At 71.4% G+C, this 113,553-nt stretch carries 100 protein-coding genes and 2 pseudogenes (2 of these 102 running past the window's edge); 44 read left to right on the top strand and 58 right to left on the bottom strand.

The window, feature by feature from the left end:
• Positions 1-245, top strand: the final stretch of a protein-coding gene (locus ACH4OW_RS21645; protein ID WP_360127785.1) for a heavy metal transporter. The gene continues 766 nt to the left of window position 1, outside the view; only the last 245 of its 1,011 coding nucleotides appear in the window; its start codon lies off the left edge, out of view; the stop codon is at positions 243-245.
• Between the two features lie 430 nt (positions 246-675).
• The gene (locus ACH4OW_RS21640) at positions 676-1,245 is read left to right on the top strand and encodes an ATP-binding protein (protein WP_360127782.1); all 570 of its coding nucleotides are present in this window, start codon (positions 676-678) and stop codon (positions 1,243-1,245) included.
• A 97-nt stretch (positions 1,246-1,342) separates the two neighbouring features.
• Here ACH4OW_RS21640 and dapC read toward each other — a convergent pair whose 3' ends face one another.
• Positions 1,343-2,440, bottom strand: coding sequence for a succinyldiaminopimelate transaminase (gene dapC / locus ACH4OW_RS21635; protein WP_398029680.1), 1,098 nt, complete (start codon positions 2,438-2,440; stop codon positions 1,343-1,345).
• A gap of 132 nt (positions 2,441-2,572) precedes the next feature.
• Complete coding sequence (gene fdxA, locus ACH4OW_RS21630) at positions 2,573-2,893, bottom strand: ferredoxin (RefSeq protein WP_018089397.1); 321 nt, start codon at positions 2,891-2,893, stop codon at positions 2,573-2,575.
• Positions 2,894-3,032: 139 nt separating this feature from the next.
• Here fdxA and ACH4OW_RS21625 point away from each other — a divergent pair, with 139 nt between their 5' ends.
• Positions 3,033-4,043: a GNAT family N-acetyltransferase gene (locus ACH4OW_RS21625; RefSeq protein WP_398029679.1), complete on the top strand. Its 1,011-nt coding sequence runs from the start codon at positions 3,033-3,035 to the stop codon at positions 4,041-4,043.
• A 17-nt stretch (positions 4,044-4,060) separates the two neighbouring features.
• Positions 4,061-4,921 carry a transglutaminase-like domain-containing protein gene (locus tag ACH4OW_RS21620; protein WP_360127773.1) on the top strand — a complete coding sequence of 287 codons (861 nt, stop codon included), beginning with the start codon at positions 4,061-4,063 and terminating at the stop codon, positions 4,919-4,921.
• Here the strand turns inward: ACH4OW_RS21620 and ACH4OW_RS21615 are convergent.
• The 10 genes from ACH4OW_RS21615 to ACH4OW_RS21570 form a co-directional block, all read right to left on the bottom strand.
• Entirely contained in the window at positions 4,888-6,039 is a 1,152-nt protein-coding gene (locus ACH4OW_RS21615) for a PP2C family protein-serine/threonine phosphatase (RefSeq protein ID WP_398029677.1), read from the bottom strand. The two genes, ACH4OW_RS21620 and ACH4OW_RS21615, sit on opposite strands and share 34 nt — an antisense overlap.
• A gap of 77 nt (positions 6,040-6,116) precedes the next feature.
• On the bottom strand, positions 6,117-6,755 hold the full coding sequence (locus tag ACH4OW_RS21610; RefSeq protein WP_360127768.1) for a response regulator transcription factor: 639 nt from the start codon (positions 6,753-6,755) through the stop codon (positions 6,117-6,119).
• Between the two features lie 59 nt (positions 6,756-6,814).
• Positions 6,815-7,006 (bottom strand): hypothetical protein, encoded by a 192-nt coding sequence (locus ACH4OW_RS21605; protein ID WP_360127765.1) that lies wholly within the window; start codon positions 7,004-7,006, stop codon positions 6,815-6,817.
• A 113-nt stretch (positions 7,007-7,119) separates the two neighbouring features.
• The gene (locus ACH4OW_RS21600) at positions 7,120-8,337 is read right to left on the bottom strand and encodes a sensor histidine kinase (RefSeq protein WP_398029674.1); all 1,218 of its coding nucleotides are present in this window, start codon (positions 8,335-8,337) and stop codon (positions 7,120-7,122) included.
• Positions 8,334-9,071: an ABC transporter permease gene (locus ACH4OW_RS21595; RefSeq protein WP_398029672.1), complete on the bottom strand. Its 738-nt coding sequence runs from the start codon at positions 9,069-9,071 to the stop codon at positions 8,334-8,336. Before ACH4OW_RS21595 ends, ACH4OW_RS21600 begins: the two co-directional genes overlap by 4 nt.
• The gene (locus ACH4OW_RS21590; RefSeq protein WP_360127756.1) at positions 9,068-10,027 is read right to left on the bottom strand and encodes an ABC transporter ATP-binding protein; all 960 of its coding nucleotides are present in this window, start codon (positions 10,025-10,027) and stop codon (positions 9,068-9,070) included. The genes ACH4OW_RS21595 and ACH4OW_RS21590 overlap by 4 nt, the downstream gene beginning before the upstream one ends.
• Before the next feature lie 183 nt (positions 10,028-10,210).
• Positions 10,211-12,301, bottom strand: a complete 2,091-nt coding sequence (locus ACH4OW_RS21585) for a hypothetical protein (protein WP_398029670.1) — start codon at positions 12,299-12,301, stop codon at positions 10,211-10,213.
• 164 nt (positions 12,302-12,465) lie between these two features.
• Positions 12,466-12,978, bottom strand: a complete 513-nt coding sequence (locus tag ACH4OW_RS21580; protein ID WP_398029668.1) for a DUF6113 family protein — start codon at positions 12,976-12,978, stop codon at positions 12,466-12,468.
• Positions 12,975-13,913, bottom strand: coding sequence for an N-acetyl-1-D-myo-inositol-2-amino-2-deoxy-alpha-D-glucopyranoside deacetylase (gene mshB / locus ACH4OW_RS21575; protein ID WP_398029666.1), 939 nt, complete (start codon positions 13,911-13,913; stop codon positions 12,975-12,977). Before mshB ends, ACH4OW_RS21580 begins: the two co-directional genes overlap by 4 nt.
• Before the next feature lie 131 nt (positions 13,914-14,044).
• Positions 14,045-14,239 (bottom strand): hypothetical protein, encoded by a 195-nt coding sequence (locus ACH4OW_RS21570; protein WP_360127744.1) that lies wholly within the window; start codon positions 14,237-14,239, stop codon positions 14,045-14,047.
• A 232-nt stretch (positions 14,240-14,471) separates the two neighbouring features.
• On the opposite strand from ACH4OW_RS21570, the gene ACH4OW_RS21565 reads away from it, so the two are divergent.
• On the top strand, positions 14,472-16,637 hold the full coding sequence (locus tag ACH4OW_RS21565; RefSeq protein ID WP_398029664.1) for a prolyl oligopeptidase family serine peptidase: 2,166 nt from the start codon (positions 14,472-14,474) through the stop codon (positions 16,635-16,637).
• Positions 16,638-16,641: 4 nt separating this feature from the next.
• On the opposite strand, the gene ACH4OW_RS21560 is transcribed toward ACH4OW_RS21565, so the two are convergent.
• A complete protein-coding gene (locus tag ACH4OW_RS21560) occupies positions 16,642-17,628 on the bottom strand; it encodes a hypothetical protein (protein ID WP_398029662.1) in 987 nt (328 codons plus the stop codon).
• Positions 17,629-18,074: 446 nt separating this feature from the next.
• Here ACH4OW_RS21560 and ACH4OW_RS21555 point away from each other — a divergent pair, with 446 nt between their 5' ends.
• From ACH4OW_RS21555 to ACH4OW_RS21530, 6 genes are all read left to right on the top strand, one after another.
• Complete coding sequence (locus ACH4OW_RS21555) at positions 18,075-19,106, top strand: ABC transporter permease (RefSeq protein ID WP_360127735.1); 1,032 nt, start codon at positions 18,075-18,077, stop codon at positions 19,104-19,106.
• 89 nt (positions 19,107-19,195) lie between these two features.
• A complete protein-coding gene (locus tag ACH4OW_RS21550) occupies positions 19,196-20,998 on the top strand; it encodes an ABC transporter substrate-binding protein (protein ID WP_360127732.1) in 1,803 nt (600 codons plus the stop codon).
• Positions 20,999-21,124: 126 nt separating this feature from the next.
• The gene (locus ACH4OW_RS21545) at positions 21,125-22,102 is read left to right on the top strand and encodes an ABC transporter permease (protein ID WP_360127729.1); all 978 of its coding nucleotides are present in this window, start codon (positions 21,125-21,127) and stop codon (positions 22,100-22,102) included.
• Positions 22,103-22,111: 9 nt separating this feature from the next.
• A complete protein-coding gene (locus tag ACH4OW_RS21540) occupies positions 22,112-23,173 on the top strand; it encodes an ABC transporter ATP-binding protein (protein WP_360127726.1) in 1,062 nt (353 codons plus the stop codon).
• Between the two features lie 13 nt (positions 23,174-23,186).
• Positions 23,187-24,341, top strand: a complete 1,155-nt coding sequence (locus tag ACH4OW_RS21535) for an ABC transporter ATP-binding protein (RefSeq protein ID WP_398029658.1) — start codon at positions 23,187-23,189, stop codon at positions 24,339-24,341.
• Positions 24,342-24,427: 86 nt separating this feature from the next.
• The gene (locus ACH4OW_RS21530) at positions 24,428-25,429 is read left to right on the top strand and encodes a phospholipase (protein WP_398029656.1); all 1,002 of its coding nucleotides are present in this window, start codon (positions 24,428-24,430) and stop codon (positions 25,427-25,429) included.
• Between the two features lie 46 nt (positions 25,430-25,475).
• On the opposite strand, the gene ACH4OW_RS21525 is transcribed toward ACH4OW_RS21530, so the two are convergent.
• From ACH4OW_RS21525 to ACH4OW_RS21460, 14 genes are all read right to left on the bottom strand, one after another.
• On the bottom strand, positions 25,476-26,528 hold the full coding sequence (locus ACH4OW_RS21525; RefSeq protein ID WP_398029654.1) for an ABC transporter ATP-binding protein: 1,053 nt from the start codon (positions 26,526-26,528) through the stop codon (positions 25,476-25,478).
• The gene (locus tag ACH4OW_RS21520) at positions 26,518-27,564 is read right to left on the bottom strand and encodes an ABC transporter ATP-binding protein (protein ID WP_398029652.1); all 1,047 of its coding nucleotides are present in this window, start codon (positions 27,562-27,564) and stop codon (positions 26,518-26,520) included. Before ACH4OW_RS21520 ends, ACH4OW_RS21525 begins: the two co-directional genes overlap by 11 nt.
• An 11-nt stretch (positions 27,565-27,575) precedes the next feature.
• Complete coding sequence (locus ACH4OW_RS21515; protein ID WP_360127711.1) at positions 27,576-28,517, bottom strand: ABC transporter permease; 942 nt, start codon at positions 28,515-28,517, stop codon at positions 27,576-27,578.
• Positions 28,510-29,433: an ABC transporter permease gene (locus ACH4OW_RS21510; protein ID WP_360127708.1), complete on the bottom strand. Its 924-nt coding sequence runs from the start codon at positions 29,431-29,433 to the stop codon at positions 28,510-28,512. The genes ACH4OW_RS21515 and ACH4OW_RS21510 overlap by 8 nt, the downstream gene beginning before the upstream one ends.
• Before the next feature lie 16 nt (positions 29,434-29,449).
• Positions 29,450-31,072 carry an ABC transporter substrate-binding protein gene (locus ACH4OW_RS21505; RefSeq protein ID WP_398029650.1) on the bottom strand — a complete coding sequence of 541 codons (1,623 nt, stop codon included), beginning with the start codon at positions 31,070-31,072 and terminating at the stop codon, positions 29,450-29,452.
• Between the two features lie 158 nt (positions 31,073-31,230).
• Positions 31,231-31,911 (bottom strand): excalibur calcium-binding domain-containing protein, encoded by a 681-nt coding sequence (locus ACH4OW_RS21500; RefSeq protein WP_398029648.1) that lies wholly within the window; start codon positions 31,909-31,911, stop codon positions 31,231-31,233.
• 168 nt (positions 31,912-32,079) lie between these two features.
• The gene (locus ACH4OW_RS21495) at positions 32,080-33,132 is read right to left on the bottom strand and encodes a dipeptide ABC transporter ATP-binding protein (protein WP_360127699.1); all 1,053 of its coding nucleotides are present in this window, start codon (positions 33,130-33,132) and stop codon (positions 32,080-32,082) included.
• Entirely contained in the window at positions 33,125-34,162 is a 1,038-nt protein-coding gene (locus tag ACH4OW_RS21490) for an ABC transporter ATP-binding protein (RefSeq protein ID WP_398029645.1), read from the bottom strand. Before ACH4OW_RS21490 ends, ACH4OW_RS21495 begins: the two co-directional genes overlap by 8 nt.
• An 11-nt stretch (positions 34,163-34,173) precedes the next feature.
• On the bottom strand, positions 34,174-35,100 hold the full coding sequence (locus ACH4OW_RS21485) for an ABC transporter permease (RefSeq protein WP_360127694.1): 927 nt from the start codon (positions 35,098-35,100) through the stop codon (positions 34,174-34,176).
• On the bottom strand, positions 35,093-36,016 hold the full coding sequence (locus ACH4OW_RS21480; RefSeq protein ID WP_360127692.1) for an ABC transporter permease: 924 nt from the start codon (positions 36,014-36,016) through the stop codon (positions 35,093-35,095). The genes ACH4OW_RS21485 and ACH4OW_RS21480 overlap by 8 nt, the downstream gene beginning before the upstream one ends.
• A 122-nt stretch (positions 36,017-36,138) precedes the next feature.
• Positions 36,139-37,767 carry an ABC transporter substrate-binding protein gene (locus ACH4OW_RS21475; RefSeq protein WP_360127689.1) on the bottom strand — a complete coding sequence of 543 codons (1,629 nt, stop codon included), beginning with the start codon at positions 37,765-37,767 and terminating at the stop codon, positions 36,139-36,141.
• 428 nt (positions 37,768-38,195) lie between these two features.
• Positions 38,196-38,756, bottom strand: coding sequence for a hypothetical protein (locus ACH4OW_RS21470; protein WP_360127687.1), 561 nt, complete (start codon positions 38,754-38,756; stop codon positions 38,196-38,198).
• A 356-nt stretch (positions 38,757-39,112) separates the two neighbouring features.
• Positions 39,113-41,017 carry a translational GTPase TypA gene (gene typA / locus ACH4OW_RS21465; protein ID WP_360127684.1) on the bottom strand — a complete coding sequence of 635 codons (1,905 nt, stop codon included), beginning with the start codon at positions 41,015-41,017 and terminating at the stop codon, positions 39,113-39,115.
• A gap of 247 nt (positions 41,018-41,264) precedes the next feature.
• Positions 41,265-43,673: an ABC transporter family substrate-binding protein gene (locus tag ACH4OW_RS21460; RefSeq protein WP_398029641.1), complete on the bottom strand. Its 2,409-nt coding sequence runs from the start codon at positions 43,671-43,673 to the stop codon at positions 41,265-41,267.
• 471 nt (positions 43,674-44,144) lie between these two features.
• On the opposite strand from ACH4OW_RS21460, the gene ACH4OW_RS21455 reads away from it, so the two are divergent.
• Genes ACH4OW_RS21455 through ACH4OW_RS21440 form a run of 4 tightly spaced genes read left to right on the top strand, consistent with a single transcriptional unit; the run spans position 44,145 to position 48,187 of the window.
• Positions 44,145-44,489: a hypothetical protein gene (locus tag ACH4OW_RS21455; RefSeq protein WP_360127678.1), complete on the top strand. Its 345-nt coding sequence runs from the start codon at positions 44,145-44,147 to the stop codon at positions 44,487-44,489.
• Between the two features lie 51 nt (positions 44,490-44,540).
• Positions 44,541-45,401 (top strand): hypothetical protein, encoded by an 861-nt coding sequence (locus tag ACH4OW_RS21450; protein ID WP_360127675.1) that lies wholly within the window; start codon positions 44,541-44,543, stop codon positions 45,399-45,401.
• Positions 45,402-45,416: 15 nt separating this feature from the next.
• Complete coding sequence (locus ACH4OW_RS21445) at positions 45,417-47,402, top strand: fumarate reductase/succinate dehydrogenase flavoprotein subunit (protein ID WP_360127672.1); 1,986 nt, start codon at positions 45,417-45,419, stop codon at positions 47,400-47,402.
• On the top strand, positions 47,399-48,187 hold the full coding sequence (locus ACH4OW_RS21440) for a succinate dehydrogenase/fumarate reductase iron-sulfur subunit (RefSeq protein ID WP_398029638.1): 789 nt from the start codon (positions 47,399-47,401) through the stop codon (positions 48,185-48,187). The genes ACH4OW_RS21445 and ACH4OW_RS21440 overlap by 4 nt, the downstream gene beginning before the upstream one ends.
• A gap of 54 nt (positions 48,188-48,241) precedes the next feature.
• Here the strand turns inward: ACH4OW_RS21440 and ACH4OW_RS21435 are convergent, their stop codons facing one another.
• The 7 genes and pseudogenes from ACH4OW_RS21435 to ACH4OW_RS21405 form a co-directional block, all read right to left on the bottom strand.
• Positions 48,242-50,929: a SpoIIE family protein phosphatase gene (locus ACH4OW_RS21435; protein ID WP_398029772.1), complete on the bottom strand. Its 2,688-nt coding sequence runs from the start codon at positions 50,927-50,929 to the stop codon at positions 48,242-48,244.
• Between the two features lie 269 nt (positions 50,930-51,198).
• The gene (locus ACH4OW_RS21430; RefSeq protein ID WP_398029771.1) at positions 51,199-51,657 is read right to left on the bottom strand and encodes an ATP-binding protein; all 459 of its coding nucleotides are present in this window, start codon (positions 51,655-51,657) and stop codon (positions 51,199-51,201) included.
• 287 nt (positions 51,658-51,944) lie between these two features.
• Positions 51,945-52,361, bottom strand: a complete 417-nt coding sequence (locus ACH4OW_RS21425) for a (deoxy)nucleoside triphosphate pyrophosphohydrolase (protein ID WP_398029636.1) — start codon at positions 52,359-52,361, stop codon at positions 51,945-51,947.
• Positions 52,362-52,400: 39 nt separating this feature from the next.
• A complete protein-coding gene (locus ACH4OW_RS21420; protein ID WP_360127663.1) occupies positions 52,401-52,580 on the bottom strand; it encodes an SPOR domain-containing protein in 180 nt (59 codons plus the stop codon).
• A gap of 260 nt (positions 52,581-52,840) precedes the next feature.
• The gene (locus ACH4OW_RS21415; protein ID WP_398029633.1) at positions 52,841-54,571 is read right to left on the bottom strand and encodes an APC family permease; all 1,731 of its coding nucleotides are present in this window, start codon (positions 54,569-54,571) and stop codon (positions 52,841-52,843) included.
• A gap of 363 nt (positions 54,572-54,934) precedes the next feature.
• Positions 54,935-55,433 (bottom strand): annotated as a pseudogene (locus ACH4OW_RS21410) (IS481 family transposase); the annotation flags it as partial.
• 87 nt (positions 55,434-55,520) lie between these two features.
• Positions 55,521-55,886, bottom strand: a complete 366-nt coding sequence (locus tag ACH4OW_RS21405) for a VOC family protein (protein WP_046929261.1) — start codon at positions 55,884-55,886, stop codon at positions 55,521-55,523.
• 96 nt (positions 55,887-55,982) lie between these two features.
• On the opposite strand from ACH4OW_RS21405, the gene ACH4OW_RS21400 reads away from it, so the two are divergent.
• Positions 55,983-56,948 carry a helix-turn-helix transcriptional regulator gene (locus ACH4OW_RS21400; RefSeq protein ID WP_398029631.1) on the top strand — a complete coding sequence of 322 codons (966 nt, stop codon included), beginning with the start codon at positions 55,983-55,985 and terminating at the stop codon, positions 56,946-56,948.
• A 48-nt stretch (positions 56,949-56,996) separates the two neighbouring features.
• Here the strand turns inward: ACH4OW_RS21400 and ACH4OW_RS21395 are convergent, their stop codons facing one another.
• Positions 56,997-57,749 carry a GntR family transcriptional regulator gene (locus ACH4OW_RS21395; protein WP_360127658.1) on the bottom strand — a complete coding sequence of 251 codons (753 nt, stop codon included), beginning with the start codon at positions 57,747-57,749 and terminating at the stop codon, positions 56,997-56,999.
• Positions 57,750-58,046: 297 nt separating this feature from the next.
• Here ACH4OW_RS21395 and ACH4OW_RS21390 point away from each other — a divergent pair, with 297 nt between their 5' ends.
• Positions 58,047-58,769, top strand: coding sequence for a PIG-L deacetylase family protein (locus tag ACH4OW_RS21390; protein WP_398029770.1), 723 nt, complete (start codon positions 58,047-58,049; stop codon positions 58,767-58,769).
• Positions 58,770-59,033: 264 nt separating this feature from the next.
• On the opposite strand, the gene ychF is transcribed toward ACH4OW_RS21390, so the two are convergent.
• Complete coding sequence (gene ychF / locus ACH4OW_RS21385; protein WP_360127629.1) at positions 59,034-60,122, bottom strand: redox-regulated ATPase YchF; 1,089 nt, start codon at positions 60,120-60,122, stop codon at positions 59,034-59,036.
• Positions 60,123-60,708: 586 nt separating this feature from the next.
• Here ychF and ACH4OW_RS21380 point away from each other — a divergent pair.
• Positions 60,709-61,374: a DUF6542 domain-containing protein gene (locus ACH4OW_RS21380; RefSeq protein ID WP_360127626.1), complete on the top strand. Its 666-nt coding sequence runs from the start codon at positions 60,709-60,711 to the stop codon at positions 61,372-61,374.
• Here ACH4OW_RS21380 and ppgK read toward each other — a convergent pair.
• Both ppgK and ACH4OW_RS21370 read right to left on the bottom strand, forming a co-directional pair.
• On the bottom strand, positions 61,340-62,206 hold the full coding sequence (gene ppgK, locus ACH4OW_RS21375) for a polyphosphate--glucose phosphotransferase (protein ID WP_360127623.1): 867 nt from the start codon (positions 62,204-62,206) through the stop codon (positions 61,340-61,342). The genes ACH4OW_RS21380 and ppgK overlap by 35 nt on opposite strands.
• 101 nt (positions 62,207-62,307) lie before the next feature.
• Positions 62,308-63,351 (bottom strand): 4-hydroxy-3-methylbut-2-enyl diphosphate reductase, encoded by a 1,044-nt coding sequence (locus ACH4OW_RS21370; RefSeq protein WP_360127620.1) that lies wholly within the window; start codon positions 63,349-63,351, stop codon positions 62,308-62,310.
• A 270-nt stretch (positions 63,352-63,621) separates the two neighbouring features.
• On the opposite strand from ACH4OW_RS21370, the gene ACH4OW_RS21365 reads away from it, so the two are divergent.
• From ACH4OW_RS21365 to ACH4OW_RS21350, 4 genes are all read left to right on the top strand, one after another.
• Positions 63,622-65,034, top strand: coding sequence for an APC family permease (locus ACH4OW_RS21365; protein ID WP_398029627.1), 1,413 nt, complete (start codon positions 63,622-63,624; stop codon positions 65,032-65,034).
• Between the two features lie 72 nt (positions 65,035-65,106).
• The gene (gene xseA, locus ACH4OW_RS21360) at positions 65,107-66,360 is read left to right on the top strand and encodes an exodeoxyribonuclease VII large subunit (protein WP_398029625.1); all 1,254 of its coding nucleotides are present in this window, start codon (positions 65,107-65,109) and stop codon (positions 66,358-66,360) included.
• 10 nt (positions 66,361-66,370) lie between these two features.
• Positions 66,371-66,649, top strand: a complete 279-nt coding sequence (locus ACH4OW_RS21355) for an exodeoxyribonuclease VII small subunit (RefSeq protein WP_398029623.1) — start codon at positions 66,371-66,373, stop codon at positions 66,647-66,649.
• A gap of 415 nt (positions 66,650-67,064) precedes the next feature.
• The gene (locus tag ACH4OW_RS21350; protein ID WP_360127608.1) at positions 67,065-67,658 is read left to right on the top strand and encodes a malonic semialdehyde reductase; all 594 of its coding nucleotides are present in this window, start codon (positions 67,065-67,067) and stop codon (positions 67,656-67,658) included.
• A gap of 101 nt (positions 67,659-67,759) precedes the next feature.
• On the opposite strand, the gene ACH4OW_RS21345 is transcribed toward ACH4OW_RS21350, so the two are convergent.
• The gene (locus ACH4OW_RS21345; RefSeq protein WP_360127878.1) at positions 67,760-68,296 is read right to left on the bottom strand and encodes a DUF4245 domain-containing protein; all 537 of its coding nucleotides are present in this window, start codon (positions 68,294-68,296) and stop codon (positions 67,760-67,762) included.
• Positions 68,297-68,507: 211 nt separating this feature from the next.
• Here ACH4OW_RS21345 and glpX point away from each other — a divergent pair, with 211 nt between their 5' ends.
• The gene (gene glpX, locus ACH4OW_RS21340) at positions 68,508-69,539 is read left to right on the top strand and encodes a class II fructose-bisphosphatase (RefSeq protein ID WP_360127605.1); all 1,032 of its coding nucleotides are present in this window, start codon (positions 68,508-68,510) and stop codon (positions 69,537-69,539) included.
• 129 nt (positions 69,540-69,668) lie between these two features.
• On the opposite strand, the gene ACH4OW_RS21335 is transcribed toward glpX, so the two are convergent.
• Together ACH4OW_RS21335 and ACH4OW_RS21330 are read right to left on the bottom strand one after the other, a co-directional pair.
• Entirely contained in the window at positions 69,669-70,028 is a 360-nt protein-coding gene (locus ACH4OW_RS21335) for a WhiB family transcriptional regulator (RefSeq protein WP_032922291.1), read from the bottom strand.
• 202 nt (positions 70,029-70,230) lie between these two features.
• Positions 70,231-71,007: a DUF1707 domain-containing protein gene (locus ACH4OW_RS21330; protein WP_398029620.1), complete on the bottom strand. Its 777-nt coding sequence runs from the start codon at positions 71,005-71,007 to the stop codon at positions 70,231-70,233.
• Positions 71,008-71,178: 171 nt separating this feature from the next.
• Here ACH4OW_RS21330 and ACH4OW_RS21325 point away from each other — a divergent pair, with 171 nt between their 5' ends.
• The 6 genes from ACH4OW_RS21325 to ACH4OW_RS21300 all read left to right on the top strand — a co-directional run bounded on the left by ACH4OW_RS21325 (position 71,179) and on the right by ACH4OW_RS21300 (position 79,799).
• Complete coding sequence (locus tag ACH4OW_RS21325) at positions 71,179-72,849, top strand: fumarate hydratase (protein WP_360127601.1); 1,671 nt, start codon at positions 71,179-71,181, stop codon at positions 72,847-72,849.
• 59 nt (positions 72,850-72,908) lie between these two features.
• A complete protein-coding gene (locus tag ACH4OW_RS21320; protein WP_398029618.1) occupies positions 72,909-74,321 on the top strand; it encodes a class II fumarate hydratase in 1,413 nt (470 codons plus the stop codon).
• Positions 74,322-74,377: 56 nt separating this feature from the next.
• Positions 74,378-75,091, top strand: coding sequence for a DUF402 domain-containing protein (locus ACH4OW_RS21315; protein WP_398029616.1), 714 nt, complete (start codon positions 74,378-74,380; stop codon positions 75,089-75,091).
• 236 nt (positions 75,092-75,327) lie between these two features.
• Positions 75,328-76,011: a class I SAM-dependent methyltransferase gene (locus ACH4OW_RS21310; protein ID WP_360127592.1), complete on the top strand. Its 684-nt coding sequence runs from the start codon at positions 75,328-75,330 to the stop codon at positions 76,009-76,011.
• Positions 76,012-76,058: 47 nt separating this feature from the next.
• A complete protein-coding gene (locus tag ACH4OW_RS21305) occupies positions 76,059-78,206 on the top strand; it encodes a SpoIIE family protein phosphatase (protein ID WP_360127589.1) in 2,148 nt (715 codons plus the stop codon).
• A 129-nt stretch (positions 78,207-78,335) separates the two neighbouring features.
• Positions 78,336-79,799 (top strand): catalase, encoded by a 1,464-nt coding sequence (locus tag ACH4OW_RS21300; protein ID WP_360127586.1) that lies wholly within the window; start codon positions 78,336-78,338, stop codon positions 79,797-79,799.
• 132 nt (positions 79,800-79,931) lie between these two features.
• Here the strand turns inward: ACH4OW_RS21300 and ACH4OW_RS21295 are convergent, their stop codons facing one another.
• On the bottom strand, positions 79,932-82,178 hold the full coding sequence (locus ACH4OW_RS21295) for a transglycosylase domain-containing protein (protein ID WP_360127583.1): 2,247 nt from the start codon (positions 82,176-82,178) through the stop codon (positions 79,932-79,934).
• A gap of 268 nt (positions 82,179-82,446) precedes the next feature.
• On the opposite strand from ACH4OW_RS21295, the gene ACH4OW_RS21290 reads away from it, so the two are divergent.
• The 8 genes from ACH4OW_RS21290 (at position 82,447) to ACH4OW_RS21255 (ending at position 93,452) form a co-directional block, all read left to right on the top strand.
• Positions 82,447-83,424, top strand: a complete 978-nt coding sequence (locus ACH4OW_RS21290) for an SPFH domain-containing protein (protein WP_398029613.1) — start codon at positions 82,447-82,449, stop codon at positions 83,422-83,424.
• Positions 83,421-83,729: a hypothetical protein gene (locus tag ACH4OW_RS21285; RefSeq protein ID WP_398029611.1), complete on the top strand. Its 309-nt coding sequence runs from the start codon at positions 83,421-83,423 to the stop codon at positions 83,727-83,729. The genes ACH4OW_RS21290 and ACH4OW_RS21285 overlap by 4 nt, the downstream gene beginning before the upstream one ends.
• A gap of 229 nt (positions 83,730-83,958) precedes the next feature.
• A complete protein-coding gene (locus ACH4OW_RS21280) occupies positions 83,959-84,645 on the top strand; it encodes an ABC transporter ATP-binding protein (protein WP_398029609.1) in 687 nt (228 codons plus the stop codon).
• Positions 84,642-87,050 (top strand): ABC transporter permease, encoded by a 2,409-nt coding sequence (locus tag ACH4OW_RS21275; RefSeq protein ID WP_398029607.1) that lies wholly within the window; start codon positions 84,642-84,644, stop codon positions 87,048-87,050. Before ACH4OW_RS21280 ends, ACH4OW_RS21275 begins: the two co-directional genes overlap by 4 nt.
• Before the next feature lie 301 nt (positions 87,051-87,351).
• Positions 87,352-87,876 carry a PadR family transcriptional regulator gene (locus tag ACH4OW_RS21270; RefSeq protein ID WP_360127574.1) on the top strand — a complete coding sequence of 175 codons (525 nt, stop codon included), beginning with the start codon at positions 87,352-87,354 and terminating at the stop codon, positions 87,874-87,876.
• Complete coding sequence (locus ACH4OW_RS21265) at positions 87,873-88,562, top strand: ABC transporter ATP-binding protein (RefSeq protein ID WP_398029605.1); 690 nt, start codon at positions 87,873-87,875, stop codon at positions 88,560-88,562. Before ACH4OW_RS21270 ends, ACH4OW_RS21265 begins: the two co-directional genes overlap by 4 nt.
• Before the next feature lie 55 nt (positions 88,563-88,617).
• Positions 88,618-91,062, top strand: coding sequence for an ABC transporter permease (locus tag ACH4OW_RS21260; protein ID WP_398029603.1), 2,445 nt, complete (start codon positions 88,618-88,620; stop codon positions 91,060-91,062).
• An 8-nt stretch (positions 91,063-91,070) separates the two neighbouring features.
• Positions 91,071-93,452: an FtsX-like permease family protein gene (locus ACH4OW_RS21255; RefSeq protein WP_398029601.1), complete on the top strand. Its 2,382-nt coding sequence runs from the start codon at positions 91,071-91,073 to the stop codon at positions 93,450-93,452.
• A gap of 38 nt (positions 93,453-93,490) precedes the next feature.
• Here the strand turns inward: ACH4OW_RS21255 and ACH4OW_RS21250 are convergent, their stop codons facing one another.
• Positions 93,491-94,447 (bottom strand): LysR substrate-binding domain-containing protein, encoded by a 957-nt coding sequence (locus ACH4OW_RS21250; protein WP_360127562.1) that lies wholly within the window; start codon positions 94,445-94,447, stop codon positions 93,491-93,493.
• Between the two features lie 554 nt (positions 94,448-95,001).
• On the bottom strand, positions 95,002-95,349 hold the full coding sequence (locus tag ACH4OW_RS21245; RefSeq protein WP_360127559.1) for an Lsr2 family protein: 348 nt from the start codon (positions 95,347-95,349) through the stop codon (positions 95,002-95,004).
• A 325-nt stretch (positions 95,350-95,674) separates the two neighbouring features.
• On the opposite strand from ACH4OW_RS21245, the gene ACH4OW_RS21240 reads away from it, so the two are divergent.
• The 3 genes from ACH4OW_RS21240 to ACH4OW_RS21230 all read left to right on the top strand — a co-directional run bounded on the left by ACH4OW_RS21240 (position 95,675) and on the right by ACH4OW_RS21230 (position 98,604).
• Positions 95,675-96,229, top strand: a complete 555-nt coding sequence (locus ACH4OW_RS21240) for a peroxiredoxin (protein WP_360127556.1) — start codon at positions 95,675-95,677, stop codon at positions 96,227-96,229.
• A 35-nt stretch (positions 96,230-96,264) separates the two neighbouring features.
• Positions 96,265-96,798, top strand: coding sequence for an alkyl hydroperoxide reductase (locus ACH4OW_RS21235; protein ID WP_206504236.1), 534 nt, complete (start codon positions 96,265-96,267; stop codon positions 96,796-96,798).
• Between the two features lie 90 nt (positions 96,799-96,888).
• Entirely contained in the window at positions 96,889-98,604 is a 1,716-nt protein-coding gene (locus tag ACH4OW_RS21230) for an alpha/beta hydrolase (protein ID WP_398029597.1), read from the top strand.
• Positions 98,605-98,652: 48 nt separating this feature from the next.
• Here the strand turns inward: ACH4OW_RS21230 and ACH4OW_RS21225 are convergent, their stop codons facing one another.
• The 4 genes from ACH4OW_RS21225 to ACH4OW_RS21210 form a co-directional block, all read right to left on the bottom strand.
• Positions 98,653-100,095 (bottom strand): AI-2E family transporter, encoded by a 1,443-nt coding sequence (locus ACH4OW_RS21225; protein WP_398029595.1) that lies wholly within the window; start codon positions 100,093-100,095, stop codon positions 98,653-98,655.
• A gap of 150 nt (positions 100,096-100,245) precedes the next feature.
• Positions 100,246-100,947, bottom strand: a complete 702-nt coding sequence (locus ACH4OW_RS21220; RefSeq protein ID WP_360127548.1) for a transglycosylase SLT domain-containing protein — start codon at positions 100,945-100,947, stop codon at positions 100,246-100,248.
• Between the two features lie 405 nt (positions 100,948-101,352).
• A complete protein-coding gene (locus ACH4OW_RS21215; RefSeq protein ID WP_398029592.1) occupies positions 101,353-102,675 on the bottom strand; it encodes a PhoH family protein in 1,323 nt (440 codons plus the stop codon).
• Positions 102,676-103,045: 370 nt separating this feature from the next.
• Positions 103,046-103,843, bottom strand: coding sequence for an isoprenyl transferase (locus tag ACH4OW_RS21210; protein WP_360127542.1), 798 nt, complete (start codon positions 103,841-103,843; stop codon positions 103,046-103,048).
• Between the two features lie 123 nt (positions 103,844-103,966).
• Here ACH4OW_RS21210 and mgrA point away from each other — a divergent pair, with 123 nt between their 5' ends.
• A complete protein-coding gene (mgrA, locus tag ACH4OW_RS21205) occupies positions 103,967-105,004 on the top strand; it encodes an L-glyceraldehyde 3-phosphate reductase (RefSeq protein WP_398029590.1) in 1,038 nt (345 codons plus the stop codon).
• Between the two features lie 237 nt (positions 105,005-105,241).
• Here mgrA and ACH4OW_RS21200 read toward each other — a convergent pair whose 3' ends face one another.
• A complete protein-coding gene (locus tag ACH4OW_RS21200; RefSeq protein ID WP_398029769.1) occupies positions 105,242-105,988 on the bottom strand; it encodes a prepilin peptidase in 747 nt (248 codons plus the stop codon).
• 41 nt (positions 105,989-106,029) lie between these two features.
• On the opposite strand from ACH4OW_RS21200, the gene ACH4OW_RS21195 reads away from it, so the two are divergent.
• On the top strand, positions 106,030-106,443 hold the full coding sequence (locus ACH4OW_RS21195) for a DUF192 domain-containing protein (protein ID WP_398029588.1): 414 nt from the start codon (positions 106,030-106,032) through the stop codon (positions 106,441-106,443).
• 326 nt (positions 106,444-106,769) lie between these two features.
• Here ACH4OW_RS21195 and ACH4OW_RS21190 read toward each other — a convergent pair whose 3' ends face one another.
• The 3 genes and pseudogenes from ACH4OW_RS21190 to ACH4OW_RS21180 all read right to left on the bottom strand — a co-directional run.
• Positions 106,770-106,961, bottom strand: a complete 192-nt coding sequence (locus tag ACH4OW_RS21190; RefSeq protein ID WP_398029586.1) for a DUF397 domain-containing protein — start codon at positions 106,959-106,961, stop codon at positions 106,770-106,772.
• A gap of 12 nt (positions 106,962-106,973) precedes the next feature.
• Positions 106,974-107,390 carry a DUF5753 domain-containing protein gene (locus tag ACH4OW_RS21185; protein ID WP_398029584.1) on the bottom strand — a complete coding sequence of 139 codons (417 nt, stop codon included), beginning with the start codon at positions 107,388-107,390 and terminating at the stop codon, positions 106,974-106,976.
• Positions 107,391-107,590: 200 nt separating this feature from the next.
• Positions 107,591-107,785 (bottom strand): annotated as a pseudogene (locus ACH4OW_RS21180) (helix-turn-helix domain-containing protein); the annotation flags it as partial.
• Between ACH4OW_RS21180 and ACH4OW_RS21175 the strand changes: the two are divergent.
• A complete protein-coding gene (locus ACH4OW_RS21175; protein ID WP_398029582.1) occupies positions 107,762-108,097 on the top strand; it encodes an ATP-binding protein in 336 nt (111 codons plus the stop codon). The pseudogene ACH4OW_RS21180 and the gene ACH4OW_RS21175 sit on opposite strands and share 24 nt — an antisense overlap.
• 94 nt (positions 108,098-108,191) lie before the next feature.
• On the opposite strand, the gene ACH4OW_RS21170 is transcribed toward ACH4OW_RS21175, so the two are convergent.
• Positions 108,192-109,346, bottom strand: a complete 1,155-nt coding sequence (locus ACH4OW_RS21170; protein WP_360127518.1) for an NAD(P)/FAD-dependent oxidoreductase — start codon at positions 109,344-109,346, stop codon at positions 108,192-108,194.
• Between the two features lie 116 nt (positions 109,347-109,462).
• Between ACH4OW_RS21170 and ACH4OW_RS21165 the strand changes: the two genes are divergently transcribed.
• The gene (locus tag ACH4OW_RS21165; RefSeq protein ID WP_398029580.1) at positions 109,463-110,194 is read left to right on the top strand and encodes a TetR/AcrR family transcriptional regulator; all 732 of its coding nucleotides are present in this window, start codon (positions 109,463-109,465) and stop codon (positions 110,192-110,194) included.
• Between the two features lie 39 nt (positions 110,195-110,233).
• Here the strand turns inward: ACH4OW_RS21165 and ACH4OW_RS21160 are convergent, their stop codons facing one another.
• The 5 genes from ACH4OW_RS21160 to ACH4OW_RS21140 all read right to left on the bottom strand — a co-directional run.
• Positions 110,234-110,863: an OmpA family protein gene (locus ACH4OW_RS21160; RefSeq protein WP_360127512.1), complete on the bottom strand. Its 630-nt coding sequence runs from the start codon at positions 110,861-110,863 to the stop codon at positions 110,234-110,236.
• A gap of 4 nt (positions 110,864-110,867) precedes the next feature.
• The gene (locus tag ACH4OW_RS21155; protein WP_398029578.1) at positions 110,868-111,449 is read right to left on the bottom strand and encodes a hypothetical protein; all 582 of its coding nucleotides are present in this window, start codon (positions 111,447-111,449) and stop codon (positions 110,868-110,870) included.
• A gap of 32 nt (positions 111,450-111,481) precedes the next feature.
• Positions 111,482-112,171: a pilus assembly protein TadG-related protein gene (locus ACH4OW_RS21150; RefSeq protein WP_360127506.1), complete on the bottom strand. Its 690-nt coding sequence runs from the start codon at positions 112,169-112,171 to the stop codon at positions 111,482-111,484.
• A gap of 5 nt (positions 112,172-112,176) precedes the next feature.
• Complete coding sequence (locus ACH4OW_RS21145; protein WP_360127503.1) at positions 112,177-112,383, bottom strand: hypothetical protein; 207 nt, start codon at positions 112,381-112,383, stop codon at positions 112,177-112,179.
• Positions 112,384-112,875: 492 nt separating this feature from the next.
• Positions 112,876-113,553, bottom strand: partial view of a DUF5936 domain-containing protein gene (locus ACH4OW_RS21140; protein ID WP_360127500.1) — the 3' portion only. The gene runs 225 nt beyond the window's last position; 678 of the gene's 903 nt are visible here — the last part of the coding sequence; the start codon falls outside the window, past its right edge; the stop codon is at positions 112,876-112,878.

Genomic DNA, 113,553 nt, shown 5'->3' with positions numbered 1-113,553 from the left:
GTGCGGCGGCGGGTGCCGGGCAGGCCGGCGGTACGGCCGCGCGCGGGACGGGCGCGGCGGCGGAGCGCCGTGGCTGGGAGCTGGCGACCTGGGCGATGGCCCACTCCGGCGCCTTGGGCATCGAGCAGATTTCCTATGCGGGGAAGATGTGGTCGGCGGCCGATTCCGGGAAGGGCTGGCAGCGGGCGACCGGCGCGGCCGCGCAGGCGTCCGCCGCGGACGTGCGGATCGTCACCGCGCCGTGAGTCCGCTCGCGGCGCCGTCACCCGGCTGCCGCTGACGCCTTCGTACGGTCGCCACGCCGTCACTCGTACGGCCGCGCCGCCGTCACCCCAGACGTCACCGAGCAGCCGTCCGGCGGGTCCCTCGGGCGAGTTAATGGCGTCAACCCGGCGCGGCGGTGCGGAGCTGACGCCGACGGGCTCACCCGAACGCGGCGGAGCCCTTCCGGACACTCGGGTGTGACGTTTCTGCACTGTCCTGCGTACGGCGCATTTTGCCCGGTTTCCTCCGGAGCAGATTATGTGACCCCCCACTGATTCTTTACCGGCCGTGCCGCAACCTTCCCGGGCCTGACGCGGTAGTCACGTCGTCCGCCCGGCAGCCTCCGCGCCCCGCCCGGCGGACACGGCACGTCTGTCCGAAGAACCAGTCCCTCTCCGTAAAAGGAGCACCATGTCCCTCCCCCTCTCGCGTCGGATCGCCCGAGCCGCGCTGCTGGTCGCAGCCGGCGCAGCCCCCGTGGTCGCCGCGGCAGGCTCCGCGAGCGCCGTGGAACTGCCGAACTCCTCCGACTTGGGTGGACTGACCGCGATGGACACCGCGAGCCTCGCCGACACCGCCGACGGCGCGGTGCAGGGTGCCGGCGACCTCGCCGGTGAGACCGGCGGCACCGCCGCCGAGTCCGGTGGAAAGATCATCAAGAAGGCCGTTCCGGCCCTGGGCAAGTCCGCCGGCAAGACCACCGGCAAGACGCTGCGGGAGACCGCACCGGCCGCCAAGAACGCCGCGGGCAACGCCGCCAGCGACACCGCGGACAGCGCGGGGGACATCCTCACCGACACCCTGCACACGGCCACCGAGGACGGCCTGCCGACCGACGACCTGACCGGCGCGCTGCCCGGCGACGGCCTGTCCACCGACAGCCTGACCGACTCGGTGTCGACCGACAACCTGGCCGAGGGCGTCAGCAGCAGCGGCCTGGCCTCGGACCTCCTGCCGACGAACGGGCTGCCGATCAGCTGACGCGGGACCCGCGACCACGCGAGAGGCCCGGAGCGGACGCCTACCGGCAGGCGTCCGCTCCGGGCCTTCGTGTGCGCGGGGCGCGCCGGAAGGGCGGCTACTGCGCCAGGCGCCGCACCGCCTCGTCCACGCGCTCGTCGGTGGCGGTGAAGGCGACCCGTACGAACCGCTCCCCCGCCGTCCCGTAGAAGTCTCCCGGGGCGACGAGGATGCCGCGCTTGGCGAGGTCGGCGACGGTGTCCCAGCACGACTCGTCCCGCGTCGCCCACAGGTAGAGCGACGCCTCGCTGTGCTCGATGCGGAAGCCGGCGGCCTCCAGGGCCTCGCGCAGCGCCGTACGGCGGCGGGCGTAGCGCTCGCGCTGCTCGCCGACGTGCTCGGTGTCGCCGAGCGCCGCGACCGTGGCGGCCTGCACGGGCGCGGGGATCATCATGCCGCCGTGCTTGCGGATCTGGAGCAGCTCGCCGAGGACCGCCGCGTCCCCCAGGAGGAAGGCGGCGCGGTAGCCGGCCAGGTTCGAGCGCTTGGACAGCGAGTGGACGGCCACGATGCCGTCGTACGAGCCGCCGCAGACGTCCGGGTGCAGGACGGAGACCGGGTCGGCCTCCCAGCCCAGCTCGATGTAGCACTCGTCGCTGAAGAGCAGCACGCCGTGCTCGCGCGCCCAGGCGACCGTGCGGCGCAGCTCGTCGGCGCTCAGCACGCGGCCGGTGGGGTTGGACGGCGAGTTCAGCCACAGCAGCTTGAGGCCGGCGGGGTCCAGCTCCCAGGGGTCGTCGTAGACGACCGGGTCGGCGCCCGCCAGGCGCGCGCCGACCTCGTAGGTGGGGTAGGCCAGGCGCGGGTACGCGACGCGGTCGCCGGCGCCCAGGCCGAGCTGGGTCGGCAGCCAGGCGACCAGTTCCTTGGAGCCGACGACCGGGAGCACGTTGGCGTGGCCGAGGCCGGTGGCGCCCAGGCGCTCACCGCCCCAGCCGGTGATCGCGTCGCGCAGCGCCGCGGTGCCCCACACCGTCGGGTAGCCGGGGCTGTCGGCGGCTTCCGTGAGGGCTTTCTGCACGAGTGCGGGCACGGGGTCGACCGGAGTGCCCACGGACAGGTCCACGATGCCGTCGGCATACGCGGCCGCCGTGGTCTTGTAGGGCTCCAGCCGGTCCCAGGGGAAGACCGGAAGACGGGATGAGACGGTGCCCACGTTGCTCTCTTTCCTCACGTTCCTCTGGCCGCACAGGGCTGGAAACGCCTCGGCCCCGTGCGGCGTCGGCTTCCCGGTCTCAGGTGAGAGGGAGGCCGGCCGTACGGGACCGAGGCGGCGCCATGCGGCCGCTTACTGGTTCTGCGGCGGCAGCGCTGCGATGAAGGGGTGGTCGCGCTCGATCAGGCCCAGCTTGCTGGCACCACCGGGCGAACCGAGCTCGTCGAAGAACTCGACGTTCGCCTTGTAGTAGTCCTTCCACTCCTCCGGGGTGTCGTCCTCGTAGAAGATCGCCTCGACCGGGCAGACCGGCTCGCAGGCGCCGCAGTCGACGCATTCGTCCGGGTGGATGTACAAGGACCGGGAGCCCTCGTAGATGCAGTCGACGGGGCACTCCTCGATGCATGCCTTGTCCTTGACGTCGACACAAGGCTGCGCGATGACGTAGGTCACGCTGTCGTTCCTCCTCGGTAGGGCTGGCGGACCGATTGGCAGTTCCGCCGCGGGGCGCGCGGGAGCGCGGCGTCGTCGATGCCCGCACCTAGTATCTCCGTTCCCGGGCAGGAGACGAACAAGAGGGGCGGGTAGAGCCGTGGAATTCACTACCGGCGGACGGTTGGAGGTCCACATCACCCGTGCTGACGTGGGCAAAAGGGTATCTGTCCGGCGTTTGACCGGCGCCGGTCAGGGGGGTGCGAAGTTCACCGACACGATCGGTGTTCTCACATCCTGGGACGACGGTGTGCTGAGCATCACACGCCGGGACGGAGAGATCGTCCGCATCGGCGAGGCAGCACTGGTCGCCGGGAAGGCGGTACCCGCCGCGCCGGCCCGCCGCCGCTCCCCCGCGACGAGCGCGCCCGAGCTGGACCGGGTGGCCGCCCGCGGCTGGCCGCCGGTGGAGAGCGAGTGGCTGGGCGAGTGGCAGCTGCGGGCGAGCGCCGGGTTCACCCGGCGGGCCAACTCGGTGGCGGCCCTCGGCGACCCGGGCCTGCCCCTGGACGCCGCGCTGCGGCGGGTACGCGACTGGTACGCCGAACGCTCCCTGCCCGCGTACATCCAGGTCAGTACGGGCGCCCCCGGCACCCAGGAGGCGCTGGCGGCCGAACTGGACGGCCGCGGCTGGACCCGCGAGGTCACCGCGGAGGCCCGGATCGCCGCGCTGGCACCCCTCGGCGACCTCGAAGCGGACGTCGCGCGGGTGGCGCTCGGCCGCCGGGTCGACGACGCCTGGCTGCGCCGCTACCGGCGGTCGGCGCAGCCGGGGCCCGAGGTGCTCAAGGTGCTGCACGGCGGCCCTTCGGTGTGGTTCGCGAGCGTGCCGGACGAGGCGGGCAGCGTGGCCGCGATCGGGCGGTGCGTGGTGGACGGGCGCTGGGCCGGGTTCTCGGCCGTCGAGGTCGGCGCGGAGCACCGGCGGCGCGGGCTGGCCTCCGCCGTGATGGCGGCGCTGGCCCGCAAGGCGCTCGACGAGGGCGCCTCCGCCGCGTACCTCCAGGTCGAGACGGACAACGACGCCGCCCGCGCGCTCTACGACGGGCTCGGCTTCGTCACCCACCACCATTACCACCACTGGCGTCCCGCTCAGGGAGGCCCGAGCTGAACGGGTACGAACCTCGCATGCACCCCGACCCGGACCCGAACGGGGACGACGTGTCCGCCGAGCGGCGACGGCAGTTCGCCGAGGCCGCGCGCGACGAACGGCCGGACCTCGCCCTGCTGTGCCTGCTGATCGCGGCGGAGGCCGACCCCGCGCTGGACGAGGCGGGCGTGGACGCGGCCCAGATCGAACTGGACGGACTGGCCGGCCGGCTGCCGTTCGGGCCCGCCGGCGGGCCGCGCCCCTGGGCCCGCAACGTCGCCGAACTGCTCGGGGCGCGCCTCGGCTTCCGCGGCACGCCCGCCGACTACAGGCGGCTGGAGTCGTCCCTGCTCCACGAGGTGCTGCGGCGCCGGCGCGGCCTGCCGATCCTGCTGTCGGTGGTGTGGATGGAGGTCGCGCGGCGGGCCGGTGCGCCGGTCTACGGGGTGGCGCTGCCGGGGCACTTCGTCGTCGGCTTCGGCGACCCGTACGGCGCACACGTGCTCGCCGACCCCTTCGACGGCGGGCGGCTGCTCACCGACGAGGACGCGGGGGTGCTGGTCGCGGGCGCGACCGGGGCGCCGCTGACCGAGCAGATGCTCGCGCCGGCCGATCCGCTGGAGATCGTGCTGCGCATCCTGAACAACATCAGGGCGTGGGCGGCGGCCCGGCCGGAGCGCAGCGACGTGCAGCTGTGGGCGGTCGAGCTGTCCTTGCTGCTGCCCAGCCACCCGGCGCGGCTGCGCCACGACCACGCGCAACTGCTCGTGCAGCGCGGCGACTTTCCGGGCGGCGCGGCCGAGCTGGAGGAGTACGCGAAGGTGGTGGAGGCGGTCGACGCGGCCGCCGCGGCCGCGGTGCGGCGTCAGGCGGCCGCGGCGCGAGCGATGCTCAACTGACCCGCCGGGGCTTCCCCGGCGCGCTCGCCGGCGGCGCGCGGGCTGCGGCGCACGATCAGTACGGTCGCGTCGTCCTTCGTACCGCCGCCGGTGAACCGCTCCAGGTCGGCGCGGAGCGTGTCCGCCAGCTCGGCCGGCTCCAGGTGCGTCCAGCGGGCCAGCCGGTCGGCCAGCGGGTAGAACGCGCCGTCCGCGCCGCGCGCCTCGGTCACGCCGTCGGTGCACAGCACGATCCAGTCGTCCGCCACCGGCTCGACGGCCACGCTCTGCCGCCGCTCGCCGGTCAGCGGGCCGAGGCCCAGCGGCAGGCCGCCCTCGCCGTCGCTGCGCTCGGTGACCTGCCCGCCGCGTATGAGGTAGTACGGGATGTGGCCGCAGGACAGCACCCTGGCCCGGTCTTCACCGCGCACTTCCAGCAGCAGCGCGGTGACGAAGCGTTCTTGGCCGCCGCGCTCGGCGGAGCGGACGTTGTAGCGGGTCAGCGCCTGTTCCATGCGTTCGGCGACGGCTTCGAGGGTGTCCTTGTAGTGCGCGGCCTCCCGGAAGGACGCCAGTACCTCGTGCCCGGCACCGATCGCGGGCATGCCCTTGCCCTGTACGTCGCCGATCACCAGCCGCAGCCCGTGCGGGGTCTGTACGGCTTCGTAGATGTCACCGCCGACGCGTGCGCCCTCCTGGGCGGAGACGTAGAACCCGTACGCCTCCAGCGGCCCCGCCGTCAGCGGCAGCTCGCGCAGCATCTCCCGCTGCACGGCGTCGGCGACCATGCTCGTGCGGGCGAGGAGCGCCTCCCGGTCCAGCCGGGTCCGGCACAGCGCCAGCGCGAAGACGGCGACCAGCACGGTCCCGAAGACGCCGACGACCTTGCTGGCCAGTGCCCAGTCCGGCACCAGCCGGAGGTGGACGTAGACCTGGCACAGGACGTACACGGAGGCGACCGCCGCGGTCCAGCGGTAGGAGCAGCGCAGCGCGGCGATCAGCGGCGCGATCCCCATGAACATGGCGAAGTGCAGCTGGGGTCCCGTACCGGCGTCCGCCAGCGTGATGACCAAGGTCGCGACGATCAGCAGCAACGCGGCACGGCGGTCGCGCCCGGGGGATCGCTGGAGAGTCGTCACCCTTCCAGCCTGCGCCCGCCGGCCCACCGGGCCCAGGGTCGAAGGTCCTGGTGGCCGGGGTGCGCGGGTGAGGCTCGTTACAGCCAGCCCTTGTCGGCCGCGGTGCGGGCGGCTTCGGCACGGTTGCGGGCGCCGGTCTTCTGGATCGCGGTGGACAGGTAGTTGCGCACCGTGCCGTGGGAGAGGGTGAGGGCGCGGGCGATCTCGGCGTTGGTGGAGCCGTCCGCCGCGGCGCGCAGCACGTCGCGCTCGCGGTCGGTGAGGGGGCTCGCCCCGTCGGCCAGCGCGGCCGCCGCCAGCGCCGGGTCGATGACCCGCTCGCCGCGCAGCACCCGGCGCACGGCGTCCGCCAGTTGGGCGGCCGGGGCGTCCTTGACCAGGAAGGCGTCGGCGCCGCACTCCATCGCGCGGCGCAGGTAGCCGGGCCGCCCGAAGGTGGTGAGGATGACGACCTTCACCGCGGGGAACTCGGCCCGCAGCAGGGCGGCGGCGTCCAGGCCGCTGATGCCGGGCATCTCGATGTCGAGCAGGGCGACGTCCACGGGCCGTGCCCGCACCGCGCCGACGACCTCGTCGCCCCGGGCGACCTGCGTGACGACCTCCAGGTCAGGCTCCAGGCCCAGGAGCGCGGCCAGCGCTTCGCGGACCATGGACTGGTCCTCGGCGAGGAGGAGACGCACATTCTTCACGGGCTGCTCGCCTTGCGGGTCGGTCATGCGGCCACCCTAGCCAGGGCGGGGTATGTGCAGGTCAGCGGGTTGAGGCGGGCAGCGCCCTAGGCGTGGAACCGTTTGTGCTCGGGCGTCGGCTCGAAGGTCTGCCGGCAGCCGGAGCACCACCAGTGCCAGACCTCCCGGCCCCGGCCCGTGTCACTGGTGTCCTTCCACAGTCCGCGCCGGTCCCGGCAGGTGGGGCAGCCGGGCGGGGCGGCGGGACGGACGACGGCCCGCGGGTCGATGGGTGCCATGGCGGTAGCGTGCACCGCCCCCGGCGGCGGCGCGGCCGGTTCCCCGGCGGGCCACTCCATCGGGGGGAGCGAGGGCGCGGCCGTCCGCGCGCCGGAGCCGCCGGGGCACCGGGTCAGGCAGCCGCGGTCCCGCCCGTGCCGGTCGCCGGGCGGCTGCCGATGGGCACGTACGCGCGAAGGGAGAGGCCGCGGCCGCGCGGGGCGGCGCCGGTCTCCAGGCGCCCGCCGGCCAGGGCCAGGCGCTCGCGCAGGCCGCTCAGGCCGTTGCCGTCGTGTCCGCCGCCGCGCGACGGCCCGGTGCCGTCGTCGGTGACGGACAAACACAGATAGCGCCGCTCGTCGGCCTCCCACTCCTCGGTGAGCAGCACCTCGCAGCGGCCGGCGCAGCTGTGCCGTACGACGTTGGTGACGGCCTCCCGCAGCGCCCAGGCGAGCGCGCCTTCCTCGTCCGCCGCCAGGCCCTGGTGCTCCCCTTCCAGCGCGGCGTCGATGTCGGCCGTGATCGACGCGGTGCGCAACGCGGCGCGCGCCCCGGCCAGTTCGACGGCGAGACGGGGGCGCCGGTAGCCGGTGACGGCCTCGCGGACGTCCACCAGCGCCTGCCGGCTGACCCGTTCGATGTCGGCGACCTGCCGGGCCGCGTCCTCGGGCTTGGCCGGCAGCATCCGCCCGGCCAGCTCGCTCTTGAGCGTGATCAGGGACAGCGAGTGGCCGAGCAGGTCGTGCAGGTCGCGGGCGAGCCGCAGCCGTTCCTCGCCGGCGGCCAGCCGCGCGACCTCCTCCCGCGCCTCGCGCAGCTCCTTGGTCGTACGGATCAGATGCTGCACGCCGACCATCGCGAACCCGCTGAGCAGGCAGGGCAGGGCGTACGCGAAGAGGTAGCTCCGGACGTCCTCGTAGCGCATGCCGATCAGCACGAGGGCGGCGGTCAGCGCGGGGATGGCCCACCGCGAGGTGCGGAAAGGCTGGGTGACGGCCACCGCGACGCACACGAAGGTGAAGAGCACCAGCCAGTTCGGCCCGAGGACCGAGGCCAGCAGGGCGGCGAGCGCCGCGATGAACACCACGGCCGCCTTGGCCGCCTTGTCCGCCCAGGCCCGGTGGACCACGTGCCGGAAGACCACCGCGAAGTAGACGGCGACGAACGTCAGAAGACCCGCGCAGCCCAGTACCTCGTGCGCCGGGGACATCCCGTCGATCAGATCCCCGATCGGTCCCGTCAGGTACAGGAACCAGATGACGATCCAGGCGCACTTGACCAGCAGCTCCCGCCGCGTGCGGGGCGTCGTGCCGATCAGCACCGGGTTGGGCTCGGTCTCCGTCCGTTTCATGCCGTACGCGTGTCCTTCCGGTAGAGCCAGCCCGCGCCGCCCGCGAAGACGACCAGGTAGCCGGCGAGGATCGCCATGTCCTTGACGTCCGGGGCGTGGCCGCCCTCGATGGCCGTGCCGAGCGCGGCGTACGCGTGGGTCGGCAGCCACTCGGCGATGTTCTGCACCCACTGCGGCAGGATCGTCAGCGGCATCCACAGACCGCCGAGGAACGCCAGCACAAAGTAGATCATCATCGCGATGGGCCGGACCGCGTCGCCGCTGGCCAGGTAGCCGATGGCCACGCCGAGCGCGGCGAAGACGAAGCTGCCGAGCCAGGTGGCCAGGAGGATGGCGAGCCACTGCCAGGCCTCCAGCCGTACGCCCTTGACCGTGGCGGCGACGAGCAGGACGAGCACGATCGACGGCAGGCTGATGGTCGCGGCGGAGCCCATCTTCGCGGCGACGTAGCCACGGCCGGGCAGCGCGGTCAGCCGCAGCTGCCGTACCCAGCCCTTCTCGCGCTCCTTGGCGATCGCCTCGCTGTTGCCGATCAGCACGGCGGTCATCGCGCCGAACGCCGCCATGGCGACCATGAAGTACAGCGGCATGTTCAGGCTCATGCCCGGTATCGGCTTGCTGTCGGCGCCGCCCGCGATGATCAGGTAGAGCACCGGCGGGTAGATCACCGAGAAGAACATGAACTTCTTGTTCCGCAGGGCGCGGACGATCTCCAGCTTGATCAGAGTGGTCATCGTGCCGCCTCCTCGGCGGTCGCTGCGTCGGTGATGGCGATGAACGCCTGCTCCAGGCCGAGTCCGGCCACTTCCAGGTTGTGCGGGTACAGGCCCAGCCCGTAGACGGCGTGCGTCGTCGCGTCGGCGTCCGCCGACTGGATGCGCACGGTGCGCCCCGAGACCTCCAGGGAGGTCAGGGCCGGCAGGCCGCGCAGCGCCTCGCGGTCGATCGGCCCGTCCAGGTCGAAGGCGATACGGCGGGCGCCGGCCCTGGCCTTGATCTCGGCCGAGGTGCCGTCGGCCAGTATCCGGCCGCGGTGCAGGACGATCACGCGGTCCGCGATCTCGTCGGCCTCTTCGAGGTAGTGGGTGGCGAACAGTACGGTACGGCCCTGCCGGGCCTGGGCCCGCATGGTGCCCCAGAACGTCTGCCGGGAGCTGACGTCCATGCCGGTCGTCGGCTCGTCCAGCACGATCAGGTCGCTCGCCCCGGCCGTGGCGAGCGCGAAGCGCACCCGCTGCTCCTGGCCGCCGGAGAGCTTGTCGACCATCCGGTCGGCGATGTCGGCGATCCCGGCCGTCTCCAGGATCCGTTCGACCGGGTAGCCGCGCGGGTGCAGGTCGGCGGCGAGCCGGACCAGTTCGCGTACCTTGACGCCGGTCATCAGGCCGCCGCTCTGCAGCATGGCGCCGACCTTGCCCTGCTCGATGGCCTGCTGCGGGCTCGTGCCGAACAGGGACACCGAGCCGGTGTCGGCGTTGCGCAGGCCGAGGAGCAGGTCGAGGGTGGAGGACTTGCCGGCGCCGTTGGGGCCGAGGAGGGCGACGGTCTCGCCCGGGTGGAGGTCCAGGCTCAGGTCGGCCACCGCACGGACGGCGCCGTAGTTCTTGCTGACGCTCCGGAAGCTGACCACGGGGGCGGGGCCCGCGCGGCGCCCGGTGGCCGTGTCTGTTGTGGTGGCTGTGCTCGTCATGTGTCCCAGCTTCACGGTTGGGCGGTGCCGCCCGGCAGTGTCGGCTGTCGTGACTTCGGCATGACAGATGTCATCGGTGACGTCCCCTAGGGGACGCGCGCAGGCCGTCACGGGCCGCGGAAGCGGGCGAGCCGTGTCCCGTACGCGAGGCTACGGGACACGGCTCCTGCCGGGGTGCGGCGCTCAGCCGGTGGTCGCGCCCTCGACCTTGGCGACGCGCTTCTGCGGCGCGGGCGGCGCGGGCTTCATGAGCGCCATCCGCAGCGCCTGGGCGGCGTGCTGCGGCGTCATCTTCACCTTGCCGGCGCCACCGTCGATCACGACGTTGTCGAAGGCGTGGCCGTACTTGTCCTCCAGCTTGGCCAGGTCGAAGACCGGCTGGAGCTTGCCGTCGGAGCCGGCGTTGAAGGACAGCAGCTCGCCGATGGACCGCTGGCTGAACGGCACCTCGACGCCGCCGGCGGAGAGGTAGACCCAGCCGGAGACCGCCGGCTCGGCGAACTCCTTCATCGCGCGGTCGACCTCCGCCTTGCCGGCCTTCGGCCGCTGCTCGACGGCGGCCAGCACGACCGGGCTGTTCTTGCCGGTGGTGGCCCGGTCCAGGTACGCCTGCTCGATCTTGCCCTTGGACGCCTTGACGTCGACGGCCTTGTACGGCGTGCCGTAGTGCGGCACGGCCTTGCCGTTCTCGAAGGTGATGCCGCCGTCCTTGGCGGCGTCCGCCGGTCCGGCCACGGCCTTGAGCGCGACGTCCAGCTTCTCGTCGTCGGTGATCATCGCGGGCTTGGCCGTCCGCTTGCCGCCGAACAGCGAGCCGATGACGGAGACCGGGTTGTAGTCCCGGCCCGAGGCGTCGCGGACCGTCGCCTGGGTGTCGATGTTCAGCCCGGCCTTGGCGGGCAGGAGCGTCTGCTCCTTGCCGTCCACGGTCAGCTTCAGCGGCTCGGTGCGGGCCTTCTTGACCGCCGCGTCGAGCTTCCTGACGGCGTCTTCCTTCGTGTCGCCGCCGATGTCCACGCCCAGCGCGGTGGTGCCGTTGGGCACGTCGGCGTGGTCGAGGAGCAGCCCGGCGCCGTACGCGACGCCGGCGAGCACGACGACCGCGACGCCCAGCAGAACGACCTTGTTGCGGCCCTTCTTCTTGGGGTTGATCGGCTCGGGGATCTTGGCGCGCGGCGGCGGGGCCGGGGTGCCCTGGCCAGCGCCCGGTCCGGGCGGGAAGGCGGCCGCGGGCTTCGGCGCGGCGTCGGCGGGGACCGCCGGGATGCCGCTGACCAGGGTGTCGCTGGAGATCTGGTCGCCGCCGGGACGCGGTCCCTTGGGGGCGCCGCCGGGGAAGCCGCCGTCCTCGCCGCCGGGCGCGCCGCCGTTGCCGGCGCCCGGCACGCCGCCCGCGATGCCGCTGGTGACGCCGAGACCGCTGCCGGGTCCGGCGGGCGGGGCCGGGGGCTGCGGCGTCAGGACCGCCGTGTCGTCGCTCATGGCGGGTCCGGCGTCCGCGCCCGGCGTGCCCGGGGTGTGGAAACCGGACGGCAGGCCGAACGACGCGTCGCCCGCTGCCGGGCCGGTCGTGGGGCCGCTGGGACCGGCGGCCGGGCCGCCGTGCGTGTCGAACGGGCCGGTACGGTCGCCCTGTACCGCGGGGGCGTCGAACGGGCCGGCCGGCGCGTCGAACGGCGACGGGGGTGCGTCGAACGGGGAGTTGCCGCCTTGCTCGGGCGTCGCGTCGGAGAAGAACGGCAGGTCGGGGCGCGACGGCGGGCCGGCGGGCGGGCTCTGCTGCGGGGTGGGGGCCGGGGTGTTCGCCGTCGTCGACGAGGAGGGCGCGGAACCGGCGGACGCGGCGGACGGCTTGCGGGGCGAGAACCAGTCGCTGGTCTTCTCGGCCGGCGCGCTCTTGGCGCCGTCGGAACCGGCCGCCTCGGGGCGGCGCGTGCTGCCGGTGCGCTCACTACTGCGGCCGTCACCGGCGGAACCGCCGTCGGCCCCGGCGGGGCCGGACGGGCCGGAACCGGATGCTGCGCTCATCCCGGACTCCTCACCGACGGGCTTGCGCACGACGACCGGCGGGATGGGGCGGGACCCCGGAATATTGATCTTGATCCGCGTCGTCAGCGTGGTCTCGGTCTTGGGCTCCTCCGGCTTCGCGGCGGCACCGGCCGCCGCGTCGTCCGCCTCGGTCCGAGGCGTGCCGTACGGGGGCGTCCCCGACGGGTACGCGGCACCGCCGCGTCCCTGGGCGCCGGAGGACGAACTGTCAGATTCACGACTCAAAGCAGGTTCTCCCGGTTGGCTCCGCCGCTCGTCAGTACGGTGCTTGGGCGGCTCGGCGGCGCGCACCACCATACTGTCCGCCGTGGGCGGGTACCCGGGGAGACGGGGAACGCCCCGCGTCCGGACCGCCGTGCGGTACTGAAAATGATCACTGGGGCCGGTGCTTACTTGCCAAGTCGGGCCGCTTGCGCCCCGTTGGCACGCATCTGCGAACCGGTGGCACAGATCACAGCGAGCACGATGCCGCCCACGAGGAAGACGTACGTGCCCAGTCCGGCGCCGAAGAGGAAGTCGCCCTCCGGCCGGGTGTCGCTGAGCAGGATGACGGTCACCAGCCAGCCGGCGCCCGGCGCCAGTACGCCGCCCGTCCGGCCGAGCGCCGTCGCGCCCCCGTAGAAAAGGCCGCCCGCCGCCGCCAGCGCCAGCAGCAGCCCGCCGGGGAACCACGCGGCCTGGACGAGCCCGCCCGCCGCGGCCACGACCGCGCCGAGCAGGAACAGCCCGACGTACGCGGCCGCGCGGGCGGGGCTCAGCGGTGCGGCGAGGCCGGCGGCCGGCGCGGCGGGGGTGCCCTTGCCGCCCCGGGGCGCCCCGGCGGCCCCCGAGGCCGCCGACGCGCCCGCTTTCGGCTTGTTTCCGCCGGTGCCCGCCCTGGTCCGCTTCTTGGGGCCGCTCATACCGCTCGCTCCTTGTCGCTCTCGTCCGTCTCCCCCGTGTCCGCGCCGTCCGCCACACCCGCGAAGAGATCGTCCTCACACTGCCCGTCGGCGGCACCGGACGTGCCGCGTACGAGCTGGTAGTACTCGGTCGTGAACAGCGGCTGCCCCAGACCGTTGGAGAGCGCGAAGAAGGGCTCCTCGACGGCGATCTGCGTGGCGTGCGCCCGCATCGCGGCGGCCTTCGCGGCCCCGTACTTCGCACCGCCGGCGACCGAAGCGGTCACCACGGCGTCGTCCACGACCCCCGGCACGTCCTCGACCGCGCCGACGCCGGGGAAGGAGGGGCCGGCGGCGCGCAGCCGCGCGAAGCCGTCCTCGGTCACCGAACGCGGATTGCGGTTCCAGTAGATCTTCTGGATCCGGTGCGGTGCCCCCAGCTCGGGACGGAAGCCCGGGTCGGCGGCCAGGTCGGCTGCGCGCATCGCGACGCGGTGCGCCTGTATGTGGTCAGGGTGGCCGTAGCCGCCATCGGCGTCGTAGGTGACCAGCACCTGCGGGCGCACCTCGCGGACCACGGCGACCAGGTGTCCCGCGGCCTCGTCCACGTCGGCCCGCCAGAAGGCGTTCGGCCGGTCGTTCTGGGGGGCGCCCATCATCCCGGAGTCGCGGTAGCGGCCGGGGCCGCCCAGGAAGCGGTGGTCGGTGACGCCGAGTGCCTCCATGGCGGCGGCCAGCTCGCGGACGCGGTACGGGCCCAGGGTGTCGTCGCGGTCGGGCGCGAGGTGGGCGAGGTCCGGCGGGATCACCTCCCCCTCTTCACCGAAGGTGCAGGTCACGAGCGTGACGAGGGCACCTTCGTCCGCGTACCTGGCCATGGTGGCGCCGTTGTTGATGGACTCGTCGTCCGGGTGCGCGTGCACCAGCAGCAGTCGGCGGGCGGGGAGGTCGGTCATGGGGACAGCGTACGAGCCGGGCGGCCCCGGCCCGGCATCCGCTCCGGCCCGCCCGGCCCGTCCCCCGTCAGGGGACCCCGTTCACCGCCCGCCCGGCATCCGGCACGGACGCGGCGGGCGGGGCGTCGCCCTCAGAACTTGATGCCGCCGAGCATGCCGGCGACATTCGTCGTCAATGCCTTGATCGTCGGGCCGATGGACGAGCTGGCCAGATAGAAGCCGAGCAACATGCACACGATCGCATGCCCCATCTTCAGTCCGGACTTCCTGACGAGCAGGAAGACGATGATCGCCAGCAGCACCACCGCCGAAATCGAGAGTGCCACGGCGGCTCACCTCCAAGTACGCACGGTCCGGAAAGCGTTGGGACAGCACGGGCCGCCCGGTGGACGGCTCCGCGGGCATGGGGATGTCACGCTCCTGTCCCCTACCCACTCCGCGGTGGGGATCATAACTTTCCATGCGCGCGCATATGTCGGTGCACGGGAGCAGAACGGGGGCGCACGCGATCATCGCAAGCGCGACCCCGGCGGACGCGTGCCCCGTAGGCTCGTCCGCATGACCGGACAGCTCTCCTTCCCCCGGCAACACGCCCGTACCCAGCGGTTCTCGCTGGGCTCGCCGCGCGGCTTCGCGGTCGCGCCGGACGGCTCGCGTGTCGCCTTCCTCCGCTCCCGCACCGGCACCGATCGGGCGAACCTCCTGTGGGTACTGGATCTTGACGAGGGGCGGGAGTACGCCGCCGCCGACCCGGCGGCCCTGCTCGCCGGTGCGGACGAGGAGTTGCCCGCCGAGGAGCGGGCGCGCCGCGAGCGGACCCGCGAGGGCTCGTCCGGCGTGGTGGGCTACGCCGTGGACGCCGCCGTGGAACTCGCCGCCTTCACCCTCTCCGGCCGCCTGTTCACCGCCGAGCTGCGCGCCGGCACCGCCCGCGAACTCCCCGTCCCAGGGCCGGTCGTCGACCCCCGCCCGGCACCCGACGGACGGCACGTCGCCTACGTGTCGCAGGGCGCGCTGCGGGTCGTACCGGCCGACGCGGCGGGCGGGGACGGCGACGGCGCGCCGGGCGACCGCGCCCTGGCCGGCCCGGAAGGTCCTGACGTCACCTGGGGCCTGGCGGAGTTCGTCGCGGCCGAGGAGATGGGCCGCCACCGGGGCTTCTGGTGGTCGCCCCAGAGCGACCGCGTGCTGGCGGCGCGCGTCGACAACTCACCCGTACGGCGCTGGTGGATCGCCGACCCCGCCCACCCGGACCGCGCGCCGGCCGAGGTCGCCTATCCGGCGGCCGGCACCCCCAACGCCTCGGTGGGCCTGGCCCTGCTCGGCCTGGACGGCTCGCGCACGGACGTGACGTGGGATCAGGAGCGCTACCCGTACCTCGCGCGGGTGCACTGGTCCGCCGCCGGGCCACCCCTGCTGCTGGTCCAGACCCGCGACCAGCGCGCGCAGCGTTACCTGACGGTCGATCCGAAGACGGGCGCGACCAGCACCGTGCACGCCGACGAGGACCCGCGGTGGGTCGAACTGGCCGCCGGGTCGCCCGCCTGGACGCCGGACGGGCGCCTGGTGCGCATCGCGGACGAGGGCGGGGCGCGCCGCCTCTTCGTCGGCGACCGGCCGCTGACCGCCGCGCCGCTGCACGTGCGCGCGGTGCTGGACATCGGCGAGGACGACGTCCTGTTCTCGGCGAGCGGCGCCGACCTGCACGACATCGGCGTCTACCGCGCCTGGTACCGGGGCAGCGGCGACCAGGGCGGCTGGGAGCGGGTCGGTGCGCGCCCGTACCCGTCGGTGACCTCCGCGGTGCGCGGCGGCGCGGTGGCGGTGCTCTCGCACGCCTGCCTGGAACGGCCGGGGGCGCAGACCGAGGTGGTGCGCCTGGAGGCGGACGGCGGCGAGACCTGGCTCGCCGCGGTCGGTTCGTACGCCGAGGTGCCGGTGCTCGCCACCCGCCCGCGGCTGGTCCTTTCGGGCGAGCGGAAGATCCCGTGCGCGGTGGTGCTGCCGACCGGCTACGAGGAGGGCGACGGGCCGCTGCCGGTCCTGATGGACCCGTACGGCGGGCCGCACGGGCAGCGGGTGGTGGCCGCGCACAACGCCCATCTGACCTCTCAGTGGTTCGCCGACCAGGGCTTCGCGGTGATCACCGCCGACGGGCGGGGCACCCCCGGCCGCTCCCCCGAGTGGGAGAAGGCCGTCCACCGGGACCTGGCCGCGGTGGTCCTCCAGGACCAGATCGACGCGCTGCACGGGCTGGCCGGCAGCTTCCCGCTGGACCTGGGCCGGGTCGCGATCCGGGGCTGGTCCTTCGGCGGCTACCTGGCCGGGCTGGCGGTGCTGCGCCGCCCCGACGTCTTCCACGCGGGCATCGTCGGCGCCCCGGTCACCGACCAGCGGCTGTACGACACCCACTACACGGAGCGGTACCTGGGGCACCCGGACGAGGAGCCGGCCGGCTACGCGGCCAACTCCCTGGTCACCGACGAGGGCCTGGCGGGCGCCGCGGAGCAGCACCGGCCGATGATGATCGTGCACGGGCTCGCGGACGACAACGTGGTCGCCGCGCACACCCTGCGGCTCTCTTCCGCCCTGCTGGCGGCCGGCCGGCCGCACGAGGTGCTGCCGCTGTCGGGCGTCACGCACATGACGCCGCAGGAGCAGGTGGCCGAGAACCTGCTCCTGCTCCAGGTCGACTTCCTCAAGCGTGCGCTGGGCGTGCGCTGAGGGGCTACCAGCCGGGTGGCAGGTCCGAGGGCGGGGGCGGCGCGTAATCCGGCCGCCCCGGCCCGTCCGCCGGTCCCTGCGGCCCGTTCCCGCCGCCGGCCCGGGCCAGGGCCAGCAGTGCCACCAGCCCGGCGACGGCCGCGAACGCCACGGTGACGGTGTCGAGTTGGCTCCGCGTGGCCAGCGCGTGGAACCGGCCGAGCAGCCCCGCGTGCTGCCCGGCGGCCAGTGCCGCGAGGCCGTGTGCGAGCAGCAGGGCCGCCGCCAGCATGCCCAGCGGGCGTGCCGAGGCCCGGCGGCCTGCCAGCCCGGCGGCCGCCACCAGGGCCAGCAGGGCGAGGGAGAGCAGGTACCAGTTCTCCGGGGGCTGGAGCAGGGAGCGGAAGGCGCCGGCGTCCCCGATGACGCTGTCCCAGTACGGCGCCCGGCCCAGCTCCCGCAGCCAGTAGACCTGCCAGGCCGCGAGCGCCAGCCCCGAGGTGCCCAGCAGCAGCGCGGCCAGCGTCGCCGGCACGAAGCGCAGCCGCCCGGGCCGCCGGTCGGCGCCGCCCCGCCCGGCCGAGGCGGCGATCAGCAGGAGCACGCTCGCCACGAGGCCGACGCCGGACGTGACCAACGCCCATTCCTTGAGGCCGGGTTCGAGCCCGGACAGCGTGTCGGTGGTGAGGCTGCCCAGTTGCGGCGCCCGGAATAGGAGGGTCGCCAGGGCCACCGCGGCCAGCGCGCACGGCGCGGCGGGCGAGCGGCGCAGCACCGCCACCGCCGCGAGGAGGCAGGCGAGCCCCAGCACCGGGTCGACCAGCGTGGTGGCCCAGACCGCTGAGCCCGCCGCCCGCACCGGCTCCCCGGCCCACAGCCACCAGACGTCCATCGGCCGCCGGGCCGCCATCAGGTCGTGTGCGATCCATACGGCACACAGCAGCGCGAGCAGTACGCAGATGAGCGCGCCGAATCCGCCGACACCGCGCGCGCGAGCCCTTCTCCGCCCCATGACGTGGCCCACCCCCTGCCCCCGCACGGACAGGTCTACTCCACTCGCCGCACCGGTACAACAGTGCGGCAGCAGACGGCGGGCGGCGCGCCGGGCGGGAGCCGGCCGGGGTGGTCACAGGACCGCCCCGGCCGGTTCACGGCACCCGCACGGCCGTACGCTGTCGAGCATGGCGCGTCCGTATATCGGCGTGACGACAGTCAAGTTGCCTTGTTGTTAAAGACGTTGGGCACGATATGTCACCCATGCCGTACACCGGGCGCGACTGTCAAGCACGCCGTGGCGTCGATCTGCGCAATCTTCGCTCAAGAAGCGCGGCCCCCCTGGGCGAGCGCTTACCGTCCTCTTGACTGGGCCATAAATCACTTGCAAAAGTCCGCTCAACCAGCGGTGCCATCCAGCTCCGCTTCCTGTTGCAAGTGAACTCGGTGCGGGGGAACTTCGCGATGACAAGTCCGTCCCAGACCGCGGTAACCCAGACCGGTCCCGCCGGGCTCGGTCCCGGCGGTCCGGGGAAAGTAAAGGGCCGTAAGAGCGGGGAACTGGTCGGCCGCTCCCCCGGCCAATTGATGTGGCTCAGGTTCAAACGGGACCGCACCGGCGTGATCAGTGCCGGAGTCGTGCTGGCGTTCTTCCTGATCGGCCTGCTCGCCCCGGTGATCTCGAAACTGTACGGCAAGGATCCGTACACCCGGTACGGCCAGATCATCCCGGGTCTGCTGGTCAACGGATATCCCGCGCAGCCCAACGGCGGCATCTCCGGCGAGTTCTGGTTCGGAATCGAACCCACCCTCGGCCGCGACGTCTTCATGCAATTGATCTACGGCATCCGGACCACGCTCTACCTCTCGGTCGCCATCACCGCCGTCTCGGTCGTCACCGCCATCGTGCTGGGCGTGGCGGCCGGTTACTTCGGCGGGCGGGTCGACTACCTCATCGGCCGGGTCATCGACCTGCTGATGGCCTTTCCCAACCAGCTCTTCTTCGTCGCGTTCGTCCCCGTGGTCGGCGCGATCTTCGTGGCTCCCGAAGACGCGATGGAGACCTGGATGCGCTGTCTCATCCTGATCCTGGTGCTGTGGTTCCTGGGCTGGATGAGCCTGGCCCGGCTGCTGCGCGGCACCACCCTGTCCCTGCGCGAACGGGAGTTCATCGACGCCGCCAAGGTCAGCGGGGCCTCCCCGGCCCGCATCATCCGGCGCGAGCTGCTGCCGAACGTCATGACGCCGATCCTGGTGCAGACGACGTACATGCTGCCGAACTTCGTCACCTCGATCGCGGGCCTCTCGTTCCTCGGCGTCGGCCTGGTCGAACCCACCCCCGACTGGGGCCGGATGTTCGCCAACGCCGCCGACTACTACCGCAACGACATCACGTATCTGTTCTTCCCGGGCATCGCGATGGTGGTCTTCATCGTCGCGTTCAACCTCCTGGGGGATTCCGTCCGGGACGCCTTCGACCCGAAACGCGCCCGGTGAACCGTGTTCCACGGGGGGTGCTGCCACCCCAGCACCGCACACGTCAGGCAGCGGCTACGGAACTACGACAGGCAGGTGCATCCACCACCATGAGCACAGTCCGTACGCACAGAACGCGCGCCACCGTCGTGGCGCTCTCCGCGGGGGCACTGGTCCTGACCGCCTGCAGCAGCGGGGCCGGCAAGGGGGCGCAGGACGACGAGGGCCGCAAGGGGGCCGAGAGCCAGCGCGCGCAGATCGCCTTCGGTGACGCCAAGGCGTCCACCGGGCCGGCCGAGGCGGTGCCCGGCGCGACGTCCGGCGGCGCCATCAAGGTCTACCAGCGCGACACCTACGACCACCTGGACCCGGCGCAGATCTACGTCAGCGACGAGGGCACCTTCTCGACGCTGATCTTCCGCCGCCTGACCTCGTACCACCTGGACAACGAGGGCAAGTACACCGTCGTCGGCGACCTGGCGACGGACAGCGGCAAGTCCACGGACGGCGGCCGGACCTGGTCGTACACCCTCAAGAAGGGCCTGAAGTTCGAGGACGGCTCGCCGATCACCGCGAAGGACGTACGGCACACCTTCGAGCGGACCTTCGCCGACTTCATCTCCAACGGCCCGACGTACGTGCAGCGCTGGCTGGCCGACGCCGAGGGCAACGAGTACCGCAAGCTGCTGCCGGGCGGCCCGTACGGCGGCAAGCACCTGCCCGACAGCGTGCTGGAGACACCGGACGACAGCACCATCCGCTTCCACTTCAAGAAGCCGGTCGGCGACCTCCCGTACGCGCTGGCCATGGCGGGGTACGGCGTCGTGCCGGAGAAGGGCGACACCAAGGAGAAGTACGACAAGGCGCCGGTCGCCTCGGGCCCGTACAAGATCCAGAAGGGGTCGTTCAAGTCCGGCAAGGGGGTGACGCTGGTCAGGAACACCAACTGGGACCCGAAGACCGACATCGTCCGCCACCAGTACGTCGACCGGTTCGACATCCAGTTCGGCGTCTCCTTCCCCGACTCGACGCAGCGCCTGATGTCCGACAGCGCCGACAACAAGACGGCCATCAGCTTCAACAACCAGGTCGACGCCGCCAGCCTCCAGCAGGTGGCCAACGAGCCGGACGTCAAGAAGCGCTCCACCTCCGGCTACCAGCCCTACGTCGGCGTCATCAACTTCAACATGAAGCGCCTCAAGGACAAGAAGGTCCGCGAGGCCATCGCCTACGCGATCCCCATCCAGGCCATCCTGGACGCCTACGGCACGCCGGGCGGCGGCGAACTGGCGGGCAGCTACATCAGCCCGACGCTCACCGGCCACAAGGACATCGACCCGTACGGCAAGCTCAAGAAGCCGATGGGCGACGTCGAGAAGGCCAAGCAGCTGCTCAAGGAGGCCGGCAAGGTCGGCATGAAGCTGACCTTCGCGTACACCAACGCGCCGGAGCCGCAGAAGTACTCGGTCGCGGTCGCCGACAACCTGCGCAAGGCCGGCTTCGACGTGCAGAACAAGGACCTGCCGTCGGACACGTACTACGACATCATCGGCAAGGTCGACAACGACTTCGACATCTACCCCTCCGCGTGGGGCGCCGACTGGCCCAGCTCGCTGACCGTGATCCCGCCGGTCTACGACGGCCGGCAGATCCAGGACAACGCGCCGAACTACTCGCACTACAACAACCCCGAGGTCAACAAGGAGATCGACCGGATCTCCCAGCTGACCGACCAGAAGAAGGCCGCGCACGACTGGTTCGCGCTCGGCGAGAAGATCCTCAAGCAGGACCTGCCGCAGCTGCCGACCTTCTACTACAAGCAGGTCCAGCTGCACGGTTCCAAGGTCGGCGGCGTCGTCAACAACGACATCATCAGCTCCGTGGACCCGACCAAGCTGTACGTGAAGAAGTAGCGGAGCCGGCGCCCCGGCGCCCTCGCGCCGTGTACCGCGGCGCCCGGTGTGCCCGTCACCCGCGGACGGGCGCACCGGGCCCGGCGCCCCCCGACCCTCTGGCTGCCCACGAGAGCTGCGACTGCCATGCTTCGTTTCCTCTTCCGCCGGTCCATCGGCGCGATCGTGATCCTGCTGATCATCAGCGCGTTCACGTTCTTCCTCTTCTTCGCCGCCCCCCGGGATCCCGCGCTGCTGTCCTGCGGAAAGAACTGCACGCCCGACGCCATCGCACTGATCCACAAGAACCTCGGGCTCGACAAGCCGGTCCCGGTCCAGTACTGGGAATTCATGTCCGGCATCGTCACCGGACGGGATTTCGCCCAAGGCGCCTGCCCGGCCCCGTGCTTCGGTTATTCGTTCGCCAACGGCGACCCCGTCTGGGACACGATCGTGGACCGATTCCCGACCACGGTCTCCCTGACCGTCGGCGCCGCCGCGGTGTTCCTGACGGTCGGCGTCGGCACCGGAATGATCGCGGCCTGGAAGCAGGGCAAGATCATTGACAAGATCTTCAGCTCGGCGTCGCTGGTGCTCTCCTCGATGCAGATCTATTTCGTCGGGCCGATCGTGCTCGCGCTGCTCGTGTACAACCTCGGCTGGTTCGGCCAGCCGAAATACGTGCCGATCACCGAGGACCCGGCGGGCTGGTTCCTGGGGCTGATCATTCCCTGGTGCGTGCTGTCCATCATCTTCACCGCGCAGTACACGCGTATGGCGCGCTCGTCGATGATCGAACAACTCCAGGAGGACCACGTACGGACCGCGCGGGCCAAGGGAATGGCGTCCCGCCGGGTCTTCTTCCGTTACGCCTGGCGCGGCTCCCTCATTCCCATCGTCACCATTTTCGGCATCGACCTGGGCTCCCTGTTCGGTGGCGCCATGATCACCGAATACACCTTCGCGCTGCCGGGCCTGGGCACCCTCGCCGTGAAGTCGGTGCAGAACACCGACCTGCCCATGACCATGGGCGTGATGCTGTTCGCCGCGACCTTCATCATCCTCTTCAACATCGTGGTGGACGCCTGCTACGCGTTCATCGACCCGCGCGTGCGGCTGTCCTAGGAGAGACCCGTGACCACACTCCCCCAGCCCGCGGGCGCACCGGCCCCGGCCGGGTCCGGCCCCTTCCTTTCCGTACGCGACCTGTACGTGCAGTTCGCCACCGAGGACGGCATCGTCAAGGCGGTCGACGACCTCTCCTTCGACCTGGAGCGCGGCCGCACCCTCGGCATCGTGGGCGAGTCCGGCTCCGGCAAGTCGGTGACCAACCTCGCCATCCTGGGGCTGCACAGCCCCAACTACACGAAGATCGCGGGCGAGATCCTGCTCGACGGCGACGAGCTGACCGGCGCCCGGGAGAAGGACCTGGAGAAGCTGCGCGGCAACAAGATGGCGATGATCTTCCAGGATCCGCTGACGTCGCTGTCGCCGTACTACACGGTGGGCCGGCAGATCGCCGAGCCGTTCGTCAAGCACACCGGCGCGAGCAAGCGCGAGGGCCGGCAGCGCGCCGTCGAGATGCTGGCCAAGGTGGGCATCCCGCAGCCGTCGCTGCGGGTGGACGACTACCCGCACCAGTTCTCCGGCGGCATGCGGCAGCGCGCCATGATCGCCATGGCGCTGGTGTGCAACCCGTCCCTGCTGATCGCCGACGAGCCGACGACGGCGCTGGACGTGACCGTGCAGGCGCAGATCCTGGACCTGCTCAAGGACCTCCAGCAGGAGTTCGGCTCCGCCATCATCCTGATCACCCACGACCTCGGGGTGGTCGCCAACACCGCCGACGAGCTGCTGGTGATGTACGCAGGGCGGGCCGTGGAGCGCGGCACCGTCAAGGAGATCCTCACCGAGCCGCAACACCCGTACACCTGGGGCCTGCTGGGCTCGATGCCGCGGCTGTCGGCGAGCGTGGAGGAGCCGCTGACGCCGATCCCCGGCGCGCCGCCCAGCCTGCTCGAACCGCCGTCGGGCTGCCCCTTCCACCCGCGCTGCGCCTTTCCCGCCGAGGTCGGCGGCGCCCGCTGCCAGGAGGAGCGCCCGGCGCTGGCCCCGGGCCGCTCCGCGGCCTGCCACCTGAGCCCCGAGCAGAAACACACCCTGTTCACCGAGCAGATCAAGCCCCGGCTGGGCTAGGAGAGCGACCACCATGAACGCACCCGAAGACGTCGTCGTTCCCGCTCCCCGTCCGGCCGCCGCCGGGCCCGGTGAGGTGCTGCTGACCGCCAAGGGCCTGACCAAGCACTTCCCGATCATGGCCGGGTTTCCGTTCAAGCGCCGGATCGGCGCGGTGCAGGCGGTGGACGGCATCGACCTGACCGTGCACGCGGGCGAGACGTTCGGCCTGGTCGGCGAGTCGGGGTGCGGCAAGTCCACCACCGGGCGGCTGCTGACCCGCCTGCTGGAGCCGACCGCCGGCACGATCACCTACCGGGGCCGGGACATCACCCACGCCGGCCGCAAGGAGCTGGCCCCGGTCCGCTCCGAGATCCAGATGATCTTCCAGGACCCGTACTCGTCGCTCAACCCGCGGCAGACGGTCGGCACGATCGTCGGCGGCCCGATGGAGATCAACGGCATCGAGCCCGCGGGCGGCCGGGAGAACCGGGTGCGCGAGCTGCTGGAGATCGTCGGCCTCAACCCGGAGCACTACAACCGCTTCCCGCACGAGTTCTCCGGCGGCCAGCGCCAGCGCATCGGCGTCGCCCGCGCCCTGGCCCTGGAGCCGAAGCTGATCGTGGCGGACGAGCCGGTCTCCGCGCTGGACGTCTCGATCCAGGCCCAAGTGGTCAATCTGCTCCAGGAGTTGCAGCGCGAGCTGAACATCGCTTTCCTCTTCATCGCGCACGACCTGGCGATCGTGCGGCACTTCAGCCAGCGGGTCGCGGTGATGTACCTGGGCAAGATCGTCGAGGTCGGTGACCGGGAGTCGATCTACCAGCGGCCGCGACATCCGTACACCCACGCCCTGCTCTCCGCGGTGCCGGAGGCCAGGCTGCTGGAGGCGCAGGAGCAGGAGCACGACCGCGAGCGCATCCGGCTGGCCGGTGACGTGCCCTCGCCGATCGACCCGCCGTCCGGCTGCCGGTTCCGTACCCGGTGCTGGAAGGCGCGGGAGAAGTGCGCGGACGAGGAACCGCCGCTGGTGCAGCTCGCCGGCAACACGTCCGGCCACGTGACGGCCTGCCACTTCCCGGAGGAGCCGACGACGGCGGCGCGGGACGCGGACATCGTGCTGGACCCGGCGCTGGCGGCGATCGAGGACGCGGCACCCGGGCCGGAGGCGGCCGGGGAGGATTCCTGAACGACCGGGGGCCGGGCCCCTCCTCCGGTGTCGGACCGGCCGTCCGGGGCAGGTGCCGGGGAGGCACTGGACCCACAAAAGGACACATGACACACATGGCTCACCGCTTTCCGGCCCGGACCCGCGCCCGTGGTCCCCTCCTGGCCGCCACCGGAGCCCTGACGCTCCTCTGCGCGGGCACCCCGGCCGCCGCTGCCGCCACCACCCCGCAGCACGCCGCACCGCGCCCCACCTACGCGATAGCCCACCGGGTGCTGACCGCCGGCGGCGTGGACACGGCGCTGCGGCACGGCGCCAACGCCGTCGAGATCGACGCCACCGCCTGGAAGAAGGGCTGGCGGGCGGATCACGACGGCACCCCCACCAGCGCCGGTGACCCGATGGAGACCATGCTCAAGCGCATCGCCCAGCGGCGCGCCGAGGGCGGGAACGTCAACTTCGTGTGGCTGGACATCAAGAACCCGGATCACTGCCGCAGCGACGCCCCCAAGTGGCGGCACTGCTCGGTCGCGGCGCTCCGCGACCTGGCCCGCCGCACGGTCGAGAAGCAGGGCGTCCGGGTGCTCTACGGGTTCTACGGCACCGAGGGCGGCACCGGCTGGAAGGACGTCACGTCCGGCGGCCTGCGGCCGGTCGAGGGGATCGGGCTCAGCGGGAACGCCGCTGACGTGGCCAAGACGTTCGCCGACCACGGCGCGGACATCCCCGAGAAGCAGCGCGTGATGGACAAGGGCCTGTTCAGCCTCTCGCTCAACGCCCGCACCGTCACGTCCGAACTCCGGGCCGGTGCGAAGGCCCGGGACCGTAAGGAACTCGGCTCGACGGCCGGCTGGACGGCCGGCACGGGTGACGGGAAGCACGTCGCCAAGCTGCTGGCACCGTACGCGTCCGGCGGAGCCGACGCCGACGGCCTCATCTACGGGCTGCGGGCCGCCTGTTACCCGGACGGCACGTCCAAGTGGCGCGGCGGCTGCGGCACCGACGAGTCCTCCGTCAAGGAGGCGCTGTCCTCGGTCACCGATTACATCGCCGGGCACCCGGCCGACCGGCGCATGGCGACCAACCGCGACGTGCCCTTCGGAAGCTGACATGCCCTTCGGAAGCTGACGCCCCGACTGCGGACGGCGCGACCCGTCACCCGCCCGGCACCACCTGCCGTTCCTCCGCGAAGTGACACGCGGAGTCGTGCCGGGCGGGCCCCGGCACACCCTCGAACCCTTCCGGTACGGCCAGCGGCGGCACTTCCAGCGCGCAGCGCTCCCGCGCCTTCCAGCACCGGGTGCGGAAGCGGCAGCCGGACGGCGGGTCGGCCGGCGAGGGCACATCCCCCGTCAGCAGGATGCGCTCGCGCCGGTCGCGCGCCTCGGGGTCGGGCACGGGCACGGCGGAGAGCAGGGCCTGGGTGTACGGGTGGGTCGGATGCCCGTAGATCTCCTCCTCCGTGCCGACTTCGGCGAAGCGGCCGAGGTACATCACCGCGACCCGGTCGGAGATGTGCCGCACGACCGACAGGTCGTGCGCGATGAAGACGTACGACAGGTCGAACTCGTCCTGGAGGCGTTCCAGCAGGTTGACGACCTGCGCCTGGACAGACACGTCCAGCGCCGAGACCGGCTCGTCGGCAACGATGATTTCCGGGCGCAGCGCCAGCCCCCGCGCGATGCCGATGCGCTGCCGCTGGCCGCCGGAGAACTGGTGCGGGTAGCGGTTGACGTACTCGGGGTTGAGGCCGACGACGTCCAGCAGCTCCTGAACCTTCTTGCGCCGGTCGCCCTTCGGGGCCACCTCCGGGTGGATGTCGTACGGCTCGCCGATGATGTCGCCGACCGTCATCCGCGGGTTCAGGGAGGTGTACGGGTCCTGGAACACCATCTGGATGTTGCGGCGCACGGCCTTCAACGCGCGCCCCGACAGCTTGGTGACGTCCTCGCCCCGGTACAGGATCCGGCCGCCCGTCGGCTTCTCCAGCCCGACCAGCAGCTTGGCGACCGTCGACTTGCCGCACCCGGACTCGCCGACGATGCCGAGCGTCTCCCCCTTGCGCAGGACGAAGGAGACGGTGTCCACCGCCTTGACCGCGCCGACCTGCTTGCGCAGCACGACGCCCCGCGTCAGCGGATAGTGCTTGGCCAGCTCCCGCACGTCGAGGACCGGCTCCCCCGCGGCGCCGCCCGGCTCAGCGCTCACGCGCGCCTCCTTGCTCACTGACGGTCTCCTCCCAGAAGTGGCAGGCGCTGGTCCGGCCCGGCGCCACGTCGAACAGCGGCGGCCGGTCCGTACGGCAGACGTCCCGGGCCTTCGGGCAGCGCGGGTGGAAGGGGCAGCCCGGCGGGATCGCGGTCAGGCTGGGCGGCAGGCCCTTGATCGCGTACAGTTCCCGGCCCTTGTGGTCCAGGCGCGGGATGGAGTCGAGCAGGCCGCGCGTGTACGGGTGGGCGGGCGCCCGGTAGAGGTCGCGGACGGGGGCGGTCTCCACGATGCGGCCCGCGTACATCACGGCGATCCGGTCGGCGACGTCCGCGACCACCCCCAGGTCGTGGGTGATCAGCACCAGCCCCATGGCGTACTCCCGGCGCAGCTCCGCCAGCAGGTCCATGACCTGCGCCTGGACCGTCACGTCGAGGGCCGTCGTCGGCTCGTCCGCGATGATCAGGTCCGGCTCCAGGGCCAGCGCCATGGCGATCATGATGCGCTGGCGCATACCGCCGCTGAACTGGTGCGGATAGTCGCCCACCCGGCTGCGGGCGGCCGGGATGCGCACCCGGTCCATCAGCTCGACCGCGCGGGCCCGCGCCGCCTTCCGCGACGCGCCCCTGTGCACCTCGAACATCTCCCCGAGCTGCGCCCCCACCGTCAGCACCGGGTTGAGCGCCGACAGCGCATCCTGGAAGATCATCGCCAGGTGCGCGCCCCGCACCCTGCGCCGCTCCTCGGCGCCCAGCCGCAGCAGGTCCCGCCCCCGGAAGAGGATCTCGCCGCCGGTGACGTAGCCGGGCGGCGTGTCGAGGATGCCCATCACCGCCTGCGCGGTCACCGACTTGCCGGAGCCGGACTCCCCCAGCACGGCCAGCGTCTCGCCCGCGTCCACCCGGTAGCCGACCCCGTTGACCGCGTGCGCCACCCCGTCCCGCGTACGGAACTCCACTTTCAGGTCGCGGACCTCCAGCAGCGCGCCACCGCCCGCGGGTCCCGCACCGGCCCCCCGCGTCCCCTCAGCCGTCATCCACCGTCTCCTCAGCGCAACTTGGGGTCGAGGGCGTCGCGTACCGCGTCGCCGAGCATGATGAACGCGAGCACCGTCAGACTCAGCGCGCCCGCCGGCCACAGCAGCATGTGCGGCGCGTTGCGGACCTGCTTGGACGCCTCGGAGATGTCGATGCCCCAGGAGACGGTCGGCGGCTTGAGCCCCACGCCCAGGTAGGACAGCGTCGCCTCCAGCGCGATGTACGTGCCCAGGGCGATGGTCGCCACGACGATCACCGGCGCGACCGCGTTGGGCGCCAGGTGCCGCAGCAGCAGACGGCCGTTGCCGGCCCCCAGCGCCCGCGCCGCCTGCACGAAGTCGGCCTGTTTGACGGTCAGTACGGAGCCGCGGGCGATACGCGCGAGCTGCGGCCAGCCCAGCAGCACGATGAACCCGACGACCGGCCACACCGAACCCGACGGCACCACGGACAGGAAGACCAGCCCGCCCAGCAGCATCGGAATGGCGAAGAACATGTCCGCGATCCGCGAGAGCAACGCGTCCCACCAGCCGCCGAAGAACCCGGCCAGGCCGCCCAGCACCCCGCCGAGCAGCGCGGCCCCTGCCGTGGCGCAGACGCCGACCGTGACGGAGGCGCGGGCCCCGTACACCGTCCGCGCGAACACGTCGCAGCCCTGGGTGTCGAAGCCGAAGGGGTGGCCGGCCCGCGAGCCCTCCTGGGACATCGTGATGTCGCAGTCGAGCGGGTCGGTGCCGGTCAGCAGGGACGGCCGGACGGCGATCAGGACGAAGAAGACGATCAGCAGCCCGGAGACGACGAAGACGGGGTTGCGGCGCAGGTCGTGCCAGGCGTCCGACCACAGGCTGCGGGCGCGGGCGGCGGGCACCGGCACCGCGCCGCCCGGCAGCGGCACGTCGGCGCCCGGCGGCGGGAACGGCTCCGGGCGCTCGGGCGGCAGGGGCTCAGGCATAGCGGATCCTCGGGTCGAGCACGGCGTACAGGAGGTCGACGACCAGGTTCGCCAGCAGGAAGACGATGACCAGGACGGTCACGAAGCCGACGACGGTCGGTGAGTTCTGGCGGACGATGCCCTGGTACAGCTCGTAGCCGACACCGTGCACGTTGAAGATCCGCTCGGTGACCACCGCGCCGCCCATCAGGGTGCCGACGTCGGCGCCGATGAAGGTGACCACCGGGATGAGCGAGTTGCGCAGCAGGTGCCGCACCACGATCCGCCGCCGCGGCAGGCCCTTGGCGACGGCCGTACGGACGTAGTCGGCGCGGGCGTTCTCCGCGATCGAGGTACGGGTGAGCCGGGTGACGTACGCCAGCGACACCAGCGCCAGCACGCAGCCGGGGAGCAGCAGTTCGTCCAGAGGGGCGCCCGGTGCGACCGCGGGGCGCACCCACGCCCACTTCACGCCCAGCAGGTACTGGAGCACGTACCCGCTGACGAACGTCGGCACGGACACCACGACCAGCGTCAGCACCAGCACCCCGGAATCCAGCAGCCGCCCCCGCCGCAGCCCGCTGAGCACCCCGAGCGTCACCCCCACCACGATCTCCACGACGATGGCGACGGCGGTCAGCCGCAGGGTGACGGGAAAGGCGGTGGCCATCTTGTCCAGGACCTGCTGGCCGTCGAAAGTGGTGCCGAAATTCCCGCTGAAAATCTGCCCCATGTACAGGAGGTACTGCTGCCACAGCGGCCGGTCCAAATGGAGTTCGCGGCGGATCTGCGCGGCGGTCGCCGGATCGGGCGCGCGGTCGCCGGACAGCGCGGCGACCGGGTCGCCGAGCGCGTACACCATCACGAAAATCAGCAGGGTGGCACCGACGAAAACCGGCACCATCTGGAGCAACCGCCGGATCACATAACGTCCCATGGCCCGCCGCCCGCCCTCAGTCCTTGATGGTGATCTGGTCGTACACCGGAACACTGAAAGGATTCAGGGCGACATGCTCCACCCGGTCGGAATACCCGCCGCTCCCGTTCTGGTACCAGAGCGGGATGGCGGGCATCTCCCGGGCGAGAATCCGCTCGGCCTGATGATAGGTGTCGTTCACCTGCCGCTGCCCGCTCTCCGCGTTCGCCCGGCTCACCAGCCGGTCGAAGTCCTTGTTGCTCCAGCCCGAGTCGTTGGACGAAGCGCCGGTGAAGTACTGGCTCTGCAGAAACGTCTGAATCAGCGGATAGTCCATCTGCCAGCCGGCCCGGTACGGCCCGCTCATCTTCTTTCCGGTGACCCTGCCCCGGTAGTCGGCGAAGGTCCCCATCGGATTTCCGTCGCACACATGCCGCTCCAGCGCCTTGTTGACGCTGTTGCACAGCGCGTCCACCCACAATTTGTGCGACCCGGTGTCGGCGTTGTACGTCACCTTCATCGCGCCGCCGGGAATGCCGCCCCCCTCGGCGACCAGCTTCCTGGCCGCCGCGGGATCGTACGTGCACGCCGCCCCGCACAGGCCCGCCCGGTATCCGCCGGGCTCCCCCAGCGCCATCGCGGTCCAGTCGGTGGCCGGCGTACGCGTCCCCCGGAAGATCTGCCGGGTGATCGCCGGCCGGTTGACGGCCATGGAGATGCCCCGCCGGACCTTTTCCACCCCGGGCTTGTTCCATTTCGCGTCGTACATCGGGAACGACAGCGTCTGGATGATGCCCGCCGGCTGGTTGATGTACCGCCCCGCCAGGTCCTTGTGCACATGCTTGAGCTGCGTGGCCGGCACATCGTCCACGAGGTCCAGGTTCCCCGCCATCAAATCGGTGTAAGCGGTGTCGTTGTCCGTATAGACCTGGAGGTCCACCCCGCCGTTCTTCGCCTTGTCCGGGCCGGGATATCCCCGCCACGTCCGCAGCCGCATGATCCCGCCCTTGGCGTACGACTGCACGGCATACGGGCCGTTGCCGACGGGCTTCGCCAGCCATCCTTCGTGATCGGTGAAGAAAGACCGCGGCAAGGGCAGGAAAGCGTTGTAGCCCAGCATGTCAGGCCACCGGCCGAATTTCTGGTTCAGCCGCACCGTGAAGGTCAGCTCGTCCCGCACCCGAAGCCCGCGCATCGTCCGCGCCGTGGGTTTGGCGCCCGTCCCCTCCGGGTGCACCTCCTCGTACCCCTCCACATAGCTGAAAAAAGGCGCGCCCTGCTGCCGGTTGCTTACCAGGGCCCCGTAATTCCAGGCATCGACGAAGGAACGCGCCGTCAGCTTCTCACCGTTGTTGAAGGACCAGCCCGGCTTGATCTTCACGGTGAAATTCCGCGCGTCGGAGGATTCGACCGACTCGGCGACCATGTTCTCGGGTACGGCGGTCCGCGGGTTGTACCGCTTGAGCCCCCGGAAAGCCAGGTCCATCACCTTGCCGCCCTGCACGTCGGTGGTATTGGCCGGCTCCACCGGATTCTGCGGATCGCCCCAGGACGCCCGTACGACACTGGGGTCCTGGTCGCCACCGCCACACGCGGCGGCCGCAAGGGCGACCGCGGTGGCCGCGAAGAACGCCGAACCGACGCGCAAGGCTCCGCGCAACGAGCTGCCTCCTCAGAGCTGCGGCCCCGGGCGTCCGCCCGCCCGGCCTACCGGCCCCAACCTGGCACCTCCCGCGCCCCGCCACCGGCCGTCCGGCCGCAACACGTCCCAGAACCCCCCGTACGAGCGATCTTCCGAGGCAGCTGCGGACGTGCGGGTCACTTGTCGTACGGTTCGCACCCGATGCCGTCACCGTCCCGGTCCAGGCGGTGCGGGTCCGAGGGGCCCACGTAGACGGGACCGGGCAGGTCGGAGCAGTCCACATCGGGTATGCCGGCCGACGGCCCTGGAGGGTAGGAAGACCCGGTCCCGCCCCCGCTGCTCGGCGACGGGCCGGGCACCGCCCGTATGTCGGCGGCGGTGATGGTCCCGCCCCGGACCGTGTACGTACCGGCGAAGGACCGCACCGACCCGTCCCGCTGCTCGGCTTCGAGGGTCACCGTGACCGTGCCGCCGCTCGCTCCGACGACGCGGACGGTGTCGTGCGCGGTGTCCGCGAAGCCTGCCACGAAGGCGTCGTAGGAGCCGTTGAGGTTTTTGCCGCCGAGGTCCCAGGCGCGGCGGTAGTCGCGGGCGTTGACGGCGGCGTAGTAGTCCTCGACGACGGAGGCGGCGTCCCGTTCGGTGGCCGTCTCCTCCGGGGTGGTGCCGGGCCCCTGCCCGGTGCCGCTGCCGGAGGACTCGGGCGCCGGTTCACCGGTGACCGTACGTGTGTGGGTGACCGTCGGTCCGGCCCCGCCCGGCCGGTCTCCGCCGGACGTGTCGCAGCCGCTCAGCGCGGCCATCGCCGCCGCTCCCGCGAGCAGCGCGGCGGTACCTGTCCTGCCGTGGCGCCTCATCGGCCTCACCCCGCCCAGCGCTACACCTTTCCCCCTCCAGTGTGCGCCGCCCGCCTCCGCCTCGCCTGTGGATCATCCAGGGGCGTCGCCGTACGTCCGGTGCACGCCCCGAACGAAAGCGCCCGGACCGTCCGGTCCGGGCGCTCACGCGGTACTGCGAAGGAGCCGCTACGCCGCTCCCACCACGTCCTTCTCCTCCGCGAAGTGGCACGCGGAGTCGTGCGCGGCCGCGGAGCCCGTGCCGGCGAACCGCTCGGGGACCGCCAGCAGCGGCATCTCCTCGGCGCACTTGTCCTGCGCCTTCCAGCAGCGGGTGCGGAACCGGCAACCGGACGGCGGGTTGGCCGGGGACGGGACGTCGCCGGTCAGGATGATGCGCTCGCGGCCCTCGCGTGCGTCGGGGTCAGGGACGGGGACGGCAGAGAGCAGCGCCTGGGTGTAGGGGTGCGTCGGGTGGTCGTAGATCTGCTCGTCCGTGCCGATCTCCGCCATCTTGCCGAGGTACATGACACCGACCCGGTCGGAGATGTGCCGGACGATGGACAGGTCGTGCGCGATGAAGAGGTAGGAGAGGTTGAACTCGTCCTGGAGCTTCTCCATCAGGTTGATGACCTGCGCCTGGACGGACACGTCCAGCGCCGAGACCGGCTCGTCGCAGATGATGATCTCCGGGTTGAGCGCGAGGCCGCGGGCGATGCCGATGCGCTGGCGCTGGCCGCCGGAGAACTGGTGCGGGTAGCGGTTGACGTACTCGGGGTTGAGGCCGACGACGTCCAGCAGGTCCTGCACCTTGCGGCGCCGGTCGCCCTTCGGGGCTACCTCGGGGTGGATGTCGAAGGGCTCGCCGATGATGTCGCCGACCGTCATCCGCGGGTTGAGCGAGGTGTACGGGTCCTGGAACACCATCTGGATGTTGCGCCGTACGGCCTTCAGCGCGCGCCCGGACAGCTTGGTGATGTCCTGGCCCTTGTAGAAGACCTCGCCGGAGGTCGCCCGCTCCAGGTTCATCAGCAGCTTGGCGACCGTCGACTTGCCGCACCCGGACTCGCCGACGATGCCGAGCGTCTCGCCCTGGTACAGCTCGAAGGAGATGCCGTCCACGGCCTTGACCGCGCCGACCTGCTTCTTGAACAGGATGCCCTGGGTGAGCGGGAAGTGCTTGACCAGGTTGCGGACTTCGAGGATCGGCTCGCGCCGCGCGTCGTTCTTCGGCTCAGCCATTGATCGTCTCCTCCCAGAAGTGGCACGCGCTGCCGCGGGCGTCGGCGACGGTGTGCAGCGCCGGCACCTCCGTACGGCAGATGTCCTGCGCCTTGGGGCAGCGCGGGTTGAACGCGCAACCCGGCGGGATGTTCAGCAGGTTGGGCGGCAGGCCCTTGATCGCGTACAGCTCCTGGCCCTTCTGGTCCAGGCGCGGGATGGAGTCGAGCAGGCCGCGCGTGTACGGGTGCGCGGGGTTCTTGTACAGCTCGTGCACGGGTGCGTGCTCGACGATCCGGCCCGCGTACATCACCGCGATCTTGTCGGCGACGTCCGCGACCACGCCCAGGTCGTGGGTGATCAGGATCAGGCCCATGTTGAACTCGCGCTGGAGGTCCGCGAGCAGGTCCATGACCTGCGCCTGGACGGTCACGTCGAGGGCGGTGGTGGGCTCGTCCGCGATGATCAGGTCGGGCTCCAGGGCCAGCGCCATGGCGATCATGATGCGCTGGCGCATACCGCCGGAGAACTGGTGGGGGTAGTCGCCCACCCGGTTCGCGGCGGCCGGGATCTTCACCCGGTCCATCAGCTCGATCGACTTGGCCTTGGCCGCCTTCTTGCTCAGGCCCTGGTGGACCCGGAACATCTCGCCGAGCTGGTAGCCCACGCTGAGCACCGGGTTGAGGGAGGACAGCGCGTCCTGGAAGATCATGGCGATCTTGGCGCCGCGGATCTTGCGGCGCTGCTCGCCGGACATCTTGAGCATGTCCTGCCCGCGGAAGAGGATCTCCCCCTGCGGGATCTTGGCCGGCGGCATGTCGAGGATGCCCATGATCGCCTGGGCCGTCACGGACTTGCCGGAGCCGGACTCGCCGAGCACCGCCAGGGTCTCGCCGGCGGCGACGCTGTAGTTGACGCCGTTGACGGCCTTGACGACGCCGTCGCGGGTGTGGAACTCCACGTGCAGGTCGCGGACTTCGAGCAGGTTGCCCTCGCTCTTGTCCTCGGTCCGCTGCGCGGGAACGTCCGCGGGTTTGGAGATAGTGGTCACGTACGCCTCCCTCAGCGCAGCTTGGGGTCGAGGGCGTCGCGCACCGCGTCGCCGAGCATGATGAACGCCAGCACGGTGATGCTCAGGGCGCCCGCCGGGTAGAGCAGCATGTGCGGCGCGTTGCGCACGTCCGTGGCGGCGGTGGAGATGTCGATGCCCCAGGAGACCGTCGGCGGCTTGAGGCCGACACCCAGGAACGACAGCGTGGCCTCCAGGGAGACGTACGTACCGAGCGCGATGGTGGCCACGACGATGACCGGCGCCAGGGCGTTGGGCGTGATGTGCCGCAGCAGCATGCGCGAGGTGCTCGCGCCCAGGGCGCGCGCCGCCTGCACGTAGTCCTGCTGCTTGGCGGTGATCACCGAGCCGCGCGCGATACGGGCGATCTGCGGCCAGCCCAGGATCGCCATCAGCAGCACCACGGTGAAGATCGAGCCGCCCTTGATGACGGACAGGAAGACGATGCCGCCGAGGAGGATCGGGATGCCGAAGAAGATGTCGCCGATCCGGGAGAGGATCGAGTCCCACCAGCCGCCGAAGAAGCCGGCCAGGCCGCCCATCAGGCAGCCGAAGGCGGCGGCGAGCAGGGTCGTGCACACGCCGACGACGACCGAGGCCCGGGCGCCGTAGACGGTACGGGCGTAGACGTCGCAGCCCTGGGCGTTGAAGCCGAAGGGGTGGCCGTCGGTGGCGCCCTGCTTGGACCTGGTGATGTCACAGGCGTACGGGCTGGTGCTGGTCAGCAGGCTCGGCCAGATCGAGACGACGACCAGGAAGAGGATCAGCACGGCGGAGATGTAGAAGACGGGGTTGCGCCGCAGGTCGCGCCAGGCGTCGCCCCAGAGGCTGCGCGGCTTGTCCGCCTTCAGCTCGACGCTGACGACATCGGCCGCGTCCACGGGGGCCTGGGTGTGCACGGAGGTGTCGGTGTCAGGCATAACGGATCCTCGGGTCCAGGACCGCGTAGAGCAGGTCGACGAGCAGGTTGGCGGCGAGGAAGACGACCACGAGGATGGTCACGAAGCCCACCACGGTCGGCGAGTTCTGCCGCAGGATGCCCTGGTAGAGCTGGTAGCCGACGCCCTGGATGTTGAAGATCCGCTCGGTGACGACGGCGCCGGCCATCAGGCCGCCGATGTCGGTGCCGAGGAAGGTGACGACGGGGATCAGCGAGTTGCGCAGCAGGTGGACGGTGACCACCCGGCGGCGCGGCAGGCCCTTGGCGGTGGCGGTGCGGATGTAGTCCGAGCGCAGGTTCTCCGCGATCGAGGTACGGGTGAGCCGGGAGACGTAGGCCAGCGAGACACCCGCCAGCACGATGCCGGGCAGCAGCAGTTCGTCCAGGGTGGCGTCGATGGAGACCGCGGGTGCGGCCCAGGCGAGCTTCACGCCGACGAAGTACTGCAGCACGTAACCGGTGACGAACGTCGGGATCGAGATCACCAGCAGCGTGAAGATCAGCACGCCGGTGTCCACGAGCCGCCCGCGGCGCAGGCCCGCGATGACGCCGAGCGTCAGGCCGACCACCAGCTCGATGACGAACGCGACCAGCGTCAGTCTGATGGTGTTCGGGAAGGCGTTGCCCATCAGTTCCACGACCGGGGTTCCGTTGAAGGACGTACCGAAGTCGCCCTGGAAGATCCCGCCCATGTATTGCAGGTACTGGCTCCACAACGGGTCGTTGAGGTGCAGGGACTCCCGGATCGCCGCGGCGGTGGCCGGGTCCGGTGTCCGGTCTCCGAACATGGCGGCGATGGGATCGCCGATCGCGTAGACCATGACGAAGATCAAGAAAGTGGTGCCGATGAAGACGGGCACCATCTGGAGCAGTCGTCGTATGACGTAGCGCCCCATGTGTCCTCCAGGAAAGCGCCGACGCGGGAGCAGCCGGACCCGTCGTGTGCGGGTACCGACTGCCCCCTGCCGCCGTAAGCGGTTATTTTCTGCGCGCCCCGCTCAGGGGCGGCTGCGTCGGATCAGCCCTTGAGCTTGATGTCGCTGAAGACGGGGAAGCTGAAGGGGTTGAGCGCGACGTCGGAGACCTTCTCCGACCAGCCGACGGTGCCGTTCTGGTAGAAGAGCGGGATGTTCACCGCGTCCTGGATGACGAGCTTCTCGGCCTGCTTGTAGATGTCGGTGGCCTTCTTGATGTCCGGCTCGGCCGCCGCGTCTTCCATCAGCTTGTCGAATTCCTTGTTGCTCCACTTGCCGTCGTTGGAGCTGGACCCCGTCTTGTACAGCGGGGTGAGGAAGTTCTCGACGTGCGGGTAGTCCATCTGCCAGCCGGCGCGGAACGGGCCGTTCAGCTCACCCTTGGTGATCTGGTTGCGGAAGTCGCCGAAGGTGCCGACCGGGTTGCCCACGCACGCGTTGTCGTTGCCGAGGGCCGCGTTGATGCTGTTGCAGGCCGCGTCCGCCCACTGCTTGTGGGAGTCCTTGTCGGCGTTGTAGCTGATGGTCAGCTTGCCGCCCGGGATGCCGCCGCCCTCTTCGATGAGCTTCTTGGCCTCGGTCGGGTTGTAGGTGCAGACGTCGCCGCACATGTTCTTGTCGTAACCGCCGGCCTCGCCGAGCACCGGGGAGGTGAGGTCCACCATCGGCGTACGGGTGCCGTTGTAGATCTTCTCCGTGATGCTCTTGCGGTCGATCGCCATGGAGATGCCCTTGCGGACCTTCTCCATGCCCGGCTTGTTCCACTCGGGCTTGTAGAACGGGAAGGTGACGGCCTGGTAGATACCCGCGGGCTGGGTGAGGTAGTTGCCCTTGAGGTCGTTCTTGGCGTTCTTGATCTGCTCCGCCGGGATGTCGTCGTCGACATCGAGGTTGCCGGCCTGGAGGGCGGCGTACGCGGCGTTGGAGTCGGTGAAGACCTGGAGCAGGACGCCCTTGTTCTTCGGCTTGTGCGTACCGGCGTAGTGCTCGTTCGGGACCAGCTTCATCAGCTTGCCGCGCTCGTACGACTCGACGGCGTACGGGCCGTTGCCGACCGGCTTCTTCAGGTATTCCTCGTGCTTGTCGAAGAACAGCTTGGGCAGCGGCGCGAACGCCTTGTAGCCCAGGCGGACCGGCCAGGTCGAGAACTTCTGGTTGAGCTTGACGGTGAAGGTGGTGTCGTCCACGACCTTCAGGCCCGAAAGCGTCTGGGCGGTCGGCTTGCCGTCCTCGGGCGAGGTCTTGTCGTAGCCCTCGATGTCCGAGAAGAAGTAGGCGTTCTTCTGCTTGTTGGTGGCCAGCGCCGCGTAGTTCCAGGCGTCCACGAACGACTTGGCCGTGAGCGGCTCGCCGTTGGAGAACTTCAGCCCCTTCTTGATCTTGATGGTGAAGTTCTGGGCGTCCGTGGTGTCAATGGACTCGGCGGCCGCGTCCTTGGCCTCGCCCGTCTTGGGGTCGTACTCCTTCAGATTCATGAAGATCTGATCCAGCACCTTGCCGCCGAGCACCTCGTTGGTGTTCGCAGGCTCCAGCGGGTTCTGCGGGTCACCCCAGTTGGCCCGGATGAATCCGGCGTTGGCTCCCGAACTTCCGCTGCTTCCACCGCAAGCCGTTGCCGTCAGGGCAATGGCTATCGCACCTGCGACCCAGATGGCGCTCTTGGCACCGCGCATGGGACTGCCTCCTCATGAGTCCATTCACTTCATGGAAAGGAGCCGCCCGCAGCTGACACCCCTGACAGCCAGCGACCAGCCCCTGCTGCTCGTGAGTCGGCGCTCCCCACAGCGCGTGACCCATTGACCCGAGCTCAATGCACCCCAGTCTCAGTCACGTTCGCCCCATAAACCACGTGTAAGGGGTCTCGGTTTGGTCACATCCGTTTGCCGTACGTTCGGAATCCGGACAAATCAATCAGTCCAGGTAGCCGCAAAACGGACTCCCGGAGGCCGGTTGTGACGCGTGGCGTTCTCAATACGGACAGTGGTCGAACAACTTCCGCCCGGAGGCGCGGACCCCGGAGGGCGGTCACACACAGTGACGTGCCCACCGGGCCGTAGCGCCCCGGCGGGCACGTCCGCACGCGCGTGCCGGCCGCCCGGTGTCAGTCGTGCGAGGTGTACTTGCCCGGCTTCAACTGGAACAGGAAGGTGCCCTGCCCGTAGCAGCTGACGGGTTCACCGCTGGGCGCCTGGTCCGTGGTGAACGGCAGGGTCAGCTGCATCGGCTTCGCCGAGCTGGCCGCCACCGTCTTGTTGATCTTGTAGTTCCGCGAGTCTTCCTTGCTCGGCTTGTACGGCGCGGGCCGCCACGTCGTCCGCCACGCCGCCTTCCCGTCGCCGCCCACCAGGTAGTAGCCGCCCATCCCGGCCCCGCGCAGGCCCTGGAACTTCACGTCAACGGACTTGACCTCGATGCTGCTCTTGGTGACCTTGCCCAGGTGCCACGTCACCCGCCCCGTGAAGAGCGCGGTCTTCAAGCAGCCCTCGCCGCCGCGGTGGTCGACCCCCGCGAGGCTGGTCGTGATCGAGTTGTTCGGGGTGCTGATCGCCGCCGTCTCCGTGGAGCCGGGCTTGATCGCCGCCGAGGCCGGCTCGGTGCCCAGCACCACGGCCATGCCGCACGCCGCCGCCGCGAGCGCTGCCTTCTTCCCCCTGTGCTGCATATAAATCTCCCCGCATATAAAACAGCCCCGCCCCCCGATTCCCGGGCGGGATGTCGTGCTGTTTGGTCACCAAGGACGCTAGACGAGCGTCTTGGCGGAGATCAATGAAAAAAGGCCGGCAGATCGCGGTTTTACGCGACCACAACGCGGTCCGGCGCCGCTATGGGGCGGCAGGGGCGGACTGTTGCCCCTTCGTCCCGATGTATCCACGCAAAACGGAAAACATGCCGCGACCGCAAGTGAAAAGCCTCGCGGAATACCCGCGGAAAAAGCGAGGAGCGCCCCGTCGGCCGGAAAGCCGTCGGGACGCTCCTCGTTATGCAATTCACCGGGCCCGGACCGGGCCGGGCGCGCTGTTACCGCTTGGCGCGCGAAGCGGTGCGGCCGCGCTCCTTCTGGTCCAGGACGACCTTGCGGATACGGACGGCCTCCGGGGTGACCTCGACGCACTCGTCGTCGCGGCAGAACTCCAGCGACTGCTCCAGGGAGAGCTTGCGCGGCGGCACGATCGCCTCGAACGAGTCGGCCGAGGAGGAGCGCATGTTGGTGAGCTTCTTCTCCTTGGTGATGTTCACGTCCATGTCGTCGGAGCGCGAGTTCTCGCCGACGATCATGCCCTCGTACACCTCGGTGCCGGGCTCGACGAAGAGCACGCCGCGCTCCTGGAGGTTGGTCATCGCGAAGGCGGTGACCGCGCCGGCCCGGTCGGCGACCAGCGAACCGTTGTTGCGGGTCGTCAGCGTGCCGAACCAGGGCTCGTGGCCCTCGTGGATGGAGTGCGCGATACCGGTGCCGCGGGTGTTGGTCAGGAACTCCGTACGGAAGCCGATCAGACCGCGGGACGGCACGACGAACTCCATGCGGACCCAGCCCGAGCCGTGGTTGGACATGTTGTCCATCCGGCCCTTGCGGACGCCCATGAGCTGCGTGACGGCGCCCATGTGCTCCTCGGGCACGTCGATCGTCATGCGCTCGACCGGCTCGTACGTCTTGCCGTCGACCTCCTTGGTGACCACCTGCGGCTTGCCGATGGTCATCTCGAAGCCCTCGCGGCGCATCTGCTCGACCAGGATGGCCAGCGCCAGCTCACCGCGGCCCTGCACCTCCCAGGCGTCGGGGCGCTCGGTGTCCAGCACGCGCAGCGAGACGTTACCGATCAGCTCGCGGTCCAGACGGTCCTTGACCTGGCGGGCGGTGACCTTGCGGTCCTTGGTCGCGGCCTTGGCGTCCGCGCCCTTGCCGGTGCCGCCGCGGCCGACCAGCGGCGAGGTGTTGGTGCCGATGGTCATCGAGATGGCGGGCTCGTCGACCGTGATCAGCGGCAGCGCGACCGGGTTCTCCGGGTCGGCCAGCGTCTCGCCGATCATGATGTCGGGGATGCCGGCGACGGCGCAGATGTCACCGGGGCCCGCCACCTCGGCCGGCTTGCGGGTGAGCGCCTCGGTCATCATCAGCTCGGTGATGCGCACGTTCTGGACCGACCCGTCGCGCTTCATCCACGCGACGGTCTGGCCCTTGCGCAGCTCACCCTGCTCGACGCGGAGCAGCGCGATACGGCCGAGGAAGTTGTCCGCGTCGAGGTTGGTGACGTGGGCCTGGAGGGGCGCCGACTCGTCGTACTCGGGGGCCGGGACGGACTCCAGCAGCGTGCTGAAGAAGGGCTCCAGGTTGGTGCTGTCCTGCGGGACCGTGCCGTCCTCCGGCTTGGTCAGCGAGGCGACGCCGTCACGGGCGCAGGCGTAGACGATCGGGAACTCGATCTGGTCCTCGTCCGCGTCCAGGTCCAGGAACAGGTCGTAGGTCTCGTCGATGACCTCGGCGATCCGGGAGTCCGGGCGGTCGGTCTTGTTGATGCACAGGATGACCGGCATCTTCGCGTCCAGCGCCTTGCGCAGCACGAAGCGGGTCTGCGGCAGCGGGCCCTCGGAGGCGTCCACCAGCAGCACGACCGCGTCCACCATCGACAGGCCGCGCTCGACCTCGCCGCCGAAGTCGGCGTGGCCGGGGGTGTCGATGATGTTGATGGTGATGACGTCGCCGCCATCCTTGGGGTGGTACTTCACCGCCGTGTTCTTGGCCAGGATCGTGATGCCCTTCTCACGCTCCAGGTCGTTCGAGTCCATCATGCGGTCGTCGAGGGACTCGGCTGCGTGCGCGGCGAAGGAGCCGGCCTGCTTGAGCATGGCGTCGACCAGCGTGGTCTTGCCGTGGTCGACGTGAGCGACGATGGCGACGTTACGAATGTCGTGGCGCGTGGGCATACTGCGGCGCTTCTCCCGGATCGTGGATGGCGGCACGTACGGTCCGGTACGTGTGCCTGCCGGGCATGAAGACGCCACGGCCTCACCCCATGGTACGGGGCTGGCGCGGCTTCGGCAGCGTCAGGTCGCACGAACCGGCCCTGACCTGCGGTGATGCATATTCGAACAGGCGCCGCGCGCCGGGCGCGCACGCCCCCTTCGCCGCGCGGCCGCCTGAATGCCGTCCCCGCGTAACCGGTCCGCTACGTCACTTCTTGTACCCGATGTCCGCGAAGCGCGGGGTCGCGAACCCGAAGGCGCCCGCGTTGACCAGGTCCCTCCGCGCCGCGACCACCTCGGGGCGCTGGAAGAGCGGTACGGAGCCGGCCGCGGCCCAGATGCGGGCGTCGGCCCGCTCGACCAGCTCCCGGGAGGCGTCCTCGTCCAGCTCGGCTGCGGCCTGGTCGAAGAGCTGGTCGATGTGGTCGGTGCCGACCCGGGTGTAGTTCTGCTCGACGGTCAGGCTGCCGTCGGCCGCCGGCTGCGGCTTGGCGTAGATCGGGCGGCCGTCGGTGGCGGGGTAGGCGGAGCCCGGCCAGGTGTACAGCGCCAGATCGTAGTCGCCGGAGGCGATGTGGTCCTCGAAGTAGCTCTTGCCCGGCACCTTCTGGACGGCGGTCTGCACACCGATCCGGGCGAGCATCGCGGAGATCCGGCCCGCCACGGCGCGCAGCCGCTCGGAGCCGGCGCCGTCCGGGAGCACGAAGCGCAGGACGAGCGGCTTGCCGTCCTTCTTGAGCGCGGGGACCGGGCCGCGCGCCGCGGGGTCGGCGTTGCCGGCGTACGCCCAGGCGGCCGGGCCGGCCACATGCTCCGGTTTGCCGTCGGCCGTTCTGTCCCCGGCGGCCTGCTCGGCGCCGGCGCCCTGGCTGCCGGGCACCGGGGCCACCTCGATCGCCTCGGCGGAGCGCAGCGCGTACGCCGCCAGCTGCTCGTACCGCCGGTAGTCCGCGTACGCCTGGGAGGCCGTGTCGGCGTCGGCCGCGGCCCGGCGGTTCGCGGCCGCGTCCTTGTAGAGGGCGGCGCTCTGCCGCAGCAGCGCGGACCGCTGGATGTCGGCGGCCCGCACACCGGCGGAGGACAGCGGCGCGGCCGGTGCGGCGCCCGCGTGCACGACGCCCGCCTTGCCGTCGCCCGAAGCGCCCTTCCCGGCGTCCGCCTTCTTCTCCGGCTCCTGCTTCGGGCCAGGCTGCCGCGACTGCCCGGAGGAGCCGCCCGGCGCCCGCCAGCCCGCTTCGGCCAGCAGCGCCTGCGCGGCCTTGGTGTCCGGGCCGCCCAGGGCGCCGCTGTTGTCCTCGTAGGCGGGCTGGCCCGCCATCAGCAGGTGGCTGCCGAGCGGCTGGTTCGGCAGGCCGAGCGGCTTGAGGACGGTGTCGGCCAGCTTCTGCCGGTCGACGGCGCGGGCCACCGCGCGGCGTACGCGTTCGTCGTTGAGCGGGCTGGTGCTGCCGTTCAGGGCGAGCTGGGTGTAGGCGGGCTCGAGGGCCTTGCGGACGGTGTAGCGGCGCAGCGCGTCCTGCTCGGCGGTGGTGGCGCGGCGGGGCGGCGCGTCGTCGCCGCGCGCGCCCGGGGAGCCGCCGGCGTCGTGTTCGGCGCCTTCGACGCGATCGACCTCGGGCGATGCGCCGTCCGGCGCCCCGGCGCTCGGCGAACCGGCGCCGGGCGAGCCCGCGTCCGGGGACCCCGCGGGCGACCCCGCGCTCGCCGACCCGGACGCCGCCGGCTTCCGCGCCGCGGCGATCTTCTGCGCGTCGCCCGGGTCCACCTCGGCCAGGTCCACGGTCCCGGCGGCCAGCGCCGCGCCCCGCTTCTCGCGCGGCAGCGCCGTCAGCACCACCTTGTCCAGCTTGGCGGGCGCGCCCCACCACTTCGGGTTGCGTACGAGGGTGACGGTGCCGTCCTCCTTGTTCCCGCCCTCCACCGCGAACGGCCCGGCGACCGCCTTGAGCTGCTCGCGCGCGCCGTCGTTGAAGGCGTCCGCGCTGCCCATGACGCTCTTCGGGTACAGCGGCGTGAACAGCGACGTCCAGTCGGCGTACGGCTTGGTGAAGGTCACCTCGACCTCGCGCGCGTGCTTGCCCGGCTCCACCTTCTCGATGCGGTCGTACCCGGCGTTGCGCGCGGTCCAGTACGCGTTGTCCTTGCCGCGCAGCGCCTTCCACTGCGCGACGAAGTCCTCAGCGCCGACCGCCCGTCCGTCGCTCCACCGCGCCTTCGGGTTGATCTTGTACAGGACCTTCTGCCGGGGCTCCCGCTCGGTGACGTCGGCGGCGTCCAGGTAGTCCGCGTTGCGCTGGGCGCGCCCGCGCTCGTCCAGCGTGAACAGCAGGGGCAGTACGGCGTCGGTGACGCGCCGGGTGGCCGCGTCGGCGCTCGCCTGGAAGGCGTTCAGGGTGCCGGGCGCCGCGTCCACCGCCCACCGCAGCGTGCCGCCCCTGCGCACCTGGTCGCGCGCGGTGACGGCGATGTCCCGGGCGGCGGGACCGGCCTCCCCGGAGTCGTCACCCCCGCCGCAGCCGGTCAGTACCGGCAGCGGCAGCAGCACTCCGGCAGCGACGAGCGCGGCGCAGCGGCGCCCGCGGCAGGCCGCGCGGCCTGAGCTGACGGGGTGGGTCATGGCGGTTACCTCCGGGGCTCGCCCGCGCCGCGCCGCCGCGGCGGGCCGCGGGGCCACGGATCACGTTCGGCCGACTTTGCGGCTCATCACATCTATGGCTCCCCCACTGAATGCGACCTCCGCCCGTACGGGCGGGCGACACGTCGGCCGCCGCCGTGAAGGCCACCCGCCCGGCCCAACCGGGACCTTCCCCGGTCCGGCGGGGGCCGCCGCGCGCCCGCGGGCCCGGGAACGGCGTACGGGCCGGCACCGGCGGACGTACAAAACGCCGTACAAAAGCACGTCCACCGGTACGGGCCGACGGCGCACACCCGCCGAAACACGCCGGTCCGGTTCCGCAATCGCGGCAGATCCCTTCCCAATCGCGACTGTGACGCGCGACACTCGCAGGCGCACGCCGCTGCACCCGGCCCACGGGCCGGGACCCGGCCGGAATGACGCCGACCACACCCGCGGAGGTGAGGGCAAGTCATGTCCCTGCAGGACGATCTGACGGCAGTTCAGCGCCACTTGGACGACCTGGAACGGTCGGTGGGACGACTGGAGCAACGGGTCGGCGGCGGGCTGGAGATGCGCCGCGTGCGCAGTGACACCGACCACCTGCGCGAGAGCCTGCAACTGCTGCGGGAGGGCGCGGGGGACCCGCCGCCCGGGCGCCCCTCGGCCGCCACCCGCACCGGCGCGGCCCCGCGTACCGGCCGCACCCCCGTGCCCGGCCCCGAGATGGTGACCATCCCGGACGCGCCGTACGACGCCGCCCTGTGGGCCGACGCGGAGGACGAGGGTCTCGGCGCGCGCGACCGCCGGGCGCCGTAGCCCCGCACGCCGCCCGTCCCACCCCCAGACAGCCGTCCACGGAGACCGACGTTGGCCACTGGCACCGAACCCCAACCGCATACCGACGCAAGCGCCGCGAAGCGCGCGGCCGGTACGTCCGGCACCGGCGTGCACGCCCCTTCGCGTGCCGCGATCCCCGCCCGCCACCTGCGGACCGACCGCTGGTGGCTGTACCCGGCCACGACCGCGGCGGGCCTGTTCGCCTTCGTCGTGTACTCGACATGGCGGGCGTTCGCGAACGCGGACTACTACGCGGCGCCGTACGTCTCGCCGTTCTACTCGCCGTGCCTGGCGGAGAACTGCCACCCGATGCGCGGCGGCCCCAACTGGGAGGTCTTCGGCAGCTGGTGGGGCCTGTCCCCCGCGCTGCTGATCCTGATCTTCCCGCTGGGCTTCCGGCTGACCTGCTACTACTACCGCAAGGCGTACTACCGGGGTTTCTGGGCCTCCCCGCCGGCCTGCGCGGTCGCCGAACCGCACAAGAAGTACACCGGCGAGACCCGCTTCCCGCTGATCCTTCAGAACGTCCACCGCTACTTCTTCTACTTCGCGGTGCTCGTCGCGGGCATCCTCACTTACGACACCGCGCTCACCTTCCGCAACGCGGACTACGAGTGGGGCCACATGGGTCTGGGCACCCTGGTCTTCCTCGTCAACATCGCGCTGATCTGGGCGTACACCCTCTCCTGCCACTCCTGCCGGCACATCGTCGGCGGCCGGCTGCGGCACTTCTCCAAACACCCGGTGCGCTACCGCCTGTGGGGCTGGGTCGGCAAGCTGAACGCGCGGCACGCGGCCCTCGCCTGGGCCTCGCTGATCAGCGTGGCCGCCGCCGACTTCTACGTCTTCCTCCTCGCCACCGGGGCCTTCGACGACCCGCGCTTCTTCTAGGAAGGGTGCCTTGTGATGACGCAGCTCGACCGGCAGGAGTGGGACGTTGTCGTGGTGGGCGCGGGCGGCGCCGGGCTGCGCGCCGCCATCGAGGCCCGTGAACAGGGCATGCGTACGGCCGTGATCTGCAAGTCGCTGTTCGGCAAGGCCCATACGGTCATGGCCGAGGGCGGCATCGCGGCCAGCATGGGCAACGTCAACGAGGGCGACAACTGGCAGGTCCACTTCCGCGACACCATGCGCGGCGGCAAGTTCCTCAACCACTGGCGGATGGCGGAGCTGCACGCCCGCGAGGCGCCGGAGCGGGTCTGGGAGCTGGAGACCTGGGGCGCGCTGTTCGACCGCACCCCGGACGGCCGGATCTCGCAGCGCAACTTCGGCGGCCACGAGTACCCGCGCCTCGCGCACGTCGGCGACCGTACGGGCCTGGAGCTGATCCGCACCCTCCAGCAGAAGATCGTCTCCCTCCAGCAGGAGGACGAGCGCGAACACGGCGCGTACGACGCACGCCTGAAAGTGTTCCAGGAGTGCACGGTCACCCGCGTGCTCAAGGACGAGGGCCGGGTGGCCGGCGCCTTCTGCTACGAACGTGAGTCCGGCCGCTTCTTCGTCCTCCAGGCCCCCTCGGTGGTCCTGGCGACCGGCGGCATCGGCAAGTCCTTCAAGGTCACGTCCAACTCCTGGGAGTACACCGGCGACGGGCACGCGCTCGCGCTGCTCGCCGGGGCCCCGCTGATCAACATGGAGTTCGTCCAGTTCCACCCGACGGGCATGGTCTGGCCGCCCTCCGTCAAGGGCATCCTCGTCACCGAATCCGTCCGCGGCGACGGCGGCGTGCTGCGCAACAGCGACGGCAAACGCTTCATGTTCGACTACATCCCGGACGTCTTCAAGGAGAAGTACGCCCAGTCCGAGGCCGAGGGCGACCGCTGGTACGACGACCCCGACCACAACCGCCGCCCGCCCGAACTGCTGCCCCGCGACGAGGTCGCGCGCGCCATCAACGCCGAGGTCAAGGCGGGCCGCGGCTCCCCGCACGGCGGAGTCTTCCTCGACGTCTCCACCCGTATGCCGGCCGAGACCATCCGGCGGCGGCTGCCCTCCATGCACCACCAGTTCAAGGAGCTGGCGGACGTGGACATCACCGCCGAGCCGATGGAGGTCGGGCCGACCTGCCACTACGTGATGGGCGGCGTGGAGGTCGACCCGGACACCGCGGCCGCCACCGGCGTCCCCGGCCTGTTCGCCGCCGGCGAGGTGGCCGGCGGCATGCACGGCTCCAACCGGCTCGGCGGCAACTCCCTGTCCGACCTGCTGGTCTTCGGCCGCCGGGCGGGCCTGTACGCGGCCGAGCACGCACGCGCCAGGGCCGGGCGGCCGGCCGCCGACCCGCTCCAGCTCGACGCCGCGGAGGCGGAGGCGCTGCGCCCGTTCAGCGCCGAGGGGCCCGACGCCCACCACACCGGACGGCCCGCCGAGAACCCGTACACCCTCCACCAGGAACTCCAGCAGGCGATGAACGACCTGGTGGGCATCATCCGCAGGCAGGGCGAGATGGAAGAGGCCCTGGAACGCCTCGCCGACCTGCGGGTACGGGCCCGCCGGGCCGGCGTCGAGGGCCACCGGCAGTACAACCCCGGCTGGCACCTGGCCATCGACCTGCGCAACATGCTGCTGGTCAGCGAGTGCGTGGCGCGGGCCGCACTGGAACGCAAGGAGTCCCGCGGCGGGCACACCCGGGACGACTACCCGGAGATGGACCGGCGGTGGCGCCGGATCAACCTGGTCTGCGAGCTGGCCGAGAACGGCACGGACCTCCCCCCGCAGGACCCGGCCGTCGGCCAGATCCGCCTGACCCGCCGCGAGACCCCGCCCATCCGTACCGATCTCCTCGGCCTCTTCGAACAGGACGAGCTGGCGAAGTACCTGACGGACGAGGAACTGGCGGCGGGCACGGCGGGGGCACCAGGAACCGCGGACGACGAGGAGACGAACCGGTGAGCGCGCAGTCCGACGCCTACAAGGCGCACTTCAAAGTCTGGCGGGGCGACGCGGACGGCGGCGGCCTGGAGGACTTCCGCGTGGAGGTCAACGACGGCGAGGTGGTCCTCGACATCGTCCACCGCCTCCAGGCCACCCAGGCCCCCGACCTCGCCGTCCGCTGGAACTGCAAGGCGGGCAAGTGCGGCTCGTGCAGCGCGGAGATCAACGGGCGGCCCCGCCTGATGTGCATGACCCGCATGTCCGTCTTCGCCCGCGACGAGACGGTCACCATCACCCCGATGCGGGCCTTCCCGGTCGTCCGCGACCTGGTCACGGACGTCTCGTTCAACTACGCCAAGGCCCGGGAGATCCCCAGCTTCGTACCGCCGCCCGGTCTGGAGCCGGGCGGGTACCGGATGCGGCAGGAGGACGTCGGCCGCTCGCAGGAGTTCCGCAAGTGCATCGAGTGCTTCCTGTGCCAGGACACCTGCCATGTCGTCCGCGACCACGAGGAGAACAAGACCGCCTTCGCCGGCCCCCGATTCCTGATGCGGATCGCGGAGCTCGACATGCACCCCCTGGACGCGGCTTCCGAATCCGGCCTCGACCGCAAACGCGCCGCCCAGGACGAGCACGGCCTCGGCCACTGCAACATCACCAAGTGCTGCACCGAGGTCTGCCCCGAGCACATCAGGATCACCGACAACGCCCTGATCCCCATGAAGGAACGCGCGGCCGACCGCAAGTACGACCCGCTGGTGTGGCTGGGCGACAAGATCAGGCGACGGAACGGGACCGACTAGCCACCGCCCCGCGGCACCCGGCCGGACGCCGCGGCCCTCTTCGGAACAGGCCGCTCAGAAAAGACTCAGCAAGGCGTCCGCCGGGTCGGGGATGACGGTGTCGCCGTCGGGCAGCGGGAGCTCGAACCACACGGTCTTGCCCCGGGGGGTGCGGCGGCTGCCCCAGCCGGCGCTGAGCAGGCCGACGAGCTGGAGCCCGCGGCCGCCCTCGTCCGTGTCACGGGCCCTCCTGCGGCGTGGCTGGGCCAGGTCCGCGTCCCACACCTCGCACACCAGGGTGCGGTCCAGCAGCAGGCGCAGCCGGATCTCGCCGTGGCCGTGCCGCAGCGCATTGGTGACCAGCTCGCTGACGAGCAGTTCGGTGGTGTCGACGAGCGCCTCCAGGCCCCAGTCCGTGAGCTGGTCACGGGCCAGCTCACGGGCGCGGGAGACCGAGCGGGCCTCGGGGGCCAGGTTCCAGTCGCCGACGGAGTCCTTGGGCAGGCCGTGCACGCGGGCCATCAGCAGCGCGATGTCGTCCTCGCCGTGCCGGGTGTCCAGCGCGTTCAGTACGTGGTCGCAGACGTCCTCCAGCGGACGCCCGGCCTCCGACAGGGCCGTCTGGAAGGCGCGCAGGCCCTCGTCCAGCGGGTGGTCGCGGGATTCGACCAGGCCGTCCGTGTAGAGGGCGAGCAGCGCCCCGTCGGGCAGCTCGACCTCGGTCTCCTCGAACGGCTCGCCGCCGACACCGAGCGGCATGCCGGGCGGTACGTCCAGCAGCAGGGCGTCTTCGCCGTCCTCGACCAGGATGGGCGGCAGATGCCCGGCGTTGGCGAACGTACAGCGCCGGCTGATCGGGTCGTACACGGCGTACACGCAGGTGGCGAGGTAGACCTCGGAGAGGTCGGCGGTGCCGGAACCCGCGCGCGGCGCCTCGGCGGAGGGGTTGGCGGAGGGATCGGCGGACGCCCCGGCGGGACCCGCCGACCGGCTGCGCGGGGCGCGCGCGCTCGTCCGGGCGCCCCCGCCGGTCGCGCCGAGCCCGCGTGCGATCTCGTCGAGCGCGGAGAGCACCTCGGCCGGCTCCATGTCGAGCAGCGCCAGGGTCCGTACGGCGGTACGCAGCTCGCCCATCGCGACGGCCGCGCGCAGCCCGCGCCCCATCACGTCGCCGACGACGAGCGCGGTGCGGTGGCCGGGCAGCTCGATGACGTCGAACCAGTCGCCGCCGACCTCGGTGGCGGTGGTCCCGGGCAGGTAGCGGCAGGCGATGTCCAGGCCCGCCGCCTCGGGGTCGCCCGGCGGCAGCAGGCTGCGCTGCAAAATCAGCGCGCGCTCGTGCTCCCGGCGGTACAGGCGGGCATTGTCGATACAGACCGCGGCGCGCGCGGCCAGCTCGACGGCGAGGGCGGTGTCGCGCTCTCCGAACGACTCACTGCCCTTGGTACGGGAGAACTGCACCAGCCCGACGACCGTGTCGCGGGCGACCATCGGCACGGCGAGCGTCGAGTGGACCACCGCGCCCAGCTCGGGCCCCTCCTCGTTCTCCCGGCCCGGGATGATCTGCGCCTGGGCGGTGCGCAGCGCGCCCGCGCACGGGGAGTTGAACGGGTACCGGTGGACGGCGCCGACCGCCACCGGACCGGCCTCGCCCTCGGGTACGCAACACGTCGTGGTGGCCAGCGGCGCGTCGGACACGGCACTGGCGAACGCGACCCGGCGCAGCTCGGCACTGCCGTCGGCCATGCCGGGCGGCGCCTCGTCACCGGCCAGCAGCCCCTGGTAGAGGTCCACGGAGGCCAGGTCGCAGAACTGCGGCACGGCCACGTCCAGGAGCGTGCGGGCGGTGGTCTCCAGGTCGAGGGAGTTGCCGATCCGTGCGCCGGCCTCGTTGAGCAGCGCCAGGTTGCGGCGGGCGCTGGCGGCCTCCCGCTCGGCCCGCCGCCGGCCCGTCACGTCGGCGGCCAGCGCGGCGACGCCGATGGGGCGGCCGCTGGCGCCGTGCAGGCGGTACAGGGAGACGGACCAGCGGCGGCGGTCGGCCTCCGCCGGCCCCGGGGCGGAGCCGGCAGGGGCGGGGGACCCGGTGGCCTGCGCGGGCACGGCCGGGGCCGCCGGCACCGTACCGACGAGCTGCATCTCCGCGACCGGCTCCCCCGTCTCCAGCACCCGCCGCAGCGCCGCGTTGAGCCGTTCCGCCTCGGTACGCGGCAGGAAGTCGTGCGGCCCGCCGCCGCTGTACCTGGACGCGGGACCGCCGAAGACGGTCGCGAAGCGCTCGTTGACGCGCCGGATCCGCAGGTCCGTGCCGAAGAGGAGAAACCCCATGGGAGATTGGCCGAAAACGGCCTGGGAGGCCGCCAGGTCGGTCTCGATGCCGCGCAGCGCGCGGACGTCGACGACCAGGCAGACCGCCGCGCGCTCGCCCGCCGCCGTCTCGGACGGCATCACGTAGATCTCCGCGAGCCGGCTGTCGCCCGCGTCCGGCGTGCCGGGCCCGTCCGTGCCGCGCGCACGGTACGGGACCAGGCCGGTCCACTCCCGGCCGTCCAGGATCTCCGAGACCGTGCGGTGCGCCCTGTCGTGCAGCTCGTGCGGCACGAACGCGGCCACCGGGTCCTTGCCGACGGCCTCCCTGGCGGGGATGCCGAGCATCTCGGCGGCGCGCTCGCTCCACCGGTCGATGCGCCCGTCGGGGCCGAGCGAGAACGACGCGACGCGGATGTAGTCGTAGATGGAGCCGGGCGGGCTGCTCTGCCATATCGGCGGGCCTTCCGGGCCTTCGGGCCCCGCGGGCCGCGCCGGGCCGTCCGTACCACCCGGCCCGGCCGGCTGCGCGGGTCCTGCCCCGCCAGATGACTTCTCGCTCACGAGCCCCGTCCCCTCCAGCTCATCGTGCCCGGACCGGACGAACCGAGTATCCAGCACCGCGGCTATCCGGAACACGGTCTTCACGATCACAGCACAGTCTCGATCGCAGGCCGTCCACAGAATGTCAATGAAACGGCAACGATCAGGCCGCCACCAGACTCCTAACCCGCCACAGACAGCTCGAACCACACTGTTTTACCCGTCCTACCGTGCCGGGTGCCCCAGCGCAGCGACGTGCACGCCACCAGCTGCAACCCGCGGCCGCCCTCGTCCTCCGGCGTCGCCGTCCGCTCCCGCGGCGGATCGGGCACCGGATCGGACACCTCGACCAGCAGGTTGCCCCCGCTCTTGAGGACCATGCGCAGGCCGATGGGCCCGCTGGCGTAGCGCAGCGAATTGGTGACCAGCTCGCTGACGAGCAGCACGGTGAGGTCGGCGGCGGAGTCCAGGCCCCAGTCCTCAAGGGCCTCGCGCACCACGGCACGGGCGGTGCGCGCGGAGCCCGGCTCGGCCGGAAAGCTCCACTCGGCGATGGGAGAACCGGAGATCACACCGCGCCGGGGCGCGTACGGGGAGGATTCCTGGGCCCCTGCCGCTGCGCTGTCGCTCACGCCGATCACTTCCCAGCCCGGTGCGAACACCCTCCGGATTGTCCGTCTTGAGGGGGTAAACAGCACATACCCGGTATCAGGGCTTCAATATCGCCCTCAATGGCGCACTGTGGCACAAACGGCGTACGGGGCGGACGGGACCCCGTCGCGTACGCCTGGTACGCCGCGGGCCTCTCCGGCGCGCCGCCCGCCCCGCCGGGCAGCCCCGTACGAGGGACCCGCGTAATCCGATGATCGGCCCGTACGGGGGAACCGGCGCGCGGCCGGGCGACCCGCCCCGCACGGGGCAGGCCGGCTCAGACGCCGCCGGACGCGTACGAGGAGCCGAGGCGCCGCATCGCCTCAGCGACCGCCGGGCGGTCCTGGTCGAGCCAGTCGACCTCGTGCTCCTGGTCCGGCGCCAGCCAGCGCAGCGCGTCGTGGTCCTGGAGGGCCCGCGGCTCGCCGGACACCAGGCGGGCCGTCCACACCCGCAGCACGAGGCCGGGGCGCAGCGCCCACTCCCCCGGAATCCGTTCCAGCGGCTCGGCCTCGATACCCAGTTCCTCCCGCAGCTCGCGCGTGAGCGCCTCCTCGGGCGTCTCTCCGGGCTCCACCTTGCCGCCCGGCAGCTCCCAGCGGCCGGCCAGCGCGGCGGGCGCACTGCGCCGCGCGGCCAGCAGCCGCCCCCGGTCGAGCACCGCACCACCCACCACCACACGCACGTTCGTCATGCGCGGCAGCCTACGTCCCGCCGTGGCCGCCCCTCCGCGTCAGGCCGTGGCGTGCCCCACCCGCTCCACGACGTACAGCTGCCCGTGCCGGCGGGTATCGAGCCGGTCGGCCACCTGTTCCGCTTCCGCACGGGTGGCGTAGCGGCCGACGCGATAGCGATTGCCGCCCTCGTCCTGGCGAATGACGAGCCAGGGCAGCACCGCGCCACTGTCGGTCATCGCGCCCCTCCGTCCGCCGTCCAGCGCGCCGTCGCGCGCCCCTCCTGAACCGTTACCGAAACCGCATGCCGCATATGCCCGAGCCTACGCCCGACCTTTACGCACCGGATACGCCTTTGCACAAAGAGATACCGAACCGGCCATCGAACACGGCGCAGGACGGCGCACGGCCCCCGCTCGCCCCCGCCCCCACACACGAACGGGCGCCGCCGGCGGCCCCTGCCGCCGACGGCGCCCGTCGGATGATGCCTGCGTGGCTGCTAGGACGTGCCCGCGTCGCACTTGGCGCCGGACGCGGCCTCCCCCTCAGCCTCCCCCTCAGCCTTCCCCTCGGCCTTTCCCTCGGCCTTCTCCGCGGCCTTCTCGGCCTCGATCGCCGCCAGCGACTCCGCCTCGGCCGCCAGCAGCGTCGGGTTGCGCCAGGAGCTGCGGACGCCCCACCAGTAGAAGACCAGGCCGATCACCGCGACCACCACGATGTCCCAGCCCGGCGCCAGGTAGCCCTTGCCGCCGAACTCCGTGCCGCCCATGTACGACACGCACGCCATGACCAGCAGGTACGCCACCATCCAGGCGCCCGCCTTGAGGTGCGGCTTCAACTCGGCCCACGGCTTGCGCAGCTCGTACCAGGCCCAGACCGGCAGGCCGACCGCCATGATCAGGATGACCTTGCCGGTGAGCGGCCAGCGGCCCCAGTACAGGACCAGCGAACCGAAGACCATCGCGATCGGCGCGACGACCGGCATGATCCGCAGCTTCACCGGCCGCTGCAGGTCCGGCGCGAGGCGGCGCAGCGACATCACCGCGACCGGCCCGGTGATGTACGAGATCACGGTGGCCACCGAGACGATCTCGGCGAGCGAGCCCCAGCCGCGGAAGACCGCGAGGAAGAGGAAGGCGATGAACAGGTTCAGGACCAGCGCCGGACGCGGCACACCGGTCTTCTTGTCCACCCGGCCGAAGATCTTGGGCAGGTGCCCGTTCTCCTGCACGCCCTGGATCATGCGCGAGGTGGTGGCCGCGTAGATCATGCCCGTACCGGACGGCGAGACGAACGCGTCCGCGTACAGCAGCAGCGCCAGCCAGTTCAGGCCCCAGGCGACGGCGAGGTCGGCGAGCGGCGAGTTGTAGCCGAGGTGGGCCCAGCCGCCGGCGGACTCCAGCTTGCCGCCGGGGACGGCCATCAGGAAGGCGACCTGGAGCGCGACGTAGATGACGAGCGCGATCACGATCGAGTAGACGACGGCCTTGGGCAGCGACTTGCCCGGGTTACGGGCCTCGCCGGCCATGTTCAGCGGCGACTGGAAGCCGTTGTAGGCCCAGACGATGCCGGAGAGGGCGACGGCGGAGAAGACCGCGCTCCACCCGTTGGGCGTGAAGCCGCCGTGGTCCTTGATGTTGCTCGTGTCGAAGTGCGCCATCATCAGCGCGCTCGCGGTCAGGATCGGTACGACGACCTTGAAGACCGTGATCGCGGTGTTGGTCTTCGCGAAGAGCGAGATCGCGAACCAGTTCAGGAAGAAGTAGAAGACCAGCAGGACGCTGGCGACCGCGACACCGCTGCCGGTCAGCTCCTTGCCGTCGTACAGGGCCTGCGCCCACCCGAAGTTCCAGGAGCTCATGTACTGGACGGAGGCCGTGGCCTCCCCGGGTATGACGGAGACGATCGCGATCCAGTTCGCCCAGGCGGCGAGGTAACCGGCGAGCGAGCCGTGCGAGTACTGGCCGTAGCGGACCATGCCGCCCGCCTTGGGGAACATCGAGCCCAGTTCGGTGTACGTGAGGGCGATCGTGAGCGCGACGACCGCGCCGATGACCCAGGCGAGGATGGCGGCGGGACCAGCGATGGCGGCGGCCCGCTCGGCCCCGAAGAGCCAGCCGGAACCGATGATCGACCCAAGACCCGTGGCGGTCAGGGCAATGGTCCCGAGGGACCGTCGGTAATTCGAGTGGGAGCCCTGCTCCGCGCTCTGGGTCTGCGTCGTGCTCAACGTGCTTGGTCTCCTGATCTTCCCCCGTGCCGTGCACAAACTTCGCCATCGTAAGAGCGAATTGGAAGATCGGATTCCCAAGCGGGGTCAAAACTCCCTCCCCGCTGAGGGTGTGTGAGGTTTCCCACTCACCAATTGGCCGTTCAAATCCCGACATAGACACACATCAAGGGTGGCTACTGGCGGGTTACGCATCAGTACGCACCGTGCGATCTTGCCCGCCGAGCACCGAACGAACGGCGCGCGACCGGAGAACAGGGCATCGCGCGTGTGCGCGAGAACGCCACGTGGGCGCGGGAACGCCACATGGGCGCGGGAACGCTTCGTTACGCGTGGGGGTGCGGGAGGGGCGGGGCGCGCGGAAGGCGGGGCGGCGCGGTGCTTCTCGCCTTGGTGGCGGCCGACGTAGCGCCGGCCGCCACCGCCGGGGATGTTCCCGGGCTTCTTCACGTCCACGTGCACCAGTGATCCCGGATGGTCGTGCTCATACCGGCGGACGGGCTCACCGGTCTCACGGTCGACGTAGGCGAGTCCGTTCAGGCGGGCCGATCGCAGGATTCGATGCATTGTCGACGGGGCGGTATCGAGTCTCGCAGCGAGCTGGACCGGCCCTTCCGCAGACGGAGTCGCAGGCTGACGCACCTCTTCGTCACGGTCTTGGGTGTCTTGGCCGGAGAGCTCCGCGGTCGTGAGGATCGGTCCGGCATGGACTCGCCTGCGAGGTAGCGATCGCCCCAGCGCTTCACGGTCGGCCAGGACACCTGGAAGCGGGCCGCGACTTCGCTGATCGGCCAGCCGTCTCAGCGACGAGAGCGACCTTCAGCCGGTGGCGCGGGGTGAGGGCCGCGTCCGAATGCGACATTTCTGAGCTCCTGGACAGGCTGAAAGGCCGGCCATGGTGGGTGGCCGGCCCTTCAGCTTGGAGATATGCGAGGAGGGATAGTGCAGGTCAGTCGACCGGGGAGACTCGGATGAGGTTGCCGTCAGGGTCCGTGATCACGAATGTGCGGCCGAAGACAGCATCATGCGGCTCCTGCACGACGTGGACCCCCTTCGAGGCCCACCTCGTGAAGATCTCGTCAATCGCCTGCGATGGCCCCGGCACCATGAGTCCGATCTCTGTCGTACGAGGGAGGCTCGGGACCGCGTGCTCGCTGTAGCCCGTCCACAGTGCGAACAAGACACCGGGGGCAGCTTCGAACGCTACGTAGTGGGGACTGGTGAAGGTCGGCTCGATCTCGAACAGGTCGCTGTAGAAGGCGGTGGCGGCCTCGGCGTCGCGGACGCCGATCAGGAACAGATTCGGTGCGGGCATGGAGCGCTCCTCAACTCGTTGATTTCCCGGTCCAGCACCCAGTGGATCAACCAATCGCGACGGAACCTGTCACCTTTTCTGAAAACATGGGTAAGCATGAAGGCGTCAAGGCTCCTGCATCTCCTGCTGCTCCTGCAGACCCGTCAGCGGCTCACTACTACGGAGCTCGCCGCGCGTCTTGAGGTGTCCCGGCGGACTGTGCTGCGGGACGTCGAGGCGCTATCGACAGCGGGCGTGCCCGTCTATGCCGAACGTGGGCGAAACGGCGGGATCGTCCTGCTCCCCAGTGCACGGCTCAGCGCATCCCATCTGGAACCACCAGAACTGGAGGCCCTGTCCGTGGCCGGCTTGGACAGCGCACTACGTGAGCGAATGGGCCTGACTGCGGCGTGGGAGTCGGCCGAGCGCAAGATCGCCGCCCGCCAGGCTGCAGCACCAAAGTCGCCGAGCCCGCTGCGGCTGGCCGACCTTGTGCTGGTCGACAGCACTGCGTGGTTTGCTGCCCCCGAGGCAGCGGTCGAAGTATCGGACCTGGCCTCGACCCTGCGACACCGGCGACGCCTTCGAGTCCTGTACCGGCGCAGCGCCGAGAGCCAGGCCTCGACACGGGTGGTCGACCCGTACGGGCTCGTGGCGAAATCAGGTCGCTGGTATCTCGTCGCCGATGACCAGGGCGACAGCCGGCTGCTCGCTCTGGAACGACTGTTGGCCTTCGAACAGCTAGACGCACCAGCCGTGCTCCAACCGGGCGAAACCCTCCGCACCAGATGGGCCGTGTTGAAGAGACGCACTGAGGAGCAAGATCGCGTGAGCGTGACCATCCGCCTGCCGGAAAAGGGTCTCGACCTGGCGCGGCGCATCCTCGGCACCCGCATCCACCATGTCTCCGACGCGGAAAAAGGCTCGTGCGTCGTCGTCGTGCGCTACCCCGACATCGAGTCGGTGCGTCAGCTTCTTCAGTTCGGCGACCACATCGAGGTGCTCGCCCCTGAGACGGCCCGCGCACGCATCAGTCAGCTCGCCAGGGACCTGGCCAACAGGCACTCAACCCCCGCATCGTGATTGCCGATCAGGCCCCCTGTTCTCCATCAACGTGCCCGGTCAGTACAGCTAGTGCACCGGCAAGTGGTAGGCCACCCGGTGGCGGTCGGCGAGCGTCACGACGTCGGCCGTCTCCACCGGGCGGCCGCCCGCGAAGTACGTACGCGAGATGACCAGCACCGCATGCCCCGGAACCCCGCCCAGCGCCATGGCCTCCTCCGCCAGCCCCGGCCGCGCGCCGACCTCCTCGACCACGTTGTCCACGATCACGTCGATGGCCGCCATCCGCTCGACCACCCCGCGCCCCGCCAGCGGCCCCTCCTCGGGCAGCATCACGGGCGTACGCCCGGTCAGGTCCAGCGGCTCCCAGGACGTGGAGAGCATGGACGGCTCGCCCTCCGCCCGGAAGAGATAGCGCGTCCGCATCACCCGGTCGCCCACCTGGATGCGCAGCCGGGACGCGACGGCCGGGTCGGCCTCCTCCCGCTCGCTGCTGGACTCCCAGGTGCCCTTGACCCGCTCGTCGGCCTGCTCCTGGCGGAAGGGCGTGGCTCCGACGCCGGTGCGGTAGCCGGCACGGGCGATGCGGCGCGGGACGGGCTGCTCGCGCACATACGTCCCCGACCCGGAGCGGCCCTCGACCAGTCCCTCGGCCATCAGCACCTTGCGGGCCTCCAGGGCGACCGTGTCGGAGACGCCGTACTCCTCGCGGATGCGGGCCTGGGAGGGGAGGCGGGTGTGCGGGGGCAGCACACCTTCGACGATCTTCTGGCGCAGGTCGCCGGCGACGCGGAGGTACGCGGGCTGCTCACCGAAAGGCACATGCCCCTCCCAACAGCTTGACAGTCAGCAACAGCCTGGCAACCGCGTGTTGTTGACCGCAAGCCTGGGCCAGTAATTCACTCGATGTGATGAAGCCCAGCTCAACCGGCCTTGTGATCATGGAACTTGACCGTCGGAAAGCGTCTGTTCCCGGCCGCCCGGCGATGCCGTACGTTTCGTGCGAGAGTCTGTACGAGCTGCCCGCCCACACGAGCCGCGCCCGAGCGGCAAGGGAAGGAGCACACCGTGCGAGACGCCCCCGCCGACACTCCCACCCCCTCCACCCTCCTCTCCCCCATGCCGGAGGACTGGCAACGCGCGCTGGCCGTCGTCGCCCACCCCGACGACCTCGAATACGGCGCGGCAGCCGCCGTCGCCGAGTGGACGGCGGCCGGGCGCGAGGTCACGTACCTCCTGGTCACGCGCGGTGAAGCCGGTATCGACGGCCTCGGCCCCGAGGAGTGCGCCCTGGTCCGTGAGGCGGAGCAGCGGGCCGGCGCGGCCGTGGTCGGCGTACGGACGGTGGAATTCCTGGACCGGCATCGCGACGGCGTCATCGAGGTTGGGCTGCCCCTGCGCCGCGACCTGGCGGCCGCCGTCCGCCGGCACCGGCCCGAGCTGCTGATCACCCTCAACCACCACGACACCTGGGGCGGAGTCGCCTGGAACACGCCCGACCACCGGGTGGTGGGCCGCGCCGCCCTGGACGCGGCCGGCGACGCGGGCAACCGCTGGATCTTCCCCGACCTGACCACCGAACTCGGCCTCGCCCCCTGGAACGGCGTCCGCTGGGTGGCGGTGGCCGGCTCCCCTTATCCGACACACGCCAAGGAGGTCGGCCCCGGAATCGACCGGGCGGTCGACTCCCTCGCCGAGCACCGCGCGTACATCACGGGCCTGGAAGACGCGGGCAAGGACCCGGCCGCGTACGCCCGCGCCTTCCTCGAACCCATGCTCCGCGCGGCGGGCGAGCAGTACCGCGGCACCCCCGCCACCCTCTTCCAGCTCTACCCCCGCTGACTCCCAGCACCGCCCCCACCAGACACAGCACCCCGCGCCACAAACCCCGCCACCCGCCCGGGCTACGCATACACCTGCCCACCCCCGGTCTCCCCCACCGACCGCCGCAATCCCGCCTCCACCAACCCGGCCGAAATCCCCAACCCCTCCCCAACCGGACGCGCCCGCCACGCACGGACATGACCAAGGGGCCGGCCCCCGGAGGAGCCGGCCCCTTCTGGCCTGTATGCCTGATGAACTACCCGACTTGCAGTAGCTACCCGCTCACACGTTAAAGCGGAACTCCACCACATCCCCGTCCTGCATCACATAGTCCTTGCCTTCCATTCGCGCCTTACCAGCAGCGCGGGCTTCGGCCACCGAGCCTGTTTCGACCAGGTCTTCGAAAGAGATGACCTCGGCCTTGATGAAGCCCTTTTGGAAGTCGGTGTGGATGACGCCGGCTGCCTCGGGGGCCGTGGCGCCCTTCTTGATGGTCCAGGCGCGGGTTTCCTTGGGGCCGGCGGTGAGGTAGGTCTGCAGGCCGAGGGTGTTGAAGCCGACGTGGGCGAGGGTGGCGAGGCCGGGCTCTTCCTGGCCTACGGACTGGAGGAGTTCGAGGGCCTCCTCCTCGTCGAGTTCGGCGAGGTCGGCTTCGAGCTTGGCGTTGAGGAAGATGGCCTCGGCGGGGGCCACCAGGGCGCGCTGCTCGGCCTTGAAGTCCTCGTCGGTCAGCTCGTCCTCGTCGACGTTGAAGACGTAGAGGAAGGGCTTGGTGGTGAGGAGGTGCAGGTCGTGGAGGAGCTCTTCATTGCCGGAGCCCTGGACGATGCCCGCCGAGAAGAGGGTGTCGCCCTTTTCCAGGATCGCCTTGGCCTCCTCGACCGCCTTGACCTTCGGGGCGACGTCCTTCTTGATGCGCGACTCCTTCTGGAGGCGCGGCAGGACCTTCTCGATGGTCTGGAGGTCGGCGAGGATCAGCTCGGTGTTGATGGTCTCGATGTCGTCCTTGGGCGAGACCTTGCCGTCTACGTGGACGACGTTCTCGTCCTTGAAGGCGCGGATGACCTGGCAGATCGCGTCCGACTCGCGGATGTTCGCGAGGAACTTGTTGCCCAGGCCCTCGCCCTCGGAGGCGCCGCGGACGATGCCGGCGATGTCGACGAAGTCGACGGTGGCAGGGAGGATCTTCTGGGAGTCGAAGATCTCGGCCAGCTTGGCCAGGCGGGGGTCGGGGACGCCGACGACGCCGACGTTGGGCTCGATGGTGGCGAACGGGTAGTTGGCCGCCAGCACGTCGTTCTTGGTCAGGGCGTTGAACATGGTCGACTTGCCGACATTCGGCAGACCGACGATTCCGATCGTGAGCGACACGGTGGCGACTTCCCGGGAGAGGACTGGGCGGCGGTACGTACGGGCCCGCGGGGGGCCGGAGCGGCCCTTTGGGGCCAGGTCGGCCCGCGACGGGCCGGTCGCCCAGTCTACGGGGCGGCCGACACCGCCGGGCGGGTGGCGGGGAGGGATGGGGAGGAGGGGTGTGGGGGAGGGGGGATGTGGGGGTTGGGTGCGGGGTAGGAGGGGAGGGGTGGTTACGGTGGGTGATGGGGCGTGGGGTGGTTTGTCCACCGAATGGGCCGGTCTGGTCGGACAAAACGCGTGTCCTGTAACCGATTAATCCCACTTAGCGGCCTACCGTGGCCGAGTGGAGCAACACAGAGCGCGCAGCCCCCAGCACAGTCCGCCCCGGACCGTCCGTCCGGCAGCGGGCCAGGACGCACGGCTTCCCCGCCCCGCGGAAGCCGTTACGTCGGACGCTTCGGATGCCTTGGACGCCCGGGATGCCCGAGGTATGCGGGTTTCCTCGGGGAGTCCGGGCGCCCCGCGGGCGCCAGGTGCCCCACGGGCCCCCGGAGCCCCACGTGCGCCGGGCGCGGACGAGCCCGGCGGTGAGAGTTCGACCGTGTACCGGGTACGGCCGCGCCGCCGCGGGCCCCTGGCTCCGCTGGCGGCCGCGGCCGCGCGGTTTCCCGCGCCGCGGCTCACCGGGCTGGGCTGCGGCCTGCTCGGTGCCCTCGCGCTCTTCGCCTTCGCCGCCCTCGACCAGTTCCTGTTCGACGGCGCGCCGACGGTGTACGGGGTCTTCTTCGTGCTGGTCAGCGTGTGCGCGGGCTTGTGGGTACGGCCGTACGACCTGATCACCGCCCCGATCGCGCTGCCCATCGCGTACACCCTCGGCACCGTTCCGATCAGCCACAGCGCGGGCGGCATCGCCGGGCTGCTGATGGGCGTCTTCACGGTGATGGCGACGCAGGCCGGCTGGCTCTACACGGGGACGCTGGTCTGCGCGCTGATCGTCGTCGTCCGCAAGGCGGCGGCCATCGCGCGGCGGCAGGCCGCTCGGCAGGCGCGCCGGGCGGCGGGCTGCGCGCCCCGGGGGCGTACGCCGCGGCAGGCGCCCCCGGCGGCCGGCCAGGCGCCGGCGCGCAAGGCGCGGATGCGGCAGCGGCTGGAGCAGGGGCCGGGACCGGGGCAGCGCCCCGGCCTGGGCCAGGGGGCGCACCACCGTGGTCCGGGGCAGCCCGCGGGCCAGGTCAGGGATCGGCCGGCCAGCCGACCTGCGACGTAGCGGCCGCGTCGGCACCGGTCGCGGCCGCGGGGCCCGGCGGGGCGCCCGCGCCCGCCGGGGCCGCGGGGCCGTCCTGGAGTGCGGCGCGGGCGGCCATCGCGGCGCCCACGATGCCGGCGTTGTTCTGCAGTTGCGCGGGGACGATCTCCGCCTTGACGCCCTCGATCAGCGGCAGGAACTTCTCCGCCTTGCGGCTGACGCCGCCGCCGATCACGAACAGGCGGGGCGAGAAGAGCATCTCCACGTGGGCGAGGTACTTCTGCACGCGGCGCGCCCACTGCTGCCAGCTCAGGTCCTCGTCGTCCTTGACCTTGGTGGACGCCCGTTTCTCGGCGTCGTGGCCGTGCAGTTCCAGGTGGCCGAGCTCGGTGTTGGGGACGAGCTTGCCGTCGGTGAAGACGGCGCTGCCGATGCCGGTTCCGAAGGTGAGCACGACGACCGTGCCCGTCGTACGGTCCCTGCCGGCCCCGAAGTGCATCTCGGCCAGGCCCGCCGCGTCCGCGTCGTTCAGGACGGTGACCGGGCAGCCGCCGGTGTCGCCGCCGAGGCGGCCGGCGAGCAGCGCGGCGGCGTTCCGGTCGATCCATCCCGGGTCGACGTTGGCCGCCGTACGGGTGACGCCGTCGGTCACCACTCCGGGGAACGTCGCGCCGACCGGCCCTGACCAGCCGAAATGGTCCACGACCTGCCGGACGCAGTCCGCGACCGCGTCCGGGGTGGCCGGATGCGGGGTCAGCACCTTGAACCGCTCGTCCGCCAGGTCGCCGCGCTCCAGGTCCACCGGGGCGCCCTTGATGCCCGACCCGCCGATGTCCACACCAAAGACCTTCATGCCTACGAGGCTAGGCGGGGACGGGCCGGTTCACCCCTCGACCTCCGAGATCACCGGCCGGGCCGGTAAGCCGGGCCGGTGGGCCGGCCCGGCCGCCGCTCTCAGTCCTCCGCGGCCGTCTTGGCCTCCGCGCGCAGGTCGCGGCGCAGCTCCTTGGGCAGCGAGAAGGTGATGGACTCCTCGGCGGACTTGACCGTCTCGACGTCCTCGTAGCCGCGCTGCGCGAGCCAGTCCAGTACGCCGTGGACCAGGACCTCGGGGACGGAGGCGCCGGAGGTGAGGCCGACGGTGCGCACGCCCTCCAGCCAGCTCTCGTCGATCTCCTCGGCGCCGTCGACCAGGTGGGCGGCGCCGGCGCCCGCGCCGAGGGCGACCTCGACGAGGCGGACGGAGTTCGAGGAGTTCTTGGAGCCGACGACGATGACGAGGTCGGCCTGGGCGCCCATCTCCTTGACGGCGGTCTGCCGGTTCTGGGTGGCGTAGCAGATGTCGTCGCTGGGCGGGGAGAGCAGGTTGGGGAAGCGGCCCTTGAGGGCGCCGACCGTCTCCATGGTCTCGTCGACCGACAGGGTGGTCTGGGAGAGCCAGACGACCTTGTCCGGGTCGCGGACCTCGACGTTCTTCACGTCGTCGGGGCCGTCGACCAGGGTGATGTGGTCGGGGGCCTCGCCGCTGGTGCCGATGACCTCTTCGTGGCCCTCGTGGCCGATCAGGAGGATGTCGAAGTCCTCCTTGGCGTACCGGACGGCTTCTTTGTGGACCTTGGTGACCAGCGGGCAGGTCGCGTCGATGGTGGCGAGCTTGCCGCGCTTGGCCTCGTCGTGGACGACCGGGGCGACACCGTGCGCGGAGAAGATGACGATGTTGCCCTCGGGCACCTCCGCGGTCTCGTCGACGAAGATCGCGCCCTTCTTCTCCAGGGTCTTGACCACGTACTTGTTGTGGACGATCTCGTGGCGCACGTAGACGGGCGCGCCGTACTGCTCAAGGGCTTTCTCGACGGCGATCACGGCACGGTCCACGCCCGCGCAATAGCCGCGGGGGGCGGCGAGCAGGACCCGGCGGCGGTCCTCGCCGCGCGAGACGTCTCCGTCCTGGGCGGTGGCTGGCGACGGGCTGGGCGTAGCAGCAGTCATACGAACCATCGTACGGGGCCGACTTCGGGGTACGTGATCTGCCGGGGCGCGATGGAGTGACCCCGGTCGCGGGCCCGCGGGGGCGGTGCGCCGGGCGCACGCCCGCGCGGACGAAGACGGACGCGCCCACCCGATCGGCATCGCGCGCGTCCGTCCCGTTCCTGGCGCGTCCATCCCGTTCCTGGCGCGTCCATCCTGCCGCTGACGCGGCCTTGCCCGAAGCTGGTGGACAACCGACGATCATCGTCGGCCCGTATGCCCCCTGCCGAGGTGTCCGTCATGACCGCACCGTCCGAGCCGAACCCGTCCTCCCCGCCGCCCCCCGGCGCGCCCGGAGCGTCCGCAGCGCCGGACGGCGGCGGGCTGCGGCGCACGCTGTCCTTCCGTGACCTGATCGTCTACGGGCTGCTGTTCATCGCCCCGATGGCACCGGTCGGCATCTTCGGCACGCTCCAGGCCAAGTCGCACGGGGCGATCACCGTCGTCTACGTGGTGGCGACGGTCGCGATGGCCTTCACGGCCTATTCGTACGCCCAGATGGTGCGGGTCGCACCGCAGGCCGGCTCGGTGTTCACGTACGCGCGGGTCGGGCTGGGCGAGGGCGCGGGCTTCGTCGCGGGGTGGATGGCGATGCTCGACTACCTGCTGATCCCGGCGGTCGCGTACCTCTTCTCCGGCATCGCGATGCACGCGCTGGTGCCGTCCGTGCACCAGTGGGTCTGGACGGCGCTCGCGGTGGTCGTCACCACGCTCCTGAACCTGTCGGGGGTGCGGGCCGCGGCCGTGGTCGGCTTCGCGGTGCTGGCGATGGAGCTGGTGGTGCTGGCGGTCTTCGTGGTGGCGGCGTTGTGGGTGCTGGCCACGGACGGGGCGCAGCGGGGCTGGTCGGAGCCGCTGACCGGCGAGGGGGCCTTCTCCACGAGTGCGGTGCTGGCCGCGGTGTCGGTGGCGGTGCTGTCGTACCTGGGGTTCGACGCGATCGCGTCGTTCGCGGAGGAGACGACGGGGGGATCGGCGCGGGTGGCGCGGGCCGTGCTGACCTGCCTGGTGGCGGCGGGGGTGCTGTTCGCCGTACAGACGTATCTGGCGGCGCTGCTGGCGCCGATGTCGGCGGCCGAGCTGGCGGCGAAGCCCGCCGAACAGGGAGACGCTTTCTATACGACGGCGGACGCGGCCGTCGGCGAGTGGCTGCAGAAGCTGGTGGCGGCGAGCAAGGCGATCGGTGCGGCGTTCGCGGCGCTGGCCGGGCAGGCGGCGGCCGGGCGGCTGCTGTTCGCGATGGCGCGGGACCGGCGGCTGCCGGGCGCGATCTCGAAGGTGGACGCGGGGAGCGGGGTACCGCGGCGGGCGCTGCTGGGCGCCGCGGTGGTGACGCTGGTCGCGGCGGTGTGGGCGGCCCGGCGCGACGACGGTCTGGACCATCTCTCCTCGATCGTCAACGTGGGCGCGCTGACGGCCTTCGGTCTGCTGCACGCGTCGGTGATCGGCTGGTTCTGGGTGCGCAAGCGGGCCGCTCACCCGAATCTGCTGCGGCACGTCCTGGTGCCGGTGCTGGGCTTGGCGGTGGTGGTCGCGGTCATCGTGGAGGCGTCCGGGACCGCGCAGGTCGTGGGCGCGGTCTGGTTGGCGGTGGGGCTGGTGGTGCTGGCGGTGCAGTACGGGCGGCGGAAGGGCGGGGCGGCGGGTGGCTGACGCCGCGGCAGCCCGTACAGGGCCGGAGTCGCGCACCCCGCCGCTGTCGGTGCCGGGCTATACGCTCAAGGGATGAGTGTGAGGACGTCTGCGGAGGCGCCGATCCCGGTCGGCGAGGTGTCGCGGCTCATCGGGGGGTGGATCGACCGGCTGGGGGCCGTCTGGGTCGAGGGGCAGATCACGCAGCTGTCGCGGCGGCCCGGGGCCGGTGTGGTCTTCCTGACGCTGCGCGACCCGTCGTACGACATCTCGCTGAGCGTCACGTGCTACCGCCAGGTCTTCGACAAGGTCGCGGACGTGATCAGCGAGGGCGCGCGCGTCGTCGTGCACGCCAAGCCCGAGTGGTACGCGCCGCGCGGCCAGCTCTCGCTGCGGGCCGCCGAGATCAAGCCGGTGGGCGTCGGCGAGCTGCTGGCACGGCTGGAGCAGCTGAAGAAGTCCCTCGCCGCCGAGGGCCTGTTCCGGGCGGAGCGCAAGCGCGGGCTGCCGTTCCTGCCGCAGCTGATCGGCCTGGTGTGCGGCCGGGCCAGCGCCGCCGAGCGGGACGTGCTGGAGAACGCCCGGCTGCGCTGGCCCGCCGTCCGCTTCGAGGTGCGCAACGTGCCGGTGCAGGGTGTGCACGCGGTCCCGCAGGTGATCGAGGCGGTCAAGGAGCTGGACGCGCTGCCCGAGGTCGACGTGATCATCGTGGCGCGCGGCGGCGGCAGCGTCGAGGACCTGCTGCCGTTCTCGGACGAGCAACTGGTACGGGCCGTGGGCGCGGCCCGTACGCCCGTCGTGTCCGCGATCGGGCACGAACCGGACTCGCCGCTGCTGGACCTGGTCGCCGACCTGCGGGCTTCGACGCCGACGGACGCGGCGAAGAAGGTCGTACCGGACGTCGGCGAGGAGTTCGCCCGTATCCAGCAGCTGCGGGAGCGGGCGCTGCGCGCGGTCGGCGGCTATCTGGACCGCGAGGAGCGGGGCCTGGCGGCAGCCCTGAGCCGACCCTCGATGGAGCGACCCCACCGGATGGTCGAGGAGCGCGAGGACCAGGTCACGGCGCTACTGGAGCGCGGCAGGCGCACACTGGGGCATCTGCTGGACCGGGCCGACTCCGAGCTGTCGCACACGCTGGCGCGGGTGGTCGCCCTCTCCCCCAAGGCCACTTTGGAACGGGGTTACGCGGTGCTCCAGAAGCCGGACGGGGAGGCCGTGCGCTCCCCCGGCGAGGTCGCGGACGACGACGTGCTGCGGGCCCGGGTCGCCGAGGGCGAGTTCCAGGTCAGGGTGGCCGGCTCACGGTCCGATGTCACAGCCCCGGAAGATGTCACAGCCCCGGAATAGGGTGGGAAGCATGGCGAAGGCGAAGACGGACGACACGGCGGCGGACGGTACGGCGGTGGACGGCACCGCGGACGCGGCGCAGCCGGACGGGTCCACGCTCGGGTACGAACAGGCCCGGGACGAGCTGATCGAGGTCGTCCGCAGCCTGGAGGCCGGCGGGACCACGCTGGAGGAGTCGCTCGCGCTCTGGGAGCGCGGTGAGGAGCTGGCGAAGGTCTGTCGCCGCTGGCTGGACGGGGCCCGGGCGCGGCTGGACGCGGCGCTGGCGGAGGAGGAAGCGGCCGAGTAGCGGCCGGGCGCCCGCCCCGGACGGTTCCAGGCGGTCCCGGGCACCCCCGGGCGGTCCCGGACGGTTCCAGGCGGTCTCAGGCGCCCCGGACGATCCCGGATGCCCCCGCATGGTTCCGGTCAGTCTCCGGCGGCCGCGGACGGTTCCGGTCGGTACAGAGCACCCCCGGACGGTACCGAGCGCCCCCGGCCAGTATCGGGCGGCCCCGGCCCCCGCACGGTTCCGGTCAGTCTCCGGCGGCCGCGGACGGTTCCGGTCGGCACCGAGCGCCCCCAGACGGTTCCGCTCACCCCCCGAAGCACCCCCACTCCCCCTGTGAATCAGGTCACGTTCCCCCCGTATTAGTTGAAACTTAATCTATCTTGGTTACAGTTGACATCGAACACGGATAAACCACGACCCCCGAGGTGCCCTCATGTCTCTCGCTCTCGACGCCGCCGCTCAGGACCTCCTCTTCCGCGAGGCCCAGACCGCCAACTCGTTCACGGACGAGCCGGTGACGGACGAGCAGGTACAGGCCATCTACGACCTGGTGAAGTTCGGCCCGACCGCCTTCAACCAGTCGCCGCTGCGCATCACCATGGTCCGCTCCGAGGACGCCCGCGAGCGCCTGGTGAAGTACGCGATGGGCGCCAACGGCCCGAAGACCCTGAGCGCGCCGCTGACCGTGATCCTCTCCACGGACCTCGACTTCCACGAGAAGCTGCCGACGCTGTTCCCGCACGCTCCCGGCATCAAGGACGCCTACTTCGCCGAGCTGGCCGTCCGCGAGGCCGCCGGCGCCCAGAACGCGACGCTGCAGGCCGGCTACTTCATCGTCGGCGTCCGCGCCGCCGGCCTGGCGGCCGGCCCGATGACCGGCTTCGACTTCGCCGGCATCGACAACGAGTTCTTCGGCGACGGCAAGCAGAAGGCGTTCATGGTCGTCAACATCGGCAAGCCCGGTGCCGACGCCTTCTTCCCGCGCTCGCCGCGGCTCGGCTTCGACGAGGCCGTCACCACCGTCTGAGCCATTCGCGCGAGAGCGTACGACGAGGCCGCCGCACCCGGCGCGGGTGCGGCGGCCTCGTCGTACGTCCGGGCAGGCCGGCACGTCGGCCGGTCGGCCGGTCAGCCCTTCTTCGCCTCCAGGGACGCGGCCAGCTCCGCGAGGCGCCCGTACGGCGCGGTGCCCGTGAGGACCGTCGTGACGCCCTCCTCCTCGCGGACCAGGGCCCGGTACTTCTCGCCCTTGTAGCGGTCCCACTTCACGCCGCCGACGGCCTGCTTGCCCGCGGCCTTCTCCGCGCCCAGCGTGACGTCCTGGACGAACTTCTTCGCGGGCGCGTCGCTCTGCTCCAGCGCCGCGTACTCCTGCTCCGGGTCGAGCATGCCCAGGTGCCAGGCGCCGCCCTTGCCGTCCTTGCTCGCCTTGTACGAGACGGAGGTGGCGCGCCAGCCCTCGGGCAGCCCCTTGGGGGCCGCCACCGGGTACGGCGCCGCGCGCCGCGCGGTCGCGACCTCGACGCGGTAGTCGACCGTCTTGACCGCGTTGACCTCGGCGGTCCTGCTGTCGTTGTGCGGGATGAAGAGATAGATGCCCGCGACGAGGGCGCCGATCACCGCCATCGACAGGACCATGTCCCGAACCGTCTGCTTGCCTCGCATACCTGCCACGCCCTCTATCGTCCCCCATGCCCGGCTCTGCCGGGAGGCACCCCCCGCCCTTCGCGGGGCCGGGGCCGCCGTACGCGGACGCGCCCGGTTCGCGCCTTGACGCCGCTCATGCGTGGGGTCTGCTGCTCATTTTGGCGACGTACCGATAAAGTCATAGCCACCCTCACCATTCCGGCCGTCGCCGTACAGAAAGGTGCGCTCGATGACCGAGCATCATCTGCCGTCCCAACTCGAGGTCAGCCCCGAGGCTCCCGACCGCAACCTCGCTCTGGAACTCGTCCGGGTCACCGAGGCCGGAGCCATGGCCTCGGGCCGGTGGGTCGGCCGCGGCGACAAGAACGGTGCCGACGGGGCCGCCGTCAAGGCCATGCGCGCCCTGATCCACACCGTCTCCATGAACGGCGTCGTGGTCATCGGGGAGGGCGAGAAGGACAACGCCCCGATGCTCTACAACGGCGAGCGGGTCGGCGACGGCACCGGCGCCGAGTGCGACGTGGCCGTGGACCCGGTCGACGGCACCACCCTGACCGCCAAGGGCATGGCCAACGCCGTCTCCGTGATGGCCGTCGCCGAGCGCGGCTCCATGTTCGACCCGTCCGCGGTGTTCTACATGGACAAGCTGGCGACCGGCCCCGAGGCCGCCGACTTCGTCGACATCACCGCGCCGGTCGGCGTCAACATCCGCCGGATCGCCAAGGCCAAGAAGTCCTCCGTCGAGGACGTCACCGTCGTCATCCTGGACCGGCCGCGCCACGACGGCCTGGTCAAGGAGGTACGGGAGGCCGGGGCGCGGATCAAGTTCATCTCCGACGGCGACGTGGCCGGCGCCATCATGGCGGCCCGCGAGGGCACCGGCGTCGACCTGCTGCTGGGCATCGGCGGTACGCCGGAGGGCATCATCGCCGCGTGCGCCCTCAAGTGCCTGGGCGGCACCCTCCAGGCCAGGCTGTGGCCGAAGGACGACGAGGAGCGGCAGCGCGCGATCGACGCCGGTCACGACCTGGACAAGGTCCTCCAGACCGACGACCTGGTCCGCGGTGACAACGTCTTCTTCGTCGCCACCGGCATCACCGACGGCGACCTGCTGCGCGGGGTGCGCTACCGCGCCGAGACCGCGACCACCTCGTCGCTGGTCATGCGCTCCAAGTCCGGCACGATCCGCCGGGTCGACTCCGAGCACCGGCTCTCCAAGCTGCGCGCGTACAGCTCGGTCGACTTCGAGCGCCCCAGCTAGCGCGCGGGCCGCACGCGCCACCGCCGTACCGGCGTACGGGCCGCGCGTATCCGCTCAACGTACGGGCCGGGACTCCGCCGTTCTTCTCAGGCGGGGCCCCGGCCCGTTGTCGTGCCGGTCATGCCGGCCTCAACCAGCGGCCTGCATCCGTGCCGAGCGCTGCAATTCGGTTTCCCTGCGCCGGCGGCGGGCCAGGACGACCCGGCGCTCGGCGGCGGTCAGCCCGCCCCACACTCCGTAGGGCTCCGGCTGCATCAGGGCGTGCTCCCGGCATTCGATCATCACCGGGCAGCGGGCGCAGACCCGCTTGGCGGCTTCCTCCCTCGCCAGGCGCGCGGCGGTCGGCTCCTTGGACGGTGCGAAGAACAGTCCCGCTTCGTCACGGCGGCACACCGCCTCCGCGTGCCAGGGACCGGCCTCTTCGCGAGAGGGAACTCGCTGGGGCGGAACAACTGCGGTGTCCTGCAGAGGCTGATGCGGTAGCAGCACGGTCTACTCCTGACGACGGCTTCGGCGAAAGAGTCACCCTTGCCCGTCTCGCTGCGCACGACTTTTCGCACCCCGCAGCCGTACGAGAGACGATGCACCAGCCCTACCCGCTGTGCGCGGGCTTATGCACACGGTTGCGAACCGTCCCCGAGCAGTGCGTATTCGGGCCCGGGAAGCCCGGAACACCGCCGTCCGTGCCGCCTCAGTCGCCGTACCCGCCGTGCAGCCGCCCGTGCCGCTCGTCGCGGCGGTGCTCGTGCCAGGAGCGCCGCTCGTCCCGGCGCTGTTCGTGCCACGCGCGCCGGGCGTCGCGCAGGTCGTCGCGCAGGTCGCGCAGCCACTTGCCGCGCTTGGGCTTGGCTTCGACGCTGCCGAGGACCGCGTAGCCGTTGACGATCACGACCGGGGCGTCGGCCTCGACGGAGTCGTTGGCCTCGACCTCGAAGGAGCCGAGCACGCCGGAACCGCTGCTGCGCAGCGTCACGTTCTCCGGCACCCGGATCTCCACGCTGCCGAAGATCGCGGTGACGTTGATGTGGACCTGCTGCTGCTGGAAGATCCCCTCGGTCAGGTCGATCTCCACGCTGCCGAAGATCGCGACGGCGTTGATACGGCCGGGCACCCGCCAGCGGCCCTTGCGGGTCGAGGCGCTGAAGATCGCGACCATCGTCTGGTCCGGCGGCGTGCCGCCCGGCCCGGCGCCGTACGCGGCGGGCGCGGGCTGCGGCCTGGGGGCGCCGCCCTCCGCCGGCAGATCGCGTACCAGCGGCTCCAGTTCGCCCATCGTCTTCGCGCGGTAGACCAGGTCGATGCGCTCGGCGTGCTCCTCGGCGTCCAGCCGCCCGACCGCCAGCGCCTCGCGCAGGATCTCCGCGATCCGGTCCCGGTCGGCGTCGGAGGCCCTCAGCTCCGCCTCGGCCACGGGCTTGGTCAGATTCACCGGCTGCTGGGCTCGCTTGGCGAGCGACGATTCGTCCACGGGGGCAGCGTACCGAAACGCGATAGATCGCGACTAGAGGACGCGCGGCCCCCGGGCCGGCTCTTGGTGAGCCTTACCTCACAACGGCGACCGGCGGCGGGGGTTCTACGCTGTTCAGGCGCTGCCGCAGATGTCAGCCGAAAGCCACCGTCGAGTGAGGAATGGCCCCTGATGCCGGAATTCGCCTATACCGACCTGCTGCCCGTAGGCGAGGACAACACCCCGTACCGCCTGGTCACTTCCGAGGGCGTGAGCACCTTCGAAGCCGACGGGCGCACGTTCCTCAAGGTCGAGCCGGAGGCGCTGCGCAAGCTGGCGGCCGAGGCGATGCACGACATCTCGCACTACCTGCGCCCGGCCCACCTCGCCCAGCTGCGCCGCATCCTGGAGGACCCCGAGGCGTCCGCCAACGACCGCTTCGTGGCCCTGGACCTCCTGAAGAACGCGAACATCGCGGCGGCCGGCGTGCTGCCGATGTGCCAGGACACCGGCACCGCGATCGTCATGGGCAAGCGCGGCCAGAACGTGCTGACCCAGGGCCGTGACGAGGAGGCCCTCTCCCGCGGCATCTACGACGCGTACACCCAGCTGAACCTGCGGTACTCGCAGATGGCCCCGCTGACCATGTGGGACGAGAAGAACACCGGCTCCAACCTGCCGGCCCAGATCGAGCTGTACGCCAACGACGGGGACGCGTACAAGTTCCTGTTCATGGCCAAGGGCGGCGGCAGCGCCAACAAGTCCTTCCTCTACCAGGAGACGAAGGCCGTCCTCAACGAGGCGAGCATGATGAAGTTCCTGGAGGAGAAGATCCGCTCGCTGGGCACGGCCGCCTGCCCGCCGTACCACCTGGCGATCGTCGTCGGCGGCACCAGCGCCGAGTACGCGATGAAGACCGCGAAGTACGCCTCCGCGCACTACCTGGACGAGCTGCCCGCCGAGGGCTCCCCCACCGGCCACGGCTTCCGGGACAAGGAGCTGGAGGAGAAGGTCTTCGAGCTGACGCAGAAGATCGGCATCGGCGCGCAGTTCGGCGGCAAGTACTTCTGCCACGACGTGCGCGTGGTGCGCCTGCCCCGGCACGGCGCGTCCTGCCCGGTCGCCATCGCCGTCTCCTGCTCCGCCGACCGCCAGGCCGTGGCGAAGATCACCGCCGAGGGCGTCTTCCTGGAGCAGCTGGAGAAGGACCCGGCGCGCTTCCTCCCGGAGACGACCGAGGCGGAGCTGACCGAGGGCGCGGGCCCGGACCTCGACGCCGTACGCGTCGACCTGAACCAGCCGATGGACGCCATCCTGGCCGAGCTGACCCGGCACCCGGTCAAGACCCGCCTCTCGCTCACCGGCACGCTGGTCGTCGCCCGCGACATCGCACACGCGAAGATCAAGGAGCGGCTGGACGCGGGCGAGGGCATGCCGGAGTACCTGAAGAACCACCCGGTCTACTACGCCGGCCCGGCGAAGACCCCCGAGGGCTACGCGTCCGGCTCCTTCGGCCCGACCACGGCCGGCCGGATGGACGCCTACGTGGAGCAGTTCCAGGCGGCGGGCGGCTCGAAGGTCATGCTGGCCAAGGGCAACCGCTCCAAGCAGGTCACCGACGCGTGCGCCGCGCACGGCGGCTTCTACCTCGGCTCCATCGGCGGCCCCGCGGCCCGCCTGGCGCAGGACTGCATCAAGAAGGTCGAGGTCCTCGAATACGAGGAGCTGGGCATGGAGGCCGTCTGGCGCATCGAGGTCGAGGACTTCCCCGCCTTCATCGTCGTCGACGACAAGGGCAACGACTTCTTCCAGGACCCGGCACCGGCTCCCACGTTCACGAGCATTCCGGTTCGTACCGCCTGACGGACGAAACGTGTCGGTGGCCGGGAACAGAATCGGCGTTCCCGGGCACTGACACAGGTATGAGCGACAACGGCCTGAGCGGCGACAACGGCGAGTACCGGACCGAGCACGACTCGATGGGCGAGGTGAAGGTGCCCGCCCGTGCCAAGTGGCGGGCGCAGACGCAGCGGGCGGTGGAGAACTTTCCCGTTTCCGGGCAGCGGCTGGAGCGGGCGCACATCGAGGCGCTGGCCCGGATCAAGGCCGCGGCGGCCAAGGTGAACGCCGAGCTGGGGGTGCTGGACGGGGACGTCGCGGGGGCGATCCAGGAGGCCGCGGCGGAGGTCGCCGACGGGAAGTGGGACGAGCACTTTCCCGTCGACGTCTTCCAGACCGGCTCCGGTACGTCCTCCAACATGAACACCAACGAGGTGCTGGCCACCCTCGCGACCGAGCGGCTGGGGCGGGACGTCCACCCCAACGATCACGTCAACGCCTCCCAGTCGTCCAACGACGTCTTCCCCTCCTCGATCCACATCGCGGCGACCGCGGCCGTCACCCACGACCTGATCCCCGCGCTGGAGCACCTGGCGGGCGCGCTGGAGCGCAAGGAGACCGAGTTCGCCGAGGTGGTGAAGGCGGGGCGGACGCATCTGATGGACGCCACGCCCGTCACGCTCGGCCAGGAGTTCGGCGGCTTCGCGGCGCAGGTCCGCTACGGCGTCGAGCGGCTGCGGTCCGCGCTGCCGCGGCTGGCCGAACTGCCGCTGGGCGGCACGGCGGTGGGCACCGGCATCAACACCCCGCCCGGCTTCCCCGCCGCGGTGATCGCCGAGGTGGCGCGGACGACGGGGCTGCCGCTGACCGAGGCGCGCAACCACTTCGAGGCGCAGGGCGCGCGTGACGCGGTGGTGGAGACCAGCGGGCAGCTGCGCACCATCGGCGTCGGCCTGACGAAGATCTCCAACGATCTGCGGTGGATGTCCTCGGGGCCGCGCACCGGCCTCGCCGAGATCAACCTGCCGGACCTCCAGCCCGGTTCGTCCATCATGCCGGGGAAGGTCAACCCGGTGATCCCGGAGGCCGTGCTGATGGTGGCCGCGCAGGTCACCGGCAACGACGCGACGGTGGCCGCGGCGGGCGCCGCGGGCAACTTCGAGCTGAACGTGATGCTGCCGGTCATCGCGAAGAACGTGCTGGAGTCGGTGCGGCTGCTGGCCAACGTCACGCGGCTGCTGGCGGACCGGACGATCGACGGAATCACCGCCAATGCCGAACGGGCCCGGGAGTACGCGGAGTCGTCCCCGTCCGTGGTTACTCCGCTCAACAAGTACATCGGGTACGAAGAGGCGGCGAAGGTCGCCAAGAAGTCGCTCGCGGAGCGCAAGACCATCCGCGAGGTGGTCATCGAGTCGGGGTACGTCGAGAAGGGCCTGCTGTCCGAGGAGCAGTTGGACGAGGCGCTGGACGTGCTGCGTATGACACATCCGTAACGGACCGTGCGGTATACGTCACGGCGCGGACATCGGCGCCCCTCTAAGATCTGCGCATGACAGCGGACATGGTGGAGACGAGGAAGGGCGCCGCCGGGGCGAAGGGCACGCGAAGCGCCGCGGACGGACCGGTGCGCTGGGCGCCCGGGGACCAGGTCCTGTGGCGCTACCGCGACAACGCCGGCGACGGCATCCACATCTGCCGTCCGATGACCGTCGTACAGGACACCGACGAGCTGCTCGCGGTGTGGATGGCCCCCGGCACGACCTGCGTCAAGCCGGTGCTGGCCGACGGGACGCCCGTCCACCGCGAGCCGCTCGCCACCCGTTACACCAAGCCGCGGCGCACCGCCCGCGACCAGTGGTTCGGCAGCGGGGTGCTGAAGCTGGCCAGGCCCGGCGACCCCTGGTCGGTGTGGCTGTTCTGGGAGCGTGGCTGGCACTTCAAGAACTGGTACGTGAACTTGGAGGAGCCGCGTCGCCGTTGGGCGGGCGGCATCGACTCCCAGGACCACTTCCTGGACATCTGCGTGTACCCGGACCGGCATTGGGAGTGGCGCGACGAGGACGAGTTCGCGCAGGCGCAGCGCGACGGGCTGATGCCGCCCGCGCTGGCCGCCGACGTACGGGCCGCGGGCCGCGCGGCGGTCGCGCACATCGGCGCGTGGGGGGAGCCGTTCGCCTCCGGGTGGGAGAACTGGCGTCCGGACCCGGCGTGGGAGGTGCCGGGACTGCCGGAGGACTGGGACCGGGCGGTGACCGGTCGCTGAGCCGGCGTACGGGGGCGCGGGCCGGTGGCCCGGGTCTTCGCCCCGGCGCGCCGGCGGGCAGGTGAGGGCGCGGTGCGGCGTGCGGGTGAGCCCCCTTGATGCGCCCCTGGGGATCAACCGTAGGATCGTCCTCCACAAGACTGCACAGGCGTAACTCAAGACTGCACGGAACTGCACGGACGTGGCTCCCGATCCGGGGCACGGAACTTGACCGCGGTCGCAGGAGAGGCGAGGTCGTGAGCGCTGAAGGCTACGACGGATACGAGGGCCTGAACCGGTTAGTCCTGGACCGGGCGGGCCAGGCGGAGGCGTTCGACGCGATCGGCGACCGGTACGACGAGGTCTTCCCGCACAAGGAGGGCCAGCTCGCCGCCGGCGCCTGGCTCGCCGCCGGGCTGCCGCCCGGCTCCCGGGTGCTGGACGTCGGCTGCGGCACGGGCGTGCCGACGGCCCGTCAGCTGGCGGAAGCGGGCCACAAGGTCGTCGGGGTGGACCTCTCCCCCACGATGGTCGGGCTGGCCCGGGAGAACGTGCCGGAGGGCGAGTTCCACCGACTCGACGTCGCGGCGCTCGGGGACGACCGGCTCGGTGGTGCCGCCTCCTTCGACGGGGCCGTCGCCTTCTTCTCGCTGCTCATGCTGCCCCGCAAGGAGATCCCGTACGCGCTGCGGTCGCTGCACACCTTGCTGCGGCCCGGCGGGCTGCTGGCGCTGTCCATGGTCGAGGCCGATCTGGACGACTGCGCGATTCCGTTCCTGGGTGACACGATCCGGGTATCGGGTTACCTGCGGGACGACTTGCGCCAGGTCGTGCACGACGCGGGCTTCGAAGTCACCGGGGAGGACTCGTATGCGTATGCCCCGGCCAGTACGGACCTACCACCCGAGATCCAGCTCTTCCTGCACCTGCGACGCGCTTGAGACGCGGCGCGCCACGCGCGCAGCCCCGGACGGATGGAATCCCACGCGTGACGGAGCACCCGACCTCCCACGAAACGCGGCAGGCCGCCCCGCCTGCCGCGGCCTCGGCGACCCCGCACGGGGGTCTGCCCGAGCCGGCGCCCTTCGGTACGGCCGCCGGTCCCCGCAGTTCGCCGGGGCAGCCGGCGCCGCCCGGTTTTGGCCCGGCGGCGCCCCGGCCGGCCGGGGTGGCTGAGATGTCCGCCGCGGCGCCGCGCGGTGACGATTCTGCGTACGCCGCCGACGGTGGCCCCCGGCACGCCGCCGGCCACGGACCGGCGGGCGGCAGACCGGACGACGGGCTGGAGGGCCGGGGCGAGGAGCCCGGCGCCGGCCGGCCGCGCTCGCGCACCGAAGGGCCGCCCGCGGTACCGCCGCCCGCCAGGTCGGCGCACCCCGCGCAGACGGCCGAGAGCGCCGAGGTGCTGGCGGCCCGTCAGGCGGGCGGCGACCGGCTGCGCTTCATCGGCGCCGCGACCCGGCGGATCGCCCGCGGCATAGATCTCGACGAGATCGTCCTGGGGCTGTGCCGGGCGACCGTGCCGACGTTCGCCGACGCCATCCTGGTGTACCTGCGCGACCCGCTGCCGGTGGGCGACGAGCGGCCGACCGGCCCCGTGGTGCTGCGGCTGCGCCGTACCGACCGGATTCCCGAGGAGCCGGACACCAACGGCGGCCGGCTGCCGATGCTGCCCGCGCAGCCGGACCTGAGCCCGGCGATGGGCGGCAGCGCGGCGGAGCTGTCCGAGGTGCTGCCGGGCGGGCCGCTGGCGGAGGTGCTGCGTGGCGTACGGCCGCTGTTCGGCGAGGCCCAGGCGGCGCGCGCCGCGCTGCCCGAACTGCTCGGCCCGCTCACCCACCTGCCCACCGGACACCGGGTGATCCTGGCGCCGCTGCGCGGCCGCCGCCGGGTGATCGGTGCCGCGGTGTTCCTGCGCCGCCCCGACCGCCCGGCCTTCGAGGCGGACGACCTGCTGGTGGCGGCGCAGCTGGCGACGCACACCGCGCTGGGCGTGGACAAGGCGGTGCTGTACGGGCGCGAGGCGTACATCGCGGACGCGCTCCAGCGCACGATGCTGCCGGACTCGCTGCCGCAGCCCACCGGCGTGCGGCTGGCCAGCCGCTATCTGCCCGCCGCCGAGACGGCGCGGGTGGGCGGCGACTGGTACGACGCGATCCCGCTGCCCGGCAGCCGGGTGGCCCTGGTGGTCGGTGACGTCATGGGCCACTCCATGACGTCGGCGGCGATCATGGGCCAGCTGCGCACCACCGCGCAGACGCTGGCCGGTCTCGACCTGCCGCCGCAGGAGGTGCTGCACCACCTCGACGAGCAGGCGCAGCGGCTCGGCTCCGACCGGATGGCGACGTGCCTGTACGCGGTCTACGACCCGGTGGCGCACCGCATCATGGTCGCCAACGCCGGGCACCCGCCGCCCGTGATGCTGCACCGCGGCGGGCGCGCGGAGGTGCTGCGAGTGCCGCCGGGCGCGCCGATCGGCGTGGGCGGGGTGGACTTCGAGGCCGTCGAGCTGGACGCGCCGGCGGGCGCCACGCTCGTGCTGTACACGGACGGCCTGGTGGAGTCCCGGATCCGGGACGTGTGGACCGGCATCGAGCAGCTGCGCGAGCGGCTGACGGAGACGGCCCGGCTGACCGGGCCCAACCCACCGCCGCTGGAGCCCTTGTGCGACGAGGTGCTGGACATGCTCGGTCCCGGCGACCGGGACGACGACATCGCGCTGCTCGCGGCCCGCTTCGACGGGATCGCGCCGAGCGACGTCGCGTACTGGTACCTGGACCCGAAGGCGCAGACGGCGGGGCAGGCGCGCCGGCTGGCCCGCAGGGCGCTGTCGCGGTGGGGCCTGGAGGAGCTGACCGACCAGCTGGAGCTGCTGGTCAGCGAGGTGGTGACGAACGCGGTGCGCTACGCGGAGCGGCCGATCACGCTGCGGCTGCTGCGTACGGACGTGCTGCGCTGCGAGGTCGGCGACGACGTGCCGCAGCTGCCGCGGCTGCGGCAGGCGCGCCCGTCCGACGAGGGCGGCCGCGGCCTGTACCTGGTCAACCGGATGGCCCGGCGCTGGGGCGCGACGCGCCTGAGCACGGGGAAGGTGGTGTGGTTCGAGCTGTCCATGCCGTTCGGGGGCGCGCAGTAAGGCGCGCCCCCGCGCCCGGACTCCGTCCCGAACTGGACCGTGTCCAACGGTTGCCGACGCCGCGTCGGCGGAGTTGACTTCTGAGGTGCACCAGGGACTGACGACCCCACCTCCGGGAGGCGCTGCTCCATGACCAGTTCCGCGCACGACGTCCCGCGTACGACGAACAACGCCGGTATCCCGGTCGAGAGCGACGAGCACTCGCTCTCCGTCGGCCCGGACGGCCCGCTCCTGCTCCAGGACCACTACCTCATCGAGAAGATGGCCCAGTTCAACCGCGAACGGGTGCCCGAGCGGGTGGTGCACGCCAAGGGCAGCGGCGCGTACGGCTTCTTCGAAGTGACCAACGACGTGAGCCAGTTCACCAAGGCGGATCTCTTCCAGCCGGGCCGCCGCACCGAGATGCTGGCCCGCTTCTCGACGGTCGCGGGCGAACAGGGCTCGCCGGACACCTGGCGCGACCCCCGCGGCTTCGCGCTGAAGTTCTACACCGAGCTCGGCAACTACGATCTGGTCGGCAACAACACGCCGGTCTTCTTCGTGCGGGACACGATCAAGTTCCAGGACTTCATCCGCTCGCAGAAGCGCCGTCCCGAGAGCGGGCTGCGCGACCACGACATGCAGTGGGACTTCTGGACGCTGTCGCCCGAGTCGGCGCACATGGTCACGTGGCTGATGGGCGACCGCGGCATCCCGAAGACGTACCGCCACATGAACGGCTACGGCTCGCACACGTACATGTGGGTCAACGGCGGCGGCGAGCGGTTCTGGATCAAGTACCACATCAAGACGGACCAGGGCGTCGACTTCCTCACCCAGGAGGAAGCGGACCGGCTGGCGGGCGTGGACGCCGATGTGCACCGCCGCGACCTCCACGACTCCATCGCGGCCGGCGACGCCCCGACGTGGACGATGTACGTGCAGGTCATGCCGTTCGACGACGCGCCGGACTACCGCTTCAACCCGTTCGACCTGACCAAGGTGTGGCCGCACGGCGACTATCCGCTCGTCGAGGTGGGCCGGATGACCCTGGACCGCAATCCCGAGGACTTCTTCGTCCACGTCGAGCAGGCGGCGTTCGAGCCGTCCAACATGGTGCCGGGCATCGGCCCCTCGCCGGACAAGATGCTGCTGGGGCGGCTGTTCTCCTACCCGGACACCCACCGCTACCGCATCGGCCCGAACTACGCGCAGCTGCCGCCGAACCGCCCGCACGCCACGGTCAGCTCCTACGCGAAGGACGGCCCGATGCGCTACGAGCCGTCCAGCGCGGCCCGCCCGTACGCGCCGAACTCCTACGGCGGCCCGGCGGCCGACACCCGCAACTTCGGCGACCCGGCGGGCTGGCACTCGGCGGGCGAGATGGTGCGCGAGGCGTACAAGCTGCGCCGCGATGACGACGACTGGGGCCAGGCGGGCACCCAGGTGCGGCAGGTGCTGGACGACGCCGCGCGGGGCCGGCTGGTGGACAACATCGTCGGGCATCTGTCGCAGGGCGTGAGCCGTCCGGTGCTGCTGCGCGCCCTCCAGTACTGGCGCAACGTCGACAAGGCGCTCGGCGACCGGATCGCCGCGCGGTTCGACGGCGGCTGAGCCAGCACCGCACCGGCGGCCCGCCCGTACGCGAAAAGGCCGTACACGAAGGCCGTACGCGAAGACCGTACGCAAAAGGCCGTGGCCCCCACCAGGTGGTGGGGGCCACGGCGCGGCGTTGTCGGGCGGCCGTCACCCGAGGTCGTCGAAGCCGCCCGGCCGGTTGTTGCGGCCGCTGCCGCCGCTGTCGCCCGACGGGCTGGCCGGGGGCGTCTCCGGCGGCTTCGAGGGCGTCCGCGACGGGGAGCGCGAAGGCGTCTGGGACGGCGTCTGGGAAGGCGTCTGCGACGGGGAGTGCGACGGCGTCTGGGACGGCGTCTGCGACGGGCTCTGGGACGGCGTCTGCGAGGGGGGGCCGGACGGCGGCGGGGTGTTGGTCGGTGCCACTCCGGCGCCGAGGTCGGTGTCCAGGTCGAACTTGCCCCCGGAGTCGTCGCCGAGCGCGGCGGCGGTGTACGCGGCCCAGACCTCGGCCGGGTAGCCGCCGCCGTTCACGCGGCCGCCGCCGCCGGTGCCCTTGAGCGTGACCTGCTTGCCGCCCTTGGCCTCCTCGCCGAACATGCCGACCGCGGTGACCAGCTTGGGCGTGTAGCCGACGAACCAGGCCGACTTGTTGTCGTCGGAGGTGCCGGTCTTGCCCGCCGCCTGGTAGCTGGTGCTGCCGATCGCGGACTTGGCCGTACCGTCGTTGACCACGCCGCGCAGCACGGAGGTGACGGTGTCGGCGGTGCCGCGGGTCATCACCTGGGCGCCGACGGGGTCGGGCAGTTCGGTCTCCTGCGAGCCGTGCTCGGCCTTGACGACGATGGCCGGGTCGACCTTCTTGCCGTGGTTGTCGAGGGTGGCGTAGGCGCCGGCCATCTGGAGCGGGCTGGCGCCCATGGTGCCGAGCGTCATGGCGGGCTTGACCGGCATCTTGGCGTCCAGGCCCAGGCCGACGGCGGTCTTCTTGACCTCGTCCAGGCCCACGTCCACGCCCATCTGCGCGAAGACCGCGTTGACGGAGTTGTTGGTGGCCTGCTGGACGGAGATCTTCCCGTACGAGTGCTCGTCCTCGTTGGGCGGCGCGAACCCGACGGGGCCGCTCTTGCCCACGACCGGGCGGCGGTTGCGGCCGTCGTAGACCGTGTCGGGCGTGATCGGTACGCCGGACTGGGTCTTGGCGTGGTTCTCCAGGGCCGAGGCGAGGACCAGCGGCTTGAAGGTGGAGGCGGGCTGGTAGTCCACGCGGGTCGCGTTGTTGCGGAAGTGCTTGGTGTAGCCCGCGCCGCCGTACATGGCCACCACGCGCCCGCTGCCGGCATCGACCGAGACGGCGCCGAGCTGGGCGTCCGCGTCCACCTTGCGGCGGGTCGGGTCGAGGTCGTCGGTGAGCTTGCGCTTGACGGCCTTCTCCAGCTCCTGCTGCTTCTTCTTGTCGATGCCCAGGGTGATGGTCCAGCCGCCCGCGGCCAGTTCCTTCTCGTCGACGCCCTTGGCCCGCAGTTCCTCGTCGGCGGCGTTGATGAAGTAGCCAATCTGGCCGGCCACGCCGGGCAGCGGCTTGGGCTTGATGGGCTGCTGGAACTGCTGCTTCTGCCGGTCGTCGGCGCTCAGCCACTTCATCTCGACCATGTTGTCGAGGGTGTACGCCCAGCGCTCCTGCACCCGCTTCTTGCCGGCGTCGGAGGCGATGGCCCAGTCGTACTGGCTCGGCGCCTGGAGCAGCGAGGCCAGGTAGGCGCCCTGGCTGACCGTCAGCTTTTCCACGTCCACGCCGTAGTACGCCTGGGCGGCGGCCTGGATGCCGTAGGCGCCGCGGCCGTAGTAGCTGGTGTTCATGTACCCGGCGAGGATGTCCTTCTTGTCGAGCTTGTTGTCGACCTTCAGGGAGATGACGATCTCCTGCAACTTGCGGGAGACCGTCTGTTCCTGGCTCAGGTAGTAGTTCTTGACGTACTGCTGGGTGATGGTGGAGCCGCCCTGCTTGCCCTGGCCCCTCAGGGTGTTGAGGATGCCGCGCAGGGTGCCCTTCATGTCGACGCCGGAGTCCTGGTAGAAGGTCTTGTTCTCGGCCGCGACGAAGGCGTGCTGGACGGGCTCGGGGACCTGGTCGATCTTGACCATCTCGCGGTTCTTCACGCCCTTGCGGGCCATGATCGAACCGTCGGCGTACTTGTAGACGTTGCTCTGGAGCGTGGCGTCGGCGTTGGCCTCGTCGGGCACGTCCACGTACAGGTACAGACCTACGAAGCCGAGGATGCCCAGCAGGCACACACCGAGGAAGGCCCCGAGGAGCTTCTTCCAGGTGAAGAAGCGGCGTATGCCACCTTTTTTACCCTTCGGCTTCGCCCGGCGTTTACGCCCCTGAGCCGCTCGCCTCGCGTCCGCTCGCCCCATCGCTCCCGCAACTCCAGTCGTTCCGCCCCCAATACTCAGCTCACGAAGCTAACACCGCATCTGTCAACAAATGCTCATCGATCAAGGCTTTTCCCGACGTGACAAAGAGCACCCGGCCTGGGGGAACCGTTCCGCGGAGGATGCCGTACCAGCCTGAGAAGGTTCTTAAAGTGATAGCACTTTGATAGTCTGACGACAGCACAGACGAAGACACGGCACCGGCCGCCGCACCGACCACGCGGCGGCCGACGAGAAACGGGGAGAGAGCATGACCGACCAGACACCGGCCGGCGGCGGCGACGGGGCGAACGGCGGCGCCGGACTCGCGGTCGACGCCCCGGAGATGCCGCAGCCCCAGGTCCGCGAGACGGTGGCGCACAGCATCCCGGGCGGCCTCGGCCTGCTGCTCACCGTCCTCGGCGCGTTCGCGGGGCTGGCCCTGATCATCGTCGGCGGCGTCACCGGCTCCGGCGGCAACAACGCGCTCGGGGTGCCGCTGCTGGTCGTCGGCATCCTGCTGCTGGTGGGCTCGCTGTTCTGCATGACCGGCGTGAAGATGGTCGCCCCCGGCGAGGCCCGGGTCATCCAGCTCTTCGGGCGCTACGTCGGCACCATCCGCGAGGACGGCCTGCGCTGGGTCAACCCGCTCACCACCGCCCGCAAGATCTCCACCCGCGTGCGCAACCACGAGACCGCGGTCCTGAAGGTCAACGACGCCTACGGCAACCCGATCGAGCTGGCCTCCATCGTCGTGTGGAAGGTCGAGGACACCGCGCAGGCGCTCTTCGAGGTGGACGACTTCCTGGAGTTCGTCGCCACCCAGACCGAGGCGGCCGTGCGGCACATCGCGATCGAGTACCCGTACGACGCGCACGACGAGGACGCCCTGTCGCTGCGCGGCAACGCCGAGGAGATCACCGAGAAGCTGGCGGTCGAGCTGACCGCCCGGGTGCACGCCGCGGGCGTACGGATCATCGAGTCCCGTTTCAGCCACCTCGCGTACGCGCCGGAGATCGCCTCGGCGATGCTCCAGCGGCAGCAGGCCGGCGCGGTCGTGGCGGCCCGCCAGCAGATCGTCGAGGGCGCGGTCGGCATGGTGGAGATGGCGCTCGCCCGCATCAGCGAGCAGGACATCGTGGAACTGGACGAGGAACGGAAGGCGGCCATGGTCAGCAACCTGATGGTGGTGCTGTGCGGCGACCGGGCCGCGCAGCCCGTACTGAACACCGGATCCCTCTACCAGTGAGTGAGGGCGGCTCCCCGGAAGCGCCCAGGGACGCTTCCGGGGCCGCCGGGCCGGCGGACGAGGACCCGGCACCCAAGCGGCGGCCGCAGCGGCGCAAGCAGATGCTGCTGCGGCTCGACCCGCTGGTGCACGACGCGCTCGCGCGCTGGGCCGACGACGAGCTGCGCAGCGCCAACGCGCAGATCGAATTCCTGCTGCGCAAGGCCCTGGCGGACGCCGGCCGGCTGCCGAAGGGCGCGGGCGCCCTCCCTCGGAGGGGGCGTCCGCCGAAGGCCGCGGAGCCCGGGGAGCCGGAGCCTCCGTAAGGGCCGGGCCTCGTGGAGAGCGCCGGACGCCGGGAGGCCCCCCGTACGAGGGGCCTCCCGGCGTTTGTCCGTGCGGGTATACACCGCGCGTATACACACCATGTAGAGTGCTGTCATGTCCACTGGGGCACGCTGGGAACCCCACCCGGTACGCCCCGGACGCGTCCTCCGGCAGCGCCCCCCAGCCCTGCCGGGGACGGCACCTGTCCGCACCATCGGAGGCCCTCGTATGACCCCGGCCGGTTCTCTTCTCAGGGCCAGCGCGCTGCACAAGGCGTACGGCTCGACCCCCGCGCTCGACGGCGCGGACTTCTCCATCCACCCCGGCGAGGTGGTCGCCGTCATGGGCCCCTCGGGCTCCGGCAAATCGACCCTGCTGCACTGCCTTGCCGGCATCGTCCGCCCGGATTCCGGCAGCGTGCTCTACGACTCGCGCGACCTCACCCGGATGTCCGACACGCAGCGCAGCGCCCTGCGCCGTGCCGACTTCGGCTTCGTCTTCCAGTTCGGCCAGCTCGTCCCCGAACTGACCTGCGTCGAGAACGTGGCGCTGCCCCTGCGCCTGAACGGCGTCAAGCGCAAGGAGGCCGAGGCCCGCTCACTGGAGTGGCTGGAGCGGCTGGAGGTCGGCGAGGTACGGGCGAAGCGGCCCGGCGAGGTCTCCGGCGGCCAGGGCCAGCGCGTCGCCGTCGCCCGCGCCCTCGCGGCCCGCCCCCGCGTCATCTTCGCCGACGAGCCCACCGGCGCCCTCGACTCTTTCAACGGCGAACGCGTCATGAGCCTGCTGACCGACGCGGCGCGCAGCACCAACGCCGCCGTCGTCCTGGTCACCCACGAAGCCCGGGTCGCCGCCTACTCCGACCGCGAGATCGTCGTCCGCGACGGCAAGGCCAGGGAAATGGCGGGCACCGTATGACCGCCCTCGACCACCGCCCCGGCGCCACGGACCACGACGAGCCCCCCGCCAAGGCCCCGGCCGGCCTCGCCGTCTGGGTCCGCGACCTCGTCATGGGCATGCGCTTCGCCGTCGCCAGCGGCCGCGAGGGCTGGACCCGTACGCTGCTGACCGCCGTCGGCGTCGGCCTCGGCGTGGCGCTGCTGCTGGGCGCCTCGTCCGTACCGAACCTGCTGGCCGCACGCGGCGAGCGGAGCGACGCGCGGATGATCGCGCTGGAGGACCACGCGCAGCGTTCGGACAGCTCCTTCCTCTTCGAGGGCATCGGCACCAAGTTCCGCGGCGCCGACGTGGACGGCTTCGCCCTGCGCCCCGAGGGCAGCCACCCGGCGCTGCCGCCCGGTGTCGACCGGATGCCCGGACCGGGCGAGGCGTTCGTCTCCCCCGCCCTGAAGAAGCTCCTGGAGTCCCCCGACGGCGCGCTGCTGCACGACCGGCTCCCGTACCGCGTGGTGGGCACCATCGGCAAAGCGGGCCTGATCGGCCCCAGCGAGTACCTCTACTACGCGGGCAGCGACAAGCTCGTCCACGAAGAGGGCGTCCCCCGCTCCTCCGGCTACGGGCGGCAGATGGAGTCACCGCCCCTGGAACCCATCCTGCTGGTCCTGATCCTCGTGGGCTGCATCGTCCTGCTGATGCCGGTGGCCATCTTCATCGCCACCGCCGTCCGCTTCGGCGGCGAGCGCCGCGACCGGCGGCTGGCCGCGCTGCGCCTGGTGGGCGCCGACAACCACATGGCACGCCGGATCGCCGCCGGCGAGGCCCTGCTCGGTGCGGTCTTCGGACTGGCCGTCGGAACCGGGCTGTTCCTGTTCGGCCGGGAGTTCATCACCACAATGGACATCCGCAGAGTCAACTCCTTCCCCGCCGACCTGTCGCCGATGCCCGCGCTGGCCGTCCTGATCGCGCTGGCGGTACCGGCGTCCGCCGTCGCCGTCACGCTCTTCGCGCTGCGCGGCATCGCCATCGAGCCGCTGGGCGTCGTGCGCAGTGCGGCGTCGCGCCGGCGGCGGCTGTGGTGGCGGCTGCCGATCTCGGTCGTCGGGCTGGTGCTGCTGGCGGCGTTCGGCTCGATCGACGAGCAGAAGGGCACCGTCAACACGTTCCTGATCGGCACGGGCGCGGTCCTGACGCTGCTGGGCCTGAGCATGCTGCTGCCCTGGCTGGTGGAGGCGGTCGTAACGCGCTTCAAGGGCGGCCCGGTCCCCTGGCAGCTGGCCACCCGCCGGCTCCAGCTGAGCAGCAGCAGCGCGGCCCGCGCGGTCAGCGGCATCACCGTCGCCGTGGCCGGCGCCATCGCCCTCCAGCTGCTGTTCGCCTCGGTCGGTGCGGGCTACACCAAGCGCACCGGACAGGACATGTCCCGGGCGCAGCTCCAGATGCTGCTGCCGGTCAAGGACGGCGCGGCCACGCAGAAGATGATCGACGAGTTCGGTGCGACCAAGGGCGTCAGTGGCGTCATCGCCACCATCAACGCGCCGGTCACCTCCACCGGCCCGGAGCGCGGCGAGAACGACGACCCGCTGGGCACCTCGGTCACGGTCGGCAGCTGCGCGACCCTCCAGGAGATCGCCCGGCCGGTCCCGTGCAAGGACGGCGACGTCTTCGTGATCAACGGCGCTCCCGGCTCCCCCGTGGACCAGGACCTGCCCAGGATCGCCCGCCCCGGCGCCCGGCTGCTCCTGAACGGCGTCGACGCGAACGGCAAGCCGGAGGGCCCGCACCGCACGTGGCAGCTGCCCAAAACGATCCGCCCCGCCCAGGGCCGGCCCGACCCGACCGGCGAACGGACCACCGGCCTCTTCGCCACCACCGGCGCGATCGACGTCACGAAGCTGGACCACCCCACGGCCCGGGCCATGATCCGGCTCGACCCGTCCGTCCCGGACGCCGCCGAGCACGCCCGCAACGCCGCGGCCCGCATCGATGTGGCGGCCACCGTCTTCCAGCTCATGGACACCAGCGACGACCAGCGCTTCGCCAGCGTGCGCAACGGCCTGATGGTCGCGTCCGTCGCGACCATGGCGCTGATCGCCGCCAGCATGCTGGTCACCACCCTGGAGCAGCTGCGCGAACGCCGCCGTCTGCTGTCGGTCCTGGTGGCCTTCGGCACCCGGCGCGGCACGCTCGCCTGGTCGGTGCTGTGGCAGACCGCCGTCCCGATGGCCCTCGGCCTGGCGCTCGCGGTCGCCGGCGGCCTCGGGCTCGGCCGGGTGCTGCTGGGCCTGGCGGGCAAGAGCGGCATCGCGTGGTCGGAGGTCTGGCCGCTGCCGCTGGTCGGCGCCGGTCTGGTACTGCTCGTGACGCTGCTCAGCATGCCGCCGCTGTGGCGCATGATGCGCGCGGACGGGCTGCGTACGGAGTGATCCGTCCGCCGTTCCCCGGGCCCGTGGCACGCGGGGCCCGGGGAACGGCGCGGGGCTAGGGCGTTTCTGATGGATCTCCGTGGAGGACGGAGCGGCGTTCGGTGCGTGCGCTGGGGGTCCCCCCTGCTCGAAGAGCTTGGGGGAGTGCGGTGTGAAGGGTCATGTGGCGGAGCCACCTGTCCCTTTGCGCCGTGCGGCGAGGGTGCGTGCCGGGCGTCGCGATGCCGCGGAGATCCGTCAGAAGCGCCCTATGTGCTCCGCGTATACACCGAGGCTGTACGTACGAAGTAAGGTGGTCGGCATGTCAATCGGTCATACGCTTCTGGGCCTCCTGGAATCCGGCCCCCGCCATGGCTACGACCTCAAGCGGGCGTTCGACGAGCACTTCGGCCACGACCGCCCGCTGCACTACGGACAGGTCTACTCGACCATGTCCCGGCTGCTGAAGAACGGCCTCGTCGAGGTGGACGGCGTCGAGGCGGGCGCGGGCCCGGAGCGCAAGCGCTACGCCATCACGGACGCCGGCGTCACCGACGTCGCCCAGTGGCTGGCCCGGCCCGAGAAGCCCGAGCCGTACCTCCAGTCCACGCTCTACACCAAAGTGGTCCTCGCGCTGCTCACCGGCCGCGACGCCGCCGAGCTGCTGGACACCCAGCGCACCGAGCACCTGCGGCTGATGCGCGGCCTGACCGAGCGCAAGCGCAAGGGCGACCTCGCCGACCAGCTCATCTGCGACCACGCCCTGTTCCACCTGGAGGCCGACCTGCGCTGGCTGGAGCTGACCGCGGCGCGCCTGGACAAGCTGGCCTCGGTGATCGGCTCGTGACGCCCGCGGGCTCGCTGCTGGCCGCCGAGGCGCTGCACAAGGCGTACGGGCAGACCACCGCGCTGGACGGAGTGGACTTCTCCATCCACCCCGGCGAGGTGGTCGCCGTCATGGGCCCCTCGGGCTCCGGCAAATCGACCCTGCTGCACTGCCTTGCCGGCATCGTCCTGCCGGACTCCGGCACCGTCCGCTACGGCGACCACGACGTGACGCGGCTGAGCGACGCGCAGCGCAGCGCCCTGCGCCGCTCCGACTTCGGCTTCGTCTTCCAGTTCGGCCAGCTCGTGCCCGAACTGACCTGCCTGGAGAACGTGGCGCTGCCGCTGCGCCTGAACGGCGTCAAGCGCAAGGAGGCGCAGCGGGACGCCCGCGAGTGGCTGGAGCGCCTGGAGGTCGAGGACGTTGGGGCCAAGCGGCCCGGCGAGGTCTCCGGTGGCCAGGGCCAGCGCGTCGCCGTCGCCCGCGCCCTCGCGGCCCGCCCCCGCGTCATCTTCGCCGACGAGCCCACCGGCGCCCTCGACTCCCTCAACGGCGAACGCGTCATGAGCCTGCTGACCGACGCGGCGCGCAGCACCAACGCCGCCGTCGTCCTGGTCACCCACGAGGCCCGGGTCGCCGCCTACTCCGACCGCGAGATCGTCGTCCGCGACGGCAAGGTGAAGGACATGCTGGCGGGCCTCATATGAGCCCGCCGGCGGCACCCGGCCCGGCCGTCGCCCGCGCCCCGATCGGCACCGCCGGATGACCTTGCTCGGCCCTCGCACCAACGGCGGACGCGCCGGGCGCGGCGCCCCGCCGGGCGGTCACCGCCCGCCTACTCTCCCGGCCATGCCCCACTCCCCGCCCACCGGCCCCGCCGCCTGGGCCCGTGACCTGGCCATGGGGCTGCGCTTCGCGGCCGGCGGCGGCCGCGAGGGCTGGATCCGTACGGTGCTGAACGCCGTCGGCGTCGGCCTCGGCGTCGCCGTACTGCTGCTCGGCGCGTCGGCGCCCTCGCTGCTGGACTCCTGGCACGGCCGGGAGAAGGCGCGCGAGAACCTGGGCCAGGAGCACGAGCCGCGGCCCGCCGACGACACGCTGCTGTACGCCCACGCCGACACCCGCTTCCACCACCAGAACATCCGCGGCAGGCTCGTCCGGCCGGACGGGACCCACCCGCCGAAGCCACCGGGGGTCGCCGCGCTCCCCGGCCCCGGCACCATGCTGGTCTCGCCCGGCCTCAAGGAGCTGCTGGACTCCTTCGACGGCAAGGCGCTGCGCGAACGGCTGCCGTACCGCGTGGTCGGCACCATCGGTGACGCCGGGCTCCAGGGCCCGGCCGAGCTGACCTACCTCGCGGGCAGCAGCACGCTGACCGAGCGGCTGGCCTACCGCATCGACCACTTCGGTTTGCGGTACACCGACCGTCCGATGCGGGCCCCCGCGGTGGTGCTCGTGATCATGACGTGTGTGGCGCTGCTGACGCCGGTCATGGTCTTCATCGGGACCTCCGTACGGTTCGGCGGCGAGCGCCGCGACCACCGGCTCGCCGCGCTGCGCCTGATCGGCACGGACATCCGTACGACCCGCCGGATCGCCGCCGGCGAGGTGCTGCTCGGCTCGCTGGCGGGCCTGGTGCTCGGCGCCGCGTTCTTCCTCGGCGGCCGGCAGTTCGCCTCGGTGGTCACCCTGTGGGACATCAACGTCTTCCCTTCGGACATCGCCCCCGACCCGGTGCTGGCCACGCTGATCGCCGTGCTGGTGCCGTCGGCCGCCGTCCTGGTGACGCTGTTCGCGCAGCGCGGGGTGACCGTCGAGCCGCTGGGCGTCGTCCGCAACCGGCCGGTTGTGCGCCGCCGGCTGTGGTGGCGCCCGCTGGTGCCGCTGGCCGGCGCCGGGCTGCTGCTCACCGTCTCGCGCGACGGCGACCGGGTGGACAGCGCGCTCAACACCTCCCGGCTCGCGATCGGCGCGACGCTGCTGCTGCTTGGTGTCACCGCGCTGCTGCCGTGGCTGGTCGAAGCGGTGGTACGGCGGCTGCGCGGCGGCCCGGTCCCCTGGCAGCTGGCCACCCGCCGGCTCCAGCTGAACAGCGGCGCGGCCACCCGCGCGGTCGCCGGCATCACCGTCGCGGTCGCCGGGGCCATCTCCGTCCACCTGCTCTTCACCGGCATGCAGGCCGGCTTCGCGGACAGCTACGCCCGTACCGGGCGCCCGGTGGTCGAGATGACCGGCGGCGCCGACGGCTGGCGGCAGACCCGCGACGCGGTCCGGCAACTGCGCGAGACCGACGGGGTCCGCTGGGCGAGCGGCACGATCGAGACGTCCGTCTCGGCGGCGGGCGACCGGGGCCGCGTCATGGAAGGCAGCGACTTCCTCATGACGGACAGCGCCCACGTCACGGTCGGCGACTGCGCCGAACTGGCCCGGCTGGCCGACCTCGGCTCCTGCGCGGACGGCGACGTCTTCCTCACCGACAACCTGGACGGCGTCCCCTTCGCCAAGCCGGGAGCCCGGCTCAACCTCGACCCGCCCGAGGGCACGGGGCCCGCCCGCCCGCCGCAGCCGTGGACGCTGCCCGCCTCGGCCCGCTTCGTGCACGCCAAGGCGGACACCGACGGCCTGGCCGTCCACAGCATCCTGATCACCCCGTCCGCGGTGGACATCGGCCGTATCCACCGCCCGCTGATGCACCTGACGGCCGGTTACGACGCGGACGAGCCGAACGCACTGGAGCACATCCGCACCACCGCGGCGCGCGTCGACCCGACGCTGGCCGTGGTCTCGATGGCCGAGAACCGGCACGACGGCCAGTACGACAGCCTGCGCACCTGCATGCTCGTCGGCGCCGTGATCACGCTGCTGCTGATCGGCGCGGGCCTGGTCGTCTCCACCGTCGAGCAGCTTTACGAACACCGGCGCCTGCTGTCGGCGCTGGACGCGTTCGGCACCCGGCGCGCCGTCCTCGGCTGGTCGGTCATGTGGCAGACCGCGATTCCCGTGGCGCTGGGCCTGGCGCTCGCCGTCACGGGCGGGCTGGCGCTGGGCACGCTGCTGCTCTGGATGATCAAAAGTCCGGTGTTCGTGGACTGGCCGGTGGTGGCCGCCATGGCAGGCGCCGGCGGCGCGGTGATCCTCCTGGTGACCCTGCTCAGCCTCCCGCCGCTGTGGCGGATGATGCGGCCGGACGGCCTGCGAACGGAGTGAACCCCCAGGTGTACGACCACCGACGGCACCCGGCCCGCCGCTGGTTCCGCGACTTCGCCATGGGCGCGCGGTTCGCGGTCAGCGGCGGTCGTGAAGGCTGGATCCGTACGGCCCTGACCGCGCTCGGGGTGGGGCTGGGCGTCGCCGTACTGCTGGTCGCCGCGGCCGTGCCGCACGCCGTCGGCACCGCCGTCGCGCGCGACCACGCCCGCGACGACAGCCTGGCCGTCACCTCGCCCGCCTCCGCCCGCACGGTGCTGGTCGCCCGGACCGACAGCGCCTACCACCAACAGGCCGTACGCGGGCGCCTGGTGCAGCCCGAAGGGGACCGGCCCGCCCTCCCGCCCGGCGTACCGCGCCTGCCGGGACCCGGCGAGATGGTCGTCTCACCGGCCCTCGCCGCCCTGCTGGCCTCCCCCGGCGGCGCGATGCTGCGCGAGCGCTTCGCCGACGTCCGCGTCGTGGGGCACATCGGCGACGAAGGGCTGGCCGGGCCGGGCGAACTCGCGTACTACCGGGGGACGGACCGGCTCTCCGGCACCGGCTCGGAAGCCGTACGGATCGCCTCCTTCGGCCGCGGCACCGACGCGCCCTTCACCACCAACCCGCAGCTGGTGACCGCGCTCCTCGTCGGGAGCGTCGCGCTGCTCGCCCCGGTGGCCGTGTTCATCGCGGCGGCCGTGCGCTTCGGCGGGGAGCGCCGGGACCGGCGGCTGGCGGCGCTGCGGCTGGTGGGCACCGACCGGGCCACGACCCGGCGGATCGCGGCCGGCGAGGCGCTGGCCGGGGCGCTGCTGGGCCTGCTGGCCGGCGCCGTCCTCTTTCTCGCGGCCCGCTACCCGCTGGCCCGGATACGGGTGCTGGGCCTCGGCGTCTTCCCCCGCGACGTCGTGCCCGACCCGTGGCTGACCGCCCTGGTCGCGCTGGCCGTCCCGGTGGCTTCGGTCGGCGTCGCCCTGTTCACGATGCGCCGGGTCACGGTCGAGCCGCTCGGCGTGACCCGGTCGGCGCCGGTGGTGCGGCGCCGCCTGTGGTGGCGGCTGCTGATGCCCGCCGCCGGCGCCGCGCTGCTGTGGCCCGCGACGGTCCGCGGCACACCGACGGTGGGCGTCTGGGCCGGAATCCAGGTGGCAGCCGGCACCTCGCTGCTCCTGCTGGGGGTCGCGGCGGTGCTGCCGTGGCTGCTGGACGCCACCGTCTCCCGGTTCGGCGGAGGCGGCGTACCGTCCTGGCAACTCGCCACGCGGCGGCTCCAGTTGAGCACGACAGCCGCCGCCCGCTCGGTCAGCGGCATCACCGTGGCGGTCGCCGGGGCCGTCGCGGTGCAGTTGCTGCTGGCCGGTATCGGGACGAACGGCCTGCCCGAGCCGTACCACCCGTCCGACCGCAACCAGGTCCAGGTCGCCTCCTGGCAGCGGGCGCTGCCCGCGTCGCGCGCCCCCGAGACGTACCAGCGGCTGCGGGAGACCATTGGCGTGCGGGAGGCGTACGGCGCGCTGATCGGCGGCGCGGGCCCGGTGCCGGCCCGGCCCGACCCGGCGGAGGCGGACCAGGCGTACGACCCGGAGCCGTACCGGCTGGCCGTCGCCGACTGCGACGCGCTGCGCCGGATGGCCGGGATCGGCCGGTGCGCCGACGGAGACGTGTTCCTGACCCGGGTCGGCGACATGCCGGAAGACACGGCGCCGCTGCCGGCCCCCGGCGCCCGGCTGGCGGTGGCCCCGGCGTCCGGCGGGCACCCCGCCACCTGGACGGTCCCGGACACCGCACGCACCGTCGCCGCACGCGACAGTTTCTTCTCCCTGCACGGCGCCAACGTCCTCGCCACGCCCGGCGCCCTGGACCCCGCGCTGCTGCGGGACCCGCTCACCGAGGTCGAGGTGCACCTCGCGCCGGACCGGCCGGACGCGATCGAGTACGTACGCAACACGGCGGCGCGGATCGACCCGCGCCTGCACGTGATGGCGACGGGGGACGCCGGGGACGAACCCGGCCTGTACGACATGGTCCGCTCGGCGCTCCAGGCCGGCGCGGTGGCCGTGCTGTGCCTCATCGGCGGCGGCCTGCTCATCTCCGCACTGGAGCAACTGCGGGACCGCAGACGGCTGCTGTCCGTCCTCGACGCCCACGGAACACCGCGCGGCACGCTCGGCCGGTCGGTGCTGTGGCAGACCGCCGTGCCCGTCGTACTCGGCCTGGCCCTGGCGGTCGGCTGCGGCCTGGGCCTCGGCCTCCTCCTGCTGCACCTGGTCGACCGCCCGGTGCTGCCGGACTGGACCGGCATCGCCGTCCTCACCGGCACGGCAGGCGCGGTGATCCTCGCGGTGACCGCGCTCAGCCTGCCGCTGCTGTGGCGGCTGATGCGGCCGGAGGGCCTGCGGACGGAGTAGGCGGTACGGGCGCCCGGCCGGGCTTAGGGCACCGGGCCCTACTCCGCGATCCGTACCGGCAGGCCCTTCATCGCCTCCCGCAGCGCGGCCGCGAACTCCTCGAACTCGGCCTGGCGGGCCGCGCCCGCCCGCATCGCCAGCGCGATCCGCCGCGACGGCGCCGGGTCGGCGAAGTACCCGGTCGTCAGCTGGTCGTTGCGCGCCGTCTCGACGCGCAGCGCGGTGCGCGGCAGCAGCGTCACCCCCAGGCCGCCCGCGACCAGCTGCACCAGGGTGGAGAGCCCCGCCGCGCTCGTCGTCACCGGCGCGCCCTCCTCGCGGCCCGCCTCCCGGCAGATGTCCAGCGCCTGGTCGCGCAGGCAGTGCCCCTCGTCCAGCAGCAGCAGGTCCATGTCCTTGAGCGCCTCGCGCGGGATGTCGCCGCGCCCGCCCAGCCAGTGGTCCTTGGGCGCGACCAGCACGAAGTCCTCGTCGAACAGCGGCAGTTCGGCGATGGTGGGGACGCCCAGCGGCACGGCGAGCAGCAGCAGGTCCAGCCGGCCCTGCTGGAGCCCGTCCAGCAGGGAGCCGGTCTGCTCCTCGTGCACCTGGAGGTCGAGGTCCGGGTACCGGTCGCGCACCAGCCGCAGGACGGTCGGCAGCAGGTAGGGGGCCACGGTCGGGATCACGCCGAGCCGCAGTACGCCGGTGAACGGCGCGCGGGCCGCCTCCGCCTCCTCCAGCAGGTCACCGACCGCCTCCAGGACGGTACGGGCCCGGGCCGCGACCCGTTCCCCCGCCGGCGAGAGCAGTACCTTGCGGGTCGTGCGCTCCAGCAGCTGCACCCCGAGGGCCTCCTCCAGGGCGGACACGGCGCCGGACAGCGCGGGCTGGCTCATGCCGATCTCGGCCGCCGCCTCGCGGAAGTGCAGGTGTTCGGCCACGGCGACGAAGGCGCGCAGCTGAGCCAGGCTGGGCTGCCGCGGCCGGGTCCCGGCATGCGAGGGGGACGCCACCGATAGCCACCTCCGATCAACGCGATCCAGTCTAATGGCGCTCGGGTGCGTCCCGCGGAATGCGGACTTTCCGGGTGGCGGGTACGGGCGGCCGGGCCGTGAATGGCGCGTCGCGTTACCCGCGGGTTTCGCCGTACGCGTCCGCCGGCGCGGGCCGGAGAGCGGCGCGGGCATTACCACGGCGGGGAATCGCGCGGACCGTTTTCCGGCGATCGCCGGGAGATTGGCCGCGGCGTGCACCGGCCCGGATTCTCCGGGGCCCGCGCCACATTCCCCGGAGGCGGCCCAAGGCGTCCCACACGCCACTTTCCGCCGGGGCGGCGCAGGACCGCCTCACGCGCCGCTTCCGATACGGCACCGCTCCGTATACGATCCGTTCCGGATACGTGCCGTTTCCGATTTTCGACGGTCGCGACCGGCCACAATTCGGACGGCGGCAGCCGGCGTCGTTTCCCCGCCACCCCGGCTGCCACCAGCGCGGTCGGCCGGACCGCGGGCCGGAACGCGGCGAATGCCGTCCCGGCCCGGCAGCAAAGAACCGGCGCCCGCAATGACTACTTGTTGGCGTTCTGGTACGCCTCACGGATATCGGCCGACACACGGCCGCGCTCGTTCACCTCGTAGCCGTTCTCCTTGGCCCAGGCGCGGATCTTCGCGGTCTCGCCCGAACCCGAGGATGCGGCGGCGCCCGTCTTGCGCGGGGCGGCGCCCGCCTTGATACGCCCGGTGCGGCGCCCGGCCTTCAAGAACGGCCCGATGGCCTCCAGCAGCTTGTCGTAGCTGTCCGGAGTGAGGTCGACCTCGTAGGCAATACCGTCCACCGCGAGAGTGTGCGTTGCGGCCTCGGCGGATTCTTCACCGGTGAGGTCATCCGTGTAAATAGTGACGATCTTCTGTGCCATGCGGGTGATTGTACGTCTCACGGCTCGCGATTTGTCGAATCTTTGGCGAGCTTCCCGGTCCGGGGAACATCGTTTCGGAGATAGCCGGTGGATTTCTTGGTTTAGTGTCCCTTTTCGACCGATCCGGCATTGTTACGCACGCCCGTGGACGCCTCCCGATCACCCGACCCACCGGAGCCACCCTCCGGGGCACTGATAGCCAGCACCGATCAACGCGGCTTGATCTAGCTATTTCCCTGATCAATGTTGCCTGTGGCAGTGTGGGCACCCGTCCAACCCCTCGCGTAAGCCCTGTAACGGACTTACGGCACACGAAGGAGAGCCCGTGCTCACTGTCGGTGACAAGTTCCCCGAGTTCGATCTGACCGCCTGCGTGTCGCTGGAGAGCGGCAAGGAGTTCGAGCAGATCAACCACAAGACCTACGAGGGCAAGTGGAAGATCGTCTTCGCCTGGCCCAAGGACTTCACCTTCGTGTGCCCGACGGAGATCGCCGCCTTCGGCAAGCTGAACGACGAGTTCGCCGACCGCGACGCCCAGATCCTCGGCTTCTCCGGTGACTCCGAGTTCGTGCACCACGCCTGGCGCAAGGACCACCCGGACCTGACCGACCTGCCCTTCCCGATGCTGGCCGACTCCAAGCACGAGCTGATGCGCGCGCTCGGCATCGAGGGCGAGGACGGCTTCGCGCAGCGCGCCGTCTTCATCGTCGACCAGAACAACGAGATCCAGTTCACCATGGTGACCGCCGGTTCCGTCGGCCGTAACCCCAAGGAGGTCCTGCGGGTCCTCGACGCGCTGCAGACCGACGAGCTGTGCCCCTGCAACTGGAGCAAGGGCGACGAGACCCTCGACCCGGTCGCGCTGCTCTCGGGCGAGTGAAGCACGGCTAGCAGCGAACCGGAAGGAGATCCGTCATGGCTCTCGATGAACTGAAGTCCGCCGTTCCGGACTTCGCCAAGGACCTGAAGCTGAACCTCGGTTCGGTGATCGGCAACAGCGAGCTGCCCAAGCAGCAGCTGTGGGGCACCGTCCTGGCCTGCGCGATCGCCTCGCGCTCGCCGAAGGTGCTGCGCGAGCTGGAGCCGGAGGCCAAGGCCAACCTCTCCGCCGAGGCGTACGCCGCGGCCAAGTCCGCCGCCGCCATCATGGCGATGAACAACGTGTTCTACCGGACCCGGCACCTGCTGTCGGACCCGGAGTACGGCACGATGCGCGCCGGCCTGCGGATGAACGTCATCGGCAACCCGGGCGTGGAGAAGGTCGACTTCGAGCTGTGGTCGCTGGCCGTCTCGGCCATCAACGGCTGCGGCATGTGCCTGGACTCGCACGAGCAGGTGCTGCGCAAGGCGGGCGTGGACCGCGAGACGATCCTTGAGGCCATCAAGATCGCTTCCGTCCTCCAGGCCGTCGGCGCCACCCTCGACTCCGAGGCCGTCCTCGCCGAATAGGTGAACCGGAGGCGCCCGGCGGGCGCCCGGCCGGTACGACAGAGCCCCGCGGACCGTGTGTCCGCGGGGCTCTGCGCATAATGAGAGCAAATGTCCGCCCTGCACCTCGTCGTCCGGTGGCTCAGACGCCCGTACTGGGACGCCCCGGACCCCTCCTGGATCGTCCGCCGCTGGCCCGACCTCACCGCCTGCTGCGTCGCGGCGCTCTTCTTCTGGCTCTCCCTCACCCCGTCGCTGCTCCCCCGCCCGTGGTATCTCCAGGGCCTGGTCGGCGGCATCACCGCCGCCATCGGCTACGCCGCCGGCGCCGCGGCGAGCAGCCTCTTCCGCGCGCTGTGCCGACGCCGCCCCACCGAACGCACCCGCGCCCGCTGCTGGCTGGCCTTCCACGCCCTCGGCATCGCGCTGTCCACGGCCGCCGTCTCCTGGAGCGCCCACGCGCAGCGCCGCCTGCGCCGCCTCCAGGAGGTCGAGCCGTCCCTGGTCTGGCACACCCCGGTGATCATCCTGATCGCGGTGGCGGTCTGCGTGCTGTTCCTGCTCCTCGCCCGCTGCGTACGCCTGGTGGCCCGCCGGCTCGCCCGGTTCTTCGGCCGCTGGGTGCCGCGCCCGGCCGCGTACGCGATCGGTGTGGCGCTGACCGCCCTCCTGGTCGCCGTGGGCTCCAAGGACGTCCTGTACGAACGCGGCTTCATCGACATCGTCGACCGCATCTCCAAGGCCGCCAACCTGAGCACCGCCGACGGCATCACCCAGCCCGCCTCCGCGTACGTCTCCGGCGGCCCCACCTCCGTCGTCGACTGGGCGGAACTGGGCGCCGAAGGCCGCAACTTCATCGGCTCGGTCCCCCGCAAGCAGGACATCGCGGCGTTCACCGGCCGCCCCGCCAAGGCCCCGGTCCGGGTGTACGTCGGCGAACAGGAGGGCGGCGGCGCGCACTTCCGGCGCACCGCCGACCTCGCCGTACAGGAACTGGAACGCACCGGCGGCTTCGACCGCAAGGTGCTGGCCCTGCTGGGCACCACGGGCAGCGGCTGGGTGGACCCGCGGATGCCGGAACCGCTGGAGTACATGTACGGCGGCGACTCCGCGATCGTCGCCACCCAGTACTCGTACCTGCCGTCCTGGATCTCCTTCCTCGTCGACAAGGAGAAGGCGGCGCGGGACGCCCGCGCGGTGTTCGACGCGGTCTACGCCAAGTGGTCGACGCTGCCCGCCGACGACCGGCCCAAGCTGGTGGTCGGCGGCGAGAGCCTCGGCACGTACGCGACCGAGGCGGGCTTCGACGGCCTGGACGACATGCTCGGCAAGGTGGACGGCGCGCTGCTGGCCGGGCCGCCCAACGTCAGCCCGATCTGGCGGGAGGTGACTGCCGGGCGGGACCCCGGCAGCCCGGTGTGGCGGCCGGAGTACGACCACGGGCGGCACGTCCGCTTCGCCCAGTACCCGGAACGCGACCTCAAGCGCCCCGACGGCCCGTGGGAGCACCCCCGGGTGGTCTACCTCCAGAACGCCTCGGACCCCGTGGTGTGGTGGTCCCCCGACCTGCTCTTCCACCGGCCCGCCTGGCTGGACCGGCCGCTCGGCCCGGACGTCACCGACGAGATGCACTTCTTGCCGGTCATCACCTTCTGGCAGACCACCGTCGATCTCGCGGTCTCCTTCGGCGCGCCGCCCCCGCACGGGCACCGCTACGGCACCGGCGCGGTGGACGGCTGGGCGGCGGTCGCCCCGCCGCCGGGCTGGACCGACCGGGACACCACCTGGCTGCGAGCGTACGAGGCCGGGAGGGACGCGCCGTACTGATGCGGCACGCCTCCCTCCGGCGTACCGGACCGTCCCCCCGACGGACCGTTACTTCAACGGTTCGGTGCCCGGCGGCTGGGTCGGCGCGATGTCGAGGGCCGTGGCGCCGTGCGGGGGCGGCGTCATCCTGAGGGCCTGTTCCCTGGAGTACGAGCGCAGATAGCCGACGACGGTGTTGGTGACCGCCACCAGCGGCACCGCGACCACCGCGCCGCCGATGCCGGCGATCAGCCCGCCGGCCGCCACCGACAGGATGACGGCGAGCGGGTGGACCCGTACCGCGCGGCCCAGGATGAAGGGCTGGAGGATGTGGCCCTCGATCTGCTGCACCGCCAGCACCACCGCGAGCACCATCAGCGACGCGAAGACGCCCTGCGTCACCAGCGCGACCACGCACGCCAGCGCGCCCGAGACCACCGCGCCCACCAGCGGGATGAAGGCGAACAGGAAGATGAAGACGGCGAGCGGCACGGCCAGCGGCACGTCGAGGAAGTAGATGCCGATGCCGATGAAGATGGCGTCGATCAGGGCCACTATCACCGTCCCGCGCACGTAGGCGGTCAGTGTGCGCCAGGCACGCGGCCCGGCGCCCGCCACGCCCTCGCGCGCCGCGCTCGGCACGAGCCTGAGCACCCAGTTCCAGATGCGCCGGCCGTCGTACAGCAGGAATAGCGTGGTGAACATCGCCAGCAGGATGCCGGTGAGCACCTCCAGGACGACCGTGACGCCTTCCAGGCCGGCCGAGGTGATCGCCTCCGTGTTGGCGCCGACGGCCTCCTGGAGGTTCTTGGCGATCTTGTTGATCTGGTCCTCGGTCACATGGAACGGGCTCTTCAAGAGCCAGCCCTTGAGCTCGGTGATGCCTTCCTGGATACGGCTGGACACCGAGTCGATGTTGTCCTGGACCTGCCATACGACGAACCAGCCGACCAGGCCCATGACGACGAACCCGGCGATGAACGTCAGGGCCGTCGCCAGCCCGCGCGGCAGGCCGCGCCGCTTGAGCCAGGCGACGGTGGGCTGGAGCAACGCGGTGATCAGCAGCGCCGCGACGAACGCCAGCACCACGAGCTGTATGGAGGTGATGGCCTTCGCCAGCACCCAGATCGTCCCGGCCAGCACGAGCAGCCGCCAGCCCGCTTCGGCGGCGACCCGCACGCCCCACGGCACGGCGGCCACCGGGTCGGGCCGCGGCGCGACGGCGGGCGCGTACGTCGGCGGGGCCGGAACCGAGTCCGGCTGCCGCTGCTGGGCCTCCTGCGCGGTACCCGGACCGGCGGCCCCCGCGCCGCCGGACCGCCCGGCGCCGTCCGGCCCGTACGCGCCCTTGGGCGGCGTCCGCTCCCCGGCAGCGTGCCCAGCGGGCCTCAGCTCTTCCGGATCGTTTTCTCCTGCCGCGGCCTCCGCGCGCCGGCGCTGGTCCTCCAGCCGCTGCGCGAGCCGCGTCAGGCCGGCGCCGAGGCCACCGACCCACTGAGGCAATCTGGACATGTCGCTTCCTCTTCCCCTCCCGCCCCCCGGTGCTGTCAGGACGACGTTACCGGTGCGGGACGCACAAAACCCCCGGCGCCGTCGCGGCCGGGGGTTTCGCGTACGAAGCGGAGAGGCGGACCACCTTACGCGGTGTTCCGCCCACGCGTTCTAGTACCAGTGGTTGTTCTGCCAGAAGGACCAGGCACCACAGGGGCTGTTGTAGCGGCTGTTCATGTAGTTCAGCCCCCACTTGATCTGGGTGGCCGGGTTGGTCCGCCAGTCGGAGCCCGCGGAGGCCATCTTGGTGCCGGGCAGCGCCTGGACGAGGCCGTAGGCGCCGGAGGAGGCGTTGGTGGCGCGGTAGTTCCAGCCGGACTCGTGGTCCACGATGTTGCTGAAACACTGGAACTGGTCGGCCGGCAGCATCTGCCGGGCGATCGCCTGCGTCTCGGCTATCGAGTACGACGCCTTGGCGGTGAAGCTGCTCGCGTCACGCGCGGCGGAGCGGGAGGATTCCTTCTCCTTCTCGCGCTCCTTGGCGTCCTGCTCGGCCTTGGCCTTCTTGTCGGCCGCGTCCTTCTTGTCCTGCGCGTCCTGGGCGGCGGCCTTGCGGGCCGACTCCTGCGCGGACTTCAGCGCGGCGGCATCCGCCTGGGTGGAGGCCTCGTCCGCCTGCCGCGTCAGGGAGGCCGTCTGCACCTGGGCCTGCTGGCCCGCAGGTATGTCGGCGATCGTCGCGTCGGCCGCGGCGGCCTCGGTGTGGGCGACCGAGCCCTGCTCCTGACCTGACGCGACACCGACAACGGCGCCGACGGTGGTGACCGCGGTGGCGGAGGCCACGGCGAATCCCCGGACCGAAATCCGGCTCACACGCATTCCTTCCAGCATCGTCCGCATAGGTGACCTCGCGGACGCAATCGTGCCCCTGGCGCTGGTCTCCCCTTGTTCCGCCCCCGATTGAGCGGTGGGGACGGCTGGTCACGGGAGGCACTGGCCCGGTACGTCCCCCTCGGGGTCCGCGTGGTGCTCGGGCGGCATACGGCGACGCTATGCAGTTCTCGGGGTTCCGCACCGCTGGGGGTGCTGGTGTGCCGTATGCGGGGCCTGACAGGACCCAGACTCTGCCCGAACCGGACGCGCGGAATCAATTCATCGTTGCGTGTGAAAGCTCACACCCCGTTTGCAGCACGGGATGTGCGGAAATGCCAGCGCAACGCGGCGCCGCCCGGCTAAGCTCCTGCGCTCTTGCCGGACGGCGCCGCGTTCCACATGGGGTCAGATCCGGCCGTCCTCCAGCATTTCGGTCACCAGCGCCGCGATCGGCGACCGCTCCGAACGGGTGAGGGTGACATGCGCGAACAGCGGATGGCCCTTGAGCTTCTCGACGACCGCGACCACGCCGTCGTACCGGCCGACCCGCAGGTTGTCGCGCTGCGCGACGTCGTGGGTCAGCACGACACGCGAGTTCGCGCCGATCCTGGACAGCACCGTCAGCAGCACGTTGCGCTCCAGCGACTGGGCCTCGTCGACGATGACGAACGCGTCGTGCAGCGACCGGCCGCGGATGTGGGTCAGCGGCATCACCTCCAGCATGCCGCGGCCCACCACCTCTTCGATGACGTCCGAGGTCGTCACCGCCGACAGCGTGTCGAAGACGGCCTGGGCCCACGGGCTCATCTTCTCGGCCTCGGTGCCCGGCAGATACCCCAGCTCCTGCCCGCCGACCGCGTACAGCGGCCGGAAGACCATCACCTTGCGGTGCTGACGCCGCTCCAGCACCGCTTCCAGGCCCGCGCAGAGCGCCAGCGCCGACTTGCCCGTGCCGGCCCGCCCACCCATCGAGACGATGCCGACCTCCGGGTCGAGCAGCAGGTCGAGCGCGATGCGCTGCTCGGCGCTGCGCCCGTGGATGCCGAAGACCTCCCGGTCGCCGCGGACCAGCCGTACGCTGCCGTCGGCCGTGACCCGCCCGAGGGCCTTGCCCCGCTCGGACTGGAGCACCAGCCCGGTGTGCACGGGCAGTCCGGCGGCCTCGGGGAGGTGGACGCTCTCCTCGGCGAAGAGGCCGTCGATCTGCTCGGCGGTGGCGCCCAGCTCCGCCATGCCCGTCCAGCCGGAGTCGGTGATGGCCAGTTCGGCGCGGTACTCCTCCGCCAGCAGGCCCACCGCCGACGCCTTGATGCGCAGCGGCAGGTCCTTGGAGACGACCGTGACGTCGTAGCCCTCCGCCTGGAGGTTGCGGGCCACCGCGAGGATCCGCGAGTCGTTGTCGCCCAGGCGGAAGCCGGCCGGCAGCACTCCGGGGTCGGCGTGGTTCAGCTCGACCCTGAGGGTTCCGCCCAGCTCCCCGATGGGGATCGGGGCGTCCAGCCGCCCGTACCGCACCCTGTACTCGTCGAGCAGGCGCAGCGCCTGCCGGGCGAAGTAGCCGAGTTCCGGATGATGCCTCTTGGCCTCCAGTTCGGTGACCACGACGACCGGCAGCACGACCTCGTGCTCGTCGAAGCGGGACATGGAGCCTGGATCCGCCAGCAGCACGCTGGTGTCGAGGACATAGGTGCGCCGGCCGTTCTCACGGCGCTGCTTGCTGTTCACCACGGGTGGACGTACCCCCTCGGATGAGGTCGGGGTGCGACGGCGTCGCGGAAGTGGAGCCGCCGCGCCGTCAGGCGGCGGGCGACGGGGCCGGGCTCGGGCCGCGATGCACGGGCCGAGCGCCGGCCCTCCGCGTCGTCCGTGCTGTCCGCACGGTCGTCCGTGATGCGCAAAGGGCCTCCCGGGCGGACGGCCCCGTGCCGTCCGCTGAGATACGGCATCCGATGACTGGTACTGCCGGATACCGACCTGGAAGGGATATTCCCGCGAACGAGCGCACCCATGCAATGGCATATGACGCACGGTCGGTGAACGCTTGGTTACGGATTTGGCGCGGGTGTGATCCCGCGCCGGGAGGGGCGCGCCGGTTGGCCTAAAAGCCGTAACGCCGGTGGCGGGCGGCGTAGTCGCGCAGGGCGCGCAGGAAGTCGACCTTGCGGAAGGCGGGCCAGAAGACCTCGCAGAAGTAGTACTCCGAGTGGGCGCTCTGCCAGAGCATGAAGCCCGACAGCCGCTGCTCGCCGCTGGTGCGGATCACCAGGTCCGGGTCCGGCTGCCCGCGGGTGTAGAGGTGCTCGGAGATGAGGTCGATGTCGACGACGTCGGCGAGTTCCTCGAAGGAGGTGCCGCGCTCGGCGTGCTCCAGCAGCAGCGAGCGCACCGCGTCCGCGATCTCCTGCCGGCCGCCGTAGCCGACGGCGACGTTCACCAGGACGCCGGTGTGGTCGGTGGTGGCCTCCTCGGCCTCCTTCAAGACCCGCTGGGTGCCGGCGGGCAGCAGGTCGCGGTTGCCGACGTGGTGCACCCGCCAGCGGCCGTCGGCCGCCAGGCCGCGCACCGTGTTCTCGATGATCCCCAGCAGCGGGGTCAGTTCCTTCTCGGGCCGGTCGAGGTTGTCGGTCGACAGCAGCCACAGCGTGACGACCTCGACGTCGGTCTCCTCGCACCAGCCCAGCAGCTCGGTGATCTTGTCGGCGCCGGCCTGGTGGCCCTGCACCGTGGTGCGGCCGTCGGCCCGCGCCCAGCGGCGGTTGCCGTCGAGGATGACGCCGATGTGCTTGGGGACCTGGGCATGGTCGAGGCGGCCTTCGACCCGGCGGGCGTAGAGCCGGTAGACGAGGTTGCGCAACGCAGGCGGGTACGGGATACGCACCCCGGAAGATCGCAGCATGTGTGGTCCAGCCCCTCCGTGCAAATGGCGGTCGCCCCCGTCGCCTCAAGTCGGCAACTTTACGTCGCGGACGTCCCGGCGACCCAATCAGGTGTGTCACAACTCCGTGATAGGGAGATGACCATGACTGGCACCTCTCCCCACATTGCCGCGGAAACGCGCTACGACTCGATGGAGTACCGCCGCACCGGCCGCAGCGGACTCAAGCTCCCCGCCGTCTCACTGGGACTGTGGCACAACTTCGGCGACGACCGCACCTTGGAGTCCCAGCGGGCGATCCTGCACCGCGCCTTCGACCTGGGCGTGACCCACTTCGACCTGGCGAACAACTACGGGCCGCCGCCCGGTTCGGCCGAGCTGAACTTCGGAAAGATCTTTTCTCGGGACTTCCGGCCCTACCGCGACGAGATCGTCCTCTCCACGAAGGCCGGATATCTCATGCACCCCGGGCCGTACGGGGAATGGGGTTCACGGAAATACCTGCTCTCGTCACTGGATGCGTCCCTGAAGCGGATGGGCGTCGATTACGTCGACATCTTCTATTCGCACCGATTCGACCCCGGCACTCCACTGGAGGAGACGATGGGCGCGCTGGCGTCCGCCGTCCAGCAGGGCAAGGCGCTGTACGTGGGCGTCTCGTCGTACTCCTCCGAGCAGACCCGCGAAGCCGCCCGCATCCTGCGGGAGATGGGCGTACGGCCGCTGATCCACCAGCCCTCCTACTCGATGATCAACCGCTGGACCGAGGACGACGCGCTGCTGGACACCCTGGAGGCGGAAGGCATGGGGTGCATCTCCTTCGCCCCTCTCGCCCAGGGCCTGCTGACGGACAAGTACCTGAACGGCGTCCCGGAGGGCTCGCGCGCGTCCCAGGGCAAGTCGCTCGACCCGGGCCTGCTGTCGGACGACGTACGGCGGCGGCTGCGCGGCCTGAACGACATCGCCGCGCGCCGCGGCCAGTCGCTCGCCCAGCTGGCGCTGTCGTGGGTGCTGCGGGACGAGCGGATGACCTCGGCGCTGATCGGGGCGAGCAGCGTGGCGCAGTTGGAGGCGAACGTCGCGGCGGTGGGCGCTCCGAAGATCACGGATGAGGAATTGTCCGAGATCGAGGAATTCGCGAAGACGACCGATGGTGTGAACATCTGGGCCAAGCGCGGCTGATTCTGTTCGGTCTGCGGCGCCTCCACGGAGCGGCCCGCACGTTCCGTAGAGATGTTCGTACGTTCTGTGTGCGCAACCCCGCCTGAAGTGATCATGGCGAGATCCGAACGCGGACACAAAAAAGCGGGCCGGTCCGTGGGGGGGATACGGACCGGCCCGAGGGGGGGTTTCCACCATAACCCCATCGAGGGGGTGCTCAGTGCATCTTCACCCGGAACAGCACCGGCAGTTTTTTGATCAAGGCGCTGCCGCGGCTCCCAGAAGCACCCCGAGAAACACCCCGATGATCATGAATGGCCCGTACGGCATGGCCTGTTTGAGCCCATCATTGCGGCCTTCGGCGCGTACGGAGCGGCGCAGCAGCAGTCCGCACCCGTAGAGCGAGCCGAGCAGCAACCCCGCGAACGCGCCAGTGATCAGAATTGCCCAGCCGTACCACCCGAGAGGGACCCCGAGGCCGAACGCCAGCTTGACGTCGCCGAGCCCCATTCCTTCCGGATTGATCCGATACAGCACGTAATAGAACCCGCCCAGCGCCAACCCCCCGAGCACCGCGCCACCCCACGAGCCCGCCGCCCGCGCGGACGGCGCGGCCAGCCCCAGCAGCAGCACGGCACCGGCCGCCAGCGGCAGGGTCAGGACGTCGGGCAGGCGCCGCACCCGCCAGTCGACGACGGCGAGCAGGACCGCCACGGGGACCACCGCCAGCCAGACGGCCAGCTCGGGGCGCGCCCCGGTCGCGGCGGCGAGCGCGGCGCAGGCCACCGCGCTGACCAGGGCGGTCACCACCGCCCTCGGCCCGTACGGACCACAGGCGCGGCACCGCCCCGGCCCCAGCCAGCCCCGCGCGGGCCCGGTGACCGGGTGCCCGCCAGGACAGTCGGCGCGCCACGCCTCCCCCGGCTCCACGGCCAGCCGGTGAGCGGGGCGCGGCACGAGCAGCCCCACCGCGCCGCCGTACGCCGCGGCGAAAATCATCAGCATCACAGGCACACAGCCGACCCTAGGCTGATACAACGCTCCCCATGACCCGCTGGCAGAACGGATCAGGAACGCTCCGCTTCGTGCAGTCCGACACCGGAAAAACGACCACCGCGGAAGGCGCCCCAGACGCCGCCGCCCCGTCGGCAACGGCATCCATCCCCGTGGAGATCGCCGCGTCCTACCGGGCACGCTCCCGCGGCCTCCTGGGGCGCGACGGCATCGACGGCGCCCTCCTCCTCACCCCGGCGAGCGGCGTACACACCTTCCGCATGCGCTTCCCCCTCGACGTCGCCTACCTCGGCCGGGACCTCACCGTCCTGGCCGTACGCACCATGCGGCCCGGGCGGCTCGGACTCCCGCGCCCGCGCTCCCGGCACGTACTGGAGGCAGAGGCCGGCGCCATGGCCCGCTGGGGGCTCCGCGCCGGCGTCCGCGTCACGATCGACACCCGCTGACCGCCCGTCCGCTCCACCCTCCCGGTCCACAGCTCGGCACCGCCGGGCACGCCGCATCAGCTGGTGGCTCGTCTCCCTGCCGCGGGCCGGCCTCTCCCAGGGCAGGAGCAGGCAGGCAGGCCCACGCGATGCGCTTCCAGCTGATCGCGGTTGATCGGTGCGAAAACGACCATAGGGCACATACCCCCATATGTACTATCTTCCAGCGCCAACGTGCTCACCTGTGGCGCGCAATTACCCCTTCCAGTCGCCACCCCCGCCCCCCACCCCCGATTTCAACGCCCCACCCCGTCAACCCAGCGGTACCCCCACCCCCACCAGTACGACTATGTACGCCCCAGCCGCTCCCCCTGAACGACCCGCACCAACCCACCAAGCGCGGCGGAACCGACGGTGACGACTATGGAAGGGACGTCGCTCTCGCGAAGGAGCACCGTCTCCCCGGAAGACGCCGCGATTTCGACGCAGTTGCTCGCGTTGCCGCTGTAGGAAGACTTCTGCCAGTTGGTTATGGACACGATCGAGCCCTCTCAGAGGTCGTTGATGACGGTGTGGATGAAGTCACGTGAAGCGGTCTCTCCGAGCGCCATGGCTTCGAAGCGCTTCATGAACGTGCGGTACCTGTCCAGCTGGGCATCCGCGTACTCGAACACCGCCCCGTGCTCAGTGTCGAGTTGCACCGTGTCCATCTGCGGGACCACCCCCTCCGCATAGACCACCGTCTGCCCGGCACCCGGAAAGATCCCCGCCGAGAACGGAATCACCAGCACCCTGACCCACTCCCGCTCACTCATGGCGGCGATGTGCTCAAGCTGCTTTCGCGTAAGGGAGTGCCCGCCGAACTCCATACGCAACGCGGCCTCGTGAATGATTGCCGTGTACGGCACCGGAGCGTCCCGGTACAGAACTTCCTGGCGTTTGATCCGATGGGAAACCAGGTGCTCCACGTGCGGCGGCGAGGGCTCGGGGACATTCTGGCAGTCGCGTGCTGCTCCGTCTCCGCGAGGTCGAGCAGGTCGGGAGGCAGCTTCTCCCGGTACTCCTCCCACCAGCCGCGTTTCCCGCTGGCCGCCATGACGGCTAGCGCCTCTGCAAGTGTGGCGTCGGCGCAACCGTAGGCCCGCGCCAAGGTGCGCACCCGCTCCGCGCTCACACCGATGCGCGCCACTTCGATGTTGCTGACCCGCGATTGCCCCAGACCGGTCAGCGTGCCTGCCTCGGTGGCGCTCAGACCGGCCCGCTCACGCAGCTTTCGCAGCTCGCCTCCTAGGCGCCGCTGCCGGACAGCCCGCTCAGCCCCGGTGTCGCCCGTGCCACCGTGCGGCTCGTACTGGACCGGCACTCGCTCGACGAACTCGGCGACAGTGCGCAGCTCCTGGCCTCGGAGCTGGCCACGAACTGTTACCTGCACGCCCCCGGGCCGGCACGGCTTCGGCTTTCCTGGGAGGGCGGCGTGGTGCGGATGAGCATGTGGGACACCGGCCGGGTCCTGCCCGGTGTCGCCGAGCGGTCGGCGGCGGACGGCGCTGTTGCCGGTACCGGGCGCGGTCTGCGGCTCGTGGGGGCGTATGCCGACGACTGGGGCTGGTACGCGCTCGATCCGAACCGCCTGGGCGTCGACGGCAAGATCGTGTGGTGCGAGCTGTACCGCTGAAGGCACTGTCGGGCCGTCGCCGTACGGGGCTTCGTACCGCGTTTGATCAGGGCGGGCAGGACGGGCGGTCGGGAGAACCCGGCTGGCGGGCCGCCTACATGGAGGTCGGTCGGGAGCACGCCGGCTCGGGGCGTTCCGGGTTCGGGACGAAGGCGGGTAGCGCGGCGAGGCTGTGGCGCACGGCTTCGCCTCCGTACTCGAACATCTGCCGCTCGTAGCTGTCGACTGCGGTGAGGAGATCTTGACGGCCCTCGGCGGCCTTGATCAGGCAGCGGCCCAGCAGGTCGGCGTCGCGCAGGGCGGTGTTCGCACCGTTGCCGCCGGTCGGAGAGGTGGCGTGGATGGCGTCACCGAGCAGCGTGACCGGGCCGGGTGCCCAGCGCTCACCTGGTTCGACCACCCCGATGGACAGCAGGGTGCTGTTGTCCGGGTCGGCCTGTTCGATGAGCGCCCGCAGGTCCGGGTGCCAGCCTTTCATCCTGGACAGCGCGGCCTCCTGTGCCGTCAAGGTGCCGAGAGAGCCGTTCGGCGGGAGGATCATGGCCCAGCGCACGTAGTCGTGGATGTCGGGGAGCGTTACTTCGGGTGCCAGTTTCTCCGCCGCTTCCTTTGGCGGAACGGGGAACCGCATCGCCCCGAGCAGCAGACTCACTCCGTCCCCGACGATCTTCCCGCCGTAGGCCCGGGACAGGCCGGCGAACTGCTCCGTCAGCGGCGTGCGGCCGATGACGAACCGAACGCCGGTGTCCCTCGGGGTGGTCTGCGGCGTCAGCACCCGGCGCACCGCGGAACCGATCCCGTCCGCCCCGACGAGGAGATCGGCGGTTGCCGGATCGCGTTGCGCGAACCGGGCTTCGACCCTGCCGCCGTCCGACACGTCGTAGCCGGTCAGCGCGGCCCCGGTGTGCACAGTGAGTCCGGTCAGCAGCAGGTGCCGGAGTACGTGCCGGTCGACCACGATCCCGCTCCTGGCAGGGCCGAGTTCACCGATCTTGTTCAGCTGGGCGTCCAGGGCCAACCGCTCGACGCGGGCGTCACCGGCGACCGCGTCCAGCAGCGGGTGCCAACGCTGTGGCAGGCAGCTGCGCAGCGCCTCGAATCCGATGGGATCCAGTACGAGCCGGTACCCCTGAAATCGTGCGGTGATCGCGGGGTCCCGCTCGTAGACGTCGACCTCGATCCCGGCACCGCGCAGCCCCTGCGCCAAGCACAGACCCCCCAGACCGGCCCCGACCACGGAAACGCGCATCACACACCTCCTGAACAGACTGTCCGAACCGACCACGAGGACACGAACTTAGTTCTGCGTGCACGAACAACGTTCTACGAGACGAACTTAGATCGTGTCAAGCTATAGTGACCGGCATGCCCTCCGTGCCCTCCGATCCCCGGCAACGCCGAGCAGCTCGTCACGCCCAGCCCGCCGGGGCACCCTCGGCGGCGTCCCCGCGCAAGAAACCCATCACGGTCGACCGGATCACCGACGCCGCCCTACAGGTCGTGGCCACCGAGGGCTACGACGCGCTGACCATCCGCCGGGTCGCCGCCGTACTCGGCACCGGGCCGTCGTCGCTGTACGCGCACATCGTCAGCAAGGAGGACATCGACGATCTGCTCGTCGGCCGGCTCTGCTCCGAGGTCGTACTGCCCGAACCGGACCCGGCCACGTGGCGCAAGCAGATCCTCGACGTGTACGCGCAGATCCGCGACCAGTACCTGGAATACCCCGGAGTCTCCCGTGCCGCGCTGGGGGTGGTCCCGACCAACCTCTCCACGTTGCGGGTCAGAGAAGGGCTTTTGGCGATCCTGCTCGCCGGCGGAATCGAACCGCGGACCGCTGCCTGGGTGCTCGATGCCCTGTCCCTCTACGTCAGCGCCTACGCCTTGGAACAGTCGCTGGTCCAGCAGCGGCGCAGCCACCCGGACCAGGAATGGGTCCTTGGCCGCGAGGAGTTGATCCGTCGGTTCACCGCGCTGCCGGCCGACACGTTTCCGCAGACCCGGCGCTATGCCGCCGAGCTGACCTCCGGCACCGGACACGACCGGTTCGACTTCACCCTCGGGCTGATCGTGGACAACCTCACCCAGTCCTGCTGACCCTTTGTGGGGTTCCCTCGGCGATGCCCCGAAACGGACTTACGACCCCGTGCGCGGGAAGCTCACCTCGACGCGGCGGTTTTTCTTGCGGCCGGCTTCGGTGGTGTTGTCGGCGATCGGGTATTGCTCGCCGTAGCCGCGGATCTGGAACGCGACCGTGGAGTCGAGGCCCTTGGCCAGTTCGCGCTGGACGGCGTTGGCGCGGTCCTTGGACAGTGTCAGGCCGTGCGCGGCGGAGCCCAGGTCGTCGGTGAAGCCGAACACTCGCAGGCTTTTGGCCTGCTGTTTCTTGACCTCGGCGGCGATGGCGGCGATGCGTGACAGTGCGTCGGGCGTCAGTTCGGCGCTGTCCTTGCCGAAGAGGACCTCGGCCTGGAGGGCGAAGGTCACGTTGGAGTTGGTGTCCTGCCGCCGCTCGGAGCCGTCGTCGGTTTCGACGATGGACTTGATGTTGAGGACCTTGGCGGGGGCGAGGGTCGCGCCCTGGACCATGCGGAGGTCGGGGTCGCGCGGGTCGATCTTGACCGGTGCGGTGGTGTCCTCGGCCACGCCGGGCGGGTCGGCGGCGCGGGCGGCGGGCGCGCCCGTCGTAAGGGCGAGGAGGAGGGCGGCGGCCGCGGCGACGGCGGCCCGTGCCGTGCGGGGCGTGGTCCCGGGCGTGGTGGCCATGGGGTCAGTCCGAGATCGTGACGGTGACGGGCGGCATGGTCGGCAGTTGGAAGTCGACCTCGGTCACCTTCTCCGGCGGCGCGGGGAACTGCGCGAACAGCGGCCGGCTCTCGCCCGGTTTCAGGCCGCTCAACCCGGTCGTGCACAGGCATTCGCCCTCGGTGTCCCGCAGGACCAGGTAGCGCTTCTTGCCGGCCTTGTCGACGAGGGTGGCGCCGGAGACCGAGGACCGCGAGCGCATGCCGGTTTCGTTGGAGCGCCAGTTGATCGCGTTGAAGATTTTGGTGCCCTTGTTGGTCACCGTGCCGCTGAGGGTGACGAAGCCTCCGGAGTCGCGGACCGCGGAGTGCAGGGTGACGACCACCCCGTCCGGTCCTTTCATCTCGCCGATGGTGCGCGTGGCGTCGGCGGCCGGGGTGCCGTGCCCGTTGTCCTTGGGGGTGGTGGCCCGCGCCGGCGGCTTGGCGTCCGGGTTCTTGCCGCCGCCGTCGTCTCCGCCGCAGCCGCCCACGACGAGAGCCAGGCCGGCGGCGATCACCGCGGCGGCCACTCTCCTGGTGGCCTTCGAAGGGCGCCCAGTACTCATGGATGCGATTCCCTCTGCTCGTCGTCGGCTGGTCATTCGGCTAGGCGTACGGAGAACAGGTCGGCGGCTTCGGGCAGTCCGCGTGGGTCGGCGGGGTCGATGGTCCAGTCCACGCCGTCCTCGCATTCGAGGTCGACGGGTGGGTCCTTGGCGGGTGGCTCACCGGCGGGTGGGTCCTCGGTGGGTGGCTCTCCGGGCGATGGACCGTCGCCGTCGTCCTCGCCGGGGGCGGAGTTCCCCGGCTCCGGCGGGCGCGCGGGCCCGGCGGTGCAGCGCGGCGCGACCACCGCCTTGGCCGCGGCGGACGCGTGGGTGTTCTCGGTGCCAGGGATGACCGAACGGCCCACCGTCTTACGGGTGTCGGCCCGCACGGCGAAGGAGGTCGGGTACGAGCCGGGGGTGCACCGTACGTCGGCGTCGTTGCGGCCCGCGAACCACTGCGCGTTCCGGCACGCCTCGTCGCCGGGCACTCCGCGGGCGCCGAGGAAGTCTTTCCAGGGCGCGCCCGTACGGATCGCGCCGAGGAGCTTCTCGGTCAGCTGGTCGCGGTACTTCTGGCCGGCGGCGAGGGCGGCGGCGTCCGCCGCGGTCTGCGCGGAGTTGCGCGTCGCCGCCGCCTGCCCGACCGCGAAGAACGCGAAAGCGAGGAAGAGCAGCGCCGCCACCGCCACGATGTAGAAGGGGAACGCCTGCCCGGCGTCCCGCGCCCGCGGTGGCGGCACCGGGGTCAGATGTTCACGACGTCGGAGATCTTGTTGGAAATGGCCGTCGCGATCTGGCTGCCGAAATCCGTGGTGGACAGGACCAGGACGATCGCCACGACCACGGCGATGATGCCCAGGTACTCGATCGAGGTCTGCCCCCGGTCGTTCGAGATCAGGCCCCGGCCGTTCGAGGTCTGTCCCCGGTCGTTTCCGAACAACCGCTTCGCCATCGTGTTCCCCTCCATGGGCGGCCGGGCCGCTCCGGTCCGGATGGTCTCCCCCCGTGCCGTCGCCCCGCATGCGCACGCTCGCGACACGAGAAAAGTACGCCGGAACACCCGTCCCGGAACAGGGCAACCGCCCCCATTCCTTTCCCGTGCGGACGGGTTGAAGCATCAGAGGGGCTTTTTTGGCACTCGGCACTATCTGCGCCTCATTCGCACCGGGTGCATCACACGACTCGCCCCGCGCATCCGGCTCACCCGGAACGCCTGATCCGACCGACGGCATCCGTCCCACCCCCGCCCCGTCCTCGTCGGCAGCGCTGTCGTCCACCCGCCCCGGTGTGCCCGGCGGTGCGGCCGGGGCCGGGGGTTGCACGGATGCCGACTGTGCCACATACCGTTGCGTACGCGAAGGGTGTTTGGCCAACAGAGACCGATTCCGGGTGCGCAAGGGGCGCATGGAGGCGGGGAGTTGCCGCTCGGCAGCCGGGGTGCACGTCAGTCGCCCATCAGGGAGCCGAAGTTGGTGCCCGAGCCCAGGAAGAAGCCCGCGACCAGGAGAATCATCGTGGCGGGGACCATGAACGTCGTGACGACCACGGTCGCCTTCGGCACGGCGCGGGCGGCCCGGCGGCGGGCGTTCTGGGCGTCGGTGCGACGCATGTCGTCGGCGATCTGGATGAGCGTGTCGACGATCGGGGAGCCGAGCTCCTCGCCCTGCTGGAGCGCGGTGACGAACTGGGCCACCTGGTCGGAGTCGTTGCGCCTGCGCAGCTCCTCGAAGGCTTCGCGGCGGCTGACGCCCATGTCCAGCTGGCGCAGGGTGATCCGCAGCTCGTCCGCCCAGGGGCCTTCGTACTTGTCGGCCACCCGGTCCAGTGCCTGCCGGAAGCCGAGCCCGGCGCTGACCACGACGGCGAGTACGTCGAGGAAGTCGGGCAGGGTGCGTTCGATCGTGTCCTTGCGTTGGCGAATGGCGGCCCAGATGCCGACCTCGTTCCAGAAGAGCCCGAAGGCGACCAGGAGGAGGGCGAGCAGGAACTGGGAGCGCAGCAGCATGACGAACGCGCCGCCGAAACCGAGGAAGCCGTAGACCGCGCGGCGGGCGGCGTAGCGGTCCACGGTCAGGCCGCCGGGGTTTCCGGCCAGATCGATGCGCCTGCGCACCTTGGCCAC

Origin of the sequence: Streptomyces sp. NPDC017056 (assembly GCF_044332485.1) — a bacterium.
In the GTDB taxonomy this organism is placed as follows: Bacteria; Actinomycetota; Actinomycetes; order Streptomycetales; family Streptomycetaceae; genus Streptomyces.
This window is presented reverse-complemented; position numbering and strand designations above follow the sequence as displayed.

What these genes read in the sequence shown, in the direction of transcription:
- ACH4OW_RS21640 (WP_360127782.1), top strand. Translation starts at nt 676, where the DNA reads ATGTCCCTCCCCCTCTCGCGTCGGATCGCCCGAGCCGCGCTGCTGGTC.
- ACH4OW_RS21620 (WP_360127773.1), top strand. Translation starts at nt 4,061, where the DNA reads ATGCACCCCGACCCGGACCCGAACGGGGACGACGTGTCCGCCGAGCGG.
- ACH4OW_RS21610 (WP_360127768.1), bottom strand. Translation starts at nt 6,755, where the DNA reads ATGACCGACCCGCAAGGCGAGCAGCCCGTGAAGAATGTGCGTCTCCTC.
- ACH4OW_RS21605 (WP_360127765.1), bottom strand. Translation starts at nt 7,006, where the DNA reads ATGGCACCCATCGACCCGCGGGCCGTCGTCCGTCCCGCCGCCCCGCCC.
- ACH4OW_RS21600 (WP_398029674.1), bottom strand. Translation starts at nt 8,337, where the DNA reads ATGAAACGGACGGAGACCGAGCCCAACCCGGTGCTGATCGGCACGACG.
- ACH4OW_RS21595 (WP_398029672.1), bottom strand. Translation starts at nt 9,071, where the DNA reads ATGACCACTCTGATCAAGCTGGAGATCGTCCGCGCCCTGCGGAACAAG.
- ACH4OW_RS21590 (WP_360127756.1), bottom strand. Translation starts at nt 10,027, where the DNA reads ATGACGAGCACAGCCACCACAACAGACACGGCCACCGGGCGCCGCGCG.
- ACH4OW_RS21580 (WP_398029668.1), bottom strand. Translation starts at nt 12,978, where the DNA reads ATGAGCGGCCCCAAGAAGCGGACCAGGGCGGGCACCGGCGGAAACAAG.
- mshB (WP_398029666.1), bottom strand. Translation starts at nt 13,913, where the DNA reads ATGACCGACCTCCCCGCCCGCCGACTGCTGCTGGTGCACGCGCACCCG.
- ACH4OW_RS21565 (WP_398029664.1), top strand. Translation starts at nt 14,472, where the DNA reads ATGACCGGACAGCTCTCCTTCCCCCGGCAACACGCCCGTACCCAGCGG.
- ACH4OW_RS21560 (WP_398029662.1), bottom strand. Translation starts at nt 17,628, where the DNA reads ATGGGGCGGAGAAGGGCTCGCGCGCGCGGTGTCGGCGGATTCGGCGCG.
- ACH4OW_RS21555 (WP_360127735.1), top strand. Translation starts at nt 18,075, where the DNA reads ATGACAAGTCCGTCCCAGACCGCGGTAACCCAGACCGGTCCCGCCGGG.
- ACH4OW_RS21550 (WP_360127732.1), top strand. Translation starts at nt 19,196, where the DNA reads ATGAGCACAGTCCGTACGCACAGAACGCGCGCCACCGTCGTGGCGCTC.
- ACH4OW_RS21545 (WP_360127729.1), top strand. Translation starts at nt 21,125, where the DNA reads ATGCTTCGTTTCCTCTTCCGCCGGTCCATCGGCGCGATCGTGATCCTG.
- ACH4OW_RS21535 (WP_398029658.1), top strand. Translation starts at nt 23,187, where the DNA reads ATGAACGCACCCGAAGACGTCGTCGTTCCCGCTCCCCGTCCGGCCGCC.
- ACH4OW_RS21530 (WP_398029656.1), top strand. Translation starts at nt 24,428, where the DNA reads ATGACACACATGGCTCACCGCTTTCCGGCCCGGACCCGCGCCCGTGGT.
- ACH4OW_RS21520 (WP_398029652.1), bottom strand. Translation starts at nt 27,564, where the DNA reads ATGACGGCTGAGGGGACGCGGGGGGCCGGTGCGGGACCCGCGGGCGGT.
- ACH4OW_RS21515 (WP_360127711.1), bottom strand. Translation starts at nt 28,517, where the DNA reads ATGCCTGAGCCCCTGCCGCCCGAGCGCCCGGAGCCGTTCCCGCCGCCG.
- ACH4OW_RS21510 (WP_360127708.1), bottom strand. Translation starts at nt 29,433, where the DNA reads ATGGGACGTTATGTGATCCGGCGGTTGCTCCAGATGGTGCCGGTTTTC.
- ACH4OW_RS21500 (WP_398029648.1), bottom strand. Translation starts at nt 31,911, where the DNA reads ATGAGGCGCCACGGCAGGACAGGTACCGCCGCGCTGCTCGCGGGAGCG.
- ACH4OW_RS21495 (WP_360127699.1), bottom strand. Translation starts at nt 33,132, where the DNA reads ATGGCTGAGCCGAAGAACGACGCGCGGCGCGAGCCGATCCTCGAAGTC.
- ACH4OW_RS21485 (WP_360127694.1), bottom strand. Translation starts at nt 35,100, where the DNA reads ATGCCTGACACCGACACCTCCGTGCACACCCAGGCCCCCGTGGACGCG.
- ACH4OW_RS21480 (WP_360127692.1), bottom strand. Translation starts at nt 36,016, where the DNA reads ATGGGGCGCTACGTCATACGACGACTGCTCCAGATGGTGCCCGTCTTC.
- ACH4OW_RS21475 (WP_360127689.1), bottom strand. Translation starts at nt 37,767, where the DNA reads ATGCGCGGTGCCAAGAGCGCCATCTGGGTCGCAGGTGCGATAGCCATT.
- ACH4OW_RS21470 (WP_360127687.1), bottom strand. Translation starts at nt 38,756, where the DNA reads ATGCAGCACAGGGGGAAGAAGGCAGCGCTCGCGGCGGCGGCGTGCGGC.
- typA (WP_360127684.1), bottom strand. Translation starts at nt 41,017, where the DNA reads ATGCCCACGCGCCACGACATTCGTAACGTCGCCATCGTCGCTCACGTC.
- ACH4OW_RS21460 (WP_398029641.1), bottom strand. Translation starts at nt 43,673, where the DNA reads ATGACCCACCCCGTCAGCTCAGGCCGCGCGGCCTGCCGCGGGCGCCGC.
- ACH4OW_RS21455 (WP_360127678.1), top strand. Translation starts at nt 44,145, where the DNA reads ATGTCCCTGCAGGACGATCTGACGGCAGTTCAGCGCCACTTGGACGAC.
- ACH4OW_RS21445 (WP_360127672.1), top strand. Translation starts at nt 45,417, where the DNA reads ATGACGCAGCTCGACCGGCAGGAGTGGGACGTTGTCGTGGTGGGCGCG.
- ACH4OW_RS21425 (WP_398029636.1), bottom strand. Translation starts at nt 52,361, where the DNA reads ATGACGAACGTGCGTGTGGTGGTGGGTGGTGCGGTGCTCGACCGGGGG.
- ACH4OW_RS21420 (WP_360127663.1), bottom strand. Translation starts at nt 52,580, where the DNA reads ATGACCGACAGTGGCGCGGTGCTGCCCTGGCTCGTCATTCGCCAGGAC.
- ACH4OW_RS21405 (WP_046929261.1), bottom strand. Translation starts at nt 55,886, where the DNA reads ATGCCCGCACCGAATCTGTTCCTGATCGGCGTCCGCGACGCCGAGGCC.
- ACH4OW_RS21400 (WP_398029631.1), top strand. Translation starts at nt 55,983, where the DNA reads ATGAAGGCGTCAAGGCTCCTGCATCTCCTGCTGCTCCTGCAGACCCGT.
- ACH4OW_RS21390 (WP_398029770.1), top strand. Translation starts at nt 58,047, where the DNA reads ATGCCGGAGGACTGGCAACGCGCGCTGGCCGTCGTCGCCCACCCCGAC.
- ppgK (WP_360127623.1), bottom strand. Translation starts at nt 62,206, where the DNA reads ATGAAGGTCTTTGGTGTGGACATCGGCGGGTCGGGCATCAAGGGCGCC.
- ACH4OW_RS21370 (WP_360127620.1), bottom strand. Translation starts at nt 63,351, where the DNA reads ATGGTTCGTATGACTGCTGCTACGCCCAGCCCGTCGCCAGCCACCGCC.
- ACH4OW_RS21365 (WP_398029627.1), top strand. Translation starts at nt 63,622, where the DNA reads ATGACCGCACCGTCCGAGCCGAACCCGTCCTCCCCGCCGCCCCCCGGC.
- xseA (WP_398029625.1), top strand. Translation starts at nt 65,107, where the DNA reads ATGAGTGTGAGGACGTCTGCGGAGGCGCCGATCCCGGTCGGCGAGGTG.
- ACH4OW_RS21355 (WP_398029623.1), top strand. Translation starts at nt 66,371, where the DNA reads ATGGCGAAGGCGAAGACGGACGACACGGCGGCGGACGGTACGGCGGTG.
- ACH4OW_RS21350 (WP_360127608.1), top strand. Translation starts at nt 67,065, where the DNA reads ATGTCTCTCGCTCTCGACGCCGCCGCTCAGGACCTCCTCTTCCGCGAG.
- ACH4OW_RS21345 (WP_360127878.1), bottom strand. Translation starts at nt 68,296, where the DNA reads ATGCGAGGCAAGCAGACGGTTCGGGACATGGTCCTGTCGATGGCGGTG.
- glpX (WP_360127605.1), top strand. Translation starts at nt 68,508, where the DNA reads ATGACCGAGCATCATCTGCCGTCCCAACTCGAGGTCAGCCCCGAGGCT.
- ACH4OW_RS21325 (WP_360127601.1), top strand. Translation starts at nt 71,179, where the DNA reads ATGCCGGAATTCGCCTATACCGACCTGCTGCCCGTAGGCGAGGACAAC.
- ACH4OW_RS21320 (WP_398029618.1), top strand. Translation starts at nt 72,909, where the DNA reads ATGAGCGACAACGGCCTGAGCGGCGACAACGGCGAGTACCGGACCGAG.
- ACH4OW_RS21315 (WP_398029616.1), top strand. Translation starts at nt 74,378, where the DNA reads ATGACAGCGGACATGGTGGAGACGAGGAAGGGCGCCGCCGGGGCGAAG.
- ACH4OW_RS21300 (WP_360127586.1), top strand. Translation starts at nt 78,336, where the DNA reads ATGACCAGTTCCGCGCACGACGTCCCGCGTACGACGAACAACGCCGGT.
- ACH4OW_RS21295 (WP_360127583.1), bottom strand. Translation starts at nt 82,178, where the DNA reads ATGGGGCGAGCGGACGCGAGGCGAGCGGCTCAGGGGCGTAAACGCCGG.
- ACH4OW_RS21290 (WP_398029613.1), top strand. Translation starts at nt 82,447, where the DNA reads ATGACCGACCAGACACCGGCCGGCGGCGGCGACGGGGCGAACGGCGGC.
- ACH4OW_RS21280 (WP_398029609.1), top strand. Translation starts at nt 83,959, where the DNA reads ATGACCCCGGCCGGTTCTCTTCTCAGGGCCAGCGCGCTGCACAAGGCG.
- ACH4OW_RS21275 (WP_398029607.1), top strand. Translation starts at nt 84,642, where the DNA reads ATGACCGCCCTCGACCACCGCCCCGGCGCCACGGACCACGACGAGCCC.
- ACH4OW_RS21270 (WP_360127574.1), top strand. Translation starts at nt 87,352, where the DNA reads ATGTCAATCGGTCATACGCTTCTGGGCCTCCTGGAATCCGGCCCCCGC.
- ACH4OW_RS21260 (WP_398029603.1), top strand. Translation starts at nt 88,618, where the DNA reads ATGACCTTGCTCGGCCCTCGCACCAACGGCGGACGCGCCGGGCGCGGC.
- ACH4OW_RS21245 (WP_360127559.1), bottom strand. Translation starts at nt 95,349, where the DNA reads ATGGCACAGAAGATCGTCACTATTTACACGGATGACCTCACCGGTGAA.
- ACH4OW_RS21235 (WP_206504236.1), top strand. Translation starts at nt 96,265, where the DNA reads ATGGCTCTCGATGAACTGAAGTCCGCCGTTCCGGACTTCGCCAAGGAC.
- ACH4OW_RS21230 (WP_398029597.1), top strand. Translation starts at nt 96,889, where the DNA reads ATGTCCGCCCTGCACCTCGTCGTCCGGTGGCTCAGACGCCCGTACTGG.
- ACH4OW_RS21225 (WP_398029595.1), bottom strand. Translation starts at nt 100,095, where the DNA reads ATGTCCAGATTGCCTCAGTGGGTCGGTGGCCTCGGCGCCGGCCTGACG.
- ACH4OW_RS21210 (WP_360127542.1), bottom strand. Translation starts at nt 103,843, where the DNA reads ATGCTGCGATCTTCCGGGGTGCGTATCCCGTACCCGCCTGCGTTGCGC.
- mgrA (WP_398029590.1), top strand. Translation starts at nt 103,967, where the DNA reads ATGACTGGCACCTCTCCCCACATTGCCGCGGAAACGCGCTACGACTCG.
- ACH4OW_RS21200 (WP_398029769.1), bottom strand. Translation starts at nt 105,988, where the DNA reads ATGCTGATGATTTTCGCCGCGGCGTACGGCGGCGCGGTGGGGCTGCTC.
- ACH4OW_RS21195 (WP_398029588.1), top strand. Translation starts at nt 106,030, where the DNA reads ATGACCCGCTGGCAGAACGGATCAGGAACGCTCCGCTTCGTGCAGTCC.
- ACH4OW_RS21170 (WP_360127518.1), bottom strand. Translation starts at nt 109,346, where the DNA reads ATGCGCGTTTCCGTGGTCGGGGCCGGTCTGGGGGGTCTGTGCTTGGCG.
- ACH4OW_RS21165 (WP_398029580.1), top strand. Translation starts at nt 109,463, where the DNA reads ATGCCCTCCGTGCCCTCCGATCCCCGGCAACGCCGAGCAGCTCGTCAC.
- ACH4OW_RS21160 (WP_360127512.1), bottom strand. Translation starts at nt 110,863, where the DNA reads ATGGCCACCACGCCCGGGACCACGCCCCGCACGGCACGGGCCGCCGTC.
- ACH4OW_RS21155 (WP_398029578.1), bottom strand. Translation starts at nt 111,449, where the DNA reads ATGAGTACTGGGCGCCCTTCGAAGGCCACCAGGAGAGTGGCCGCCGCG.
- ACH4OW_RS21145 (WP_360127503.1), bottom strand. Translation starts at nt 112,383, where the DNA reads ATGGCGAAGCGGTTGTTCGGAAACGACCGGGGACAGACCTCGAACGGC.